Source organism: Mesotoga sp. Brook.08.YT.4.2.5.2. (assembly GCF_003351125.1).
Taxonomy (GTDB): domain Bacteria; phylum Thermotogota; class Thermotogae; order Petrotogales; family Kosmotogaceae; genus Mesotoga.
Genome location: NZ_JPGZ01000009.1, coordinates 230,685 through 341,510 on the forward strand (window position 1 = coordinate 230,685; position 110,826 = coordinate 341,510).

A 110,826-nucleotide genomic window follows, 5' to 3' on the forward strand; every position below is an offset into this window, starting at 1 on the left:
ACATAGAGTAGGAGGTGTTTCACTTGTACGGACTCATTAATGTTGGGTTCGGAAACGTAATCATAGGTGACAGAGTTATCGCGATAGTCAATCCCGAATCCGCGCCGCTGAAAAGGCTCAAGGAAGTTGCAAAAGACGAAGGAAAGCTTATCGATGCCACTTATGGAAGAAAGACCAGGGCAATCGTCATCACCGATAGTAACCACATAATTCTTTCAGCTATTCAACCCGAGACGATCGCTTCCAGATTCATGCAGACTTTCAGCGATATTGAGAAGCTTCTGGAAGACATAAGGGTTTCTGGACAGAGCTTTGAAGAATGAAAGGCATAGTTTTTGTGATTAGCGGCCCTTCAGGGGCGGGAAAGACCTCAATACTGAAGGTAGTGCTTGAGGCCAACAGCGATCTTGATTTTTCGGTTTCTTATGCTACAAGAAAGAGACGCCCGACAGAAGTCGATGGGAAAGACTACATATTCGTGACGCAAGATGAATTCAGAAGACTTATAGAAGAAGAGGAGTTTCTGGAGTGGGCCAAGGTTCATGGGAATCACTATGGAACATCCAGAACACAAGTTAGAAAGAGTGTTGATTCGGGTAGAGATATTTTGCTGGATGTAGATATTCAGGGAGCGATGTCAGTAATGAGGGAGCTTACAGACGCAGTCTATATATTTGTGGCTCCACCCTCTTATGGTGAGCTGGTCAAGCGTCTCGAAGCGAGGGGAACCGAGAACACCGAATCGCTCAAGGTTAGGCTGGAAGATGCGAAGTGGGAACTAGAACAGGTAAAACACTTTCAGTATCTTGTTGTTAACGATAACTTAAACCACTCGGTAAATCAACTTGAGGCTATCATCACCGCAGCAAGGCTCCGTGTTGATAGAATCGTGAAAGAAAAGGGAGAAAGATTCCTGTTTGAGGAGAAAACCACATGATAATCAATTATGATTTGCTTTTGAAGAGAATAAGGCACAAGTATGCAATTCCTGTGGCTGCTGCTAAGAGAGCGGAAGACCTTGAGGACTTTGGCCGCCCAAAGCTTGATGCAGCAACGGTAAGGGCTGCAGGCGATAAGATCACCGTAGCGTTGAAGGAGCTAGAAGAAGGATACATCAGGATAAGAAATGAGGAAATGCTGATGATCCTTGTACCGAAAGTTAAGTAACCGGATCACTTCATGTTCGGGCAAACGCAGAAAATACTTTATTTGCCTTGTTGACAGGGATAAGGTCATTAGATATAATAAGTATCGTGCGTCGGGCCAACGTAGCTCAATCGGAAGAGCGGCTGATTTGTAATCAGCAGGTTGGGGGTTCAAGTCCCTTCGTTGGCTCCATAGGTTAACTATCGGTGGTAAGGTGCCCGAGTGGTCAAAGGGGGCGGACTGTAAATCCGCTGGCGGAATGCCTTCGGTGGTTCAAACCCACCCCTTACCACCATTAATTTTGCTACTGTTGAGGTGCAAGCAATGGCAAAGAAAACTAAGGGAAATAAGGTTCTTGTAACGTTGAAATGTTCTGAGTGCGGTACTAGAAACTATTACAGGTTCAAGAACCGCCAGAAGAAGTATAAGCTGGACACGAGCAAGTACTGTCCAAAGTGCAGAAAGCATACCGAGCACAAAGAATCGAAGTAAGGTTGAGTCGTTTCAACTGAGTCAGGAGGAATCCCATGGCCAAGGCAAAGTTTTGGAAGTTCCTTTCCGAAGTAAAGAGCGAAGTTAAGAAGGTGACATGGCCTAACAGGGAGCAGATGATTTCGTCTACAGGTGCCGTGCTCGTCATTCTGGTAGTGGCGGGAGCTTTTCTTGCTCTTCTAGATATTCTCTTTACTAATGTAATCGGGTCGCTTCTCAATTTCTTGACAGGCGCCGTTTAATGCTGTTCTACGTTGGTGATTGACTGTGCGAAAGAGATGGTTCATAATTCAGACTTACTCTGGTCTCGAAAACTCTATCAGAGAGGCAATTCAGATTAAGATAGAGTCTTTCGGTGTTTCGCACATGTTTGGCAAGATCCTTGTGCCGGAAGAGACGAAACTTGATAGAACCAATGTCGCTGCCGAGAAGTATATTGTCCCCGCCAACGCCAGGCTTCTTGTTAAGGACAATCAGGATGTAGCAAAAGGTGACCCTGTCGCTGAAGAAGTAGAAATAAAGGTGAAAAACGACGGTACGGTGGCGGAAGTAAAGAACTACCGAGTTATCTTTATTGAAACTGCCGATAGGCGATATACGAAGACTTACTACATTCCCGAAAGCGCAAAAATTGAGACCGGAATAAAAATGGGTGCGAGGATAAGGCAGGGAATGCCTCTTGCAAAGCAAGGTGAGTACTTCTGTGAGCTGGATGGAAAGATAGTATATACACAGAAGATGAAGCGCATCGTTGTTGAAAAAGAGAACGGCGAAGAAGATGTCTATCTTGTTCACCCCGATTGTTATGACGCCAAGGTAGCTAAGAAGGGTAATCTTGTGAAGCGCGGACAGTTGTTTGGAGATACAAGGAAGATCTTTTCCAAGACTGAGGGAAGGATCGAGATTTCCGATCTCCCTGGACGGAAAGAGATAAAGATCTTCAAAATCATCCGGACAAGATTGTATCCTGGATATGTATTCATTGAGATGATAATGAACGAAGAGACGTGGAATCTCGTCAAGAATACTCCGAACGTCGTGAACTTCGTTTCTGTAGGTGGACAGCCTGTGCAGCTTAAGGAAAAGGAAATAAAGGCTCTGCTCAGATTAGTCGGTATTGAAGAGTATGAAGAGCACTCAGGTGGTCCTGTCAAGATTGAAGTTGAGTTTGATATCGGAGAGGTCGTCAGAATTAATACAGGTCCGTTTGAGGACTTTGTTGGAAAAGTGACGGGTCTCGATCCTGAAAGACAGGAACTGAAAGTCGTTGTGAGCATTTTCGGAAGAGAAACACCGGTTATCCTCAGCTTATCTGAGGTTGAAAGAATCGTCTAGTCTACTAGAAAGAGTGGGAGGGCATAGCCCGTTAACCACAAGGAGGTAAGTAAATATGTCTAAGAAGGTCATTGCCCAAATCAAGCTTCAGCTTGAAGCGGGGAAGGCAACGCCAGCGCCTCCAGTTGGACCGGCTCTCGGTCAACATGGAGTGAATATTATGGGGTTCTGCAAGCAGTTCAATGCAGAGACTTCTGACAGAGCCGGTATGGTGTTACCGGTTGTTATTTCGGTATATGCCGACAGATCCTTCAGCTTCATCCTCAAGACTCCACCTGCTAGTTTCTTGCTGCTTAGGGCAGCCGGAATACAAAAGGGTTCAGGAGTGCCCAATAGAGACAAAGTTGGGAAGGTTACCAGAGCACAGCTTGAGGAGATTGCGAAGATCAAGATGCCTGATCTCAACGCCAGAACAGTAGATGCCGCTGCGAAAATTATCGCTGGAACAGCTCGCAATATGGGCATCGAAATCGTAGGTTGAGGAGGGGTTTAAATGCCGGTTAGATCAAAGAGATATATTCAGGCGAGGAAATCCGTTGACAGAAATAAGGTTTACTCTGTGGAGGATTCAATCGAGCTTTTGAAGAGTTTTCCGCCGACAAAGTTTGACGAAACGGTTGAGATGCACATAAAGCTCGGGATAGATCCAGCCAAATCAGATCAACAGGTCAGAGGTACTATCTCTCTTCCTAACGGAACTGGAAAGGATGTTAGGGTTCTAGTGTTTGCGAAGGGGGAGCAGGCAGAAGTTGCCAAGCAGGCTGGCGCGGATTTCGTTGGATCCGACGATTTGGTTCAGCAGATTCAGGGTGGCTGGACCGATTTCGATGTCGCGATAGCTACTCCAGACATGATGAGAGACATAGGTAGATTGGGGAAAGTCCTGGGACCCCGGGGTCTGATGCCGTCCCCGAAAGCAGGAACTGTGACAACAGACGTTGAAGATGCCGTGAAGGGTTTTAAGGCAGGCAGGATCGAAGTCAAGAACGACAAGACCGGTAATCTACATCTGCCCGTTGGAAAGAAGTCGTTTGACAAGGAGAAGCTTCGCGAAAACTTCGTTTCAGCTCTCGATCAAATAATGAAGATGAAGCCATCCGGTTCAAAAGGAAGGTTTGTTCAAAAGGTATTCCTCACTACAACCATGGGTGCAGGAATAAAGGTCTACTTTGTTAAAGAAACCGAGAAATAGCTTAAGATACCCAAGCATATATGTACTCACTGCCAAAGACAGTAGGTTATTAAGAGCGTAAGCCACCTACCGAGGTAAGTAGAAGTGAATGCCTTCTGCGGCCTCGATTTGGGGCCGCTTTTTTGAAAGGAGGTGCAAGAAGTGCTAACCAGAGAAAGAAAGGAAGAGATCGTTGAGAGCCTAACAGAAGCCTACAAAAAGTCTTCATTGATTCTGTTCGCCGACTACAAGGGTATGAAGGTTGACGGTATCACTGCTTTCAGGGACAAGCTCTACGAAAAGTACGACGATAGAGCTCAGTTCACAATAAAGAAGAATACATTGGTCAGGCTTGCTCTGAACAAGGCCGGGTTCGACGAGAGTGAATGGAAAGAGTCAATCATCGGAACTACGGCGGTACTGACTGTCGAGGACGAAGACCCGGTCTCGGCGCTAAAGATAATCACTGAGTTTAACAAGAATAACAAGACCCTTCCGTTGATAAAATCAGGGTATCTTGAAGGCAGATACTTTGCCGGCAGCCAGGCTTCTGAGTTGGCGAAGCTTCCGTCTAGAGATCAGTTGATCGCAATGGTCGTTGGAGGATTCGCCGCCCCGATAACCGGTCTTGTATATACTCTGAACGGAATATTGACAAAGTTCCTGTATGCTCTAAATGCAATTAAGGATAAAAAAGCTGAATGATTCAGGTGGAGGTGTGGTAAGATGACTAAGGAAGAACTTATAAGCGCAATAAAAGAAATGACAGTTTCAGAACTTTCGGAACTGGTGAAAGCACTTGAAGATGAATTTGGAGTCAGTGCAGCAGCACCTATGGCAGTTGCAGCAGGGCCTGTAGCGGGCGGAGCAGCGGTCGAGGAAGAAGAGGAGCAGTCTGAATTCAAGGTTGTTTTGAAGTCTTTTGGGGCTAAGAAAATCGATGTCATTAAAGTCGTTAGAACAATTACCGGACTCGGACTCAAGGAAGCAAAGGATCTTGTTGAAAAGGCCGGCAGTCCAGAGGGTGTTGTGAAGGAGAACCTTCCGAAAGCGGAGGCAGAAGAACTGAAGAAGCAGCTCGAAGAGGCTGGCGCCGAAGTCGAACTGAAGTAATTGGGCAATTGTCTGGTTACATATTGTCTGTATAATAAATACACCCACATCAGGGATGATGCTCTGATGTGGGTTTGGTGTGCTCAAACATACGAGAGGTGATCTGATGAGAAAGGCCAATTTTGGCAAACGAGAGCGGTGGGTCTTTGGAAGAGTGTATGAACCTCTTGAAATTCCGAATCTCATTGAGATCCAGACTCGTTCCTTTCAATGGTTCATCGATGAAGGTCTTCTGAGTGTTCTGAAGAAGTATTCTCCAATTAAATCGCAAATTCAGCGTTCGGATCTTAAGAAGGGCGAGAAAGGTTTCTCTCTGGATTTTGTTTCAACTAGAATCGGCGAGGCAAAGCATTCCATCCAGGAGTGCAAAGACAAGGGGCTAACTTATTCCGTTTCGCTTTATGTGACCGTAAGAATCACCGACCTCTATACAGGAGAGATCAAGGAGGAAGAGGCTTTCTTCGGATACTTGCCTTTCATGACTGATAACGCCTCTTTCATAATTAACGGAGCGGAGAGAGTAATAGTCAATCAGCTTGTAAGGTCGCCGGGTGTCTACTTTGTTGACGAACCCACAAAGGCAGTGTCTGGTTCTCTGCCGATTTATGTTGCCCATTTTCTGCCTGTAAAGGGAGCTTGGTTTGAGATACTTCTTAACCCTAACAAGCAGATAATGCAGGCGAGGATCGACCGAAGAAGGAAACTGAACTTCTTCGTCTTCTTGAAGGCATTGGGTTACGAGAATGATCTTGATCTACTGAGACTTTTCGAACATGAATATGACGGGTCGGATGAAGACGAATTGCTCGCAAGTGTCGGAAGCATGATTCTTGAAGATGTCAAGACTCCCGGAGGAGATTTGATAGCTCAGAAAGGAACACTTCTTACAGAGGATATTATTGCAAGGGCAATTGAAGCCGATGTGAAGACCATCAAGATGCCGCTTCCTATAGCTATGAAGACCTTCAGCGCTTTGCAGAAGACATACGGTGAAGGTATGACTGAGGACGACGCTTACATAGAGCTTTTCAGGAAGCTTAGGCCGGGCGAAATTCCGAGGATAAATGCTGCAAAGAGTTATATTACTAACCTTTATTTCAGTCCGGACCGCTTTGACTTCTCAAACGTTGGAAGGTACAAGGTCAACAGCAGACTTAAGAAAGTCTATCAAGACTATCTAAAGGAGATCGAAGGAAAGAAGGTTTCGAAAGACACCGACTATGCCGAAGAGTCGAGTGTTCTCACTGTTCTAGATGTTGTACTTGCTGCCAGGCACTTGACAGAGATAGAAAGCCGGCCCGAACTTCTCGATACCAAAGACCATTTGGGAAACAAGCGAGTAAGAACAGTGGGCGAGCTTATGGAAACTGAGTTTGAGAAGGCTTTTATGAAGATCCATAAGCTTCTCGAAGAGAAGCTTACGATATACACTTCCTTCGACAAGATTTCGGTGCAGAGCCTGGTTAACGTAAGAACTCTCATGACCACGCTGCATCAATTCTTTGCAACAAGTCAGCTTTCGCAGTTCATGGACCAGGTAAATCCTCTGGCTGAATTGACGAACAAGAGAAGATTGTCTGCAATCGGGCCGGGAGGTTTGAAGAGGGAACACGCGAGGTTTGAGGTGCGTGACGTCCATCACTCTCATTATGGGAGGATGTGTCCTATAGAGACGCCTGAAGGCGCAAATATTGGTCTTATGACCTCAATGGCAACTTTTGCGAAGATAGACAAGTATGGTTTCATTCTCACACCTTACAGGAAGGTGCAGAAGGGGTTCGTTACTGAAGATATCGTTTATCTCGCAGCAGATGAAGAGGAAAATTACAATATCGCTCACTCCACAGTTAAAATGGACGACAACGGGCGTATTGCCGATGAAAACGTAGAGATTCGTTACGCCGGTGAAGTGAGATATGTTATAAGGGAGGAAGTGGACTTCATGTCAGTCTCCCCCAAGCAGATTGTCTCAATCTCGACTTCTTTGATCCCGTTCCTCGAAAATGATGACGCAAACAGAGCACTGATGGGATCTAACATGCAGAGACAGGCGGTTCCTGTTGTCAAGTCTGAAGCTCCTATAGTCGGCACCGGTGTCGAAGGAGTAGCTGCAAGAGACTCCGGATATGTAGTTCTTGCGAAGCATCGGGGTAAAGTTGTTAACGTCGACGGAAGAAGAATCATTGTGCAAAGAATAGACGAAAAGGGGAAGCCGGAACTTGACGATAAAGGAAGAGCAATTGAAGATGTCTATACGTTGTATAAGTTTGTTCGAACCAATCAGGATACCGCGGTAAACCAGCGTCCAATTGTCTCGGTTGGTGAAGTCGTGGAGAAGGGCACTCCTATCGCCGACGGTCCATCGACCGAGATGGGAGAGCTTGCACTGGGTAAGAACGTTCTTGTAGCTTTTATGCCCTGGGAGGGGTACAACTTCGAAGACGCCATTCTCGTCAACCAGGAGCTTCTCGAAGACGACATTTTCACAACTATTCATGTTGAGATGTATGAAACAATCGCCAGGGATACTCAACTTGGTCCCGAAGAGATAACTGCTGATATTCCAAATGTCTCGAAAGAGTCTCTTAAGAATCTTGATGAGAGCGGTATAGTGAGAGTAGGAGCTTATGTCACGTCTCAGGATATTCTTGTTGGAAAGGTGACTCCAAAGGGCGAATCCGAGACCACCCCCGAAGAGAAGATTATCAGGTCGGTTTTTGGAGATAGGGGACGAGATGTCAAGGATTCATCGTTGAAACTCCCTCATGGTGTTGAAGGTAGAGTCATCGACGTCAAGGTTTTCGAGAAGGAAGAGGTTTCTGAACTCGGTTCGGGCATAAACAAGCTTGTTAAAGTCTTCGTTGGTATTAGAAAGCCGCTGGATGTAGGAGACAAGCTTGCGGGTAGACACGGCAACAAGGGTGTCGTTTCGAATATCATCCCAAAAGAGGATATGCCCTTCCTTCCTGACGGAACTCCTATACAGCTTGTTCTTTCACCTCTTGGCGTTCCGTCGAGGATGAATGTCGGGCAGGTGCTCGAGACACATCTCGGCTGGCTTGGGAAACTTACGAATCGTTACTTTGCGACACCAATCTTTGATGGGGCTACAGAAGAAGAGATCATGAATGAGCTTTACGAGGCTAGAAAAGAGTTTGGACTTGAAGCCGGTGACAGCGAAGAGCTGAAGACAGGTAAAGTTACCCTAAGAGACGGTAGGACTGGCGTACCTTTTGACTACCCGATAGTGGTAGGAATAATGTACATGCTCAAGCTAGTTCATATAGCAAAGGACAAGATTCACGCAAGATCTACAGGTCCCTATTCACTCATACATCAGCAGCCTCTAGGTGGAAAGGCTCACTTTGGAGGTCAGAGATTTGGTGAGATGGAAGTCTGGGCGCTTGAGGCATATGGAGCGGCCCACACTCTGAACGAAATGCTCACAATTAAATCTGACGACATCAAAGGAAGAAATGATGTCTATAAGGCAATACTCAAGGGAGTTAACATCCCCGAGCCAGGAATACCTGAGAGTTTCAAGGTTCTTATAAAGGAACTTCAGGGGCTTTCTCTCGACGTCAAAGTTTTTGACCAGAACAATGTCGAGCTGGATGTGGATAAATTATGAGGATCAATAGAAGGGAGCTACCCCTCAAGGAGGGAAGCAGATGCCAGTAAGCGCGTATAAGAGAAAAGTCAATAAGCTGGAAATTGATATCGCGTCGCCGGACAGAATCAAGGGCTGGTCAAGCGGGGAAGTCAAGAAGCCCGAGACGATTAACTATCGCACATTCAAACCGGAGAGAGACGGACTCTTCTGTGAGAAGATCTTTGGTCCGACAAAAGACTACGAATGTACATGCGGAAAGTACAAGGGTAAAAAGTACGAGGGCACAGTATGTGAACGTTGTGGTGTGAGAGTCGAATCTAAAGAGGCTCGCAGGAGAAGAATGGGTCACATTGAGCTCGCCGCTCCTGTTACTCATGTTTGGTACTTGAAGAGTGCGCCTAGTGTTCTTTCTTCACTTTTGAACATTCCTGCGAAGGATCTCGAGAACATCATCTATTACGGATCTAAGAGGGTTATAGAGAGACTTTATGTCGTGACAGACCCTAAGGAGACGGACTTCTTCCCTGGAATGACGATGTACCAGACCGAATACGAAATATACACGAAGAAACTCAGCTTCGAAGTAGAGCAAGGTTACAAGGTAAAAAACCCTCACGGACCGGTTACAACGGACATTGACGGTAAAGTCACTATCGAGAGGATCGACAGCAGTACCGAGAGAGAACTGAACTGGATAATCGTCAAGGATGAGACGGGAATTGAGAAAAAATACCCGGTTTTCGAAGGTGCTCTCATTTATGTTCAGAATGAGGATGAAGTTCATAAGGGAGATACCCTTGCCGACAGATTCCTTTTTGAAGATGAAGTTCTTTCGGCGACTGAGTATAAGATCTTCGACGAGTATTATCCCGGCAAGTTCGAAGTTGAAACAGATACCGAGAGCGATAGACCTATAGTCATAATCACCGAGATCGACCCTGCAGTCTCGGAGGAGACAGGAAGAACGATCGGTGAAGTCTTGATAGAGAACGAATATGAGGCATACAAAGAGCTTTACCCGGGCAAAGTAACCTGTGATTACGGTGCGGCAGCAATTAAGAAACTATTGCAGGGCATGGATCTCGAAGAGCTACAGGTAGCGATAGAACATGAATTGAAGACTATTCCCAAAAGCAGTGCCAGGGCTCTCAAGCTTCTCAGAAGACTCAAGTATGTCAAGGACTTCATAGCGTCTAGCAATAGGCCGGAATGGATGGTAATGGATGTTGTTCCGGTAATTCCTCCGGACCTGCGACCCATGATTCAGATTGAAGGCGGAAGGTTTGCCACGACGGATCTCAACGACCTATACAGGAGAGTCATTAATAGAAACAACAGGCTTGCAAAATTACTGCAGATCGGGGCTCCCGACATAATAATCAGAAACGAGAAGAGGATGCTTCAGGAGGCAGTTGACTCCCTAATCTACAACGGTAGAGTGGGAAAAGCAGTATCCGACAAATCGGGAAGGCCTTTGAAGTCTCTCACCGACCTGGTGAAGGGCAAGAAGGGGAGATTCCGAAGGAATCTGCTTGGAAAGCGGGTAGATTACTCCGGTCGAGCGGTCATCGTCGTTGGGCCGGACCTGAAGATTCATGAATGTGGAATCCCCAAGAGGGTTGCAATGGAGTTGTTCAAACCGTTCGTTCTATCAAAGCTGCTTCACGGAAGTGAATCGAGCAAGACGGCGAGAAAACTTAAGAAAACAATCATAGAAAAGGAAATGCCCGAAGCGTGGGAAGTTCTCGAAGATGTGATCAAGGGACACCCCGTTCTCCTCAACAGGGCACCGACGCTTCACAGGATATCCATACAGGCTTTCATACCCAAATTGGTCGAAGGAAACGCGATTCAGCTTCATCCGCTTGTCTGCGCACCATTCAACGCAGACTTTGACGGAGACCAGATGGCCGTTCACGTGCCTTTATCCGCAGCTGCGCAGGCAGAGGCGAAGTTCCTTATGCTGAGCAGATACAACGTGATTTCCCCCGCAAGCGGGAAACCCATTTCGATGCCAGGCAAGGACATAATCGTCGGTGTTTACTATCTCACGACCGTTGACCGCGATCATGAGAAGAAAGAGAAAGAGGTAATGGATTACTACTCAGCCCTCCTCAAAGATGAAAAGATTTCCGATGTTGAAGCGAGGAGGATGGTTAGGCAGAAGGCCCTTGAATGGGTTGACTGGAAGTTCTCTTCTCCGGGAGAAGCGCTTCTTGCTTACGACATGGAATATATATCACTTCACGATCCTATTCTTGTTCAGCTAGATCCCTCATCCGGAGAGCTCACGCTAACGACGGTAGGAAGGATAATCTTCAACACCATAGTTCCTGAAAAGCTTAGGGACTACATGAAGAAGTTCAACAAGAAAGCGATAAAAAAGCTAATCTATGACTGTTTCCACGAATATGGAATAGACAGAACCGCAGACCTTCTGGATGACATGATGTCTCTTGGATTCCATTACGCGACTGCTTCCGGGCTCACAATATCCATAAACGACATTGTTGTGTATCCGCAAAAGGACAAGGTTATAGAGGCCGCGCAGGAGAGGGTAGATCAGATCGAGAATCTGTACAAGTCGGGATTCTTGACTGAAGACGGAAGAACTCAGGAGATAATCAGAATCTGGTCAGATACCACTCAGGAGATAATGGAGAAGACATACACAGAGTTTGAGAAGTATCCCTTCAATCCTATCTACATGATGGTTGACTCCGGAGCCAGAGGAAATATCGACCAGCTTAAGCAACTTGCAGGTATGCGAGGTCTGATGGCAGATCCATCGGGAAAGACGATCGAAGTACCGATAAAGTCAAACTTTAGAGATGGACTTACGGAGCTCGAATTCTTCACATCTACTCATGGAGCTAGAAAGGGTTCTGCCGATACGGCACTAAGAACGTCGTTTGCAGGTTATCTCACCAGAAGACTTGTAGACGTTTCCCAGACTATAACCGTAACGACTCCGAACTGTGGAACTCACGAGGGCATTGAAGCGATAGAGCTCATGGCAGACGGAGTAACGATAGAGAAGCTCGAAGAATTTCTCTTTGGAAGAGTTCTTACGTCAGATATTATCAACCCGCTGACTGGAAGAGCTCTTAAGAATGGGAAGACGGGAAAGGAATACTTGCGCGATACAATGATCAGAGATGAAGATGCGGCTTTCCTTTCGAACTACAGGACCGAAGTCGAAGTTGCGCGAGAAGAAGTGCTTAGTATTCCGAAAGTGACCCGGTTAATCAACTATACAGAGCTGGCAGAAACCATCACTATAAACGATAAGGAATACAAAGCGGGAACCCATATCGGCAGCGATATTTTGCATCAGCTAAAGAACTCGGATATCGAAGAAGTGAAAGTTGTTATCTTCCCCTGCGTCGGTCAGGTATTTGCAGGTGATCCGATAAAGAACAGTAACAAGGAAATGCTTGTCAAGTATCAGGAGAAGATAGACGAACTCACTGCCAAGAAGCTACAGAAGAACGAGATCGACAAGGTCTTAGTCCGACCGACGATAAAGGTCAGGTCTGTTCTTACTTGTGAATCCGACAGTGGTGTTTGTGCTATGTGCTATGGAATGGATCTTTCAAACCATGAAATAGTGAATGTTGGAGAATCCGTAGGTGTAGTTGCTGCCCAGTCAATTGGAGAGCCGGGTACACAGCTCACGATGAGAACATTCCACACTGGCGGTATAGCGACTGGACAGGATATCACCAGAGGTCTTCCCAGGGCAGAGGAATTGTTCGAAGCTCGAAAGAAGCTGAAGGATCCCGAAGCTCTGTTCATTGAGAAGGGTGACGGAGGCTTCGTGAAGGATCTCGTCCCTGACGACAAGGGTAGGAGAAAGGTCTACATCGAAACGAAGACCGGAGGCATCAGCGAATACGATCTCTCCTCGAGCATAAAGCCAAAAATCGAGATTGGCGACAAAGTCCTAGAAGGAGAGACCATAACAACTGGAACGGTGAGGCCAAGGAAACTTATGGAAAAGCTAGGCCTCGTTCAGACGGCGCTTTACCTCCTGACTGAGATCAAGAGGGTTTATGCCGAACAGGGAGTCGAAATTCACGACAAGCACTTTGAACTTATCATCAGACAGATGCTTTCAAAGGTCGAGATAACCGATCCGGGAGATACCGACTTTTTACCCGGGGATCTTCTCGACATAGTAGAAATTAGGAAGATTAACAAGTCTATAGAGGAAGCCAACAGTAGAGTTGGCGAAAACAGGGAATACGTAATCGACAAGCGGTTGGCGAGGAGAGTCCTAGGCGAAGATGAAGATGGAAAGATACATAAGATTGCAGCCGAGGCCGAGCCGATTACGGAAGAGCTCCTGAATCAGATATTGAAGGGCGGAATCAAGCAGATATTGATCTATGATGTGGATGAGGATCAGTATCAGAAGCTGGTCGATGACTTCAACCCCGATACGGTAATTCCCGAGAAGAAGATCCAGATAATGCCGAAAGATCCCATTAAGTTCAAGCGAAAGCTTCTAAGGATCACAAAGGCATCTCTTGAGAGTGAAGGGTGGCTGTCGGCCGCATCGTTCCAGCAAACGCCTCAAATTCTCACCGAGGCATCTGTTGCGGGTAAGTCAGACTTCCTTCAGGGGCTGAAGGAAAATGTAATTGTTGGTCAGCTTATACCTGCTGGAACGGGTCTTGACATGTATGCAAATCTGCAGGTGGAAGAAGCTTCAATCCCTTCTCGTTTACAGGAAGAGGAGTTGGCTTGAGTAGGTACTTCTAATAGAAGCGGAAAGCTTAAAATAGCTTTCCGCTTTTCTTTTGTGATGGTAACATTGTAGAGGGAAAATCACTACTTGGGGGCTGAGTTGTCTAAGCCGATTTTGGAAGTATCGGATCTTAAGAAAACTTATGAGATGAGCGGAACAAAAGCTTTAAATGGAGTGACGCTTTCCTTTTTCCCGGGCGAGTTAATCTCGCTTCTGGGAGAGAATGCTGCGGGAAAGTCAACACTCATGAAGGCAATTGTTGGAATAGAAAAACCAGACAGTGGCTCAATGCTTCTCAAAGGAGAGCCTTACTCTCCGTCGAACCCTTCACAGGCTTTAAAAATGGGCATCGGGATGGTTCCGCAAAATCTGAGAGTAATCGACAGGCTTACTGTTCTTGAAAATCTTCTGATCGCACGTAAAGCGAATAGGTTGAAAAGAACGGCGAAAAGCTACAGAGAATACATTGAGACGTTGATAGGACGATATCAGTTACAGCTGCCCCTGGATAGAGAGGTTGGAACTCTTTCCTTGGCAGAGAGACAGAGAGTGGAAATCCTGAGGCTGCTTCAGAACTCGCCAGATATCTTAATATTCGACGAACCGACCGCTCTGATTTCCGAAAAAGAGAAGGCAGAGTTGTTCGAAACCTTCAACAAACTTAAGGGTGAAGGTAAGAGCGTTGTGTTCATTACTCATAAGCTGCGGGAAGCTTATTCTGTGTCCGACAGGATTTACCTGATTCGATCCGGGGTTATAGTAGGCAGTTTCAGGAAAGATGAGATCTCGGTCGAAGGACTGTACGATTTGATGGCCGGAGAAGAATCTCCCGGGTCTTCTGTCCGGAGTTCGTTGTCGGAAGAGGTCGTTCTAAAAGTTGAGAAGATCTGTGTAGAGTCTTCTGTAGAAGGGTCAGATGCAGTCAGGGATGTGTCTTTCGAGGCTAGAAAGGGTGAGCTTATCGCTATAACGGGAGTGGCCGGCAATGGCCAGGAGGAGCTTCAAGAAGGACTATTCGGAGTTAGAAAGGTGATTTCTGGAAGAATCCTGCTCGGCGGAATTGACGTTACAAATCTACCGCCGCATAGACTCAGAAGACTCGGAGTGGCTTCGCTGCCTTCAGACAGAGATAAGTTGGCGAGTTGTAGAGGTTCATCGATAAGGGACAATCTAGTTATTCAGAGAGTCCTCAGTGGAGGCTGGGTTGTTTCGGGCAGAGAAATGGATAATTATGCAAGGGAACTGCTTTCTAAGTATGGTGTTGTGTTTGGCAGTATCGGCGATCCGGTTTTCACTTTGTCTGGTGGAAATCTGCAAAAGTTGCTGCTAGCTAGAGAGATCAGCTCGGAGCCAAAGCTTCTTCTCCTGGGAGAGCCTTTTAGAGGGCTCGATGTCAAACATCTGGAGAAGCTGCGCAGCACTCTAGAGAGTATTAAAGAGAAGATGGCCATTGTGATATTCACTTCTGATCTCGACGAAGCTCTAATTGTGGCGGATAGAGTTGCTGTGATGTCAGAGGGAAGGATAGTCTTTTCCGGAGCGAACGGACCAGCACTCAGCAAGAGGGCAATAGGAAAGCATTTTGCTGGAACGTTGAGGGAAGATCAAAGATGACAAGTTTTCAAGATTTGAGAAGATCACTCCTTGTTATAGGTATTGCACTGATTGCCGGGCTATTACTCGTAGTTTTCATGAGTGAAGAGCCCATCAATTCGGCCCGATCATTCTTCCTTTCCGTCTTTTCAGACAGGTTTTACTTTGGCAATCTTATTTCAAATGCAATTCCACTTATCCTAACCGGGCTTGCAGCCTCAATAGCCTTCAGTTCGTCTTCCTTCAATCTTGGCATTGAAGGGCAGGTATATCTCGGGGCATTTGTCGGGACTGCGACAGGTATACTTCTATCGGGTAATTTGTCTGGTACTATAGGGATTACGGCAATGATCCTGGTGAGTTTCTTGTTTGGGGCTGGGGCGGCAAGTTTGTCAGCCGTCCTCAAAATCCGTATGGGTGTCAGTGAGCTAATCACTTCTCTATTGCTCAGCAATGGGCTAATTCTTGTCGTAGACTATTTCGTTGAGGGACCTTTCAACGACAGACAGTCGGGACTTGCGGCATCCTTAAGTTTGCCCGCGAATCTCAGGTTTTCAAGACTCATGCAACCTTCAAGTCTGCATACTGGGATCTTTTTCTCGCTGATAGTCGCTTTTCTTCTTTGGTTTCTCATGTTCAGGACTAGAGAAGGCTTCAAATTAAGAATTTCGGGCAAGAACAGGATGTTTGCTCATTATTCAGGTGTGAATACCAGCAAAGTCATTTTTTGGTCTCTCTTTCTGAGTGGGGGACTTGCTTCCACCGCAGGGATAATCGATGTAATAGGCGCACACGGTAGAGTTATGAGGGGTTTCTCGGCCGGATACGGATGGAATGGAATAGCGGTTGCCCTTATCGCAAGAAATCACCCGTTGTTTGTTATTCCTGCAGCTCTGTTCTTTGCATACCTGGAAAGCGGAGCACAGATATCATCTATTGAAGCGAGTGTCACGCCTGAACTGGCTAAGATAGTCCAGGCAGTAGTCTTCTTTCTAGTCACTGCAGAGGCACTTGCTCCCGTAAGCTTCAGGAGAAGAAGATATGTTTGAAGCCATAGTACGTGACACAATAAGGAATTCGACGCCTATCGTTCTTGCAGCAAGCGGAGGATTGCTGACAGAGGTTTCGGGATGGCTCAATATTGGACTTGAGGGTACAATTCTCTCAGGAGCGTTTTTTGCAGTAGTAATATCATCGACCACGGGTAGCATCCTTCTCGGAACTCTTGCTTCTATTATTGTGTCGATCATTCTTTCATCGCTTATCTACTTTGCAGTGAGATTTCTGAAGGCGAATCTCTTTGTTGTCGGAATTGCGGTCAACCTTCTATCCGTCGGATTGACTGTAGTGTTGACGGACGTTTGGTTCAGTAGTAAAGGCACAATTGTCTTCGGAGGTTCCCCCAGGCCTGCCGCTCTTTCTATTGATGTCTTAGGCGGTACTGTATTTGGTTGGTTGAATGGACTCGGTTTTTTTGATCTAATCGCCTTTGCCACTCCATTTGCTCTCTTCTATCTTTTCAAGAAGACGGTGGTTGGGGTGAAATTGCGGGCCTGTGGGTATGACGATGAAAGCGCCTTTTACAGCGGTGTTAGAGTAGATCAAATGAGATTCATAGCGTACATTGGCAGTGGAGTGTTCACGGGTTTGGCCGGTTCAGCACTTTCCATACCGTTAGGAGCCTTTGTATCCAATATGTCTGGGGGGCGCGGATGGCTGGCTCTTGTTGCCGTAATAATGGGGAGAAAGAACCCGCTTCTTGTAGTTGTTTCGGCTGTCATGTTGGGCTTTGTTACAGAACTCTCCATCTTCCTGCAAGTTTCCACAGAAATATCTCCTAAGTTACTATTGTCTTTACCTTACTTCGCTTCTCTTGCTATCCTTGCTATCTCATACGGCGGAAGAAAGGCGAAGCAGCTTTCGTGATTCGTAATGGTTGAGGATACTTAAGAGGCTCTTAAACTAGCCGAGTTGGACCATGATATAATTCATCGAATTGGAGGTGCAGTTTTGGAATTAATAGATCAGCTTAAATCAGAATACTCCGAGATCTCCTATCTTCAGAATGCAGCGGCCCTGATGGTCTGGGATTTGAGGACTTACATTCCCCCTAAAGGGGCCGAGAATAGGGCGGAGGCTCTAGGTTATGTATCAACTCTTGCATTCAAGAAGGCGGTCTCAGATGAATTTGGAGCATTGTTAAGGCAATTGAACGAAAGAGCAACCCAAGAAGGATTAACAGATGATGAAAAAGCAATGGTCAGGGTTGCTACGAAAGCATACAAAAGGGCCAGGTCAATTCCACCTGAGCTTCATCATAGGTTTTCCGTCCTAACGTCTAAGAGTGAAAGGGTATGGGAGAGAGCGCGAAAAGAAAACAGCTTTAGCAGCTTGGAGCCATATCTGGAAGAGATTGTCGCTCTTTCGAGAGAAATGGCAGAACTGTATGGTTATGAAGAAAACCCCTATGATGCGCTACTCGAAGGCTACGAAGAAGGGATGACGGCAAGAAAGCTACGGAAGGTCATCGAACCACTGAAATCAGAACTAATACCCTTCGTAAAAAAGATATTGGATAAAGGCACACATCCTGACACGTCAATCCTTCAAGGGATGTTCAGCAAGAGGGCACAGGAGAAGCTCAGCAGAAGGGCTCTGAAATTCATTGGCTATGACTTCGATGCAGGTAGGCTGGATGAGACTGTCCATCCATTCACGATTGGCATTGGAGTGAATGACGTTAGAGTGACTACCAAGTACGAGATCAAAGAGTTCACACCTTCATTGTTTGGATCTATCCATGAGGGGGGTCACGCAATTTATGAGCAGGGGCTGCCGATTTCTCTGAAAGATACACCTATATATGGTGCATGTTCATTAGGAATCCACGAATCGCAGTCAAGAATGATGGAAAACATAGTGGGAAGAAGCAAGGAGTTTCTATCGTTTTTCTATCCTCAGATTCAGAAGGCTTTCCCGTCAAACTTCAGGAGTGTTTCGCTTGGTGACTTCTATAGAGCTGTAAACAATGTCAAACCTTCGTTGATTAGAATAGAAGCCGACGAAGTGACATACAACTTTCATATCATGGTAAGGTTTGAGCTTGAAGAAGCGTTGATGAAAGGCGATTTGAAAGTGTCTGAGCTTCCGGCTGCCTGGAATGCAAAGATGAGAGAATACCTGGGAATTGAACCTGAGAGCAACCGGGACGGTGTGCTGCAGGACATTCATTGGCCATCGGGAATGATTGGATACTTCCCCTCGTATATGCTTGGAAACCTTTACGCCGCTCAAATGTACGCGAAAGCAAGACAGGATATCCCAAATCTCGAAAAGAGGATTGAGAAGGGAGACGTTCTGGCTCTTGTAGACTGGTTGCGAAAGAATATTCATGCTGTAGGCAGAAAGCATGAACCGGAGAGGCTTCTCAAAGTAGCGACGGGAAAGGAGCTAGATTCTTCTTATTTCTTGAAGTATGTCATCGATAAGTATTCCGAAATCTACTTCATTTAGTTCTCAGAGGCCTTTAGACCTTTAAGTAAGGCCTCAATTTCGGAGAGTCTGTCGGATGAAAGCTTCAGACTCTCCTTTCTACTAGTAAGAAAGGAGATTATTTCCTGTGGCTCAACGATCGCCATATCTTTCCACATGAAAGAAATTACTTCAGTGTCTACAAGGTTATGTGAGGTGAGAAGGTATATTGGCGAGGGCATTTCATCACTTATCTCACATACCTTGCTGATCTCACCCTTCTGTAGGTACTCGAGAGATTTGTCCACTACGGCCTTTCCAATGCCTCTTATTTCCAAGAGCTTTGTTATGTCACCATCTGAGAGACGGCCTTCCGGCAAATTAGATCTGATTATTCTTGCGGCGAATTCGTAAGTCCTTATCTTGAACGGGTTGTCTCTTATGACCTTGAGAAGTCTCGAGAGCAAGTCAAATTGCATTGCAAGTTCCTCTTTTCTCACCGGTATCACCTCTCAGTGTATTTTACACCGCTGAACACCGGCAAAGAAATCAGATGCTCGGAATTCTCTTGCGCTCCATTTGAAATGAATCTATTTGCCTAGACACAATTTAGGCAGACAAAAAGCTTCAATTATTGACACAGGGATCGGGATATCAGGGGATAGGCCCGTCGGATCTATTTTTTCCTTCTGCTAATAACAGCTTCAATGTTCTCCTTTGCCGTGCCAACAAAAGCTTCATAGAAAGCTATACCTGCTGCTTCTATAGCTTGAATGGCGTTGCCTCCAAGATGGAAAGCTATTATTGTGTCTATCCCTTGCTTTGTGAGCATATTTACGGCCATAGGTCCGGCACCGTGCGCCACACTGTTGTCTGGTTCTACATATTCTTCGCTTCCCGTTTCCGGGTCATACAGCAGAAAGAACTTAGCTCTGGCAAATCTATCGTCTGGGATGCTGTTGATACTCTTTTCTTTCACTGGGATAGCTATTTTCATTATTCTTCTACACCTCCGGAAATTTTCCGTTTCAACCTCAAGGCAATTCGCTTTATTGCTTGCGCTGCCGTAGAGTCTTCAATTGCAACAACCGGTTTTCCCATAATCGTCGCTTTCTCTACCTGCTCGTCAAAGGGAATCTTGCCAAGCAGTTCTATTCCGTTGGCTCCACACCAGGACTCTATGAAAGCGCTCTTGGATGTATTCAAATCCCATTTGTTTATAACTATTCCAAAGTCTCTCTTGAAATGTTTTATTGTCTCCACTATCCTTGCAAGATCGTGGTTTCCAGAAACAGTCGGTTCGGCAACTGCAAGAACGTAAGTTGCCCCGGTAATCGATGAAGTTGCGGGGCACCCTATTCCCGGGGCACCATCGATCACAATTACTTCTCTTTTTTCTCTCTCTGCGACATTAATTGCCAGCTTTCTGACCTCGGCCACCAACCCTCCAGAAGTCTCTTCCCCTGGAGTCAATAAAGCGTGGACAAGAGGGATTTCATTCGATTGAGACAAGAAGTACTCGCCCGACTTATTGTCTTTGAGTGAAATCGCATCTGCCGGGCAGACAGCCACACACATGCCGCATCCCTCACATGCGTAGGGATCGATTGAGTAAGGACCTCCCCTGATAATCGCATCGAACCTGCAGAATTTCTCGCAGAGTCCGCATGATATGCATTGATCAGAAATTTCGGCCTTTTTGCCACCATAGTATTCAAATTTCTCGATCTGCTTATTCTCAAGAATGAGGTGAAGGTTTGGTGCGTCTACGTCACAATCGGCCATCACTATTGAGTCAAAAAGAGAGGAAAGCGATCCTGCAAGTGTTGTCTTACCAGTTCCGCCCTTTCCACTTACTATGGCAAGTTGGAACATCATGACACCCCCGATGAAGAGATGATCTTTTCCGCCAGTTTTTTGAACCGTATCTTCCATGGTGGCGAAGTCTCAGTAAATAGCTTGCCTTCTGAATAGGCTTCCGCTATGCTGCGGTCAAAGGGTATTCTTTCGAGGAGAACGAGGTTTTCTTCACCAGCATACTCATCTATCATTGTGTAAGAATTCGTATCTCTGTTGATTACGACACCGAAAGGAATTTCCATCTCTCTTACAATTTGAACTGCAAGTTTCAAATCATGAAGACCAAATGGAGTGGGTTCGGTTACCAGTATCGCGAAATCTACTTTTCTTAGTGTCTCTACCACGGAACAGGACGTTCCCGGGGGAGAATCAATGATGACGAGCTTATTTCGATCGATATTCTCTTTAAGCTTTCTGATAACCCTTACAGGGGATGGTTCCCCAATTTCCAGTATTCCCATTCCAAAATCGATTTTGTTGTTGATCTTACCCGTCATGACTTTTCCAATGGTTTTTGGCCTCTCGCTGATTGCCTTCTCGGGACAGACAAAAGTGCACAAACCGCAGCCATGACACAAAGATTCAAAGACCATGACACCCGTGTCAAAAACAGAAAGTGCTCCAAACTGGCAGGCTTCAGCGCATTTGCGGCAACGAGTGCACTTTTCCTTGTCTATTACGGGAAGCATCAGCTCAATTTCCTCTTCATGCTCAATCTTTGGGTTAAAAAACAGATGTACATCGGGTTCTTCTGCGTCTGCGTCCAGAAGTTGAACATCAAACTCTTCAGATATTGCGTATGCGAGGTTTGTGGCAAGGGTTGTCTTTCCTGTGCCTCCCTTGCCACTTAGTACGGCAATAACCAAGGCCTACCACCATCTCCTGAAGCGATAGCCCATGCCTCTTCCGGCTCCAAAACCTCCCCCAAAACCCATCCTTCTTCCGAGAAAAAGTCTTCTCCTCGGATATGGTCGGTAGTAGTTCCTTGCGGGTGTCGGCCTCGACACTTGATCAACGGGAGCACAGTTTCCCATGCCCCAGCCGGTCATCGGCCCATAACCTTCGGGTCCAGTTCCATCTCTCCACGGCATATTCTCACTCCTCCTCTTCAGTACTGTTTGTGTTTTCAAGCGTTTCCAATCTCTTCTCTATTTCCTTGAGCTCTTCGCCGATCATCTCAAGCTCTCTCTTAAGCATCGCTTGATACTCCTTCAGTTCCTGACTCTCCATCTCAGCTGAAATCTCCTGATCGTAGGCGTATGGTCCATAATAACCGAAACCTCTTCCGGGCCCAAATCCCCTACCGTATCCCATTCCTCTTCCGTATCCTGCTCCATATCCAGGGCCGTACCCGTAGTATCTGCAGGAACCGTCTCTAAACCTCATAGGACCAGATCCAAATGGCATATTGTCACCTCCTATATATGCACTAATCATATATATTATACTGGTTGCAGCTAGCAATGTCAACAACAGATCTAGCTTTGCCGAATTCTGTAGAATTTCTGATATTATCTAAGTGAGGAGGATAGATGGGAAACAAAGCGCATGTCTTGCTGTTTTCACTAATAGCTCCATTTTATAACGTTGCTTTCAAGTCGCAGCTTAAAAGTTATCGAAGCCTTTTGAAAGAACACCGTTCTCTACTTGGCGACGACATCAAGAGCGTTCTCGATATCGGTTGCGGAACAGGTGCTCTTGCCAAAGCATTCGATGAACTGGGATACCGAGTAACGGCTGTAGATGCTTCGACTCCCATGGTAGTAATAGCAAGGCATAATCTTAAGGAAAGCGGGGTCAAAGTCGTTCAAGGCGACTTTTTTGAGAAGCTTCCCTTTGAAGACAATAGTTTTGATCTTCTCGTTGCATCTTATGTTGTACACGGTCATAAGATTGACGGCAGGGAGAAGTTTTATAGAGAGAGTCGCAGAATATGCAGGAAAGAGGTTCTGATTCATGAGTTCTTTCCGAATAGAAATCTCTTGGTCTATGTTGTCGAGTTCTTCGAAAGAAGCGATTACAGAAACTTCGTTCCGAAAGCCTTCGAAGAGCTCAAAGAGAATTTTCCCATTGTAAAAGACGTTAGGCTTTCATCTACGACAGGGTGGTATTTATGTCGGTGCGACTAGACTCTCAGGTTAGTTGAGTCTTCAGGATTTTGAAATTTGTGGGCGTTCAAGGAAGGGCTGGTATTTCAGTATTTGAACAATAGCATTATGGAGGTCTACAGGTGAAGAAAGCTACTCCTTATATATTTATTGCACCTGCAGGTGCAATAATTGGTTTCTTTCTCTTATATCCTTTGATATACTCATTTGCCATTAGCTTTTTTGAGTGGGACCTGTCTCCGACAATGACTTTCGTTGGTTTGGGGAACTACTCACAGATTCTCTCATCGAGCGAATTCTGGGACTCAATGTTATACACCGCTTATTACATTCTCGGCGTTCTCCCTTTTTCGCTCCTTATCGGTTTTCTCTTTGCCAATCTTCTGAACGATTCGACGATGAAGGGGATAGGGTTCTTTCGAATGATTTACTTCCTTCCGGTAGTTACATCACCCATTGCTGCCGGTATGGGCTTCAGCTTTCTGTTCAGTACGGAACTCGGTTATGTGAATCATATCATCTCCTTGTTTGGCGGGGATTACATCAACTGGTTAACTAATCCTCAGGGCGTAATTCAAATTCTTTTCAACTGGACAGGCATTCAGCTTCCCAGAATTCTGCAGGGGCCGAGCGTAGCGCTTTTCGTGATAATTCTAATGGGAATATGGCAGAATATCGGATATGCCATGGTTGTCTATCTGGCCGGTCTTCAGAATATCCCGACCACATACTATGAAGCGGCGGCGTTGAGTGGAGCTAACAGGTTCCAGATGTTGAGAAAGATCACCGTTCCGCTTCTTTCACCGACAACGTTCTTCCTTCTCATAATGTTCAGCATAAGCTCCTTCCAGGTCTTTGGACCGATTATGGTTATGACTCCAGACGGCGGACCGCTTAACACAACCTCCGTTGTCGTGTTTCGGCTTTATCGAGAGGCCTTCTCCTATTACAGGTTTGGCTATGCGTCCGCAATGGCCTTTGTTCTCTTCCTTTTTGTGATATTTTTGACTGCATTCCAAGTAAAGACAATTGAAAGGACCGTTCATTATGAGTAAGAGGATTGGAAGGATTCTGAAGTACTTCGTGTTGATATCCGGTGCAGTTGTGATGATTTTCCCGTTTTTCTGGTCTTTCATGACCTCCTTTAAGGATTTGCGAGAGATTCTCATGGATCCCTTTTCTCTTATCCCGAAGGAGTTCACTCTGAAGAATTATGTTAGTGTTTTCACGAAAGTTCCATTCGCAAGATACCTTCTAAATAGCACTATCGTAGCGCTGGGAACCACTTTCTTGCAACTTGTGACGGCCTCTCTGGCGGCCTTTGCATTTGCGAGAATGAGATTTAGGGGCAGAGAAGTGATATTCTACATCTTTCTGGCAACTATGATGATCCCTCAGCAAGTCGTAATGATTCCGCAGTATCTCGTTGTAATGAGACTCAATCTGGACAACTCATACCTTGGCCTCATTATTCCTCACGCAGCTACTGCGATCTCGATCTTTTTTCTGAGGCAGTTCTTTCTCACGATTCCAAGGGATCTAGAGGATGCTGCGATAATCGATGGTTGCGGTCCTTTAAGAACTCTGCTAAATGTTTTTTTACCTCTCACAAAACCCGCGATAGCAACAATCGCAGTCTTTTCTTTCATGTGGTCATGGAACAACTACTTCTGGCCCCTCTTGATTATTAGCGAACCTGAGATGAGAACTGTTCAGTTGGGACTAGCAATGTTCAAGTCTGAAGGGGGAATACAGTGGGGAGAGTTTATGGCCGCAACTGTAGTGGCTACGCTTCCGATCATGATAGCCTATTTCATCGCTCAGAAGCAATTCGTGAAGGGAATAACCCTTACGGGACTAAAAGGATAGCGATAAGGAGGAAGAGATGAAAAGAGTGACCATGGTAGTTATCTTGATGATCTTTGCACTAACGGGAATGGGAGCTGTCACGCTCACATTCTGGCACTCGATGTCTGATTATCAGAAGCCGATTATCGACAAACTCGTATCTGATTTCAACAAGGCACACAAGGACATCACTGTAAGGGCAATCTTTCAAGGCTCGTACGATGAGACCGTTACGAAACTAAAGGCGGCTTTGCTGGCAGGAAAAGGGCCGGATGTAGCGCAGGTGAACATCGAGCACATCCAGATATTTTCAAAAGACCATTCTCTCCAGGATCTCACAGATCTTCTGGCCGGCGATCCTACGCTTGACCCCGATGACTTTGTCCAGAGCTTCTGGCAGACAATAGTTCGTGACGAAAAGCCATATGCGCTTCCTTTCAACATCAGTGCGCTTATGCTTTTTTACAACAAGGATCATTTCAGAGCAGCGGGACTTGATCCAGACAGACCTCCTCAGAACTGGGAGGAACTCGAGGAATACGCCAGAAGACTCACAATAAGAAAATCTCTGGATTCCAGACCCTCTCAGTATGGTCTCTTATGGGGTGTAGACACCATGTTCTATCAGTTTGAACCTCTTGTCTGGCAGAACGGAGGAGAGATTTTCAATGAAGATATGACCGAGTGTGTAATCAACTCTCCTGAGGGAGTCGAGGCTCTGGAAACGTGGAGGCGTTGGTTCGTCGAGGGTTTGTCTCCGGTGGACTTGACCATCGATGAAGGAATACAGTCCTTCACAATGGGGAGAATCTCGATGGGCCCCATGACGAGCGGAGGAATTCGGTACGCTCTCGAGAACATACCCTGGAGTCTGGGAGTAGCCCCTCTTCCTGAAGGTAAGCAGAAAACCACAACGCTTGGAGGAGGTTCTCTTGCCATAATGGCCGGACTCTCAGAAGAGAAGCTTCAGGCCGCCTGGACCTTCATCAAATGGATGGTTTCAGAGAAGAACACATTGTTCTGGTATGAGGGAACGGGATACATGCCGGTTCTGAAGTCTGCAATGAGTTCTCTTGAGATACAGCTTATCTGGCAGCGCTTCCCGCAGTTGAAGGCTCCAATAGACTCGATAGAGTTTGCCAGACCCAGACCGGTTCACACAAATATTATTGAGATCAGGAATATTCTTTACGACGCTGTTGAGCAGGTAAGAAAAGGTGTTTCAGAGCCAAAATCGGCTTTCGATAGTGCTGTTACGAAAGTCAACGCGTTGCTTGAGTGAGGTGATGATATGAAGCGAATACTTCTGTCGGTAATATTCATTTTCTTTTCTCTAACGGTTTTTGCCAACAAAATCGTTGAAATTGAAGTAACAGGTGTTGATAAGACACTTCCACAAGTGGTAATCAATATTTCCGGGCTCAAGATCGGTGAAGATTTGGATATCGAGAGAGTCTACAGGGCAAAGAGAAATCTGGAAGAATGCGGTCTCTTTACAGACGTATATTTTCAGCTTAGAGACTCAAATGGCGACTATAAGCTGGTGATTACGGTTCAGGAGAGTTCGACAATCTATCCCTATTTCGGCGAGTACATGTCGATGGGTTTGGGGGAGAGAAATCTCCTCGGTACCGGTGTTAATCTCTATGGTGGGGTTCGGTTTCTCAGATTGACCGACAAGAAAATCCTCGGTTTCCTTCCCCAACCCGAGTTCTTCTGGGGGGGATTGAGATTTGGCGCAAGCACCCTTAGCGTCTTTGGAACAGGAATCAATCCCTTCATTGAAGTGACTCTGTTTAAAGATGTTCCGTGGCAGGCAGATACTATTCTTTCTCTTAGTTCTGTAGATCTGGGTGCGACATATCCCATTGGAGACTACGTTGCTGGACTCTCTTACACCTTTGAAAGTGCAACATTTGAGGCTACGGATTCAAACGACTACTCTGTATCAATACTAACAGGAGCCTTTGCCTTTGGGGATGAAGACAATTATCAGGAGAAGAGAGGTAATCTCTACGGGCAGACAAATCTTTCCTTTGGATTTGGGGAAGGAATATGCTATCTCCAGCAGAAGGCGTCTGTAAATTACTGGTACAGGATCATTGGAAGAATTTATATCGAGAGTGAGACAAGAGCAGGTGTGACTTATTTCGGAGATGCGCCGGTCACCAGGAGCTTCTACCTGGGAGGAAGCACCGATCTCAAGGGCTGGAACCCCAATGCATTTAATCCTAGATTCTATGCGCTGGAGATACTTCAGGCAGGAGTCCCTCTCACTGAGAGCTTCGGCATTGCTCCTTCCGATGATATGAGCGTCTTCATTCCCAAGCTCTACTTGATGGCGGCCGCGGGTGACAACGCCACTCTCGGTCTGTCGATAGGAATAGGTTTCGAGTGGAGAACACCACTGGGAGTTGGAGTGGAGCCTCAAGTATTCTTCGGAGGAGACGGTTTCAAATTCTACTTCGAACTCAGGTAACTTCTTGGCTAGCTTCACAAGAAGGTCATTTGCTTTTCTTTGCAAGCACAAAACGAAAGAACCGGCCACGAAAAAAGGCCGGTTCTTCTGCCACCCCATGTCCTTCAGCTTACTTCCTAACGAAAACGTTTTTCACATATTCAGAGAGCGAGTCGGCGAATTCGCTTAACACTGAATCCGGATAAGGTGGCGATTCGCAAAACCCGGATACCGGTCTATACTGCTGAACTGAAACCAACGACGCCCCGCTGCACATTCTCGCGAGCTCTTCGAAATCCTTTTCAGGAACGTAAGGTGGAAACATTGTGATCCTTATCTCATGAGTGGAGAAAGTCTTTGCCAATTCAATACTCTTCTGGATTTGCTTCAGATTTACAGTAGAAAAAGGCTCATAGTTCAGAGACTTGAGATCAACTGCGACATAGTCGATGACATTCAGGAACTCCCTGAGAATGTCTGAATTCCAGCCATTGGTATCGAGCTTAACCAACACAGTCGGAAATTGGGCCTTCAGTCTTTCGACAAATGGAATCAGATCATCTGCCCTGAGTGTAGGCTCCCCCCCGGTAATAACAACCGCATCAATGAGAGCCGCTCTTCTGTCAAGGTACTTGAAGACCTCTGATTCACCAACTTTCTCCTCTACCGATTTCTTCAGTTCAGGATTGTGGCAATAAGCACAGTCGAAATTACAGCTTGAGGTAAACAGTGTCAGGGCTACTTTGCCCGGATAGTCCACTAGACTGACCCTCTCCATTCCTGCGAAATTCATCTATTCTCTCTCCCCTGATTATGTAGGTCTCTCTCGTCTTAAATTCTTCCTGTTTTCCAGTGTTCCAGTTCTGTACTGGTCTGTAGTAGCCTGTAATCCTTGAATACACTTCGGTTGGCTTTCCGCATTCGGGACATGTGAACTGTTCACCTCTTATATATCCGTGGTTCTGACAGACTGAATAGGTTGGTGAAATCGTGAAGTACGGAATTCTATAATTCTCTGCGATCTTCCTCACAAGTTGCCTGGTCGTTTCCCAGTCAGATATCCTCTCTCCAAGGAAGGCGTGAAACACTGTGCCGCCTGTATATTTCTTCTGTAGTTCCTCCTGAAGGTCTAGCGCGCTGAAAATATCCTTCGTGTAGTCCACAGGCAAATGGGATGAGTTTGTGTAATACGGGTTGTCCTTTCCCGCAGTAAGTATTTGAGGAAATTTCTCTTTGTCCATCTTGGCGAGCCTGTAAGCCGTTGATTCGGCCGGTGTCGCCTCAAGGTTGTAGAGATGGTCGGTTGTCTCCTGATAGCCGATCATCTTGTTTCTCATGAAGTCCAGCACTCTCAATGCAAACTGATAGCCCTCTTCTTCGGCTATAGTCTTTCTGATCCATCGGGCATTCATACTTGCTTCATTCATTCCTATCAAGCCAATCGTAGAAAAATGGTTATCGAAGTTCTTCAGATATCTCTTTGTGTATGGATAAAGGCCTTCACTGTTCAGTTTCTCAACTACCGATCTCTTTATTTCAAGGCTTCTGCTCGACAAATCCATCATTTTAGAAAGACGTGCAAAGAACTCTTCTTCGCTCTTACTGAGGTATGCAATTCTCGGCAAGTTTATCGTAACGACGCCGATAGACCCAGTGAACTCATCCGAGCCGAAGAGCCCTCCCCCTCTTCTCTTCAGTTCTCGTTTATCGAGCTGAAGCCTGCAGCACATACTTCTGACATCATCCGGGTCCAGATCAGAGTTTATGAAGTTCTGGAAGTATGGAGTACCGTATTTGCTGGTTATCTCAAATAGAAGCTGGGCGTCTTCGTTGTCCCAATCGAAATCCTTTGTAATATTATATGTGGGTATCGGATACTGGAAACCGCGTCCGTTGGCATCACCCTCGTCGAGAATTTCCAGAAAGGCTCGGTTGATCATCTTCATCTCTTCCTGACAATCACCATATGTGAAGTCCATAGCTTTGCCGCCGACAATAGCAGCTTCGCTCTTTAGCTTGGATGGAACCACCCAGTCAAGAGTAACATTCGTGAAGGGGGCCTGTGTTCCCCATCGAGAAGGTGTGTTTACTCCGAAAACGAAAGACTGAATGTTCTGTTTCACTTCCTTCAAAGAGAGGTTATCTACTTTTACAAATGGGGCCAAATAGGTGTCGAATGAAGAGAACGCCTGGGCGCCTGCCCATTCATTCTGAAGTATTCCGAGGAAATTGACCATCTGGTTAACGAGCGTTGATAGATGCTTTGCAGGTGAGGAGGATACCTTTCCACGCACACCACCAAGTCCTTCTTCTATGAGCTGTCTCAGGCTCCAACCCGCGCAGTAGCCCGAGAGCATCGATAGATCATGGATGTGAATGTCCCCCTCGCGGTGGGCATTCCCAATTTGGGGATCGTATACCTCCCTCAGCCAGTAATTGGCGGTCACAGTTCCACTGTTGTGCAGAATCAGACCGCCGATAGAGTAGGTTACTGTGGAGTTCTCGTGAACTCTCCAGTCGAGCATGTCAAGATAACTGTTGACTGTCTTAGAGAAATCGAGCATGGAAGAATCGAGTTCTCTTAGCTTTTCTCGATGCCTTCTGTATAGAATATAGGCTTTGGCAACGTCAGCGAATCCTAGACTCTCCAAAGTTCTTTCAACGGAATCCTGGATATCCTCTATGTCCACCAGATTATCGGTGGCCTTCGACTGAAAATCGGCTACTACCCTTAGCGCAACCCTCTCAAGAATATCCTCGTTAAAATGTGTTTCAGTTGCCTCAAATGCTTTCTTCATGGCGCTGATTATCTTCTCCAGGTCGAATTCGACTATGGCTCCATTCCTTTTTCTTACATTCAACATCTCAATACCTCCATGAATCGGCTAATGATGTAGGACTCTATAAATTGTGTCCAAGAATGATTTTACCACAATATATGGGTAATTCAAAAAAAGAAAAGAGCATAATTTGGGCTAAGAAACCGGTTCTTCCGGTAAGAAAAATCTGCGATTTGTCGTGAAAGACTTTCCAGCAGTGGTCCACAGAATTACCGGGAAAAGGCGATCAAATATTCAAAGATTGCAATCGTTACTTGTGAGAGTTCCGTATGAAACGAGTTACGTTGTTTTTACCAATTCTAGTTAACATCGCGATAAAAGCGTCTGCTGTCGCGAGAGCATCTCCAAGCGCCCTGTGTCGCGATTCGGGAATTATGCCCAGTCTAGCAAGCAAAATATCCAGATTGTTTCTGCCATATCTGAAAACGGTCTTGGACATTTCTACCGTGTCGATATACGAATTGTCCAGTTTGCCAAGCCCGGATTTGATGCCGAAGTGATTTATAAACGAGAGATCAAAGAGAGCGTTATGGATAACAAGGGTCGAATCGCCCACGAAGGAATAGAAATCCTTTAATACGTCTGCCACCGAAGGTTTCCCTTTAACTGTGAGATTGCTGATTCCCGTCAGGGCAGTTATTGTAATCGGGATTATGCACCCGGGGTCTATTAGTGATTCAAAAGTGTCGTTTCTGTAGACCTTCCAGTCTCTCACTCGCACCCCAGCCACTTCTATGAGCCTTGCACCTCGCTCTACGCTTAGCCCGGTAGTTTCAGTATCAAGGACAACAAACTCCAATAGACTTCCCTCCCCTTAGATTTTATAATGAAGTGAGTGTTTTCAGAATAAGGTCAAAAAGAAACTTGTGAAGAATTATACAGATCATGGGAGCTCTTTTCCAAACCAAGGGCAACGTATAGAGTATAATTTTTATGAGGTGATCCACTATGGATGACAAGGTAAATCATTCCGAAGAGGAAATCAGGGAACGGTATAGAAAGGCTCTTGAATCAGCAGTTCAAAAAGCTCCGATAAGATCTGGAGAGAGACTGTATCTCACAGATCTCTGGGCCATCACCTCAATTCCTGAAGAGGTCATTGTGGAGACTCTTGCTTCTTCCGAGCTGAAGCTGCCCGAAGGGGTGTCCAGCATAGTCGATGATAGAAGGAAAAAGAAGAGGATCATTTATGGAAAACGAGAATCTAATGAAAAGGGTGGCGGTCCTAAGCAGCCCAGAATACGCAAGGTGCAGGAAGAAGATTAGCGAAGGGCTGGACCTGATCGAGTTCAACGAAACTCTGCAGGGAAAGAAAGTTCTTCTGAAAGTGAATCTTCTATCGGCAAGATCTCCGGAAAACTGTGTAACCACGAATCCTGCTTTTGTGCGCGCGGTTGCAGAGATCTTCATGGAGAGGGGAGCCAATGTGAGCATCGGGGATTCTCCGGCAAGCGTGAGCACTGCAGTCGCTGCCCATGCATCCGGGATCGCCTCTGTCTGCGAAGACCTGGGCGTTCCACTTGTCGATTTCGATGATCCCGTTCCTGTAGTCCTGGAGCATGGTACGTACAGAAGCTTCGAAATTGCCAGGCCGGTTCTTGAAACCGATCTTCTGGTGAATCTTCCGAAGCTCAAGACACATTCACTCACTCAGGTCACATTCGGGGTAAAGAATCTTTTTGGCTGTGTTCCGGGTGTTAAGAAGCAGGGTTGGCATTTCAGAGTAAGAAACATGAAGGAGTTCTCGGTTATGCTTCTTGATCTGGCTGGCTATTTGAAGCCGTCCCTGACAATAATCGACGGCGTAGAAGGCATGGATGGCAACGGTCCGTCGAACGGGAGGATTATAAGGCCAGGAATAATTGGCATTTCAGAAGATGTTTTCGCACTAGATGATGCCATCGCAGAACTCTTTGGAGTGATAAATTCGAAGGTCCCAATTCTCCGTTTGGCAAGGGAGAAAGGGTTAGTAGGAAATTACAAGGTTGTCGGAGATGAAGTCGAGCCGAAAAAACTCTCTCTCCCCGAGACAAATTTAATAGGTGTTTACGGTGCATCCCTATTGAGGAGATTAGTAACAAAGTTTCCGAAAATAGATAGGAAGAAGTGTGTGAGCTGTCGTGTTTGCGAGAGGGCCTGTCCGGCTGGAGCAATCGACATAAGCAGGTTAAATATCGATTATGGTAAGTGTATAGCTTGTTACGTTTGCCATGAACTTTGCCCTGAAGATGCTATCGTCTTCAGAAGACGTATTCATAGATAGGAGGGGTTAGATGAAGTATATTCTTGCTATCGATCAGGGAACGAGCAGCAGCAAAGCCGTTCTTTTTGATGAAGAACTGTATCAAGTTGCCGTTGCTCAGGAGGAGTTTGCGCAGATCTATCCCAAACCCGGGTGGGTTGAGCACGATCCTAGAGACATCATCTTAAGCACAATGGGTTCAATTGAGAAAGTAGTCTCGGATGCCAGGATCTCATTCAGGGAAATTGCGGCAATCGGCATCACAAATCAAAGAGAAACGGTCGTTGCCTGGGATTCGGTGACTGATCAGCCGCTCTACAACGCAATAGTGTGGCAGGATAGAAGAACTGCCGACAGATGCAGAGAGATTGAAGAGTCTCATGGAGAATTGATAAGACGAAAGACCGGCCTCAAGCCGGATCCCTATTTCTCCGCGACGAAGATGGAATGGCTGCTGGAGAATGTACCGGTAGTTCGAGAGGCGGCAAGAAAAGGGCGATTAAGATTTGGTACGATTGACTCCTGGTTAATCTGGAATCTGACTAGAGAGAATCTCCATGTTTGTGATTTCTCGAACGCGTCGAGAACGATGTTGTTCAACATCGAGAAGCTTGAATGGGATCGCGACCTACTCAATCTCTTTGGAGTGGAGAAAGAGTTTCTGCCCGAAGTGGTGGAATCGAGTAAGCTTCTCGGTCCTTCGATCTACGGCCCAAATATCGGGGGAATAGCTGGAGATCAACAGGCATCGCTGTTCGGTCAGACGGCCTTTCAGACCGGTGACGCGAAATGTACTTATGGGACTGGTTCATTTATATTGATGAACATTGGAAACAAACCAAAGATTTCCGATCATGGCTTGCTTACGACAATAGGCTGGAAGTCAACGGAAGAGACAGTCTACGCTGTGGAAGGTTCGATATTTGCCACCGGAGCCCTTATAAGCTGGTTGAAAGATGGACTGGGGATTATTGACAGCCCTTCCGATACGGAGCCTCTTGCCAGAGAAGTCAATGACAATGGAGGAGTCTTTTTCTCCGGTGCCTTGACAGGGCTGGGAGCTCCTTACTGGAACTCCTCAGCAAGAGGAATGATGATCGGTCTAACAAGGGGAACGAGGAAGGCACATATAGTAAGAGCCGTTCTCGAATACATCGCTTTCAGGACAAGAGAAATTCTTGAGCTGATGGAAAAAGAAACGGGAATCACGCTCAACAAGCTGCTTGTTGACGGAGGAGTTACCCGAAATAACTTCTTGATGGAGATGCAGGCAAATATCCTGAATATCCCGGTTGACAGATCTCTGATAAAGGAAACGACCGCGCTTGGTGCTGCAATGCTTGCAGGAATATGCACAGATCTCTGGGATCGGGAGAGCTTGAAGAACAAGAGAATAAGCGAAGTTGTCTTCGAACCTTCGGGCGATAGAATGGAGGCAGAGTACAAAAGGTGGAAAGAGGCGTTGAAGAGATCTATGAACTGGGCGAACTAGAGCTGAAAAATCTCGAGACTTTTGCACAAGAACTTGGAGAGGCACTCGAAGGAGGAGAGACGGTCCTTCTATTCGGTGATCTGGGCAGTGGAAAAACGACGTTTGTAAAGGCGCTGGCCAGCGGGTTGGGAATCGATAAGGATAGCGTGAGAAGTCCGACTTTCAACATTGTCAACTTCTATCCCGGCCGATCCTCGACTGGCGGAAGCGCCGATGTCGAAACGGTAAGAGTGCATCCCGCTCTCATTCACGTCGATCTGTACAGGATTACCGGTGAAGAAGAGGTTCTGGATCTAGCTATCTACGATCTAATGAATTGCAATACGGTTCTAGCGGTAGAATGGCCTAAACTTTACTTTAAGTATGTCTGCGAGCCTTATCTCATAGTTGAACTGGAGCATTTCGACGAGATCAAGCGAACCGTGAAATTGAAGCCATTCGGCCGCAGAATGAAGAGCATTTTGGATCGTTTGGTTAAGAGAATAGATCAAGATAAGAATGAAGGAAGGTGAATAGATGGCTCAGAAGTTTGAGTTGCTTGAAAAGGCTGCTGTAGGAAGCGAGCGAAAGATTGAGATACCCGACAAACTGCCGGTTATACCGACGAGAACAAACATGTTGGTATATCCTTCTTCAGTTATGCCGTTGTATGTTGGACGCGAGAAGTCTCTGGCGGCGCTGGAGGAGTCAATTGGCAAATTCAATCAGATGGTATTTCTCGTTTCTCAGAGGGACATTACTAAAGAAGAACCCGAGATCGAGGATCTATTCGAGATTGGAACGATAGCGAGAATAGTACAGCTGATGAAGATGCCCGATGGGAACTACAAGATTCTTGTTGAAGGCTTGACAAGAGCCAGGCTCTCTTCAGTGGAGGAAGGAGAGAGCACGTTTATCGTCGTTGCAGAGAAGCTGAAGTCCAAGGGTAGAAAAAGTAAGATGCTTCAGGCGCTGGTTCGAAGGGTGAAGGAACTTGCGCTGAGATATGTATCGATGAGCAGACGTTTCCCCGACGAAGCGATAATGGCGCTGGAAGATACTTCCGATGCAGACAAGTTTGCAGATTTCGTTTCCTCAATGGTGCCCTTTTCTTTGGAAGAGAAACAACGTCTTCTCGAGGAAATTGAAGCGAAGGATCGTCTCAATACGCTAATGGAGTTACTAACGAGAGAGATAGAGATTCTCTCTCTAGAGGAAGAACTAGACAAAAGGGTTAAACAGAAGATTGAGCAGGGGCAGAAGGAGTACTACCTGAGAGAAAAGATGAGAGCGATCCAGGAGGAGCTCGAGGGCGAAGAAGACGAGGAAATCAAAGAGCTTAAAGAGATGGCCGAGTCCGGCGAGCTTCCTCAGGAGGTAAAGGAAAAGGCAGAGCAAGAGATCTCGAGACTGGAAAAGATGTCCCCATATTCTCCGGAAGCGACGGTTGTGAGAACCTATCTCGATTGGTTGTTGAACCTCCCTTGGCAGAAAGAGACAGATGATGAGATAGTGATCAAGGACGTCAGAAAGACTCTTGATAACAATCATTATGGACTGGACGATGTGAAGGAAAGGATTCTTGAATTCCTGGCGGCCAGGAGGTTTTCGAAGAACCTGCGCACTCCGATTCTTTGCCTCGTTGGGCCTCCGGGTGTTGGGAAGACTTCACTTGGTCGGTCTGTTTCCGAGGCTATGGGAAGGAAGTTTGGTAGAATCTCGTTGGGAGGCATGAGAGACGAGGCAGAAATAAGGGGCCACAGACGTACTTATGTAGGAGCGCTTCCGGGCAGGATTATGCAGATGATCAGAAAGCTGAAGACCAGAAATCCGGTAATCGTGCTTGATGAAGTCGACAAGATGGGAATCAGTTTTCAAGGAGACCCCGCTTCTGCTCTTCTCGAGGTCCTTGATCCCGAGCAGAACAACAGTTTTACCGATCATTTTCTGGAAGTGCCTTTTGACCTTTCCAGAGTCCTGTTCATTACCACGGCAAACGTTCTCTATTCGATCCCTGCCGCTCTGAAAGACAGGATGGAGATTATCGAGATTCCAGGCTATACGGAGTCTGAGAAGTATCACATAGCCAGGGAGCATATATTGCCGAAGCTTCTCGATGAATACAACATGAAGGCCGGTAGACTCAAAATAACACCGGCCGCAACAAGAGACGTAATTAGAGACTACACAAGAGAAGCCGGAGTTAGGGAACTCGATAGAAATCTGGCGAAAATCATCAGAAAGGCCACCCTGAAAATAGCTGAGGGCGCTGATTCAATCTCGGTCGGTGTCAATGAACTGGGAGAGTATCTTGGAGCACCTCTATTCAAAGAGAGTGATTTCAGGAAGCATCCAGAGGTCGGCGTGGTGACTGGACTGGCCTGGACATCGGTTGGGGGAGAAATCATGTACATTGAAGTCCTGCCCGTTTCCGGGAAAGGAAAGACTATCATAACAGGTCAGCTGGGCGATGTTATGAAGGAATCGGCACAGATCGCGGCGTCGCTTGCCAGAAAGCTTTGTGGAGATGAGAAGTTCAACGAGATCTTCGAGAAGAAGGACTTCCATATCCACGTTCCCGAAGGGGCCGTTCCCAAGGATGGACCCAGTGCCGGGATTACTCTCACGACGGCGATTGTCTCGGCCGTCACCGGAAGAAAAGTGAGAAACGACATTGCAATGACTGGGGAGATAACTCTTAGAGGGAAGGTACTGCCCATTGGTGGTTTGAAAGAAAAGCTGATGGCAGCTTACCGTGCCAGAATGAAGAAGGTTCTGATTCCTCTTGCAAACAAGAGAGATCTCGATAAAGTCCCCGAAGAAATAAAGTCGAAACTGGAATTCGTCTTTGTTGAGAATATAAGCGAAGTACTAGAGGAGGCTTTGATTCAAGGTGATGGTGAAGAGTGCTGAACTTGTCCGAACTGTATACACGAAAGGCGAATATCCCCCTCCATTAAGGAGGGAGATAGCCTTCGCAGGAAGGTCAAATGTCGGCAAGTCTTCTTTGTTGAACGCTTTGTTTGGAAGGAAACTTGCGAAGACAAGTTCGACTCCTGGAAAGACAAGATCGATAAATTTCTATGGAGTAAACGGAGAGATCTATTTCGTTGATCTGCCCGGTTATGGATATGCAAAGGCCTCTATGTCGGAAAGAGAGAAGTGGCAGAGGCTGATTACCGACTATTTCGAATCGAGAGAAGACCTCTCTCTCGTTGTTATGCTCGTTGACATAAGGCACCCGTTGCAGCCGGCAGACGAGCAGATGCTTGAGTGGCTTACGCACTATTCCATCCCTTTTGTCTTGGTTCTGACAAAGGCCGACAAACTATCGAAGAATCGCCAGCTCCAGATGAAAAGATCGATAACCGAGGAAGTTACCTTTTGGGGAAAACCTCCGGTATTTGCAGTTTCTTCAGAGAAACGGCAGGGAACCGAAGAGCTTCTAGGAGTTCTGATTCAGTAGTTGCCGTGAGCTATTATCGAAAATCAGATGTGTCTTCTTGATAGATTCTCTTTCATCGACCTGAGTCTGCCGAGTGCCGATCTGTGGTGTGGATAGGCTGATGCTCGTTCTTTAAGGGCATCGCAAGGGAACTCTGCACATTCATAACAGTGACTCAGGCTTCGTTTTGCTACACAACAATCAAAAATGTTGCAGCTTTCTGTCCAGCGGTAAGATCCTTCACCCGCTTGGCAGCCGCTGCATCTAACTAGTGCCGAATCTACATTTCTGCTTCTCCAATAGCTCAGCTTTTCTTCGGTCCGAAGAAGATAGCATATCTAGAGCATTCGATACCACATGGAGCAATTATCGGCGATTTCGCTATGGCAACACTCCTTTTAGCTTTCTGCGTTGGTACTATTTCAGACTGTCCCTGATGAAATCTCTGAATTTTGCAACGCTCTCTCTAGGCCTTAATTCGAGACTCTCTTGAACCGTTTCGTAGAGTCCGAACTTCATTGAGTAGCCTTCTTTCCATTCGAAATTGTCCATAAGTGACCAGTACAGATAACCGAATACACGGGCTCCCTTATCCATAGCGTTTCTTAGTCCTGACAAAGCTTTCTCGATATACTCCCATCGTCGTGCGTCCGATTTGTCGGCAATTCCATTCTCAGTGATCATTATCGGCAGTCGATACCTCTTATATGCCTTCAGAACAACCTCTTCAATCCCCTGCGGGAAGAACTCATACCCCATTTCCGTTTTCTCAAATTCATTACCCGCTGCGATTTCAGGGAGGGGCTTCGAGTACTTGGCGAAGATTCGCGTGTAGTAATTGATGCCCAGGAAATCGAGCTTTGATTCTATCTCAGGCACCGCTTCTCCTTCGCCGAGAGGCTTAACTATACTGCCCTTCATCAGACTATCAAGATAACTGTAGTTGTAGACTCTGTCCAGATAATTTGCTACCAGCCTGTCTCCTGGATGGAACTTTCTGAGAGGGAAGAAAGGCATCATATTAACAGCTACCCCTACCATCGCCGTTGGATTCGACTCCCTTATTACGTCATATGCCTCGCTGTGGACATAGAGAAGATTAGCGAGGACTTTCATAGCCCTTCCCATATCCTTGACTTCCGGCGGCCATTCTCCCGTCAAATAGCCCATGACTGCGTAGACGTTCGGTTCGTTCACAGTGACCCAGTAGTGAATGAATTCGCCCATAGACTCGACGATTCTCGAGACGAAACGACGAAAGTAACGCAGGTTCTCCTTATTCTCCCAGCCTCCCATCTCCGAGAACCATTGAGGAAGAACGAAATGGTTGAGAGTAAGAATGGGCTGGATTCCGTTCTCAGTAAGCGCCTTGGAGAAATCTCTGTATCTCTCTAGTACACTGTCATCAAATCTGTTGATTTTTGGTTCAATTCTCGCCCACTCAACCGAGAATCTGTAGGCCTTTACACCCAAAGCCTTAACAGCCTCCAGATCCCTGTCGAGATTCTCCCAGCTACCACAAGCTATGTCGGAAGTGTCGCCATTCTTGACCTTTCCCTGATGTTCCCATTTGTACCAATCAGAAAAGACATTGCTTCCTTCTATTTGATGACCGGCCGTTGCGACACCCCATATGAACCCGTCTGGAAATGAAAGCATAGGCGAACCCTCCCACGTCATTTTTTTGTACGCTCATAAACAATTATAATCGTGAAAGGAAGCAAAAGCCAAAATTACCTAAAGAGTTGAGGTTAGAATATGAGATTATCTGTGGTTGGCAATGTGAATATAGATCTCAGCGCCTTCATCAACGAAAGTAAAAATGTTGAAGAGAACAGGATTAAGGAAATGATGTTCACTATCGGAGGAAGTGCGGCAAACACGGCAATCATGTTGAGTAGGTTGAGAAAGAACGTGTTTTTGCAGGGTGCAGTGGGGACTGATCGGTTCGGCGACATGGCAATAGAGGCTTTGACAAGAGAAGGGGTGGATATTCGGTATCTAGCTCGAATAGAAGGAAAGACGGGATTCTGTTTCTCCGCAGTTTCTACAGACGGCCAAAGACACCTGTTCACATACAGGGGTGTTAATGAAGTCAATTATCCTGTTGATGTATCCTCTGACTTCTACCATTTTGGGGGGATAGCCCCCGATCAAGTTATCAATCTCTTGAAGGAGATCCGTGAGCCGAGGTTTTCTTATAACCCGGGAGGGATAGTGACCTTTGAAAGAGGTGCAGAAGTTGCTGATCTTGCTGCGCAATGCGAAGTGCTTCTTGTTAACAAGAGCGAATGGCTACATCTTAGAGGCTTTTTGAAGACTGAGCCAAAAGTTGTTGTGGTTACTCTTGGAGCGGAGGGAGCAAAGATCAGTGACGGGAAACGCGTAGACGCCTTTCCCACAGAGGTAGTAGATACAACGGGAGCGGGAGACTCTTTCAACGCAGGATTCTTGCATGCATATCTTTCCGGTAGGACGGAAACAGAATGCTTGAAGACAGGAAATTTGCTTGCATCTATGGTTGTTGCCAGACCTGGAGCTAGTCCATTCTTTTCGTATTCGGATATACAACGATTAGCTAGTAAATATAACATTGTAGTCGATATGCTAGTATAATACCGTATACGCGTTGTTAATAGTGCCTTGCAACGTTTGATTTATGTAATAAAGTATAGCAATATACAGCTCTCTATAAGTAGTATATATTTGCATACAAATTTAGAACATGTATATATAAACAATGTAACTCGTGATTGTTTTTGTGTTAGTATAATGTAAGAGGTGATACTATGCCAGCACAGATTGCATCTGTCGATGTTGTGAGGATACTTGGCAAGCTCAGTGATGAAGGTGGAGAGCATTCAAGTAGGAGCAGGTTCATTAGAGAGTTCCTTTCGAAATACAAGACACCGGAGATGGTAATTAGTGATATTGACGGGCTGCTGGAAGCCTACCCCACATTCAAAGGCGATTCTGAGAGTCTTGGGAGAGCGTTTGCAGATCTGGTCAACAGACTGGCCGAGATCTCCGGCTTTTCTGTGGATTACGTCAAATACTCAGGCAGAGAGAAGATCACGGGTATCTGGAAGGTCGGGGAGGATATACAGATAAGAGTAGCCGCCATCATCTGCGCCAGCTTCGAAGAAGCAAAGGGTGTAGCCAGAAATGCGCTGCTCATACTGCCTGAGGCTATCGACCTGGGTAGGCCCTTCGTGACTGTGGGACGCCTGGGAATGTTGTTCGCGATGATAGAGCAGATTGAGCTTCCTGTAAGTTCGGTAGCCTCGATTCTTGTAACTGACGATGACTACGACAAAAGGATATCTTCGTTTATGGAGCTGATGCTTCTTGCCTTCAAAAAGGAACTCGCTCGAAAGCCGCAAGTCTCTCTTCAGAAGGAGTGGACAAAAGAGGAACTGGAAGACTTCATTATGAACAGATTGAAACTTCCTACAGTTGGCATGTTGTTCTCCTTGCTCGATTCTCCGATGGTCGGAGACGATCTGGTGGGGAAAATAAACGAGTTTCTGGAGATGAACGAGAGCGAACTGGTCAAAGGACCAATGGCGTTGGGCGCTATAATGGGAGCTCTTTCAAAACACTACTCGGGAATCAAGGAAGAGCTTGTGGTGCGAGAGGGAAAGAGGTATAGACTTGCAGATAAATACAGAGCTATAATATCGGAAATCAGAGCGCGCTTTGAGAGAGCATTACAGACAAATGCTCGTTAAACGGCTCATAGCGCTCGTTTCTTGCTGTTTGGATAGTACAAGATGCATCCTGTCAAAAAAATGCGTTACAGGGCAATATACGAGATGTAATTCTATAATGCGCATTTGATAAGACTTACAGAACACGGTATAGAGAATGGGCTGTGTTATAATACAATATATGAGTCATAATGACTATTATGACTCATAATGTATGACAATTTGGGGGTATGTATGGAGTTTGTCGAAGCCGTCGAGAGATTCAAGGACAATATGGAATATGTTAGGAATATGTCATTCAATACTATCGCAGCATATCTTTCGGATCTTCACCACTTTCAGTTGTTTCTAGAGAGTCATAATACCGATTTTAAAGAGGTGAAGAGAAGAGACATCGAACTTTTCGTGAAGGAGTATTCTCAGGGGAAGTACTCCAGGAAGAGGCCTTCAGCAACTACCGTCTCGAGGAACCTCTCAACTATTAGGTCATTCTATACATTTCTTTATATAAGCGGTACGGTTGGCAAGGTCCCTACGGAGCTCATAAAGAACCCTAAGACGAGACGCAGGATCCCCGACTACATAAGTCATGATGAGGTAATGAAGATCATATCGTCTTTCAAGGAAACCAATCTTGGCAAGAGAAACAAGGCTATTGTGGCGGTGATGTACTTCTGTGGACTGAGAGTCAGCGAAGTATGCAAACTAAGACTCGGTGATCTTAGGATGGGTAATTCGCCAGCTGTAAGAATACTGAGCGGAAAGGGAAATAGAGACAGGGAGGTTCCTCTGAACGATCAGGTCCTTGCCATAATTAAGGATTACCTCCAGATAAGGAAGGATTTCCCCCTCAGCGAGTATGAGGATCATGTCTTTATCGGGACCCGTGGGGAGCCGATGGCGAGGAACGTTATTCCAAAAGTACTGAATACACAAATAAAACTTGTATATCCAGAGAAACGAGTAACTCCGCATATATTCAGACATAGTTTTGCTACACAACTTCTACAAAAAGGAGCAAGCATAAAAACAGTACAGGAATTACTTGGCCATGCTAATCTTTCTACAACTAGTATATATTTGCATATAACCGACAGAGAAAAGAGAGCGGCTGTACAATTGCTTTCTGATTAATATGCTAGTATAGATTGCGGAGCCTTATGATGATAGATATTCACAATCATACAATTTTTTCAGACGGAAGGAATACGGTCGAGGAAGTTATTCAGTCGGCTTCACTCAAAGGGCTTCATGTCGTCGGCATATCAGATCACTTCGACCCTTACGTCTCTCAGGAAGTCTGCTTGCAGCCCGAAGAAACGGGGGGCTATCTGAAGGAGATCAAGAGCTTTGAGGGGAAGTTTCCCATCAAGATACTTGCCGGGCTTGAACTGGGTCTTCAGTCCCAGGGTATTCTCTTGCCTTTTGAGGAGATGGATTTCTTCATCTACTCAGTCCACACGGTTCCGGGAAGGCCAGATCTGAAGACTCTTGAAGACCCTTGGGATATCTACCTTCGCGAGGCGACTCTAGCAGTTGATTTGATCGAGAAACCGGGTTTTCTTGGCCATCTCGATTTCCTCAGAAGGCATATTCCTTACGCAAAGCCTCCTAGATCCGGACCGCAGATGGATCAGCTGCTTATGAAGCTGGTATCCTGTCATGTGGGGCTTGAAGTCAATACTTCGGGCTGGATGTACGGAATCGGAGACCCTACCCCTCAATCATGGGTGATAGAGAGATACCTCGAACTCGGAGGACGTCTACTGACTATAGGTTCTGACTCTCATAGAGCATATCAGGTGGGGAGCTACAATTCACAGGCCGTTTCTCTTCTATGTAAGCTTGGAGTTAAAGAGGTATTCTACTGTGAGAAAGGTAGTTACGTTTCCCACTCGATTGCGGAGGCGAGATGAGCGAAAGACAGTTCATGGGATTTTCAGGTGAGACTATTTCATTTCTCATGGATCTCGGGATGAACAACAACCGTTCCTGGATGGATAAAAACCGTGATCGGTATCGCGTGTGCTTGCTTGAACCCTTCAAGGCACTTGTAAGTGAACTTGCGCCCTTCATGGAAAGGCTTGATCCCTTTATGGAAGTGAGACCTCAGGTTGGAAAGACCATAAGCAGAATAAGTCGGGATGCAAGGCGCAACAAGGGAAAGCCTCCCTACAGAACCAATATGTGGTTCACTTTCAGGGTGCCAGGGCCCGACTGGAAGGACTCTCCCGGATACTTTTTTGAGCTCTTTCCCGACAGATACCGTTACGGTATGGGATTCTACTTCCCATCTCGAGAGACTATGAGTAAGATCCATGAAGAAATAGCGAAGAATCCATCGAGGTTTACAGAAAAGACTCGTATTCTGAGAGAGAGCGATTTCTCGGTTTTCGGAGAGAAGTACAAGAGAAGACGGAAGAGAGAAGGAGTGTCCGAAGAGCTGCTCGAATGGTTTCAATATAGAGACTTCTACATCGCTGCCAACCGGGAGATAGACGACATTCTAATGACTTCAGCCTTAGTTGATCATCTGAAGATAAAATTCTCTTCACTTTCGGAGCTGTACGAATACTTCTGGGAGCTTAAGATGAAAGCAAGCGAGGATTAGCAGTCGGTAAATGGATCTACAGGTTTTTACAGAGGTGATCAGAGATCCTTTTTGACGCAATACCATAGAGCTGCTAGAATGGTTTCAATATAGAGACTTCTACATCGCTGCCAACCGGGAGATAGACGACACTCTAATGACTTCAGCGTTAGTTGATCATCTGAAGATAAAATTCTCTTCACTTTCGGAGCTGTACGAATACTTCTGGGAGCTCAAGATGAAAGCAAGCGAGGATTAGCAGTCGGTAAATGGATCTACAGGTTTTTACAGAGGTGATCAGAGATCCTTTTTGACGCGGTACCATCTCCGAACGGATTTCTTGCCTTCGCCATACGCTCATATTCCCGTGAATCGCTGAGAAGTCTCATTGTCTCCATGAAGACGGCTTCTCTACTTGTTCCTACAAGCTTGGCAGTACCTGCTTCGATCGCTTCTGGTCTCTCCGTCGTGCGCCTCAGTACCAATGTCGGCTTTCCAAGAGCAGGGGCCTCTTCCTGGATTCCGCCAGAGTCCGTGAGTATGAGCTTTGATTTCTCCATCAAAGAAATGAAGGGAAGGTAATCGAGCGGATCAGTCAAGACTACCCTGTCGTGTTCTTCAAGCTCCGGATAGACGACTTCTCTGACGGCAGGATTGAGATGAACCGGAAAGACAACTTTCATCCGGGGGAACTCGTTGAGGACATCCTTTATTGCTTTCATAACTTCCTGCATCGGTCTTCCCCAGTTTTCCCTTCTGTGCATGGTTACTAGAATGTAGTCATCACCCTCCACACCAAGCGCTTCTCTGAAGCTCGAAGTAAGCCTGGACTTGTTGCTTGTTACCCACAGCAGGGCATCGATGACAGTATTGCCTGTAACAAGCATGTTTTCTTCAGGCACTCCTTCTTTAAGCAGGTTAAGCTTTGATTTCTCAGTTGGAGGATAGTGGTACGTTGAAATGACTCCGTTGAGCCTTCTGTTGACTTCTTCAGGAAAGGGATCGTAAACGTTGGCGGTCCTCAGCCCCGCTTCAACATGACCAACTGGGATCTTATGATAGAAAGATACCAGAGCGCCCGTGAAAGTAGATGTGGTATCACCCTGAACGAGCGTTGCATCAAACTTGTTCTGCAAATATATCTCGTCGAGTTTTTCGATCAGTCTGGAAGTAAGGCCCGAAAGAGACTGCCTTTGTTGCATGATATTCAGATCAAAGTCGGGTTCTATGCCGAAGAGTGAGAGAACCTGATCGAGCATCTCTCTGTGCTGGGCCGTAGCAATTACAACAGGCCTAAGAGAGGAATTCTTCAGCGCCAGATAGACAGGAGCCATCTTCACTGCCTCCGGTCTGGTTCCGAATATCAGAGCTACCTTTTTCATATTTAGCAGCCTTGGGGCTTTCCCTCCTTAGGATCATTCGTAATAGCCATGCTCAGTATATCATAGTTATCAACTTCGCTCGTGACTGGACATCTGAGACTTCTCTCCTATCCAATCCTTCGACCATGTATTATAATCTTCTCTGGAGGTTTCTATGACGGCTAGCACGGTCAGAAGCACGGCTCTTTTTGCAATAGCAACGTTGTTATCAAGAATTACGGGTCTCGTCAGAGACTCCCTTTTTGCCAGCTATTTCGGCACGTCGGCTCAGTACGACGCATATTTAGTTGCGATCATGATTCCCTTCTTTCTCAGAAAGATCTTTGCAGATGGAGCGATGACGATGGCTTTCGTTCCAGTATTCAACGAGAAGCTGAAGAGCTCGAGAGAGAGAGCTTTTATGTTCGCTTCTACCGTTCTCATATTCGTAGTTATTGTCTCGGGCTCGATTTCAGCAGCGGGAAGCTTATTCTCTGACGGGGTTGCCTCAGCCTTTGCCGGAGGCTTCGATCAATCAGCACTTGAACTGACCTCTCAACTTATAAGGATCTCCTTTCCGTTTATTGTACTAGTATCTCTTTGGGCAGTCTACTGCGGTGTTCTCAACAGTCTCGATGCCTTTTTCATTGCGGCAGTCTCACCAATGTTCATAAATCTCTCGACGATCGCTGGAATTTTGCTTTCAGGAAGGTTCTCAACTCCAATTGTCGGTCCTACAATCGGATTTCTTGTCGGAGGAGTCATCCAGCTCGGCGTGGTCGCTCTCTCCGCAAGATCAAGGGGCTTTGTCTTCAGGCCGGGCTACAACAAAAGCGATGTCAGGGAGTTCCTGCTCCTGTTCCTTTTTTCTGCGATTTCCCCGGCGATCAACGAAATCAACTCCTTTGTCGATATTAGAGTGTCAACTGAGCTTGGGAGGGGAGCCGTATCGAGTCTTGGATACGCCCAGCGGCTCTATCAGCTTCCTCTAGGCGTCTTCGCAATCGCGGTGGCCACGGTAGCGCTTCCGAAACTTTCAAAACTTACCGGAGAAGGTTCTAAGGAGAAATTCAGGAGTTCTCTATGGGACGCGTTAACCGTTCTCGCCTTTTTGATTATCCCCTCAACACTGGGACTTCTTGTTCTCGGCGAAGGGATTGTCCGTATTCTGTTTGAGAGAGGTTCGTTCACTCCTGCAGATACGGCCTTAACCACAACCCTCCTTTACGGGTACACTCTGGGACTACCTTTCTATGGATCTTACGGTGTTCTATCAAGGGCATATTATGCAAGGAAGAGCCCCAGGACGCCCACAATAATCTCTGCGATCATGGTTGGTGTGAATGTGGTTCTCGATATATTGCTCGGTTTTACAATAGGACCTTTGGGTGTGGCATTAGCGACAAGTATTGCGGGAATTGTCGGTACAGTCATCGTATCGGCAGCACTCCTCAGATGGACCGGATATGAAAAGGCGAAGGTTACGGCCATGCTGAAAATCATCGTTGCTTCTCTTGTCATGTCCGGACTAATGTTTTTTGGGAAGGCAGTCTTTGGAACGGGATCTATTTCAACGTTGATAACTCTGACTGCAGGGACCGCAGTGTACTTTCTATTTATAAGAATTCTCGGGCTTGGTAACTTAATGAAATTCAAGAATCTGCTGAGAGGAAGAGAAAGTTAGTCTCTAGATCTCCTGGAGCTGGATGGGAACATACTCCATCCTTTCACAGTAGAAGATCTCTTCTACGCCAATCTCCTTTAGCAAAGAGACGGCGTCGTGTATGTAGCTGCCAACGTCTTCCTTGCGGTGAGAATCCGACCCGGCAGTTATGACCCTTCCCCCAAGAGAAACATACCTCTCCACGATCCAGCGCTGCGGGCTCGGTTCTTTGTACGGGTACCGCCAGCCGGATGTGTTAATCTCTATTCCGATTCCAACTCGAATAAGCCTTTTCAGTAATTCGTCCAGAAGAATTCGATTATCAAGAGGTCTATGACCTGGAATATACCTTCTCAGAAAATCTATGTGACCGAAGAAGCCTGGCCTCTCTATTTCCGAAATCGCCTCGATAGCCTCTTCCAGGTAGAGCGTCCAAAGGTTCTCTACCGAAAGATCAATTACTCCCGGTACTCCATGTACCGAATAGATGAAGTAATCGAAGTCTCCATCAGGCGGTATCTTAGCGCATGACTGGAGACCTACTTCAAGTCCGGATAGAACCTTTATGTTCGACTTCTCTTTTAGGCTGGAGAGACTCTCCAGATAGCCCTCCGGATCCTTGAGCCTGAAGCTGAATGGGAAAGAAGAGTCGAGATCGTCATGATCGGAGATGCCTATCACTTTCAAGCCTTTTCGAGTGGCTTCTTTCACGATCTCTTCTATAGGCGTGGCGCTGTCTGGAGAAAACAAGCTATGATTGTGAAGATCTATCGGCAATTCTCAGTCACCGTCACTTAGAAGCTTCTCAAGTTCTGCCTTCAATGTCTTTTCGATCTTCCCTCTGAATACGGCTAGAGAAACGGGAAGAGTTCCACTAACAGATACTTCTCTTTCAGTGACATTCAAATAGCCATCGGTCTTAATCCCTGCCGCTTTCAGATGAAACTCGAGAAAATCATCTTTCCAGGACGAGTCCAGAGTGAACTTCCCTTCATAATCACTCTTAAGCTCTTCGATTCTTCTCATTAACTTCTTCTTGGCGTTCTCACTGCCCAGATCATGATTTACAGTTACTGATAGCTCTTTCAATTGGATCACCTCACTCAATTGTATAGTAAACAAGTGGTCAGGAGTGTAAGCAGTTCTCATGGTAGAATTTTCACGGAGGGTTTGAAATGAAGAAGATCTACTTAGTCATTGACACAGAGACCACCGGGTCCAGTCCGCTCTCTGGTGATAGAATTCTTGAAATAGCGGCAATCCCGGTGTATGGGAACAAAATCCTGCACAATCTCTCATTCCAGTCTCTTGTGAATCCACTTGTTAAGATACCGGCGCAAATAACAGGGATTCATGGACTGAAGAACGAAGATGTGTCGGAAGAGCCCACTATGGCAGAGGTCTTTCCAAGATTTCGCGACTATGTTGGTGGGGCGACACTCGTGGGGCACAACATCGTGAACGACATGACTTTCTTCGATATCGCATCGAAGGAAACGGGAGTGCTGCCACTCGTAAACAACTATATAGACACGATTGACATCGCTCATGAGGTTTTTTTCGAAGGTCCATACAGCCTCACCAATATTGCCAAGAGATTGAAGATAAGAGATGTTCCTACTCACAGAGCTATGGACGATGCGAGGGTAACGGCGAAGGTCTTCCTTGCCTTGGCTAGGAGACTGGGCGGAGTATTCGAAATGATCAAGTATGAAAAGAAGTGGAGGGGTTAGGTTTGATCAAGGATTTCATTCTCGACACCAACGTTCTGGTTCACGATCCGTATTGCTTTATTAATTTCGAGGACAATAACATTATTATTCCCTTTCCCGTTCTGGAAGAGATAGATAAATTGAAGAAGAACTCAGGTTCTGTCGGTCAGAATGCAAGGAAGGTTAACAGGTTTCTCGATTCCTTAAGATCAAAAGGGAGACTCACAGAGGGGATAAGGCTTGAATCAGGAGGTACACTGCGTATTGCAGTGTTCAACGAATTCAAGAGCAAGCTGCCGCCTTTTGCTGCAAACGACTACAAAGACAACGCCATTCTGCTTTACATGATGGAGCTTAATCTCGTAGAGAAACTACCTGTCATTTTAGTCAGCAAAGACATAAACATGCGAGTAAAGGCAGATATTATGGGACTTAAAGCAGAAGACTATTTGCATGACAAGGTAGAGATCGACGACAAGCTTTCAGGCATAACGACAGTAGATGATGCTTCTCTCAGGGATGAATTCATAAATAAGGACGAGCTCTCAACTGGAAGACTGCCAGAACCTGTCGGGGCGAATGAGTTTGTCGATTTTGGACGAGAGATTTTCGGAAGAGTTGTACCGGACGGGAAGAAGATAGTTCCTCTTGAAGTATCGATGGAGTCTGGCAGTTGGGGCATAAAACCGAGAAACCGCGAGCAGATGATGGCAATGGAGCTTCTGTTGGACGATAGCGTAAGGGTCGTGTTCATACCTGGAATGGCTGGCACCGGAAAGACTCTAATCTCTCTTGCCTGCGGGTTGAGAAAAGTAGTGGATGAGAAGAAGTACGAGAGGCTCCTGGTGGCAAGGCCGATCATTCCAATGGGCCAGGACATCGGCTATCTTCCCGGTTCGATGGAAGAGAAGATCAACCCGTGGATGACTCCCATATACGACAATCTCTATATGTTGTTCAACAACCGCCACATGGACCTGAATGCCTTCATGAAGAAGGGAGAGCAACTTCAGGTAGAGGTTTTAAGTTACATTAGGGGGAGGTCCATTCCCAATCAATACTTCATCATCGATGAGGCCCAGAATCTTTCGCCTCACGAAATCAAGACGATTATTACGAGGGTGGGCGAAAACACGAAGATAGTCGTGATCGGCGACCCCTATCAGATTGATAATTCATACCTTGATGCATACAGTAATGGGTTGACCTACTCCGCCTCAAGGCTTACAAACAAATCGCTTGCGGGCCACGTGACCCTAACAAAGGGTGAGCGCTCTGAACTGGCGAGTCTGGCTGCCGAGCTGCTGTGAGGTTGTCGGATGAATGAAGCACTGGAGTATGATCTCTTTATTAGGATCAGGCCGGAAGACATCCACGTATTGTGTTATATTGCAGAAGCAGAAGACAATCTGATGAATATAAGGCATGTTACAGATGAAGGTCTACTCAAAATCATCGTTCCTGCTGGTCTGCTGGAGGAACTCAAGAGTTTCCTTCAGAGTATCAAGAAGCGGATAGATTTGGAAGTGGTGGAGATTCGTGCGAATCCTGGACATACTTGATAGTGCCGTACCAAACGACAAAGCCGAGAATGTGAGGAAGATAGACTACGACAAGCTCCGGAGGCTAGGTTACAACACCATTCTCTTTGACTACGACAACACGATAGCAGTCTGGAGAGAGCCATTCGATATGAGGAATAAGTCGGTAATCGACGATCTCATAGCTGCCGGGATGAAGGTCGCTGTTGTCACAAACGGTCCGCAATCCAGAGTGAGGAACCTAAGAGACCTCTTTGGAGAAAAACTCAGGATTTATCACTCGATGAGAAAGCCCGGTACCAAGGAACTCCGGAAGGTTCTGAGCGATATGAAGTCGCGGCCTGAGAAGACGGTAATAATAGGAGACCTTTTCTTCACAGATATTATTGCGGGGAACAGAATGGGGATGTATTCGATCTTGGTGGCACCACTGGTCGATATTAGCCAGAAGTGGTATAAGAGGCTTCTGGGGAAGATGACGATTGCAGCTTATTTTGTCTTCTTCTTCAGTATTGGCTGGATCTTCAGAACGGGAAGGCTGGCCACGCCTCATTTGTTTGCCGAAGGCGTTATGGACATTGATTTTGATGCGTTGAAGGAGTCCGGTTATAAACTTGTGATCTTCGATTTCGACAATACCCTTGAGCCCTGGGGAGCAAGCTCGGTCTCGAAGGAGAAACGGTTGCTTCTCAGCAGAGTGGAAAGACTGGGTATGGAGGTCGTTCTAATTTCAAATGGCAAGCCGGGCAGGCTCGGCAGAATCAATGATGAGCTGGATTCAATAAGGGTAATCAGCCGAGCTAGAAAGCCTCTGACATTCAAAGCCAAACGAGTGCTTAAGGACTCTGATATTCCATCATTCAAGACAGTGGTAGTGGGAGACCAGCTCTTCACAGATATGATTATGGGTAATCTTCTAGGGGCGTACACAATAAAGGTCGAACCTATTTCGGAGAGAGAATTCTTCTGGACGAAGCTTGTAAGAATGGTTGAAGGTCTTCTTCTAAGCAAAATGAAAAAGCATCCAGAGGTGGAGGCGCTTGATAGATGAGATGTAGCGGATGTGGTGTGGAACTACAGCATGAAGACCCGGAAGAACTGGGATACCTACCTGAATCGGTTTTGGAATCAAGGCTCCAGGCTGGCAAGGAGATAATGTGCCGAAGGTGTTTCTTGATAAAGCACTATAGTTCTTTGCCTGAGAACGATTCCGTGTCACATACACTCGATAACCTTAAAGAGTACCTGAAGCTTGCGCGAGAAGTGATTTACGTAATCGATATCTCCGATTTTGACGGCACCTACAGGAAGGATATTTCTCAACTACTCAAGAACCATTCCGTTCACTATGTTTTAAACAAGATAGATCTCCTTCCCAAAGAGGTGAAGGTTGAAGAGATAAGGGAGTGGGCGTCGGACATTATCAAAGAGCCTGTGATCAGAGTGAGACCCGTCTCTGTACTGGGCAAGTACGGACTGAATTCGCTTTACGCCTATCTGAAGTCCGCAGCGGAGGAGTTTGTCTCGATAGGAGTGACTAATGTTGGAAAGTCCTCTCTTCTGAATGGGCTCATGCGTTCAGAAGAGATAATAGTGAGTCGTTTCCCCGGAACAACTGTAGAGGTAGCTTCGAAGACTCTGAAAAACTCAGCTGTGATTGTTTACGATACTCCCGGGATTTTCACGAACGACAGGCTGACGGATTTGATGAGTACCGAGGATCAGAGCAGGCTTCTTGCCAGAAAAAGACTCAAAAAATCTACTTTTCAATTTCATGATGTTCGAACGGTTTTCCTTGGCGGATTCGTGAAGATAGACGCGAAAAATCAGAGCGATCCAGTCGGGATATTTCATACTTTTGTCCCGGAGAGCGTCTCGGTGCATGAAACTAACCCGAACACCGCTGCCAAAGAATGGGATAGTTGGTTCGGCGATATACTGAGACCTCCCTTTGATAGATCGAAAAGAGGTAAGTATAGATGGGAGGCTAAGGAATTCAGGCTTCGTACCGGTCAGGAGCTTCACATATGCGGCCTGGGGTGGATAAACGTAGCTAAAGGTCCACTTACAATAGTTCTAACCAGGCCTAAGAACGTAGCTCTGAAAGTGAGAAAAGGACTCGTGGGTCCTAAGAAGTTCAAGAAAAATAGATAACTGGAGGTGTTTTTGTGAAGCTTAAGCAACCTGCGATTAAAGCTGGAGTTTCGAATCGGCATTTGCATCTGAGTGAGGAAGACATCGGTAGACTCTTTGGAAGTGGTCATCAGCTCACTCCAATAAAGGATCTGGGTCAACCCGGACAGTTTGCATGTGACGAAAAAGTGATCCTTGTCGGTCCAAAGGGAGCAATAACAGGAGTGAGGGTACTGGGGCCTGCAAGAAAGGCAACACAAATAGAAGTATCCAGAACCGATGCCTTCTCTCTGGGGATCAAACCCCCGATAAAGGATTCTGGCGACCATGCCGGGACTGCCGGTCTCACGATTGTAGGACCAAAGGGAACGGTTGTACTGAACTCAGGAGTGATGCTGGCAAAAAGACACATACACATGACTCCTGAGGATGCAGAAGTCTATGGTGTGAAAGACAAGGATATCGTTATGGTTTACGCGGAAGGTGCAGGGACTAGAAGGGTAATCTTCGACGATGTTCTAGTCAGAGTACATTCCAGCTATGCGCTTGAATTCCATGTCGATGTTGACGAGGCCAACGCTGCAATAATTAACAACAACGATCCTGTATACATAATAGAGGAGCTATAGTGATCTACTTGGGAACGAGCGGATACTCATTTCCCGACTGGGTAGGAACTGCTTACCCCGAAGGAATAAGCTCTTCCCAGATGCTCAGGTATTATCACTCTGTCTGGAAGTTCAATTCTGTTGAACTGAATTTCACATACTACAGGATGCCATCGCTGAAGACGATAACAGGCATTTTACGGAAGATTCCAGGGGAGATGACTTTTTCTGTGAAGGCGCCTGGCCGGGTGACTCATGAATTATGGAAGGGTGATTCAAGGGGCCTAAGGGAAGTCTCAAGTGAGTTCTTTAGTGCTTTACTTCCAATGAGAGAAGAGGGCAAATTGGGTCCGACTCTCTTTCAGTTCCCGTGGTCTTTCAAATTCAATGAAGGAAACGTGATGTATCTTGAAGAGGTTGCCGACTCTTTCGATCCAGAGAGTAATCTTCTCGCTTTCGAGTTCAGACACGATAGTTGGGCGAACAAGGCCACTTTTGAAGCTCTGGAGAGGATTGGCGGAATACCCGTCACGGTCGATGAACCATCTATCGGCGAGTTGTTTCCTTATATCCCCAGCGCCGGTGCCAAAGGTGCTTATTTCAGGTTCCACGGCAGAAACTCGAACTGGTTCAGAAGTAGCGGAAGCGAAAGATACAACTACGATTATTCGGAAGTTGATCTGAGAAGTTTTGCCCTCGATGTGCTAGAATTTCATAAACGTGATATGCCCGTCTATGTGTTCTTTAACAACTGCTACATGGGTAGGGCAATTCATAACGCTCTTCAATTGAGAGAAATGCTAGGAGGTGCCTGAATAGACGATGACGTTTCCTGATTATATAAATGTTGTTTTGAGGATGATAGCTGAGGGAAATGAAAGCCACGAGATTTACGAACAGCTCCAAAAGCTGGGACTAAGAGAAGCAGAGATTGCCGAAGTCTACAATGCGGTTGTCGGCATTATTTCTTCGGGTTCAGAGTCGACAGAGACCATTCTGGACGGTGAATACGACCCCAGGAAGAGAGTCTTCCTTGATGAAGAACTTAGAGCCATCATGACCGTTCCCGGTCTGTACAAGTCGCTGCTATGGGGAGCGATTTCTTCTGGAGAGTTCGAGAGAACTTTGACAGATTTCTCTATGAATAATTAAAAACCCGCCTTAAAGGCGGCGGGTTTTTTCATACAATCCATTTCGCAGCAGGTATGAAGTATCTGTCAGGCAGCTTGTCAGGGTTTGGAATTACCCTTACGGTATAGGCCAGATCGCCCTCTTCGGATACTGTGAACTTTCCTCCGTAAACGTATTCTCCATGAACGTCTTCCTTAACGAGCTTCATAGGGTACAGACTGAAACTGTCCAGCTCTCCTTCTTCGTTCATCTTTGCTACGAAGATCTCGACGAGAACTTCAGAGGGATCGAGTGTGCCCAGATAGATATTTGCCGATAGAGATATCTCCTGACCTACCTTCACTGACTTGGCTGAGGATTCTCCCTGCACGTTAGGTTTGATCCTTATGGCGTTCCAGCTGGAACTGAACTTGTCTTTCCACACGGCTGCGCTCTTGGCGAGTTTGAAGCCATCTCTTTCAGCCTCTTCAGAAAGATCTGCAGCGGGGAAATACAGATCGTTCGCATAGTCAATGACCATCCTGTGAGTATTGAATCTACTCCCAATCTCCTTTATGGAGTTCTTCATTCTTTTCGCCCATTGTCTTGCAACACCGTCTTTGTCTCTTGAGTAATAGAGAGGTATTATCTCCTTCTCCAGAGTGCTATATATCGAGACCGAGTCTATTCTGTCCTGGAGCTCATGGTCCTTGTAGTCTCTGTTGTCTCCTATGGCCCAGCCGTTTTCCCCGTTGAAGCCTTCAACCCACCAGCCATCGAGTACGCTGAAATTTAAAACGCCGTTCATGCCGGCCTTCTCACCGCTCGTTCCGCTGGCTTCGTGCGGTCTCCTCGGCGTATTGAGCCAAATGTCAACCCCGCTGACAAGATGCCTTGCGATATTCATGTCGTAGTTCTCGACGATGATTACTCTGCTCTTGAACTCGGGGGTTCTGGAAATCTCATAAAGCTTTCTTATAAGCTCCTTGCCGGGATCGTCTGCAGGATGGGCCTTTCCGGCAAAGACAAACTGGACAGGTCTTTCAGAGTTAGTGATTATTGATTTCAATCTGTTGATGTCCTTAAAGATAAGAGTTGCGCGCTTGTATGTAGCAAATCTCCTGGCAAAACCAACTGTGAGCACATTTTCGGGAAGGGCTTCCTCTACTTCCAGAAGATCTTCTATCGTCTCTCCTAGTCTCATTCTCTGTTTCTTAAGCCTGCCCTGAAGAAATCCTCTTGCCCTTGACTTGAGGGACATGTGAAGCTCCCAAATCTCTTTTTCGGGAATGCTATCGACCCCTTCCCACACCTCTGGGTCGTATACCTTTTCATGCCAGCCTTCAGGCAGGTACTTGTCGAGCAACTCGACGAGGTTAGGATTGAGCCACGTCCAGATATGGACACCGTTCGTCACGTGGGTTATTGGAACCTCAACTGCGGGCAAATCCGGATATATGTGGTTCCACAGGTTTCTGCTCACTCTTCCGTGTAGCTTGCTTACGCCATTGGCGAGCGCAGACAATCTCAACGCTAGAACGGTCATGCTGAAATGTTGGCCCCCGCCAGGAAGCTTTTCAATCCCTAGATCTATGAATTCGTCTCTTTCGGTCTTCATTTTGCTCCAGAAGTCCCGGAAGTACTTGTCAATCATGTCAAGACTGAACGTATCATTGCCTGCAGGGACCGGTGTGTGAGTTGTGAAGACACTGCTCGTCTTGACAATCATAGAAGCCGTCGAGAAATCCATTGAGTCTTTCTGGACGAGCTCTCTTATTCTTTCGACCGACAAAAAGGCGGCGTGACCCTCATTCATATGCCAGACTTTTGGAGAGTATCCGAGCATTCTCAGGGCTCTAACTCCACCGATGCCTAACAGTATTTCCTGCTTTATTCTCATCTCGCGATCTCCACCATACAGAGTAGCCGTGATCTTTCTATCATCGGGCTCGTTCTGAGGGATATCGGTGTCGAGAAGATAAAGCGACGTTCTGCCTATGGCTGCCTTCCATATCTTAGCCCATACTTTTCTTTCGGGAAAATCAACATTCACGAATACTTCATCACCGGAAGCGTCCAGCGCAGGAATTACCGGGAAGTCTTCAAACTCATAGGAATGATACATATTCTGCTGCCATCCAGATTCATCTATCATCTGCTCGAAGTATCCATTCCTGTACAGAAGGCCGACTGCGACGAAGTTAAGTCCTAGATCGCTTGCTGTCTTAAGATGATCACCGGCTAGGATTCCAAGGCCGCCCGAATAGATTGGAAAGGATTCATGAAAGCCATACTCCGCACAGAAGTACGCTATACACTGATTCTTTCGCTCACCATGGGCCCTTTCAAGCCAGGTGTCCTTTCCAGCAATATACTCATCGAATTGCCTTACTACGCTTTCGTACATTTCCGCGAAGTCTTTGTCTTCAGAGAGTTCATAAAGCCTGTTCTGGCTGACCCTACGAAGCAAACGCACCGGACTTCTCTTCTCCTGATACCACATCTCAGGATCCATGTATCTGAACATTTGCTGAGCAGGGTAATTCCAGCTCCACCAAAGGTTTCTCGCAATCTCTTCGAGTCTATTCAGTTTTTCCGGCAGTCTCGGTACCGCCATAACCTTTTCAAGGAAGTACATCAATATACCCTCCTAAATTCTGGTGTTATGTCCAATTATACCTTGTTAGGAACGATCTTGCTCTTTTATTGTGCTCTTGCTCATTGTTACTGGTCGGTATGCCAAACAAAAAAGGGAGCACTGCTCCCTTTTTATATCTGTTGGACTATTCTGCATTATGGCCTTTTACGGATACCTCTTTTCTTGTCGAGTCTTCTCTTAAAGGCAGATATCTTCTCGCCGCTATCTCTCATGAACTTGGCCAATTTCTTTTCGAAGTCCTGACTTGTCGTTCCTTCTTCTGAACCCTTGGCCTTGAGATCTTTGATTGACAGTTCCCACTTTCCGTCCTTCGTCGTCCCAAGAACCTTTGCTTCCACTTTCTGACCGACTTTGAGATAGTCTTCAATGTTCTTCACGTACTCTCTTGCCACTTTGGAAATATGAATGAACCCTTCCTCACCGCTTTCAAGATTTACGTACGCTCCGAATTTCTTGACAGAAGTTACACTTCCCTCAACAACGGTACCCACTTTCACACTCACATGACTAACCTCCAATTGACTATATACTTGAGAGAGCGCAGAGCGCAGACTCAGTAATTGTCTCCGTATTTGTTTCTGAACTTCTGTACTCTTCCTTCAGTGTCGAGAATCATTGAAGATGCATCTCCACGGAAGAAGGGGTGGCAGCTGGAACAAAGGTCAATCTTTATGTTGTCCTTTGTCGAGAAGAATTTGTGTTCTGCGCCACAGGTACACTTTACGGTAATCAGCTTCATCTCAGGGTGCATTTCTTTTTTCATCGGGGCTTCACCTCTTCATGTTGTAATTTGCACAAAACTCATTATATCATAGAGAGGAAAGCGTGTCAAAGACTTACTTATGGCTGAAAGCTGTCGTAGAATGGAGAATAGTGATGATTACAGATGTTTTGAGTAGACTCAAACAGTCGGCCTCTTCTCAGGGCTTCTATACTTATTATAGCAAAAGAAAGGAACACATCGAAAGACTGTCTAGTCACCTTAAGAAGAACCCTGTGAGTAGTGCAGCAATTGCAAAGGTAAGAAAACGGATTCCCGATCTGAGCTCTCTCTCTTATGAAGAGATGGAGTTTTCAATAGACATCCTTAGAGAACGAGACAAATCACCTGAAGAAAGGGTCGATTATGTTTCGTCTCTGTCGAAAGCTTCTCTGGCCAGTATCGGTCATTTGCTTTTCTTGATCGATCCCAGAAATAACCCGCCCGTTACCGGCCCTATCATAAAGGAAATCAAATCGGTAGACGACTATAAAGAATGGCTTTCCTTCTGTAAGTCAATCGGCAGACATGGAATCCAGAACTTCGTCATGCTTGAGGCAGCGCTACTGTACGAGAGAGACGATTTGGCCCAGAAACCCGATCTTGCTTACAGAGTTGGCCAAGCGGTGTATACTAACATCACTGAACTCGAGCTGTTGAGAGGGGCGATTTCCAATCTGTCCAGACAGGAGAGGAGAGGACTGGCGAATCTAAAGTTCACGCATCCGTATGTGAAAACGGTCCTCTTATCTAGTCATGCAAGATCGGTAGTTGTAGATGGAAGCAATATAGTATTCTCGAAGAGCGAACATGCCGATCTTAACAGAATCGATAACCTCTTCCTTAGAATGTCGTTTTGTAGAATCGCCTTGTTCCCTTACAGGATCGTCTTTGATGCCAACATCAGGTATACTCTCGGCGGTTTCCAGCAGGAAAGCCTTAACAGACTGCTCTCGTTGCCACAAGTTGAGACCTATTCACCTGCTGATGATAGGATAATCTTCCTCGCGAGAGAGAACAACTCAGTGGTTGTCACCTACGATAGATTCCTGGATCATTTGGTTGATGATATAAAGATAGTGCGGCCGGAGGACATAGATGAAAGTCTCAGACTTTGATTACGATCTTCCACAAGAATTGATTGCTCAGGAACCCGCTGATCCGAGAGACAGCTCTCGACTGCTGGTGATCAACAGGGAGACAGGCCTATTTGAACACAGAGTCTTCTCAGAAATCACTGAACTCCTTCGTCCGGGTGATGTTCTGGTGTTGAACAACAGTCGGGTCGTCCCGGCGAGACTAATAGGTAGAAAGGAAACAGGTGCCAGTGTGGAAGCCCTCTTGATAGAAAAACTGGGCTCAGGCCTCTGGAAAGCGATAGTGAGACCTGGTTCCAAGATCAAGCTGGGAAATGAGCTTATCTTCAGAAGCATCTCTTGTAAGGTCGTAGAACACTGTGAAGACTCTAGCAGGGTCCTTGACTTCCATGGAGCTGCCGATGAAGAGATAAAAGAAGCCGGTCTTCTTGCGATTCCTCCGTATATTCACAAGTATCCGGATAATCCCGAGTCTTATCAGACTGTGTATTCGCAGAGAGAGGGCTCAGTCGCTGCCCCTACCGCAGGGCTTCACTTCACGGATGAGCTTCTCGGATCCATTGAGAGCAAAGGAGTTGCTATCGAGTACATCACGCTTCACGTTGGAATAGGAACATTCAGGCCGGTGAAATCAGAGGTCTTGAATGAGCACAAAATGCATAGCGAGTACTTCACGGTATCATCGGAAACGGCAAAGACGATAAATGACGCGAGAGCAGAACGCAGGAGAATTGTCGCTGTGGGTACCACAACAGTTAGAACTCTTGAAAGCATTGCGACACGACACGGGGAACTCGTGGGAGACAGCGGCCAGACGGATATATTCATCTTTCCACCTTACAGATTCCGGATAATCGACTCGCTTGTCACAAACTTCCATCTCCCGAAATCGACTCTCCTTATGCTCGTTGCTGCTTTTGCAGGGAGAGAATTGATTTTCTCTGCTTATAAACAGGCTATCTCTATGAAATACAGATTCTTCTCCTTTGGAGATGCATGTTTTATTATGTGAGCTTCGGGTAGATCATGACAGTCGGCGTTCGTAGCTATCTCTTACTCGCCGAGTTGACCCTGTTCCTCTTCTTCGAGCATCGGTGAGAAGAAATGGATCCACATCATCTTCAATATAATGCCAAACGGAACGGCAACAATCGCGCCAAAAAGCCCGAGCAACTGTCCTGCCACCACAATCATCAAAATGACTATTACTGGATTGATTCTGTTGTAGCCCTTCATGAATACCAGGAAAAGGATGAAGGCCGCCGCGTGAACTATTACTAAAACGACAAGGAGTATCAGGACAAGAACGAGATTCTGTGTGGATACGGCTAGAAGAACGAGGGGCACAATTTCAAGTGGTACTCCCACTATGGGTATGAGATTAGTAAAAGCAGCCCAGAGCCCCATTAGGAGGCTGTATTTCAATCCCATCGACTGAACCACAATGCCGACTACGACCCCCACAATCAATGATATCAGAACTACCGAGATCACGTACCTCTCAAGGTTCTTGTACGTGTCTGAAAGGAAGTTGAGAGCAATATCGCGAATCCTCTTCGGATAGAGTTTTGGAGCGAACTCCTTAACTGTCAGAAAGTAGTAGCTTAGGTAGATCGCGCCCACTATCGTGAAGAAAAGAACGAACCCCGTGGTGGTTACGAAACTGGGTACCTTTTCCAGTATTCCCGGAAGGAATTTCATAAGGCTGTTCTGCACCTGAATGAGAAAATTTCTTACGCTTTCGTAAGTTGCCCTGCGTTTTGCCGGATCGATGTTCTTCGGCATGAAGTATTCCACTACATCTTTCCACAGTTCCTGTGACTGAACTATCATTGCATTCTCCATTACGATGGCAGAAAGCGACTCGGCCACTTCGGGATTCAGATAGTTTGCCACGATGCCATGAATCTCGTCAAATGAAGCTTGCTTATGCTTGCTACTGCTGACAATCACAAGATAGTCACTGCGCTCTTTGAGAGTCTCTTCGAGCAGAGCGAGATCCTGTTCCAACCCCTCCGGGTTTGCAGGTATGGTCCTCATTACGTCAACGAAATAGTTCTTCAGATCTTTAGACAGTAGATCGAGCGAGTCGATCTCTTCATGAGAAAGCTGTGCGAGGAGGTCTTCGTCCGAAAGAAATCTGTCGATGTTCGCATTCACTTCGAAAGAGGTAATTTCAGCCTCCTGAACGGAAGGGAAGAAATCTCTGACAATATTGTAGAATTTCGAGGCCTCCTTTGCGACAGGAGTCGTCAGGAAGACAATCAAAAGAGTTATTCCTGCGAACATAATAGTCAGTCCAATTCCCAAAGAGATTGAACGCTTGATTCTAAAATACTTCTGTGCGAACCTTGCCCAGGGTTCAAGTAAAAGAACAACTGTGAAAGTCGCAAAGAGAATAACGGCAGTTCTTAGTGAAACCGAGAATACCACAAAGCAAATTGCAAGATAGAATAATGTGAATACCGCTGCTTGAAAACGAGGTTTCTTCAGTACTTCACGTCCCACGTCATGCCCCCTTCAAAGGGAGTTTAAAGAGTCTCTCGATTTCCGCCATTTCGCTTGTGATCCCCATTATAACTATCAGTTTGATTCTTGCTTTTATTGAGGACAACTCCTGAGCAAAGATCGCGCCTAAATCGGCCAGACTCTTTCCTCCACCAACATATCCATAAACTCCAAGAACCCTTCCCTTGAAACACCTTGAAGTAATGATAACAGGAAACTCTTTCGCTCTTATTAGGTATTCTACTACGTGATAGACTTCAACGGGTACGTTGCCTCTCCCAAATGTCTCAAGAACCAATCCTCTGAAGCCCAGCTCGGGCAGAATTCTGAGGATCGAGCCGTCATCGCCAGTGAAGGTCTTGACAAGGGCGACTTTCGGTTCAATCTTATCAACGTTAAAAACCGCTCTAAGCAAAGGCTTTCTGAAAAAGATAACTGAATCTTCGTCAACTATTCCAAGCGGGCCATGACCAGGAGAGTCAAAGGTCGCAACGTTACTGGTGTAGGTCTTTGTTACCTCTCTGGCTGCGTGGATTTCGTCGTTCAGGCAGACCATGGTTCCCATTCCAACTGCGAGCGGATTGACAGCAACTCTGACAGATGAGAGCACATTTCTTGGGCCATCGGTTCCCATTTCGTCGATGTTCCTCATTGCTGCTGTGCAAATCACGGGTTTCTCGCTCCTTATTGTTAGATCGAGGAAGTAGGCCGTCTCCTCGAGAGTGTCCGTTCCGTGAGTAATGACTACTCCGCAAACTTCCTCCCTGTCTAAGAGTCCCTGCACCCTCTTTGAGAGGTTCCACATGGTCTCCGGGTTGATATAAGGGCTTGGGATGTTTGAAAACTCATGGTGCTCAACAAGAGCTACTTCTTTAAGCCCCTCGACATTGGCCACGTGTTTGTTTAACCCCTGAGCCGGAATCGAAGCCCTTGTAACAGGGTCGGTTACCATAGCGATAGTGCCGCCTGTAGTAACTAAAACGACTCTCTGCTTCATATTTGCTTTCCTCCTAGTTTTGTCCTAACCAACGATAGTGTCTTGTGCGTTTCGGGTCCCACAATCTCTACCAGTTCTTCTACCGTCTTGGGCCTCTTCATAACTAGCGATCTTGCCCTATCTTTTCCTATTCCGGGCAGATATTCGAGCTCTCTCTCACCAAGCTCATTCAGTTCAGTTCCAACGGGAAGGCCGGTTACAGATCTCATGCCGTGGTCAATAACCACAAAGTCGGTCTTCTCTTTAAAGCTTAGAGGAGTACCGACCAGAATTGGATAAGTACCCAGAGGTCTGCCAAAGTGAACCATTCCATCGCTGTATTCCGGAAGGACGCCTCGTATAACTGCTCCAACAGGGAAGACTGCCCTTAGCATCGAAGTGTCTACTGATTCTCTTATACGTCGCTTGTGATTTTCGAACAATCTATGATCGATTTTCGGCCTCTTCATCTTGGCAATCGCTGTCCCCTGAAAGACCATTACCTGCCTTATATTTATTCTTCGTACAAGTAGCCCCTTGTCTCTTATGCAGACCAGGTTTTCGTAGTCCACTTCGTAACTGTTTCTGCTATGTCCTGGAAGACCATAAAGCAAGTTGATACCCGGAAGCAGTTTCGGGACACCATCAACTCTTGTACCACCTACTTCATTGACCAGATCAATGGCGAACATTATGTCTTCCACGCTTCCTCCGAGGTTATTCCTCTCCCGAACTTCGTTGTCGAAGCTCTCCACGCCGAAAGAAATCGTGTCTCCTGCGGAATTATACCTGACTATCGATTCAAGCACGGATCTCGATTCGACGGGATGGTTGGCAATGAAAATCGGATTTCCGTTGTCAATGTGAAGCACTTCGGGTTCCAGTATGTGTCTGGCTGATTTGAAAAGTTCTTCAATTAAACGTGTATCGAGTTTGTCGCTATTCTTGTGGTAACCGTACGCGATCACGTTTGCACTCCTTCCGAACCTAACTGCCTTTACGCCGAGCCTCCTCAGCGCTTCAAATTCCGAGATAATCCCCTTTAGGTTTCTCCACTCAAAACCTCCGTAGAGAATAGATTCAGTGCAGAAAGAGCAATAGCCGTCACTTCTCTCGCAGCCTGAGGATATGTCGATTTCAGCTATTACATCTGGATAAGAGGGATGAAGTACGATAATATTCGCTCCGGCCTCGTACAGCTTGTTCAGCAGCGAATAACGCGAACCGTCGTAATCTATGCCAAGCAGCTCAGCGAGCTCGAATTCGTCCCTGAAGAGATGATCTGCTCCTAGAAAGCGAGGAGCAAAGGCGGTTGTACCTCCTCTCAGAGTATAGCCAACAGACACTAAGGGACCGCTGACGATTTTCACCGGGTCCTTATTCGCTTCAAGAAGTCTCGATATTTCGGAGCTGGATACCGGGGTTCCTCCTAAGTACCTGCCTGAGGTCGTAACCCCCCCATATACTAGAAGAAAATCGTAGTCGTTTGGTCGGTTCCAATGGTTGCCACTTCTTACCTGATCTATAGTAAGGTAGTCTGTCTCAAATCTCTTAAGCAGAAAGGCGCCGGCCAAAGCTCTGATTCTTGGCGATATGTACGGCGGTACTCCGAAGGCCGCCGGTTCATCGGTGTATCCGTCTATAATGAGAGCCTTCATCAATTACCTCCATGTGCGTGCTATGTGCGTGCTATCCTATTACAGTGTATAATAAAAGCACCGATTAATGGGAGGGAAAGTTTTGCCGTTTGAGAGATATTGTTCGTTCTGTGGAAGACCAGAACCGCAGGTAAAAAAGTTAATATCTGGAACGGAAGGGTACATATGCAATGAATGTGTCGAACTATTTCATGACATAATTCAGCAGGATCAGAAAGCAAGAAAGGCGCCCGGTAAGAAGCTCCCAACTCCTGCAGATATCAAGAAGGAGTTGGATTGCTATGTGATAGGCCAGGAGAACGCGAAGAAGACAATCTCAGTCTCCGTTTACAACCATTACAAGAGAGTCTTCAATGATGTAGATGATGTCGAGATTGAGAAGTCGAACATTATGCTAGTTGGCCCGACTGGCTCGGGGAAAACCCTCATAGCAAGGATCCTTGCACGTATTCTCGATGTGCCGTTTGCGATTGCAGATGCGACACCTCTTACCGAAGCTGGATACGTTGGAGAAGATGTTGAAAACATAGTCCTAAGGCTGCTCCAGTCTTCGAACTATGATGTGGAGAAGGCACAACTCGGGATAATATACATAGACGAGATCGACAAGATAGCAAGAAAATCTCCCAATCCATCGATAACTAGAGATGTTTCTGGAGAGGGAGTACAGCAGGCTCTATTGAAAATCGTCGAAGGGACCGTTGCGAATGTCCCGCCGCAAGGCGGAAGAAAGCATCCTTACCAGGAATTCATAAAAGTAGATACGAGCAACATTCTGTTTATTGTAGGTGGTGCTTTCGACGGTCTAGACAGCATAATTAAGCAAAGGGTTCTAGACTCCTCCATGGGGTTCGGGGCAAAAGTCAAGGGGAAGAATCAACTTAGGCTTGGTGAGGTTCTCCAGCAGGTCGTTCCCGATGACTTGATTCAATACGGCTTGATTCCTGAGTTTGTGGGTAGGTTCCCCGTATTGGCCGCTTTGAATGATCTCGATGTTGAGGATCTGAAGAGGATAATGAGCGAGCCGAGAAACGCTATCATTAAGCAATACCAGAAACTGCTTGGGCTTGATGGTGTCGAGCTGGAATTCTCCGAAGGTGCATTGACTGCGATCGCTGAAAGAGCTATGAAGAGAGGAACTGGCGCCAGAGCTCTTAAGAGCGTGATGGAGCAGGTAATGCTTGATATAATGTATGATATTCCAACAATGAACAACGTGGAGAAGGTTGTCATCAATGAAGACGTAATAGTCCATAACTCTTCTCCGGAGATAACTTCAAGAGAATCTGCCTGATGAAGGTTCTTGCTCTTGAAAGTTCGTGTGATGAAACAGCGGTGGCCATCATTGAAGATGGCCATCTTCTCTCTTCTGTAGTCTCTTCTCAGATAGATGTTCACAGGAAATTCGGCGGGGTTGTGCCGGAAATCGCCGCGAGAAAGCATCTAGAAATAGTTGACAAGATTGTGTCCGCTTCACTCGATGAGGCGAATTTGAGTTTGGAAGAAATAGATGTCTTCGCCTCGACTATGGGTCCCGGGCTTGTGGGATCTCTGCTGGTCGGGTTGTCTTTTGCAAAAGGGATGGCCCTTGCAATGAACAAAAAGTTCATCGGTGTGAATCACTTGTTTGGTCATGTCTATGCGAATTTCCTGGAGTACCCTCAACTGAGACCGCCCTTCATGGTGCTTTTGGTATCGGGAGGTCACACCGAAATTCTCGTGCTTGAAGACTGGAATAGAATTGAGCTTGTAGGAAGGACAAGAGACGATGCCGCAGGTGAGGCCCTTGATAAGATTGCGCGGCTGCTTGGGCTTGGTTATCCGGGCGGTCCTGCAATACAGGAGGCAGCACAGAAAGGAGAAGTCAAATATCACTTTCCAAGGCCGCTTCAAGAGAAGGGTAATTTCGACTTTTCATTCAGTGGCATCAAAACTTCTGTCCTGTACTTCTTGAAGAAGAACCCGTCGGCCTCGGCTTATGATGTCGCGGCATCTGCTCAGGAAGCTATAGTCGATTCGTTGGTTACGAAGACATTCGGCGCGGCCGAAAGTAAGGGTCTGAAAGAAGTCGCCTTTGCCGGTGGGGTTGCATCGAATTCTCTCTTGAGAGAGAGAGCGAATGATCTGTCGGAAGAGTCGAAGATAAGAGCTTTCTTCCCACCGGTTAATCTATGCACGGATAACGCGGCAATGATCGCGATGGTTGCGTATGAAAAAGCTAAGAGGGGATTGTTCTCCCCTCTTTCAACAAACGCAGTGCCTTACCTAAGCTTAGATGTCTTTTAATTATTCTGATTTGCTAGTAGAAGTTGAAGGCTTCTTGCTGCTATCAGCAGTCGGAGACTTCTTTGAATCTGTGCTGTAGTAACCTCCACCCTTAAAAACAACTCCCACGCTGTTCACCAGTTTCTTCAGATTGCCCCCGCATGCTGGGCAAACCGTAAGGGGTTCATCGGACATTTTCTGGAAGGCTTCGGTTTCTTCTCCACAGTCTTCACACTCATATCTGTAAAACGGCATGTCAGTCCCTCCTTCGCATCAAATTCTATTTATCAACTGTATCTATTCTATTCCTCATCTGCCGAAGATGGAATCACACAGATGAATTCGAGATCTCCCTTTCCTGTGTTCTTGAACTGATGCTTCACTCCTGAAGGAACGAAGACGTAGCTCCCGGCAGATGCCTGGACCTCGCCCTGATTCGTAACAACTGTCGCTTCACCCGATACAATGAAGACTTCATGTTCCCACAAATGACTGTGATGAGGACTATGACCTCCTTCTCCAACGGTGAACAACCTCATGACGAAGTTCTCGGCGCCTTTAGCCTTTCCAATCAATACTCTCTTGGAGACCTTCCTTACACTTTCATTGTCGAACAGCTGTGGTTCAACTTCATGCGCTTTGCCTATCAGAATTCGGTCTGACACTTTCGTAGCGCCTCCTCTTTGGATCAGATTTTCTATCGTAAGAGTGTTTTCTCTCGCTGTATTCGACAACAACTTTCCTGTATGGCTCGAATCCTACGGAATAACTCTTGAGCTCTTCATACTGCGAGATAACTTCGTGAACGAGTCTGCGCTCAAAGGCTAACATTGGCTCCATTATGATCTTGTTTCTCTTGGAAAGAGCCGACTTTGCTGTCCTGTGAGCGATTTCTTCAACCAGTCTCTTCCTTTCAAGTCTGTAGTCCCCTATGTCGACAGTTACATTAACTTTGGTAGGAGCCATCCTGTTTGCATAGATATTCATAATATGCTGCAATGCGGCTACTGTCTTTCCGTGTTTTCCAATGAGCCTTGCCACTTCTTCGCCTTCTATTCGAACTCTGTAAGTTCTTCCGACGAGCTTCACTTCGGAAAAAGTCTCTTCGTCAAAGCTTTTGAGTATTCCCTTAAGGAAGTCGTGAAGTTTCCTTTCCCAGTGTTTGTCAAGAAGAGAGACTTCTATTACCGATTCCTTTGATCCGAAAATTCCTAGAAAACCCTTTGAGCCTTTCTCCTTGATAGTAACTTCCATTTCGTCTTCGTAGGCACCGAGATCAGCCTGAGACAGTCTTATCGCCTCTTCAACGGTCTCGGCTCTGTATTCAATTGGTTTCATCTCGAACTAACACCTCCTGAGCTCATCTCTGTCTACTTCGCAGGTTTTTCTGGCAGACTGAGCATCTGCCTCAAAGTCAGCCCCTTTATTCCGTGACGTCTGTAAACAACCCAGCTAATCATTAGCTGTAGCACACTCTGGGTTGTCCAGTAGAGCAACAACCCTGATGGGAACGTTGCAAATAGAATCGGGAAAATGATCTGCATAATTACTCCGGATCTTGCAGATCGCGCATCTTGAGCGGTCAGCAACGAACTATATATTCCCACAACGACCGTGATGATTATGAAGGGAATGTTCATGACAAAGTTGCCAACGGATAGATCCTTCCAGATCAAGAAACCCGGAGAATATGCCATCGCTTCACTGAAGTACCGAATCGCGTTGTAGAGAAGAATCAGCACGGGTAACTGAAGAAGTATCGGGAGACAGCCGGAAGCGGGATTGTATCCCTTTTCCTTGTAGAGTGCCATCATTGCTTCCTGCTGCTTTCTCGGGTCCTTGTACTTCTTTTTTATTCTATCAACATCCGGTTGCAGCATCCTCATCATCAGCATTGACTTCGTCTGAATATGATAAAGGGGATAGAGGATGAATCGCGTTACTATAGTGAAGATAATCAGCGCCCATCCGAAGTTCCCAGACCACTGGTAAAGCCAGAAGAGGAAGTAGACTATCCCATGGTAGATCCATGAGAAAATGGTCACCCCGCCAAAGTCTTGGAGATCTTTGACTATCGCTTCGTAGTGTTCTGGAAGGGCCTGCTTAATATGTATTAATCTCATTGGGCCTGCAAAGGATTCCAGAACCCCTCTTCCACTTTCAAGCTCGTATCTCTGGAACTTAAATGTCCCCTGGTTCGACGCTACTGCAAATAGCGTCTTCTGGCCGCTGAACTTGTCATATGTCATATAGTAAGAGGAATCGGGTCCCAACGTTTGATTTTGGTAAGATATGAACGGCAAAGCGACCTCTACTCTCTGGTTGAAATCGAACTGAACTTTGAAATCATAGTAAGGACTGTTGAGAATAATGAAAGACTTACTGCCCTGCTCGTAATTAAATGTCACAACTATGTTTCCGTCGATATCCTCCCTGTATGAAAATGAAGTTGGAAGAAGCTCGTTTCCTTCAGCATCGAATACGTTAAAGCCGTCTTTGCCAAGACTTTCGTTGTAGACATAGAACTCGACTGTTTTGTTATCGGCATAACTCGTAACTCCAAGAGTCACCCCTCTCACTGTGTCGAGGGTAACCTTGAGCGTTTTGCCTGAGACTATGAGTGTACTGGTTCCTTCCTGAGTAACGAGTTCTTTGCTTGATACAGAGAGCGTGCAAAGTGTCATGAAGATCAAAGTAAGAAGTATCGCTCTTCTCATTTTCCGTGCCTCCTCAGTAGCGTGAAGTGATCTGGTACTTCATCGAAGCCCCCTGGATTGAAGGGATTGCATCGGAGTATTCTCCATGTTCCGAGAACGAGCCCCTTGAAAGCTCCAAATCTCTCTATAGCTTCATATGTGTATGTTGAACACGTGGGGTAAAACCTGCATCTTGGGCGGGTTCTAGGTGAGATCTTTCTTCTGTAGAAATCTATTAGAAACATTAGTATCTTTTTCATCGGACGTTTCTCCAATTTTCTCAGCGATTCGTTTGATAACGAGCATAATGCCAAAGTACCCAACTTCTCTCTCTTTAAACAGGTCAGATAAATCCTTTCTAGCAATGAAAAGTATATCATACCCCGCGGGGAAGACTGATTTATTAGTCCTGTAAACCTCTTTCACCAATCTTCTGAGTCGGTTTCTCACGTGCGCCTTGCCGAATTTGCGTTTTATCGATACTCCAATACGAGAAAAAGGCAGACTATTCTTAACATACAATACAACAAAAAAAGAGTCAACAATTGACTTTCCCTTTTTGAAGACTCTGTCGAAGTCTGCCTTTCTTCTTAGTCTTTCTGTTTTACTAAGGGACTGATCTTTCAGATTCACACAGACAGTCTCTTTCTTCCCTTTCTTCGTCTACTTGCCAGCACTTTTCGGCCGCCAACCGTTCGGGACCTAACAAGAAAACCATGTGTTCTGTTCCTCTTAACTCTTGATGGTTGATATGTTCTTTTCATTATAAACAACCTCCAGTGAATTCGTCACAGTGAACATTATACGGAGTGTGGCAGGGACTGTCAAGGCGCCGATATGCCGGTGTCTTGCCGGACCGAAAGCAGAGTCACTGAAGGTACTGTTGATCGATAGTATAATAGATTGATGTATGAGTTCCACTTGGACTATACACTAAGTTGGAGGAAAATATGCTGCTGTCGCTGGCAGGAAGGGATTTTCTTACATTCAGGGAGTTCTACGTTGAATTCTCTGAAGGAATGAACGCAATAACCGGTGAATCCGGAGCAGGGAAGACTATCTTTCTTAAGGCGCTCTTGACAGTGTTAGGATTCCCTCCCCAATGGGATAACGTTAATGCCGGAAGTATTGAAGGAAACTTTGTGGTCGACGATTCTTTGAGCTCGAAACTGAGAGAAACGGGAATCGAGATTGAAGAAGATCACCTCCTTGTAACGGTAAGTTTCACTGGGCAACGGACGATTTACAGGATAAACGGGAGGATGGTGCCAAGGCAGATTGTTCAAACTGCCTTCAGCGACAGGGTAGAGGTTCACTCTCAGCACAGCAGTGTTAGTCTTCTAGACGAGTCTAAGCACCACGAAATTTTGGATCATGCGCTGAAAGGCGAAGAGAGCCTTACAAATTACAGAGAGCTATATGGAGAGTTTTTGAAGGTCAAGCGCGAGTTCGAATCGTTCAGTGTAGACCCTGCTCACATAGAGAGAGAGAAGGACTTCTTGAGTTTCCAGATTAGCGAGATAGAAGAGGCGGGACTGCAGCCGGGCGAGGATGAAATCGTAGAGATGAAGTATACAAGATATAGAAACGCTCAAGCCCTCTTAGATACGTTTCATGAGCTGCGAGAGCTTCTTAAGGACGGCGATTTGTCTGTTTATAACTCGCTTAACGATGCAGTTACTATAGTCGAGAGAATTGAAAGCTTTGGATATGGTGAGTGGCGAGAAAATCTCCAAGTTGCACTAGAAGAGCTCGACTCCCTGTACTCGAAGGTCGAAGAGGAGAGAGGTTCCCTTGACATCGACGATGAAGAGTTTACATCGATTGAGAACAGAATGACCTTAATCCAGGGGCTGAAGAGAAAATACGGTGATTCTGCAGATGCAATACTCTCTAAGCTCGAGACGTTCAAAGAAGAGTTGAGGTCTCTGCAAGAGCTTGAGGAGAGAAAAGAGAGGCTGAAGAGGCGTGAAGAGGATCTGCTTGACAAATTGAAGAAGACCGGAGAGATTCTCGACCAAAAGAGATTGGCCAGGGCCAGGGAGATAGAAGAGCAAATAAGAGTTCATCTTGAAAGCCTTAGGATGAAAGGTTCAGAACTGAAGTTTCATTTGCGCAAGGAAGAGATACCGAGAAACTACGGTACTTCCAGAGTGACGATGATTGTGAAGACAAATCCCGGAATGGAATTTATGGAGATAGGTAAGGTGGCCTCCGGAGGGGAACTCTCAAGGTTCTTACTGGCGCTTGAGTCTGCTTTGAGAGAGCAGCTGGATCTTAGAACGATTGTGTTTGACGAGGTTGACTCTGGTGTTGGGCAGAGGCTGGGAGCGGTAGTGGCGGACAAACTGCGAGAGATCTCTCAGGAGATACAGACTATAGTTATAACCCATCTTCCCCAAATTGCTCAGAATGCAGACAAGCACTTTGTCGTCAGAAAAGAGCAGTTCGGTTCCAACACCATTTCGAGTATAGAAGAGCTTCATGGCTGCTCTAAAGAAAGAGAGATCGAGGAAATGAGCGGCCAGATTCCTGATTGAGAAATGAGGTGCGTCTAGTGAATAGAGAAGAGCTAATAAACAGGATAGTTGAAGAAAAGGGAACGGAGGCGATTCCTGCTCTTCTTGACCTTCTGGTCAATGAAGACAGCGAAACTGCGCACATTTGCTTTGATGCGCTCTTGCAGATGGGAGAGGCAGTTGTTCCGCTTCTCATAGAGAAGATGCGAATAACGAATATCGACCCCGTCTCCAGGCTGTACCTTGCGGACCTCGCAGGTGAAATAGGTGACAGGAGAACCGTTACAAACCTTTATGAGATGCTGAAAGATTTCAGTGACGAGAGGTCTCAAGTCGTTATCTACGAGGCTCTTGCGCGCCTGGGTGAAGGAGAGAAGGTAGTGGGTCTTCTCTCTTTGATGCTTAGTGAGAACAATGACTCGGAACTCCGAGACCAAGTCATAATGGCTCTAAGCAGCACTAATTCCTCAATGGCTGTCAAGGCGCTTGCTGAGTTGTATGGGAGAGAGACGACCGACAAGTCTACGAAGGCCTTCATTCTTGAAGCAGTTCACTCAATTCTCTCAAGGAGGTATGAATTGAAGAACTATCTCCAAAGCCTTCACAATGGTAGGGAGATCACTGAAAGGCTTTATCAATGGCAAAAAGAGAACTGACAGACTGTTTTGATATCCTCTATTCTTTGGGGGCGGATGTAAGGCTTAATGAGCCTCTGAAGTGGCATACGACGATCAGGGTAGGAGGTCCTGCAAGAGTCTTTGTTCAGCCGTATTCCGTTGAGTCGCTTGCGGAAATCGTGAGCTTTCTGAAATCTGAGGCGATTGAATTCAGAATCATCGGAGGAGGTTCAAATATCATCTGTCCCGCCCGCTTTGAAGGAGTTGTAGTCTCGACCAAGAATCTGAACTTGATGAAGTCCGAAGGAGAGAGGGTCTTCGTTCAGGCCGGGACCAGTGTCAATACTCTAATCTGGCACTGTTTATCTGAGGGGTTGACTGGCCTTGAATTTCTCACCGGACTGCCCGGCTCTGTCGGGGGGGCGATTCTCATGAACGCGGGTGCCTTCGGTGGCGAACTCGGGAATCGCGTTGCCAGAGTAATTTATCTGGATGAAAGCAACAGGGCAAGAGAAATCGACGGGAAGGCCGCTGGTTTTTCTTACAGAAGCAGTATTTTCAGATCCAGCAACAAAATCATCCTCGGAGCCGAGTTCGCTCTTAGAAGAGGAGAGAAGCTTGAAATCAGTAGAAGGATGTCTGAGATCCTGGCGAAAAGGCTTGAGAAGCAGCCGCTTCAGTATCCCAGTGCAGGGAGCGTTTTTATGAGACCGAGGCCTGACTTCTATGTAGGTTCCTTCATCGAAAAGTTAGGTTTGAAGGGTTTTAGGGTCGGGGACGCTGAAGTATCCGAAAAGCACGCAGGGTTTATAGTCAATAAAGGAGACGCCAGCCAGGAAGACGTTTTGAGTTTAATTGAAGTGATCAAGCGAAAAGTAAGAGAGGCTGCAGGCGTCGATCTTGGAACAGAGATAGAAATCTGGAAGGAGGTTGGATAATGGTTGACGTAAGAATCGAGGAACCTGAAGATAATTTCACAGGCGGTGGAGGCCCTAAGAAGAGCTTTTTATGGTCCGGGCTTTTTGTGCTGCTGGTTATTGTCGCAATCGTTGCCGTGTATTTCTTGAGCGGGTTTTTCCTGGTTGGGCCCGATCAGGTCGGACTGATCAAGAAATTCGGAAAGTACACAAATACCGTCGGTCCAGGACTTGGATACCATCTGCCATTTCCGTTTGAGAGCGTAGTCGTTGTAGATACTTCGAATTTGAGAAAGCAGGAAATCGGTTTTAGAACCGTTAGAACAGGTACTTACCAGACCCTGGCAAATGAGTCTCTCATGCTCACCGGAGATGGAAACATCGTCTCGGTGGAAATGGTTATCCAGTATTATGTTGGGGATCCGGCAAAACTCGCCTTCAATATCGTGGATGATGGCGACATCGTGAAGTTCACAACAGAGTCGGTGCTTAGGGAGGAAGTTGCTTCCAGCACTATAGACTCAATTCTCACAACCGAGAGAGACACAATCTCAATTCGGACCGCAGAGAGAGTCCAGGCCGAACTTGAGAGGCTCGGTACAGGCATATTGGTGAAAAACGTGTTCCTGCAAGAGGTGGCGCCTCCAAAACAGGTTATCGCCGCATTCGACGATGTGAACAGTGCCAAGCAGGACAAAGAGAAACTCATATATGAGGCCGAGAAATACAAGAACGACCTCATTCCCAAGGCAGAAGGAGAGGCGGCTCAATTGACTAGAGTCGCGGAAGGCTACGCACAGGAGAGGATTCTCAATGCAGAAGGAGAGGCGGATAGATTCCTTGCGATTCTCCAGGAGTACGAAAAGGCTGCGGAGGTTACTCGAACCAGGATGTATCTGGAAACGCTTGCTAAAGTACTTGGAGAGGCCAGTAAGACCGTTGTTCTTGACCAGAGCAGCGTTCTTAAACTCCTTGATCTTGAAGGGAGCGAGAGATAATGAAGTATAAATTCATCATTCCGATTGCTATTGTGGTAATAGTTGCGGCAGTTATGCTGCCTAGCTTCTTCTTCATACTTGACGAGACTGAACAGGCCGTGGTCCTTCGATTTGGCGAAATACGCGAGTCAATTACCGAGGCCGGTCTTTACACCAAGACTCCGTTCATCGACTCTGTAAGGAAGTTCGACAAGCGAATTCAGATCTACGATGTTGATGCTGAGAGGATCTACTCTAGGGATAAAAAGACGATTCTTACAGACACCTTCGCGCTATGGAGGATAGTAGATCCCAGGAGTTTCGTAGAGACAATGAAGTCAGAACAGATCGCACTCACACGGATAGACGACATTGTGTACTCTCACGTAAGAAATACTTTTGGGAAACTTGATTACGATGACATTATCTCCGGCCAAAGAACCGATGTTCTCGACGAGATAACCAAACTTGCCGCATTTGATATGAAGGACTTTGGGATCGAGATAATATCTGTACGTGTTAAGAGGGCCGACTTGCCCGACGAAAACAGAAATGCTGTCTTCGAAAGAATGAAGTCCGAGAGAATGCAGGAAGCTTCATTGATTAGAGCCGAAGGGAATAGAGAGGCTCAGAAGCTTAGGGCGGAGGCCGACAAAGAAGCGCAGATAATGATGGCGACTGCACAGAAGGAAGCAGATATCATAACTGGAATGGGAGACGCTCAAGCTCTCACCATTTATGCAGATGCATACAACAGAGATCCGGAATTCTACGAGTTCATGAAGAGGCTGGAAGTCTACGAAAAGACACTTGCCGATGCCAATTACATTCTCGGACCTGCTATGGATTTCATAGATAAGTTTTCAAGAGGAGAGTAATGGATTGTACGAAATCACTTCTCGAAACCGGAAGCAGTGAGATAAACATCAAGAAGTCAAAGTTCATCGGCTTCAGTAAGAGGTGTGAGAACGAGGATGAAGCAAAGTCACTAATAAAGGCTGTCTCGCAGGATCACGCAGGTGCCGACCACTGTTGCTGGGCGTATCGTATTTCGCTTCCAGGAAGGGAAGTGGCTAATTACTCCGACGGTGGAGAGCCTCACGGTTCTGCAGGGCAGCCAATACTTGGATCGATCTGTCGACTCGAGTTGACCGATGTTGCAGTGGCAGTCATAAGGTACTTCGGAGGAGTTAAGCTGGGAATACGAGGATTGATAGACGCCTATGGTGAAACGGCCTTGAAGGCCTTGAGGTCAGGAAAGCCAGCTCTGTTTTGCCCGGGAGTTGAGCTAGCTGCCGAGATGAGCTACAGTCAGTGGAACGACTTCAGCAGATTGTTCGTGGAAGGAAGAGACTTCTCCGTTCGAAATGTAGACTACTCTGATAGGGTTATTTCAACGCTTGCGGTCAGAAAAGAGAATATCGATAGGGTCGGCTACTTCTTCGAAGAGAGAAGGATTCTCTTCGAGATGGGAGAAGAGTTGAGTTTTGTGAGCCCGGTGGAATGATTCTACCGGGCGTATTCTGTCACATAATAATCCATAATCTTTCTTGAGATTTGTGAAGCCAGGCCCGATCCGTAGCCGCCTTCGTGAACGAACACCGTAACAACTATCTCCGGTTCATGAAGAGGCATGAAACCTGTAAACCACGAGTGAGCCGGTTTCGAACCTCCTTGTTCCGCAGTACCGGTCTTTCCGGCGGCCGTCTCTTCAAAACCTCTGAATGCAGAGTATGCGGTTCCCGCATCGGCGGCACTTCCACCCTTGCTTATGACCTCTCCCATTGCATTGATGAGAAGATCCCAATCGCTGTCTTTCAGATTGATTGCTTCTCTGCTACTCTCTTTCTTTGAACCGATAAAAGGAATGATCTCGATCCCTCTAGTCGCGATTTCGCCTGTTAACTTTGCCAGCTGCAGCGGAGTGATGCTGAGATAACCCTGGCCTATTGATATCTGAATCGTGTCGCCAGGGAACCAGCTTTCCTCAAGCCTCTCACGTTTCCAGGTGGGGGAGGGCATCATGCCGACTGACTCCTCGGGAAGATCGATTCCGGTAGGTCTAAAGACCTCCCACAGTTCTGCGTATCTGTTGATCGTGTTGATTCCCAGTTCTAGACCGAGCTGATAGAAATAAACGTTGCAAGATACTGTTATAGCTTTGGCGAGATCGGTCTTTCCGTGGCCGTAAAGGTTCCAATCTCTGTATACTCCCTGAACCACGCCTCGACTGTCTTTGTACTGAAAAACCCCTCCGCAGTCGATCTCCTTTGTGCTGTCTTTCCCTTCTGCCAGAGCCACCATGGCAATGAACGGTTTGATCGCAGAGCCTGGTGAGAAGGGGCTCAAAGCTCTATTTACCAGAGGTCTCGAAGGATCGAGATTAAGACGGTCCCAATCCCTGTTTGAAATCCCCGTTGTGAAAAACATGCTTTCAAAGCTTGGCACTGAAACAAGAGCGAGAACCTCTCCATCGGTCTTCATTACAGCAGCTGCGCCGGTCTTTCCGGTTTCGTTTATGAGGTTATAGATATATTCACTCATTTTAGAATCTATTGTGATCTTCAGATCATCTCCCGGCAAAGGGGGTATTTCGCCTTCGAGGCTAATCTGCCTTCCTAAAGCATCGACACGGATGAGCTGTTCACCGGGAGTTCCTCTGAGGAGTTCGTTGTATTGCTTCTCTATTCCCATAACCGGTTCCCCATCAGACTTTATGTAACCCACTACGTGAGAGATTCCAGGATTATCCTGGTAATGCCTTATGATCCTTTCCGAGACTTCCAACTCGGGAAAGTCATTCAGTCTCTCTGCGACCGAAGCTGGTAGGACTGTCTCAACGCTGCCAAAAACCTCGAGACGCCGAATCAGCTTTTCCATTTTCTCTCTGTTTTCTGAAGCGTCAACCATCATCCTCTTCAGATCTTCAGGAAGAAAAACGACTTTCTTCGTAATCCTGTAATAAGGTGCGTCCCAAGCAAGAGGGATTCCGTTGCGATCAATAATCATGCCTCTGGGAGGAAGGATTGAAATGGATCTACGGCTTATACTCTCTACCTGTTTCGCATACTTCTCTTGGTTGACTATCTGGTAATCGTAGAGCTTATATACAAACAGTCCCATCACTAGAAGGAAAAGCACGAAGAAGAGGTCAAACCTCCTGGCGCTCTTAGTCTTCAATGCTCAACCTCCTCAGGATGCAGAATGTTGCCAGAAAAGGAACCAGGACACCAAAGCTCGTACCCGAAAAAAACACTCCAGCAAGACCAATAGCTGCCGATGTAAGCGCTCCGAAACTGAGCGTCCGATATCTCCCGTGAATCGCCAACGCCGATAATGTAACGATCAATGAGAGCACTATAACCATGCTGATTCCAGACAGAGCCATCCCCACTATCCATGAAATGACCAGCGCAACAGAGAGAACAAAAGCGATGTTTCTGGTTGGAAGGAAGACGAGCAATGTCAAATATGCAGGATATAGAGGTATGAGATCTCCAAATCCGAGATCAAAGTACAGAGCAGGGACTATCAGTAATAACCAGGTCATTCCTGCCACTCCAGATAGACGAAGTAATCACCAAAAACATTTGGAGTATTTACTAGATAGTCGCTTCCGTGGAGTCCGGCGATTTCGCCGATTAGATCAATCTTCATGGTCTTGTAGTACCCATAACCCTGAACCGTCGAAGCGATTCTTACTTGATCACCGCTCTCCAGATAATAGGGGTCGAAAGTAGAGAAGTACAGCTTACCTCCACTCGAGTAGACAGCTCCTTCAACTGTTCTATTATCCCTCTGTGCTACGGCGGAAATCCTCACACCAGGAGCCGTTAATGGTGAGACCATAACATATCCGTCATGCGAGCTCTTCACAACACCATAGATGGTCGAAGAAAAGACCGAAACAACAGGAACTCCCTGAGCCGCGCTTCTATCAGTAGTCATGATGGCGGTGTTGTTTCGCTCGAAGCTGAAGAATGCGACTCTCATTGGCAGAGGATAAGGAAACCTGTTGCTGAAAGATTCAGCATACCTGTTCAGGTCTCTGATGACTCGATCGATACTCCTGAGTTGAAATACCGATCTGAAGAAGTTCTCTATGTCTACTCTGATATTTATCAGCGGCAGGGCAAGGGTTTCAAGCAAATCACTCATCTTTCTGTTCACTCCAGATACTTCTGAAAGTGTCAGAAGGATGAGAAAGATCATAAGAATCACTACTGCCGCCTCGGCGAACTTCACCTGCGAAGCTCCTCCTATCTAAGGTTGCCTTTTTCGAGTCGTTCAAGAATGGGGACTCTCTCAAGAACCTGACCGGCGCCTCTGGCTACACAGGTTAGGGGGTCTTCGGCAACAACAACCGTGATTCCAGTCTCACCCTGTATTAGTTCCTTCATGCCACTGAGGAGCGACCCTCCGCCCGCAATGACTATACCGCTCTGAACAATATCCGAGATGAGTTCTGGAGGCGTGTTTTCAACAGTGAGTTTAACCGCCTCGACGATTCTCGCCACCGGTTCTACAATGGCTTCACGTACTTCTGCGCCTGAAACGGAGATCTTTCTCGGCAATCCGGAATTGAGATCGAGACCTACGATTTCTGAATAAGAGCTATCGGCCTCTTCTGCCTCAACAACATTACCAACCTCCATCTTTATTCTCTCGGCAGTCTTTTCGCCAATCAAGAGCCGGTATTTCTCCTTGATATACTGGACAATATAGTCATCCATCTCATCTCCGGCGACCCTTATAGACTGGCTCAAAACGATACTCCCAAGAGATATTACGGCGATTTCGGTTGTGCCGCCGCCGATATCGACAATCATATTTCCTGTCGGCTCTTCAACATTCAACCCGGCGCCTATTGAACTTGCCATCGGCTCTTCAATGAGAAAGACCTTCTTGGCTCCCGCTTCAATACCGGCATCGACGATCGCCTTTCTTTCGACTTCGGTCGCACCCGAAGGAACTCCGACAACTATTCTGGGTTTGACGAAGCGCCGTCTGCCCGTTGCTCTGCCCATGAAATACTTCAACATTGCGAGAGCGATATCATAATCGGCAATAACTCCGTCTTTCAACGGGCGAGTCGCCACAATGCTTGCAGGTGTCTTTCCCACCATTCTCTTTGCCTCCAGGCCTACCTGAAGGATCTTGCCTGAATTCACGTCAATAGCAACAACCGAAGGTTCATTTGTTACCACACCCTGTCCCTTCACATAAACCAGGGTGTTGGCAGTTCCCAAATCAATACCCATGTCTTGCCTTAAGAACATTCGAAGGCCTCCTGTCGGGGAAAGTCTTTACTCTTAATTCTACCATCAGGATGCGGCCCAATGACGAAGAGTACAGAAATCAGGGAATTTCGTTCATTGAGCCCTTAGATAAGGCATTCCGCAAGTTTGACTATGCCTTAATCAAAGTGATAGAATCCATTTGGCCTAAGTAGAAAAGTAATTGTGACAAAAGCTTTGAAGTCTTTATAAGCTTTGAATAGTGTGAATTAATCATTGTAGTGTTCCAGACCGGTGAGATAATTGTGATGATAACGCGGAGGTGAAGGAATGGAAGATAGAGAGTTGAGGACTTTGAATCATCTAATGTTCATGGAATACTATACGGGAGGGAATGCAGGTCTTTTTATGAAAATGAAGCGACTTGTATATTCTTACCAGAGTCCCTTTCAGAGAATAGATGTCTTCGAACACCCTGAGTTTGGCATGGTCCTGGTTTTGGACGGGATAACAATGTTCACTGAAGCCGATGAATTCATGTACCATGAGATGCTGGTTCACGTACCTCTCTTCACGCATCCCGATCCGAGAAGAGTTTTGATCATTGGAGGCGGCGATGGGGGAAGTCTGAGGGAGGTTCTGAAGCATCCTTCCGTTGAGGAGGCGATTCTCTGCGAGGTCGATCCCTATGTAATAGACGCGGCAAAACTCTATCTCAAGGAGATGTCGGTCGAACTTGACAATCCCAAGGCATCAATAATAAACGAAAACGGAGCCGACTTCGTGAGAAGGAACGAGGACTACTTCGACGTAATAATAGTTGATTCAACCGATCCCACGGCAGGCGAGGGTGGCCATCTTTTCACAAAGGAATTCTACGCTAATTGTTACAAAGCCCTTAGAAAGGATGGAGTCTTCTGTGCAGAGACCGAGGATCCTTTCTACGACAAGGGATGGGTGGCGATAGCCTACAACAGAATCTCTTCAGTCTTCCCGATTTCGAAGATGTACACGAGTTTCATGACCACTTATCCTTCAGGAATGTGGACATATACTATTGGATCTAAGGAAGCGGATCCGAGAGAAGATTTCGATGAAGAGAGAGTGCTTGATTTCGGAGCACCTTTGAGATACTACAATGCGGAGATTCACAGGGCTTCGTTTGCTCTTCCGACGTTTCTTAAAGAGCTGACCGGTCAATTTTAAGTGTTAACTCGTTAAGGCCTTGGTGATAGACTAAACCAGATTATTTATAGACGAGATGGCTCGTCCAGCTTCTTTGCTGGATATGTTTTCATTCTTTTCTGTTCAATTCAACTTGCTTAACCTACGCCGTGATAGAATCATCCTTGACCGGCAGGAGGGAGTTCTAATGTATAACAGAGATCGTATAAGAAACATATCGATTATTGCTCATATCGACCACGGCAAAACGACACTTGTCGATAGACTTCTCGACATAACCGATATAGTGGACAGAAGACATAAGCAGGATCAATTCATGGATTCGATGGACATAGAAAGGGAGAGAGGCATAACAATTAAGTCGAAGCCGGTTAAGCTCAACTATAAGGCTGATGACGGAATTACTTATGAGATAAATATCATCGACACGCCGGGTCATGTCGACTTCAACTACGAAGTCTCGAGAAGCCTTGCGGCTTGCGAGGGAGCAATTCTTCTGGTAGATGCTTCTCAGGGAGTTGAGGCCCAGACCGTGGGGAATACGTACCTGGCTATCGAGAATGATCTGGAACTTATACCGGTTTTGAACAAAATCGATATCCCTAACGCAAATATAGAAGAGACGCTGGCAGAGATAATCGACCTCATCGGCTATTCTTCGGACGATTGCCTTCAGGCAAGCGCGAAGACAGGTCAGGGAGTGAGGGAGATACTGGAAGCGGTAGTCAGCAGAGTCAAGCCTCCTTCCGGAAAGCTTGAAGCCCCATTGAAAGCTCTAATCTTTGATGCCATTTACGATAAGTATAGAGGAGTAGTAGTTCATGTCAGAGTTTTCGATGGAAGCGTCAAGGCCGGAGACAAGATAATGATGATGTCTTCGGGAGAGACCTTCGAAGTTGTAGAAGTCGGATATTTTCTGCCTCAAATGGAAAAGACAGACTCTCTAGATGCCGGCGAAGTAGGCTACATCATTGCCGTCATAAAGGACGTTTCGAGTGCGAAAATCGGTGATACGATAACCTCGGCCAGCAACCCCACCGCGGAAGCGATGCCGGGGTACAAAGAGGCGAAGCCGATGGTCTACGCCGGAATGTTCCCCGGGATGCCGGAGTACTACGATGAACTGAGAAAGGCGCTGGACAAGTTCAAATTAAACGATGCAGCACTCGTCTTCGAGCCAGAAAACTCTCCGGCACTTGGTTTTGGATTTAGGGTTGGCTTTCTTGGACTGCTTCACATGGATGTAGTGAGGGAGAGGCTTGAAAGAGAGTTCGACATCACCTGCATTCTGACCGCTCCAAACGTTGTCTATAGAGTTACGATGCAGAACGGGGATGTTGAGGAGATAACGAATCCCGCAAGTTTCCCCGAGCCGGGAGAGTTTCTGAAGGTTGAAGAACCGTTCGTAGATCTTTCTATTATCACCCCCTCCGAGTATATGGGGAACCTCATCGGTTTCATAACTTCAGAGAAAAGAGGGGAGTTCAATGCGGTGGAGAACGCCGGAAAGAACCGTGTCGTTCTGAGATTCGAAGCCCCGCTCTCTGAAATCATGTTTGATTTCTTTGACAGGATGAAGGCAATTTCTAGGGGATATGCATCGATGGATTACGAGATCCTCGGCTATAGAGAATCTGATCTGGTGAAAGTGACAATCCTGGTCAACAGAGAAACCGTTGACTCACTATCGTTCATCGTCCATGTCGATAAGGAGTATCCAATTGCAAAGAAGGTTGTCGACAAGCTGAGCGAATTAATACCTCAGCACCAGTTTCAGATTCCCATACAGGCGAAATCAAGAGGTAGGATAATCGCGAGGAGTGACATAAAGGCCTTACGAAAAGACGTGTTGGCGAAGTGTTATGGAGGGGACCTGACGAGGAAGATGAAGCTCCTTGAGAAGCAGAAAGAGGGGAAAAAGCGGATGAGAGAGATTGGGCAGGTATCGATTCCGCAAAACGCTTTCCTCGCTATTCTAAGGATTGGCGAAGAAGAGCGATGAGGTGAACCGAATGATAAAGCTTGGAGCACACATGTCCACATCGAAGGGCTTTGACAGAGTCCCAAAAGAAACTGTTTCGATAGGCGGCAACGCCTTCCAGATATTTCCTCACAGTCCCAGAATGTGGAGAGCATCGCTTCCAAAAGAGGAGATGTCGAATGGCTTTAAAGATGAAATGAAAAGGGAATCGCTGGATCCCTTTGATTCTATGGTACATTCGGGTTATCTGATCAACATCGCCTCTCCTAACGAGGAAGTTTGGGGGAAATCAGTTACTTTGCTTTCCCTTGAAATGAAAATAACCGCTTCCCTCGGTCTGAAGTATTTGAACTTCCATCCCGGGAGCCACCTTGGAGATGGTCTCGAGGAGGGAATTGCAAGGATTTTGAAAGGTATAGAGATTGTACTAGGCGAGAACCGGGAAAATGATGTCATGCTGCTGCTCGAGAATGTTGCTGCGAAAGGCAATCATATAGGCAGCAGCTTTGAGGAACTCAAGTCAATTATTGACGGAGCCGTACAGCCAGAGAGAATCGGAATAACGTATGATACTTGTCACGGGTTTGATTCCGGTTTCGAGATAAGAAACAAGGAAGATATCTCGAGACTAATCGACAAGATTGATTCTACGGTGGGCTACGAAAAACTGAAGATGATACATCTTAACGATAGCAAGTTTCCTCTAGGTGCCGGCAAAGACAGACACGAGATGATCGGTAAAGGCCATATCGGAAAAGACGATGGTTTCAGAGAATTTCTTTCCAATGAGAGAATTCAGGAAAAACCTTGGCTTCTGGAGACGCCTGGGGACGATGAGGATCACGCTTCTGAAATTGAGTATATTAAGAGACTACTCGGATAGTGGAGGACTGTAATCGATGAAGAAGAAGTTCGTTGTGGTTACCGGAGGTGTAATAAGCGGAATTGGCAAGGGGATACTCTCTGCCTCCATCGCGCGTGTAATGAAGGAATGTGGGGTAGAGGTTAACACCCTCAAGATCGATCCCTATCTAAATCTTGACGCCGGAACGATGAATCCTAATCAGCATGGTGAAGTCTTCGTCACAGAAGACGGATACGAGGCAGATCTCGATCTTGGACACTACGAGAGATTTCTCGGAAAGAACATGAGAAGAGAAAATAATATGACCGCGGGCCAGGTATTCAAGACAATAATCGATAAAGAGAGAGAGGGAGAATTTCTCGGGGCGACCGTACAGATGGTTCCTCACGTTACAGACGAAATAAAGTCACGAATCAAGAGTGTTCCCGGTGAACTCATAATGATAGAAATCGGTGGTACAGTCGGTGACATTGAAGGTGAGATCTTCCTTGAAGCCGTTCGTGAACTATGGGTCGAAGAAGGTCCTGAGAACTTCCTCTTTATTCATGTAACATATGTTCCTTACCTCAGAGTGACCAACGAATTCAAGACCAAGCCTACTCAACAGTCTGTCCAGCTTCTCAGAAGAATTGGCATTCAACCTCAGATGATCGCTGTCAGGTCCGAAAAGCCTATTGAGGAGAATGAGCTTGGCAAGATCGCTCTCTTCGGTGGAGTTGATCGACAGATGGTCTACAATCTGCCCGACTCCGAAAACGTCTATGATGTTCCTCTTATAGTCTACTCGTACGGGATTCATAGAAAGATTGCCGCCTGGCTCAGTATAAAAATCGAGGAAAGGTTTGATTGGAATTACCCCAGATCATTCCTTCCAGCAAGAATCGCGCTGATCGGAAAATATCTGGGCACCGATGATGCTTACAAGAGCATTTCGGAAAGCATCGCGCTTTGTGGGGTAAGCAAACCCGAAGTTATCGACTCGCAGTGTTTTGAGGACATGACGGAAGAGCAAATAAAATCTGAGCTCAAGAAGTACGACGGGATAATCATCCCCGGCGGTTTCGGAAAGAGGGGAATAGAAGGGAAGATCTCAGTAATAAAGGCCGCCAGAGAAGAAGATACTCCAATTCTTGGAATATGTCTTGGGATGCAGCTTATGGTTATCGAGTTTGCAAGGAACGTCGCCGGATATGAGGGAGCCAATTCTACGGAGTTCGATCCGTCGACCCCTTATCCCGTAATTGACATTATGGAAGAGCAAAAGGAAATCATGAAACTCGGCGGAACCATGAGACTTGGTGCCCAAGAGACTCCTATTGAGCAAAACACGGTCCTTTTTGAAGCATATAACGAACCGTTAGTCTATGAAAGGCACAGGCATAGATACGAAGTCAACCTTGATCGCTTCCCCGAGCTCTTCAGAATGCCCGGAGAAATCGATGTAAAGAAACTCTCAATATCCTCAAAAGCGACTTTCGTGGAGGCCGTCGAGCTTCCCGAAAAGAGTTTTTTTGTCGGGATTCAGTATCATCCCGAGTTCAGATCGAAAGTGGGCAAGCCTAATCCGGTGTTCGAACTCTTCGTCAAGCGAGTCATAGAGAAGCGAAGGAATCAATAGTGATCTTCTGCGGTGGAAGAAAGCTCGATCTCTCCAGCCCCGTTATTATGGGGGTACTCAATGTGACTCCAGATTCTTTCTTCCCGGGCAGCAGGTACCTAGGCGGAGTTACTGCCGTAGAAGCCGCGATAAGGATGCTAGATTGGGGAGCTTCGATAATCGATATAGGTGGAGAGTCTTCAAGGCCGGGCGCGGAGAAGGTAAGTATCGGTGAAGAGATTTCCAGAGTAGTCCCGGTCATAAGGAGGCTGCGCAACAGGAGGCCGGATGCCGTTATTTCTGTTGACACTTACAACAGCGAAACTGCCCGACTCGCACTTTCTGAAGGAGCGGACATAGTAAATGATATTACGGGGCTTAGTTCAGAGGAGATGATCCACGTCATCTCGGAGAACAATGCGGCAGTAATAATTATGCATATGAGAGGAGACCCTGCTACTATGAGCGCGATGACCGATTACCGCGATGTGGTCGGAGAGGTTTCGGCGTGGCTGGTTGAAAGAGCAGACCGCGCAATTAGAGCGGGGATAAGTAGAGAGAGGATAATCCTCGATCCGGGGATAGGTTTTGCCAAGAATGCGGAGCAGAGCATCGAGATACTGAGAAACATCTCTAAGTTCAAGCAACTGGGGTTCCCTCTTCTTGTAGGACATTCAAGAAAAAGTTTCATCTCCAAGATTACGGGGACACAGGTAGAAGAAAGATTGGAAGAGACGCTTTCAATCTCAACTTACCTGTATCTGAAAGGGGTCGAGATAATTCGCATCCATGATGTTCAGGAGCACGGTCGAATCTTTGGTATACTTAAGATACTAAACCCATGCATAGCAAATGGGAGGGAATGATTTGCCTTACGCTAAGCGTTCAAAGAAGTATTGGAAGGAGACTTGGCAAGCGTATCTTTTTCTATTGCCTTCGATAGTGATCTTGAGTGTGTTTGTCTTTTGGCCGATCGGCTTCTCTCTTGTTCTGAGTTTCTTCAAATGGGATTATACTTCAACTACCCGGTACTTCATAGGTCTTGACAACTATAAGGAGCTTTTCAGACTTACATATCCCGTTCAGTTGAGTTTTGTCAACTCGCTGATAAACACGGCAGTATACATCGTTAGTGTTCTTGTGGTGATTCAGATTCTCTATCATCTGTTCGGGCTAATGAGCAAATACGACAAGACAAAGAAAGGCCACTCGCTTTTGTACGGATTGTTCGCTGTTGCGCTAATCGGCTATATCCTGCTGCGCAACTTATCGAGTGATCTTTCCGCTGCAGGACTGTTCGCTGGACTTGGATTGATGGGTTTGGGGCTCTTTGTGCTTCTCCGAAGGAGAGGAAGCATTCAGAGCATTAAGATGAGGACCAGCCAGTGGTCTACGATGATTCTCTTCGTTGCCCTATATTACGTATTGGCCTATGTAGTATTGAAGCAAAGCGCAGACTTTGTTCAGTACTTCACTCTTGCAAAAGAGAGCTCGGACTTTCTGAAATCTATCTACAACACCGTCTATTACGTCTTGCTTGCCGTGCCTACTCAGATAGGTCTTGCTCTGATCATCGCGATGCTCCTCAACAAAAACATTAAGTTTCGTTCTCTGTTCAGAACTGCCTACTTCATACCCTTTGTCACGTCAGTAGTAGCCGTGTCTCTGGTATGGCAGTGGATGTTCAATGACCAGTTCGGGTTACTGAACTATGTTCTCTCGATCTTCAATCTGCCGAGGATCGCCTGGCTTAAGGAAGAAGTGTGGACCATTCCGACTATCGCCATAGTCTCGGTTTGGCAGCACGTTGGCTACACCACTGTAATCTTCCTTGCCGGTCTTCAGAATATAGATAGATCGTATTATGAGGCTGCAGATGTCGATGGAGCAAGCGGCATGCAGAAGTTCAAATTCATCACGTGGCCGCTTCTTTCGGGTACGACGTTCTTCATTATGATAATAACGATGATAGGTGCATTCAAGGTCTTCTCGCAGATTTTCATACTATACCAGGGACTGCCCGGACCTGTTAACAAGAGTGGGTTGACACTTGTCTACTATGTATTTGATGCCTTCTACAATCAGCAGAGAATGGGAGTCGCAAGCGCAGCTGCCTACATACTATTCGTGATAATCCTGATTCTTACTATGGTACAGATGTACGTAGGCAAGAAGCGCGTTCACTATGAGGGTTGAGGTGCGCAGATGACCACATCATCGACTAAGATAATCTCGAAAATCCTTCTCTATGTAGTTATTATTGGGGGAGCATTCCTGATGCTCGTTCCATTTGCATGGATGGTTGCCACGTCGTTCAAAGCTCCCAGCGAGGTTTCTAGCTGGCCGCCAGTTTGGACCACGAAAAATGCAGCAAACTCCTTCACCTTTAAGACTCAGATTAAGCAGAAGAGCACCAGCGCCTCTGTCGATCTTGCGACGCTGAGTCTTAGCGAATTCAGGAACTTCGCGGCGCTGATGGAAGAGTCAGTAAGTTTTGATACCCTTTCCGTTAATTTGAACGATGACCCCATAAGGAGAGGCGAAATAGAGATCCAGCTGCTTGGCAGAGATGGCGCTCCTGCAAACTACGCATCGCAAGTTGATGAACAGCTCTTTGCCGAATTGGTCGACAGATATAACGCGATCAAGGATAACGTACCGGATGCTCATGCAAAGTCATTAAGAGATCTACCGGTAGAAGATGCAGGGAGATTTCTTGACGGATTCTTCAACGCAGCTGTCTATAGTGATGGTGGGTTTGTGAAGAGAGTAGTCCTGGTTAGCTCTCTAAGAGCGCAGTACTCAAGAGCGATCGAAAGGCTATCTCAAAGCGTTGAGACTGCGATGAAGGAACTGCCAATAGATACCGATGCAACCAAAGAGATGAAGGCAAGAATCCGCGAAGAGTCGGCCGTACTCCTTGAAGGGCCTGTTGCTGCTCTTGCAAAGTCAATGGAGTCACTTGAGTCTTACAGAACCGGTACAACAGGAGTTACCGAACTGAGCGAACTAGAAAGGATCGTTGCCGATCTTAGAAGCAGCACAGATGAAATTCGAAAGGCTGTCTCCGAGATTATCACTTTGTCTGAAGAAATCTCTGCTGGAGACGCTCGGATGTCCCTGTCTGTACGCCAGCTGGAGCGTTCATTGGAAAGCATCCCTGATGGGCTGGTGCAATGGTCGGATTTGCTTGACCTTTACTCCGACATAAAAGTCTTTTACAACGAATCTCAGAACGCCAATCTTTCAGGTTCTTCGATTGTGGGTAGAATCAGAACCGATGCTGAGGTCCATGCGTTGCTTTCGCAATTCATAGAGAGTTGGAATGTTGAGCGGGAGCTGAAGGATTATCTGCTTTCCGCAATTAATCCATCCAATGTTCGAAGTGCAGTTACGATCTTTTTGGACTACCTCGACAGGGATTTCAAGAACAGCCTTTCGCAGTACTTCACGAATACTCAAACACCGCTAGAGGTCGTCAACGACGCAATGAACTTCTTGAGGACATCACTACTTGTTGCCGCTAATCCGGAGCTTGACAGGAAGGTCAGAAGCGCAATGGATCAGAACACAACTTATGCTGATCTTGTGGCCCTTTTGAGAGAAGTGGCCTCATCTGCCGGTCAAACGATAGGGGTCGGAGGAATAGTAGCCAACCTTGATAGACAGGCGAACATAAGTGGTCAAGAACCGTTTGCTGATTTCATCAGACGTAGATGGAAAGAGACTTCTATGGTCGGTACTTTCTCGAAGGTACATTCCGACATTTTCAGCGAGCTTGACCTTTCAATCAAGCCGGTCGAGGTTGAGAGGGTCTATTACAGGGGAATAATCTCTCCTTCCGGAGCGAAGTCCTTTGACATAAAGCTTGCGGGAATACACGCAGTCTGGCTTAAAGACGATGTTCCAGCCGGCAAGGCGAATTTCACATTTGCTGAAACGTTCAAGAACTTCTTCCAGAATTACGTTTCGGCTTGGAATGCGGCTCCGTTTGGCAGGTACTACTTCAACACTGTGTTTGTGGCGATGGTTACGACTTTTGTAGAGATAATCTTTGCGGCGATGGCCGCATTCGCCTTTGCGAAGATGGATTTCTTCGGCAAGAATCTGTTGTTCACGCTCTTTTTGGCAACGATGATGGTTCCTGGCGAGGTCCTGTTGGTCCCGAACTATATCACGCTTACGGCGCTCGGTTGGGTGGACTCGTACTATGCTCTAATCGTTCCGTGGGTTGTCTCCGTCTTTGCGATATTCCTTCTGAGGCAGCATTTCATGACGATTCCTAATGAACTCTACGATGCGGCTATGATAGACGGACTCTCAAAGTGGCGTTTTCTCTGGACGATTCTCGTTCCGCTCTCAAAGCCGGCGGTGATTACTGGTGCGCTGCTGAAATTCGTTGGAAGCTGGAATTCTTTCCTCTGGGTTCTTATTGTTACAAAGAGTCCGGAGATTAGAACTTTACCTGTCGGGCTCCAGAATTTCAGTTCGGCTACCGGAAGCGACTATCACCTTTTGATGGCCGCTGCCACTTTCTCGATAATTCCTGTTGTGATTCTCTTCTTGATTACGCAGAAGTACTTTATTGCCGGAATTGCCAGGAGTGGTCTCAAATAAAGAGCAAGAAGGATAAGTCAAGATTCCCGCTCGGGTTGTTCTTGTTCATGGCTCTTCTCTTATCGCTCCTGGCGATAACGAATGTCAACGCTTACCTTAGCTACAAACAGGCTCAAAGAAGACTGGAGAATCTCCAGAAAGAGTATGATGCGCTCGAGAAAGAGATAAGAATTAAGGAATCTGAACTTGATCTGCTTAGAGAGTTGATTCCTGGCATCAACAATGGAGAAAACAGATGAGATTCGTGGTTACGACTTCGTACAAACCGACGAAAGAAGAGGTGTCTTCTGCGAGAGAGCTGGCCGAAGAACTGGGTGTTAAATATGTCTCAAGAAGCCGGCTTAAGCAATTTGAGAGCGAGCATTCGCTCGACTTCTACTATGTTTTCGATAAGAATGGCCAGTTAACCATTAGAAATAGGGAGACGGTTTTCTTCTTTCACCCCGGAATGTCAAAGGTAAGATTCAAGAACATGAGGCTTCAGGACTCCGACTATTTGATCAAGAGCATGGATCTCTCCGGAAGTGAAACTGTGTTGGATACAACGTTCGGTCTCGGAAATGAAGCGCTTCTTATCGCGCACTATCTGCCTGAGGGCAAAGTGATAGGCCTGGAGGCGTCCGAACACATATACAGGATCGTTTCTCACGGTCTTCGCAACTACCCCTATGCAGATGAATGGTTAATAGAGGCTTCGAGAAGGATAGAGCTTCATAATAGAGATTTACGAGACTTTGTGAAAGGCTGTGAAGACAATGCCTACGATATAGTCTATTGTGATCCTATGTTTGACAGCCCGCAGATGAGGTCTCATTCGATTAACCCTCTAAGGCCATTTGCGATGTATGAAAGGATAAATAGATCGGACGTCGATGAAATGATCAGGATTTCATCAAAGAGGTTTATTATAAAAAGCAGAACACGAGACAGCCTCTTCGAAGAGCTCGATCTCGAGTTCGACAGGCTCTGGGGCAGCAAAAAGAGCGGAGTCCTGTACGGGGTTATTGATAAAGAATGATACCAATTCTCCTCGGACCGACCGCTGTGGGAAAGACATCGCTTCTTCTGGATTTGGCTCAGAGACTTCCGATAGAAATTGTATCCGTTGATTCGCGTCAGATCTACCGTTTCATGAATATCGGCACGGCCAAGCCGACCGAGAGTGAACAGGCCGTCCTTAAGCACTGGCTGATCGACATACGTGATCCCGATGAAGACTTTGATGTGATGGAGTTCAGAAACCTTGCTCTGGAAAGTGTTGCGGACATAACTGCTAGAGGGAAGATCCCGATTCTCGCCGGTGGAACTGGCCTTTACGCCGAGGTCCTTATGAAGGGTTTGGTGGACGTCCCTCCTAGAGATGAAACGGTGCGAGAGGCCCTTCTTCAGATAGAATCCGAAAACAAAGGATCGCTGAGGAAGATCCTGGAAAGAGTCGACAAGAATGCCTTTGAAAGATTCCACGAGAACGATCTCAAGAGAACTATAAGGTATCTTGAGGTTTTCTTCAAAACGGGAAGACCGCTAACTGAGTTGCAGAACGAGAGAGATCATAATGGTGACTTTTGTCTTGTTATTCTTGAAAGGGATAGGAGCGAGCTCCATGCCAGAATAGAGAGTCGTCTACATGAGATGATTCGCGCAGGCCTTGCCGATGAGACCGAGAGCCTTCTGTCGAAAGGCTATGGGCCCGAGCTCAACGCATTTAAGACAATAGGTTACGCCGAAATGGTACAATATGTTAGGTGTGGTGTATCCCTTTCGGATACCATCGAGCGGATTCTTGTGAACACAAGAAGATACGCTCGTCGTCAGATTATGTGGTTTAGAAGATATTCAGAAGCTCTGAGAATTGACCTGTCCAGTCTGGAAGGTGAGGCTGCTCGGGTTTTAGAAAATGCGATTCTCTCAGTTTGGGGGGGTAAGAATGGCTGAAAAGTTCAATTTGCAGGATCGTTTCCTGAATCTTCTTAGGGTTAACAGGATCGAAGTGAAGATGTACCTCGAAGGGGGATTCCAGACGAAGGGTTTGGTCAAGTCGTTCGACAATTTCACGGTGCTGCTTGAGGACGGTCAGGAGCAGACTCTGGTCTACAAACATGCAATCAAGATGATGGTTCCCCAGAAGTACGTGAAATTGACGAATACTACTGGCAAGAAGGAGGACTGAAGCGAGCATAGACACTTTACTTGTCGCTGTTTTTTCGTCTGAAGAGCAGAATATCAAGTCAGAAATACTGGGCGAGCTTAACGAGCTCGCCCGGACTGCTGGGTACGAAATCGTTGAGACGGTGGTCCAGAACCTCGATTACCCTGATCCCCGTCACTATCTGGGCAAAGGCAAGGTGGATTTTGCGAGGAGAACACTGGAAGCTTTTGGTGCAGTCCTCATTATCACCCGTCATGAGCTGTCTCCATCTCAGGCAATGAACCTGGAGAAGCTTCTTGGAGTCCCCGTAATGGATAGGACGCAACTTATCCTGAAGATCTTTGGGGACCACGCATCGACCAAGGAAGGGAAACTCGAAGTTGAGATGGCCAGTCTTAAGTATCAGTTGCCGAGGCTGAAAGGCTTCGGAAGGATGCTTTCGCAGACTGGAGCGGGAATAGGAACAAGAGGGCCCGGAGAGAAGAAACTTGAAACGGACAGGCGGCAGGCGCAGGACAGAATCTCTCGGCTTCGCAAAGACATAGAAGAGATGGGCAGGCAGAGAGAGATCTCGAGGAAGAAAAGACTCGTTTCGTCGATCCCACTGGTTTCCTTTGTAGGATATACGAATGTTGGGAAGTCATCGCTGGTATCTGAAATCAGCAGTGAAGACCTTCTTGTAGAGAACAAATTGTTCGCGACTCTTGATACTCGAGTCAGGAGAGCTAGACTACCTGCAGGAATGCAGGTTCTCATTTCAGATACCGTTGGATTCATTAGAGAACTGCCACACGAATTGATGGAGAGTTTCAGATCGACGTTAGATGAAGTCAAATACTCGGATCTCTTGGCTGTAGTTTCCGATGCCTCTGACATGGCAGTCAAAGAGAAATATGAAATCGTCGATCGTACCCTGCGCGATATCGGCGCCGGTGAAATCAAGAGGATCCATGTCTTGAATAAGATCGATCTATGCACGAATGAGAGACTTGCGGAGCTCGGGACGATCTTTCCAGAAGCCGTGATGGTTAGTGCTCTGAAGAGTTACAATATCGAAGGTATATTGAGCGAGATATCAACGCGGCTATACGGTAAGAGAACTCGGAGAAAACTTAGACTTAAACCTACCGAGTTTTCGAGCTTCATGAGGTTCAGGGGTTCGGTCGAAATTCTGTCTGAGAACTACGAAAAGGATCTTATTGAGGTTGAGTATGTGTCCTCCGATGAGATAAATAAAAGGCTCATTTCTTCTATTTGTGAGGAGGGAAGGAAATGAAGAGATTATTGTCGGTCACAGCGGTACTCTTATTTGTAGGTGTGCTGTTTTCTGCGACTTTGCTGTTTCCGCTGAAGAGGGCTCCAGAAGTAACAGGTTACTTTGGCGAGTATCGTGGCAACTCAAGAAATATCAATTATCCCGAGCACTTCCATATGGGAATGGATTACTCCACGGGAAGCATTGTTGGATTAGATCTCCTTTCTCCGGACAACTCGTATGTTCACCAGATATACATAAATCATCCCATATACGGGATCGGTATAGCTCTGATGCTTCCAGAGGTTACGAACATTCTCACAAACGAGAAAGGAATCAATGTCATATTCGCTCACGTTAACGAGATTGGAGACACTTCCTCTCTCACCGGAAGAAAACTCAACGATCTTTATCATCAATTGATCTCCGAGTTTGGAGATCAATATATCGAAGTAACCTTCGACCCGAGAGAGCTTCCGTTTAGAAAAAGCGATGTTGTTGCGAAATCCGGAAACAGTGGGAATGTGCCGCCTCATTTTCATCTTGAAGTAAGAGATTCAACTATGAAGACGATAATCAATCCCGGATTCTATTTTGACACAGGTAATCCGGCATCTGCGGTTGAGATTCTTGACATAAGGGCAGGCGGAAAGACCTATTCTTTCGCACAGGGAAAGCCAACGATCGAAATGACCCCCAGCACCCCTCTGGATCTCCATGCCAAGGTGCAACTGAGGCATCCGGTCAGCCCGAAGACGATCGAGCTTTATGTTGAAAACAATCTCGTGTATCAGATTGACTTCGTTTCTTTCGATTTGGACGAAGCAGACAGGGTCCACGAAATATACTCTTCGCCATCGACAGAGTCTGACTACTGGTTTAACCTTAACTCCAGGATATCTCTCAGTTTGCTTCCGATAAACATCTGGGACGACATAGACTGGACGAATCCAAGAGATGCCAGGGTAGTAGTTCGTGATCACTGGGGCAACGAGGCTTCGAAGGACTTCAGAATAGTCATGAGGAGGTAGTTTCGGATGTTTTTCAAGAAGAAGCCGCGTGACATAAGCAAGAATCCGTTTTACGACAGCGGAAACACAATTGTCGTGCATTTTGAATGCAACAAGTGTGGGGAGAAGTTTAGAAGTCACTTGAGAAAGTACTACGATGTGAGCGTCAATTACGGAAAGGGAAAGGGAGCCTATAGACTGGATAAAGAATTTGTTGGCAGCAAGTGTCAGAACAAGATCCAGATCATTGCCGATTTCAGCAGAGCATTCAGGCCCTTGTCCTTCGAGATAATTGGTGGTAGATTCTTGTCCGAGGAAGAATATGGAGAATAGATTCAGTTTATAGGAGGCAGTCATGAAGACTTGGTTGTTCACCAGTGAAAGCGTTACCGAAGGCCATCCCGACAAAATGGCAGATCAGATTTCAGATTCGATACTCGATGCGATGTTGACTCAGGATGAAGATTCTAGAGTCGCGGTTGAGACTCTTCTGGCAACGGGCGTTGCAGTAGTTGCCGGAGAAGTAAGCACAAAGGCTTACGTAGATATTCCCAGGGTAGTAAGGGATACAATTCTCGATATCGGTTATAACAGGGCAAAGTTCGGCTTTGACGGAGAGACCTGTGCGGTTCTTACAAGTATCGATGAGCAGTCGCCGGATATTGCACTTGGAGTGAATAAGTCCTTTGAGGCGAAAAAGAATGATACAGATAGATATGCGCTTATCGGCGCGGGGGACCAGGGTATGATGTTCGGCTATGCAACGAATGAAACTGCCGAGATGATGCCGTTGCCGATAGTCCTTGCCCACAGGCTGGCCCGTAGGCTCAGCAAAGTGAGAAAGGATCAATCGGTTCGTGGTTTTAGACCTGACGGAAAGACCCAGGTCACAGTTAAGTATCAGGATGGCAAGCCCGTTGGCGTAACTGCGATAGTGGTATCGACCCAGCATGATCCTGACTTGACTGCAGAGGAGATCGAAAGACTCGTAGTTGACAACGTAATTGCTCCTGAAATAGACCACGAGCTACTTCTTGAAGGGGTGGAAATCTTTGTGAACCCGACGGGCAGATTCGTCAGGGGAGGTCCTTCTGCAGATACGGGATTGACTGGCAGGAAGATCATCGTCGATACTTACGGAGGCTGGACACCTCACGGTGGAGGGGCCTTCAGTGGAAAGGATCCTACGAAGGTAGATAGATCGGCTCATTACATGGCGAGATATGCTGCCAAGAATATCGTGGCAGCCGGCCTTGCAGATCGAGTCACTCTTCAGCTTGCCTATGCGATAGGTGTTGCTAAGCCCGTATCCTTCATGATCGATGCCCACGATACAGAGAAGGTCGACCTCGAGAAGCTCAGAAAGGCGGTCCTTAAGGTCTTTGATTTCAGACCTGCGGCAATAATCGATCGTCTCAACCTGAAGCGCCCTATCTACAGACAGACAGCTTCATACGGTCATTTTGGAAGGATCGACGTCGAGCTTCCGTGGGAAGAAACAAACGCCGTCGACCAATTGAAGAAAGCATTAGATTGATGATAGAATTAACGGGTAAATCTCGAAAGGAGGAGAAGTGATAAGTGCCTAATAATGCATCAGCAAAGAAGAGAGTAAAGCAGACGGCTAAGAGAACCGTAATGAACAGGGCCGTCAGGACAAAATTCAGAAATGCTTCCAAGAAGCTGTACAAGGCTATGGAACAGGGCGAAGATCCACAGTCCGTTTCTTCCATGCTTAGCGAAGTATATTCTACTCTCGACAAGGCGGCGAAGTCAGGAACTATTCATAAGAATACGGCTTCACGTAAAAAGGCAAGATTGACCGCCAGAGTCAAGACTTATGTCGAAGCGAGAGGTTAATTGAACCAAAAAATAAGAAAAGGTGGCCTAGGCCACCTTTTTTTTCATGATAACTAAATGTTGACAGGGGTAGCGTCCTGGTGAGTACCGGCGAGGACGTTCTCCTCGGTTTCAGGATCAAACAGGTGCATCATAGACATATCGAAGACCAGATCCATTTTGTCGCCTGCAGACGCTCTGCTCTTCGGATCAACCTTTGCGACGATTTCGTCCCCGTGAATATTGGCGTGGATTAGAGTTTCGCTTCCAAGGGGTTCGACAACATCTACATTGCCCTTCACCGTGAATTCGTCTTTTGGCGCAACCGCGTACATCTTGTCGTAGATGTCTTCCGGTCTTATACCGAAAGTCGTTTCTTTGCCGACAAGGTGCCCGAGCCTCTCGACCTTGTCTTCGGGAACGAGAAGCTTCATGTCTTCCTTTACTACCCAGACTTTTCCTCCTTCAGATACAAGCTTCGCGCTGATGAAGTTCATTGCGGGAGTGCCGATGAATCCAGCAACGAACTTGTTTCTCGGCTCGAAGTAGACTGAATAAGGATCGCCGATCTGCTGAATTATTCCGTCTTTCATAATTACGATCTTGTCGGCCATTGTCATTGCTTCAACCTGGTCATGAGTAACGTAGATAATCGTTGCTTGGAGATTCTGGTGAAGCCTCTTCAGTTCGGCTCTCATCTGTACCCTCAGCTTCGCGTCAAGGTTGGAGAGAGGTTCGTCGAAGAGGAAGACTTTTGGGTTTCTAACAATCGCTCTCCCGACTGCGACCCTCTGTCTCTGACCACCGGAAAGCTGCTTTGGCTTTCTATCCAGCAACTGCTCTATCCCAAGAATACGTGCCGCTTCTGTTACCCTCTTCTCGATCTCCGGCTTTGGAGTCTTTCTCAACTTGAGTCCGAAAGCCATGTTTTCGTAAACAGACATGTGTGGATAAAGCGCGTAGTTCTGAAAGACCATGGCGATGTCTCTATCCTTAGGTTCGACATCGTTAACAACTCTTCCACCGATCTTGATTGTTCCTTCCGTAATCTCCTCAAGGCCCGCGATCATTCTGAGTGTCGTCGTCTTTCCACAGCCTGAGGGACCGAGTAGAACCAGAAACTCCTTGTCCTGTACTTCGAGATTTGCATCGAGAACGGCCTTGACTCCGTTCGGATAAGTCTTTGCTACCTTCTCGAGGATAACTTCTGCCATCTTGCACCTCCGTCAATCATCATCAACCTGAACGATAAGATCCTTTATCTGGACATCCATAGCTTCATCGCCAGCGTCCATTAAGTACAGATCGTAAACCCGTTCGAGAAATCTGCTGAGGAGTACGTACTTGTCGTAGTCCATCATAACTGCCTTTGGAAGCCCGTTTTTTGTTATAATTATATCGGCCTTCTCACAATCGTCAACAACCTTTGAAAAGTGAGCTTTTGCTTCGGCCAGAGAATAAAATGAGAGCTCGTGTAATTTTGACAAGAGAACCACCTCAGGACCATTATACAGTATGACCACAATTATAGTCAAGCTTTTGTTTTCGGAGGTGCCAGAGATGGCGAAAAAGTTCTTCCAGAAACAGCCGATGATGAGAAAGGTTATCTATGCTCTACTTCCAATCTTGGTATTCTCCGTTGGAAATTTCGGCTGGGTAGTCTTCTCCACGGTTCTGCTTTCAGTTCTGGTTTCAGTCCTATGCGAATGGCTCTTTGAAAGGAAAAAGGGAAAATCGGTGAGCGAGGCTTCTATAGTCACCGGTATTTTGATGGGTCTGGTACTTCCTCCTGCAGTACCGTTCTGGATCGTCATAGTTGCCAGTTCTTTTGCAATTGTTTTTGCGAAAATGGCATTCGGGGGCTTTGCCAAAAACCTGTACAATCCGGCTCTTGTTGGCAGAGCCTTTGTCTACGTAAGTTTTCCGACTGCAGTTCAGCAGAGCTGGACGCCGGCCGTCCAGTCATGGGGACAGGGCTTCAGTAGATGGATCAGCTCCGACGTTATTACTATGGCCACCCCTATGAATGTCATCAGGAGCGGAGAAGAAGTTAGCGCATGGAGAATGATCTTCGGGAACATCCCCGGCACTGCGGGAGAGACTGCAAAGTGGCTGATTGCTGCGGCGGCCGTTTACCTGATACTAACCAAGACCGCATCGTGGAAGATCATAGTCTCCACTCTCGTTTCGGCCTTCGCAATGTCGGGAATACTCTTCTTATTCGGACTTTCAAGCATAAACCCGGTCCACTCAATAATCGGGGGTAGCATTCTGTTCGGAGCTGTGTTCATGGCAACTGATCCTATCAGTGCTCCTAAGAAGGATACAGCAAAGTGGATATACGGAGTTATTATCGGGTCTCTAGCCATAGTAATCGGCACATTCTCACTTTTTGGTGCCGGTCTGATGTTTGCGGTGCTTATCGCAAACACATTCGCATCTCTTCTTGACTATCTGGTGACCCCAAAGAAGGTGAAAGCATGAGTGAAAAGCTTTACTCTGTAGTATTCACTTTCATTCTTACAACCGTATTCGTTATCTGTCTTGCAGGAATCAACGCAATTGCTTCAGGCACTATTGAAAGGAACGAACAGCTTGAATTTCGTCGTTCTTTGATCTATGTTTTCAATATTGTAGAGGATGCGCGTTCTCTGCCGAGTGAAGAAGTGCAAAAACTCTATCTGGATAGAATACAGGAGATCGACGGTGAGCAGACCGTCTACGTTGCTGATAATGAAGGAAAGAGAGAAATCGCATTTACAGTTCAAAGCGCAGGTCTATGGGGAACTATAACGGCCCTTGTCGCAGTTGATGAGAGTGGTTCTAGAATAGTTGGGATTGATTTTGTGAACCACTCAGAGACCCCAGGACTGGGCGGGAGAATCGACGAAACAGCTTTCAAGGAACAGTTCAGGGGAGAACGGATATCATCGAGTTCTTCTGCCCGAATCGCCGTAGTGTCTGGACAGGATACTGGTTCGAAAGACGACTCAAAGGTAGATGCGATTACTGGAGCAACAAGGACTTCGGAGTCGATTCAAACTCTGCTTAATAAGGCAATCAACGATGTATTTCCTGCAGTTCTTGAGGCGGTGAATTAGAAATGGCTGAATCAAAGAAGTCGGTTTTTCTTACAAATATCTGGAAAGACAACCCCGTCATTGTTCAGATATTGGGAATCTGCTCGGCTCTGGCTGTAACAAACAACCTCACAAACACTCTAATAATGGGAATCGGCCTTATCTTCACCACCGCTTTCTCCTCGTTTACAATCTCGGCTTTGAGAAGGCATATCCCAAAGAACGTCCGTATGATGGTGCAGGTTCTGATAATAGCCACCTACGTCATAATTCTCGATATTGTCTTGAAGGCCTATCTGCCTTCTATAAGCAAAGCACTTGGTCCTTATGTGGGCCTTATAATAACCAACTGCATTATCATGGGTCGTGCAGAGGCTTTTGCACAGTCGCATGGGCCTGTGCTCTCTTTCATAGATGGAATCTCTGCGGGAATAGGTTATTCGTTGATCCTGCTTGCCGTGGCTTTTGTGAGAGAACTGCTAGGCTTCGGTACTCTGTTCGGATTGAGAGTCATGCCTGAAGGCTTCACTCCATGGGTAATAATGATAATGGCACCCAGTGCCTTCTTCATTTTAGGTGCGATAATCTGGATCGCAAGAACTCCGATCGTGAAGAAGAAGTGAGGGGGGGAGATGTAGATGGGAGTTCCGCTTAATCCTTTTGTGATAATGATCGCTGCAGCTCTTACTAGCAACATGGTTCTGAGCAACTTTCTGGGGATGTGCTCGTTCATTTCGGTATCGAAGGACATAAAGACGGCCAATGGTCTTGGCATGGCGGTAACCTTTGTTCTTACCTTGACATCTGTGCTCAATTACATAGTGTATTACTACATTCTTGTCCCGCTGAATTTAGTCTATCTAAGGTACATAGTGTTCATTATTGTCATTGCCGCATTCGTTCAGTTTCTGGAGATGGTCATAGACAGATTCTCTCCAACACTCTACATGAATCTCGGGATCTTTCTGCCTTTAATTACAGTGAATTGTGCGATCCTTGGGGGCGTACTGTTCATGATTATCAGAGAGTACAGCCTGATTCAGTCGTTATTCTTCGGTTTCGGCTCTGGAGCCGGCTGGTGGCTTGCGATAGTTGCTCTGTCTGCAATGCGAATGAGACTTAGAGAGAAGGACCTGCCTCCTCAGTTGGTGGGCCCGGGAATAACAATGATTATCATCGGCATTATGGCCCTGGCCTTTATGGGTTTCTCGGGCATGCTGCCCGTCCAGTAAGGTGGTGTTTGGTTTGCAGATAATCGTCACGGCTCTGGTCGTTGGAGGGATCTCCGCAGTACTCGCTGCCGTTCTTACAATTGCAGACGCTCTTGTGAACAATTATGGAGAAGTAAGTATCACTATCAACGACTCGAAGAGTCACAAGGTGAAGGGCGGATCTACTCTTCTTTCGACTCTTGCTGGAGAGAAGATCTTCATTCCATCTGCCTGTGGGGGAAAGGGCAGCTGCGGTCTCTGTAAGGTTAAAGTGAAGACGGACGTTGGGCCTATACTTCCCACTGAACTTCCTTATCTTTCGCCTAAGGAGAAGAAGGACAATGTGAGGCTTTCGTGCCAGATCAAAGTTAAGGGTGATATGTCAATCGAGATTCCCGAAGAGTTGTTCAACATTCGCGAATATGTGGCGACAGTCTCTTCTATAGAAGACGTTACTCACGACATCAAGGAAGTATTTTTCAGTATTCAAGATGAGATAAGTTTCAGAGCTGGTCAGTACGTCCAGCTGGTTGTCCCTGCCTATGGGGATATAAGAGAAGAGACCATGAGAGCCTACTCGATGTCCTCCCAGCCGTCCGTGAAGAATGGAGTGGAACTCCTTATAAGACTGGTTCCAAATGGAATTGTTACCACTTACGTCCACAAAATGCTCAAAGTGGGTGACAGGATTAGAATCCTCGGACCATTCGGAGATTTCTTTCTAAGAGATACCGATTCAGATATAATATTCATTGCCGGCGGTTCTGGAATGGCTCCGATCAAGTCAATCTTGTTGGATATGATGGAAAAGGGAGTTGAGAGAAAGGCGTATTATTTCTTTGGAGCAAGAAGTAAGAGCGATCTTTTCTACCTTGAGGAGATGAAGGAAATCGAAAGCAAGATGCCGAATTTTCACTTCATTCCTGCGCTGTCCGATCCGCAGCAGGAAGACAACTGGCAAGGCGAGATAGGTCTCATTACTGATGTTGTCGACAGATATCTTTCCGAACAGGGTGATGATGTTGCAAGAGAAGGGTATCTCTGCGGCAGTCCCGGAATGATAAACGCCTGCATAGATGTTTTGACGAAGCACAAAATCACTGAAGAAAAGATCTACTACGACAAATTTGGATAGTTTTGGAGGTGAGATTGTGAAACAGACTCCGGACTTCGATAAGATCCAGGAAAATATGAGAGCCGGCAGTATTACCGGCCCGGGTTTTCTTGGTCACGACGAAAGAAACCTGGTAGATATTATAAGTGAGGATCAGGCGAAGGTAAAGGAACTGGGTTTGACAAACGAGATAATCGCGAACAAACTGGAAATGTTTATGAAGCAAGGCGAGAGAGGATTCGGTTCGCCTGTAAAGGTCGATGACCGATTCGTTGTAATCGTTGAGGAGAGCCGCGGCTACATACCCTGTCCCTTTCGTCACGGTCATCTTTCAAAGAAAGCCAACATCAATGTCAGGAACATAGCTCGAAAGGAAGAAGTCGACTACTCACCTATTTCAATCCATCTGATTAGAGAACATGGCTTTTATCAAGGGAAGGGGTCTCCATACAGGCTTGATCCAGCAAAGGTAGCAAGGATTCTAGAACTTATCTGAATGATGGGAGCAGTGAAAGTGAAAGGCGCTAAGGTGAAGCGTTATGGAAACAGGGCGTTGTTCACAGTCGCCTTTGTGTTGGGACTGATTGCATTTGCTTCTTACTACGCATTTGGTCACAGAAAAGATGTTGTTGTGCCCAAAGATGAGATTATGCTTGACGATCTTGTTTTCAATCGAAGTATCTTCACTTTTCTCGGTGAAGCGCCATTTCCGCCAGATCAGGGACTTGCGAATGGGGTTTCCGTTAAGCAGGAAAGCGGAGAAAGCATCAGAGTGTTCTACCCTCCGTATGACAACTCGGTGCGCTGCCTGCAACTGGATCTAAGTTCAAGAGTGATAAACGTCTATGTCTGGAAAATGGAATCTGTTGAAGCTGCAAAAGACACATGGGAGACTCTCTTCCTTGTAGAAGGATCGGTTCTGACTAGAGATTTAGGAAGGATTAAGAAGTCAGATTACTACTACGCCAAAATAGTCAGGTTCGGAGGTAAAGATCAGTCCTTGCTATGGCAAAAAGGTAGATGGGTTATCCTTGCGAAGAGTCCGGGTTTTACGCTCGACGAGAAGGAAGAGATGCAGATTCTTACGGAGTTGTTTGATCCTAGTATAAGAAGCTAGTTTCTTCCTCGGAATAGACTTCGATGCCGTTCTTCATTAGCAGTTCTGCCGTTATTCCCATTCCGTCAATCATCACTCCGCTGAAGGTTCCGTCGTAGATACCTCTACAACCACAAGAAGGACTTCTCGACTTCAGAACTGCAATACTTGAACCTGAGAGTTTTGCAATCTTCAGAACCTCTTCGGCCCCCTTCTCATAGTTGCTCGTGACATCGTTGCCAAACTGATCTAGGACTATCTTGCTTGCCAGCCAGTCCTTTGAGGTAGTAACCTCCGCACGAGGCCTAGGCGTGGGGAGTCCGCCAAGCTGCTCGGGGCACACAGGCAAAAAAACAAACCTGTCGACCAGCTCTAGAAGCTTGAAAGACAGGTTGTTATCTCCGCGATAGGTGCAATTGACTCCGATCAGGCACGCACTAACCAGTATCTTTGTCATTTACCACCGGCAGCGGTGCCGTCATCCTCTCTTCTTATAACATACATAAGATCACGAGTTGGAAGCATAGACAACGGGTTCATCGTATTTGACTTGGGGTCCCTCACTTCAAAGTGGACATGTGGGCCCGTCGAGACACCCGTACTTCCTACTCGGCCTATCAACGAGCCGGCGTCAACTCTCTGGCCGACATAGACGCTTATCTTGCTCATATGACCATATCGGGTAAGATATCCATTGTCATGCTGAATTTCGACCATATTCCCATATCCGCCGTTCGGTCCAGCGAAAACAACAGTTCCTCTAGAACCTGAAAATATCGGTGTTCCTTCCGGAGCCGCAATGTCAAGCCCCGAATGGAATGAGGGCTGCCCGCTTACAGGATGTGTTCTCCAACCGTAATCAGAAGATATTACTCCATAAATGGGCCATCTGAAAGGGGTGCTCTGAGGAATGTACTGATACAGGTTGACCAAAGACATGGGAATAAAAACTCTTTGACCGGGATTGATTACAGAATCCGGCCTGAGATTATTTGCTGCTATCAATTCATCGACAGGAGAGAAAAACAACTTTGCGATGTAATCGAAGGTGTCACCAGACTGAACCTCGTAGATCAAACCGTCCGGTTGGGGTATCTTAAGCGTGTCCCCTGCTTTAATGCTGTTTGCACTTTTGATATTGTTGAAGTCAATAATAGTTGAGATGCTTACACTCAGATCTCTCGAAATAGTATGAATCGAGTCTCCCGGCCTAACCACGTATGTAACGAGGAAATACGCGAAACTGCGAGTCATTAATAGCAAAGACGATAATAGGAATAACAGAATGACCCGACGGTTCATTCCCTGCCACCTCCAAATAGCCCCAAAGAAAAGAAGACAACCAGAATTATTATACCAAAAAGCAGTCCAACGGCAAAATGCAGACCGAAAATTGATTGTAAAATAATTGATAACCCAATCAAAACAGATACCGCGCTCCCGAGTAGAACGACAGCAGCCGCTGTATCCTTGAGTATACGCACTCTTTCATCATAGTAGGGCCTCAATATGTCTGCTATCTTCTCCACCAGGGTATTGATTCCTTCGAGAAGCAGAACCATAAACGTACAGAAGAGAAGCCAGTAATAATCACCCTTGTCCAGTCCGATCAGTGCGCCGACAGTCAAGATCACTGCTCCGATTACAAGCTGGATTCTGAAATTTCTCTCTCTCAGAAGGTGCTTGATTCCATTTGTTGCGTTGCCAAGACTCCTGATAAACTTCTTCATTCAAATCCCCGGCCGACAGAATCGATTCTTTCTCTTCTAATACTATACGATTTCTCTATTAGTGAGTAACCGAAATCAATCGCCTGGGAATTCATCTCTACGTACTTTGGTTTTATGTGTTTTGCCATGGCATCTTTCAACGACTGAGTTGTGACGAAGTTTCCTGCTCTGGCAATCAACCCTAGACCGACCATATTGGCCGGCAGAGTACTTCCAAACTTGTTCTCAGTGAGCTCTGTCACTGGCTTCGATATGATCTTTCTCGTCATTCTGATTCCTTCTTTTGGAATAGACTTGACGAGAGTGGAGTCGACAATAAGGACGCCGTTCATGTGAATGAGAGGGGCATGAGCATTTACAGCGGTTTGGTGCATAGAGTAAATCAGTTCAAAGGAATGAGCCTTGGGGTAATCTATGGGCTCAGTGTTGAAGAGAACATCGCAGTAAGAGAGTCCTCCTCTCACCTGGGCTCCGAAAGACTGGGTCTGCACTACCCAACTTCCCTGTATCAAAAGGGCCTCTGCGAGAATTATCCCCATCAAAACATTTCCCTGGCCTCCAACACCGGAAATCCTTACCGAATGAGGCTGAGAGAATGCGTGCTTCATGCTTTCTCACCTCTCTCCGCTGCGATTATCTGCTCGCTCTTTGCCTTGTATCTGTCGCTGTATGTTTCCGCTTCTATATTCACAAACTCACCTGCAACGATCTTATCTTTCAGCTCTTCGGGAGTCATTGTTTTTGATTTGGCTATTTGAACTGTGTTTTTCTTGAAGTATGCAAGCATGTCTTCGGGTTTCGACATTGCGTTGTACCTGCCATAGTACGTATGGCAGTTGGTCATGATCTCTACTATCCCCATGCCTCTATGGTTGAGGGCCTTCTGAATGAACTGAACCATTTGAGCATAGTGAAATACTGTCGTTCTGGCAACATACGTTGCGCCTGAAGAGACTGCCAGGTTAACTATGTCAAACGAGTTTTCAACGTTCCCATATGGTGAAGTCGATGCTATCTTCTCGTAAGGAGTAGTAGGAGAGTATTGCCCACCGGTCATACCGTAGATATTGTTGTTGAATATTATTGCAGTGAGATCCATGTTTCTCCTGCAGGCATGAATGAAGTGATTCCCTCCTATGGCGACCATATCACCGTCTCCACCCATAACTACCACATTGAATTCCGGTCGGGCAAGCTTCACTCCAGTAGCGAATGCTACTGCTCTTCCATGAAGAGTGTGCATCGTATTGAAGTTCAGGTAGCCCGTAACCCTTGAAGAACATCCGATTCCCGAGATGACGGCGACTCTGTCGGGATCAAGTTCTTCCTTATCGACAGCTTCTATGAAAGCCTTCATAATAACGCCGTTTCCGCAACCCGGGCACCAAACATGAGGCATCCTGTCCTGCCTTAAGTACTTCATTAACCTTGCGATAGCCATGATTTCCTCCCATTCACTTTGTGAAATGCGTCATTGTGACACCTGTTTTTTCGAACATAAACTCAGTAAGTGGATCCGGGTAACCTTCGGAGAACACAACCTTTATTATCCCCGCATTGATTATTAGTCTGGCGCAGATGGAGCAAGGGCGATGAGTAACGTATATAGTGGATCCATTAGTCGAGATTCCGAATTTCGCCGCTTGAGACAGTGCGTTTTGTTCAGCATGAGCGGCGTAACATATCTCCTGATTCTGGCCGGAAGGTATTCCCAGAGCATCCCTTATGCACTCTATCTCATCGCAATGAGGGAAACCCGAAGGCGGTTGATTATAGCCGGTCGAAAGAATCCTATTCTCCCTCACTATTAGAGCGCCCACTTTTCTATGATGGCAGCTGGATCGCTCTCTAACCTGGTACGCGAGTCTCATGAAGTAAGAGTCCCAGCTTTCGGTCTCATTACGGCGTTCGTGAATAGAGAACCTCTTCAGATAGTCGGAAAGCTCTTCCACGGCCATTATCTCAGTCCTTCCAGAAGTTCAACATGGTTCTTCTCTTCGCTGATTACCTTTTCAAGAGCTTCGACAGTATCGGCCTTTGAGTTCTTCAAAAGACTCTCGTAGAACGCTATGCTTTTCTTTTCCACTTCTATTGCATGTTCAATAGCCTTTTTATAGTCTGAGCGGCTCATCGCGTCCTTCAATTCGTCAGAAAACACACTTGCCTCGGTCAAGGCCGCCATGTACTGACGTGCATCGTCCCAGTTTATAAGTTCTATGGCCTCCTCTTCAAATCTCCTGAGAAGAGTTCGAAAGGTATCGGCGTGACTTCTTTCCTGAGAAGAGAGGAACCTAAAGACCGAGCCCTGCCGGTCGTTATGCGCGCTCTCCGCCAGTTCTCTGTAAAAGTTCTCTCCTTCAGTTTCGATTCTTAATGCAACCTCGAGTACTTCATGTGGAGAAAGCAATCTAGATCTCCTCCTTTATATCCAGGAGCTGCTGCAACACTCTTCTGGAGACATCCATCCCGGAGTCGTTCAACTTAATTGTACCTTCGTCAGATGAGATATAATCTCCAAGACGGGTTTTTATCTTTGAAATCAGGAGAAAAAGAAGCTCCCGGGAATACACCAGATCAGACAGATCCACTCCTTCTGCCAACCTCAGTCCCATAAAGAGAGTTTCAAACAACTCCTGAACAGCATCGTTTTCTGCGAACTCGGCGATCGGTTTTATCTTCTGGTTGACCAAACTGCTGTAAAGTTGAAGGTCCTCGGTATTGACATATCTCTTGCGATCCAGATGACCGCCGGCAGAAACCCCGAAACCAAGATACTGCTCGTTTCGCCAGTACTTCAGATTATGAAGACATTCACTACCATCTTTTGCCCAGGATGATATCTCATATCTCTTGTATCCCATACTGGCCAAAGATTCAAGAACCATGTCGTGAAGTTCTGCAATTGCTTCGGAATCGGGCAACTCAATGATAGCATCATGTACCCGCCTCATCAATTCAGTTTCGTGATCTGAATCAAAGATATAGTATGAGATGTGATCGGGCGAAACCTCTTTGATCAGCTCTAAATTGGCAATCACGTTTTCTCTGTTTTCACCGGGTAACCCGAGAATGAAATCGAGATTCAGATTATCGAAAGTATCTCTGCTCAAGAACAACCTGCCCATAAGATCGGCGGGAACGGGTCTATCGCAACGCTCCAATATACTCCGCTCGGATGACTGGACTCCCACTGAAAGCCTGGTGAAGCCAGTAGATCTCCACGCCAGGAGATGCTCTTTATCGAGCTCCCACGGGTTGGCCTCTATGGTAGCCTCAGACACATCTGTACCCAATGAAAGATTGATATGCGATACGATTTCCTCCATTAGGTCAATAGGATACAGCGAAGGTGATCCGCCTCCGAAGTACAAGGTATCGACGATTCCCGGGACCTCATACATCTCGATCTCCTTCTTCAACGAATCATGATAGGCCTCGACCGATTCCCTGTCGAATTGGATTGTGCAGAAATCGCAATAAGAGCATTTTCTAGCACAGAAAGGAATATGCACATACGCTCCCACACCCATCAGAATACAAGCCTCATGAAAATCCCGTTAAGGTTGAAGTTTGTGACCGAGATACCTGCAAAGACCGAATCGTCGCTCCCAAGCTTCGAGATAAGCATCTGTGCATCGATCCCTCGCATGCTTACCATGACTGTCGGCGAAAGCATTAGTCTCAGGTCGCCGGCCGGGACTATGAAATTCCCGGCGAAAGCCACGCCGAGATCGAAGGAAAGATAGTTCATCCCTATCCCTATACCGTAACCGACCTCTCCGAGCGAGTCGTTAGTCTTGAGATCCACAGTGGCGACAACGTTACTCTCTGCATTCTTTATCCTTAGGCTTCGCTCATATTCCTTTGCATAAAGATACAAACCTATATCGTTGAACGAAAAGGAGTCCTCCCCATGGAGGAATACGCTGAGGCCTCCATTGAGCTGACCCAGCGGCAGACGCACCCAGTTCCTCGCCAGATACTTCATCTTGCCCACCGTTGAAAGCTCGAGTTCAAGAGTAGTGTGAGAAAAGATGGGGATCTGATTTGTGTTGGTGACGTACCTTACACCCATGAAAAGCCCCTCGTTGCTGGCAAGCAGCGATCCTCTGAAAAGGCCGTCTTTGATCTTCAGCTTAAGAAATCCGGTGGAGTATTCCTCCCAGGTGTCCACATAAGTTACCCCAACGTAGGGGATTCCCGAGGCCAAAGCTAGTGTCAGATAAATATCTTCATATGCCCGTATGTCCGCGGAAACGCTCCACCCAGCATTGTTCAGCTTGATCTGAATTTCGGAGAAGATCAGAACTCCCAGAAAAACAACTATGAACAGACAAAGTCTCTTCTTCAATCTCTAAGCAGCCTCCTTGCGATTTCATTTGCCTTGGACGGGTTTGCCTTTCCTTTGGTCGCTTTCATGACCGCTCCCACGAAGTATCCAAGGACTCCCTCCTTACCGTCTCTAAACTGCTGAACGGCTGCAGGGTTGTCATTCATGGCCTTTCGAACTGCATCTTCGATCACGGTGTCATCGTCTATCTGTTGAAGTCCCTTTTCTCTAACCAATTGAGTCGGTGACTTTCCGTTCTCCACGATCACTGGAAAAATGTCTTTTGCTATCTTGTTTGAGATCTTGCCCTGCTCAATTAGATCGAAAAGCTCCTTGAAGTTCTCCGGACTTACCTTCACCTCTTCCAGGGAAAGTTGCCTATCGTTCATAAGCCTCATAACCTCTCCCATAATCCAGTTTGAACTCTCTTTGGGCTTTCCGGTGGCCTGCGCAACCTCTTCAAAATAAGAAGAGATTTCACTATCTGAAGCAAGAACGGAGGCGTCATAGCCGGGAAGCGAGTATTGCTCCATGAATCTCTCTACTTTCTCCCAGGGAAGCTCCGGAAGACTTCTCTCAATTCTCTCTATAAGATCATCGCTGATTATAAGCTCTGGGAGATCAGGTTCGGGGAAATAACGGTAATCGTTCTCTTCCTCCTTTGATCTCATAGAATATGTTTCCTTTGAAGAGAAATTCCAGGACCTGGTTTCTTTTGCGACATCGACTCCTGAAGCCAATGCCTTGGAAATCCTCTCCTGTTCAAATTCCAGTGCCTTCTCAACGAACTTGAAAGAGTTGATGTTCTTGATTTCTACCCTGTTGGAGCTCCTCCCACTCTCGTCAACCATCGAGATGTTTGCATCGCAGCGCAATGCGCCCTTCTCCATGTCTCCAGAACAGACACCCAGGGCCCTTAGCGTATCTCTGAGGAGTTCCATGAAGATGCGGGCCTCGACCGGACTCTTTAGATCTGGTTCTGTAACAATTTCAATTAGCGGAACCCCGCACCTATTTAGATCCAGATGACTTCCCGACGATCCGGTTATTGATTCCGTTCCCTGATGAACCATCTTGCCCGCGTCTTCTTCTATGTGAATCCTGCGGATCCTAATACTTCGCTTCTCTTCGCCGTTTACGAGATACAGGTAACCGTTCTCGGCTATCGGGAAAAAGTATTGAGTAATCTGATAACCCTTCGGCAGATCCGGGTAAAAGTAATTCTTTCTGTCAAAGACCGACCGCCTGTTGATGGTGCAGTTCATAGCAATTCCGGCCATTACGGCGAACTCGACTACCCGTTCGTTTAACACCGGTAAAGTGCCGGGTTGACCGGTGCAGACAGGGCAAATAACAGTATTCGGTTCAAGATCGAAAACATCGGCCCGACAACTACAGAATGCTTTGGTCTCGGTTTTGAGCTGAGCATGGATTTCCAGCCCGATCACAGTCTTATACATTATTTCGCCCACCTTTCAGGGATCTTCGCCAGTCCGTTTTCATAAGAGGGAGAGAGATCCTCAATCCCCCCGGCAGCATTCAGTAGCGAGACATCACTGAACCTCTTCCCGGTGAGAAGCAGACCGACAGGCAAACCGTCAACCAGGCCTGTAGGAACTGAGATCGACGGAAGCCCTGCTACATTTGCAGGTATAGTATATATATCCATAAGATAGTAGGCGAGGGGATCGGTTATCTCGCCAAGTCTCGGAGCAATGACTGGCGAAGAGGGATTTACAATGTAATCATATTCATTGAGTACTCGGTTGAGTTCACCGGCCATGATCCTTCTTGTTTTCAACGCTTTTCTGTAGTACGCGTCATAATAGGTAGCGCTGAGAGTGAAAGTTCCAAGAAGAATCCTCCTTTTCACTTCTTCTCCGAAACCGCTGTCTCTGTTCTTGTTTATGAGAGTTTCATAGTCTTCTGCGGGACTTCTCGACCCAAATCTGATTCCGTCATAACGGGCAAGATTCGAGCTTGCCTCGGCCGGAGCGATCAAGTAATATGTGGCGACAGCATACTCGACACTAGGAATCGAAATCTCCTCTACTTTTGCACCGGCGCTCCTCATAGCTTCCATCATTGACAGGAATCTCTCTTTGACTCCCGAATCCAAACCCGGGTAGTTAAGCATCTCTGAAGGTGCAGCAAACTTCAGCCCCTTAACATCGCTTTCAATAGAGACATTGAAGTCTAGATTCCTCCTTAGAGTATTTGAATCCTTCGGATCGTGGCCTGCAATCATCGCCATCACTTCTGCGGCGTCTTGTGCACAGCGCGTCAATGGCCCGATCTGATCCAGCGATGAGGCAAATGCAACCAATCCGTATCTCGACACAAGGCCATAAGTCGGTTTAAAACCAACGATTCCGCACATGGAAGCCGGCTGTCTTACCGACCCTCCGGTATCGCTTCCCAATGCAAATGGGGCAAGACCGGCAGCAACTGCTGCTGCGCTTCCACCACTGCTGCCTCCAGGAATTCGGTCGAGATCCCAGGGATTTCTGGAAGGTCCAAACGCGGAGTTCTCAGTTGAGGAACCCATTGCGAATTCATCCATATTGGTCTTGCCAAGTATTATTCCGCCTTTATTGTTCAGCTTGCTGGTAACAGTGGCGTCATAAGGAGACTCATAGTTTTCAAGTATTCTACTCGCACAGGTTGTTCGAGTCCCTACCGCCAGAATATTATCCTTTAGAGCATAAGGAAACCCTTCCTTTTGCGAATCGGAAGGGTTGCTCACCTGAAGAAATGCATTCAGTTTGTCGTTGTATCTATCAATTCTCTCTCTATAAAACTCAAAAGAACCTCTTAAGGACATGATCTCTGAAAGCCTTAGATTCAGGGGATTCTTCGTCACGAAAGCCACCTCCAGATATTCAGGACAATTCTAACATTTTCAGAGCACTTCTAACAGCAGAAAACGACCGAAATTGAGTAAAAGGCCCATTTATGAATCTAATGCCCTCTACCATGGTGAGACTTTAGCAGCCGCAAAATGTTCGCAAGGTTGTGGTTGGACTGTATGAGACAAATAAAAGAGAATCCCTTCGTTCCAGAGCGAGGAACTTTTATTCGTTCTATGATGCGCCGTACGCTGAAAGATCAGTTGCAAGTTCTCAGTTCCAGTGTGCCAAGAAGGCGAAGAAGGGAACTTCAAGCCATGCTTAATTGAAGATGAGGGAGGGCCCCTCGAAGCCGCCATGCAGGTGGAGGCTTCAAACCACCGTAAGCTGCTGTGGTAAAGAGCCATGGTAGTGAACGTTACGGGAAAAGGCGGGACAGCGATCCCGTCAGGTGAGTACCAGAGGAGACGAATACAAGTGAACCACCGTGAACGTGTCGTAAGAACTACTAGTGTCATCTAAACCGGGAGGACGAACTATCCCGGGATAAGTCTGGAGGAAACCTGCTTACTGTCCAGATGGTGACCGGCATACAGGTGGCGTGACCCTGGTACAGGCTTCGATTAGGAACTTGGGAACCTGGAT

The 110,826-nt window shown here is 46.5% G+C and carries 119 protein-coding genes, 2 tRNA genes and 1 other annotated feature (1 of these 122 cut by a window edge); of the genes, 77 read left to right on the forward strand and 44 right to left on the reverse strand.

The window, feature by feature from the left end:
- The 19 genes from Q502_RS03335 to Q502_RS03425 form a co-directional block, all read left to right on the forward strand.
- On the forward strand, positions 1–11 hold the 3' end of the coding sequence (locus Q502_RS03335; RefSeq protein WP_099828952.1) for a YicC/YloC family endoribonuclease. The gene continues 862 nt to the left of window position 1, outside the view; the window shows 11 of its 873 coding nt (coding positions 863–873); the start codon falls outside the window, past its left edge; it ends in the stop codon at positions 9–11.
- 12 nt (positions 12–23) lie between these two features.
- Positions 24–323, forward strand: a complete 300-nt coding sequence (locus Q502_RS03340) for a DUF370 domain-containing protein (protein WP_099828953.1) — start codon at positions 24–26, stop codon at positions 321–323.
- Complete coding sequence (gmk, locus tag Q502_RS03345; protein WP_099828954.1) at positions 320–937, forward strand: guanylate kinase; 618 nt, start codon at positions 320–322, stop codon at positions 935–937. Before Q502_RS03340 ends, gmk begins: the two co-directional genes overlap by 4 nt.
- Entirely contained in the window at positions 934–1,167 is a 234-nt protein-coding gene (locus Q502_RS03350) for a DNA-directed RNA polymerase subunit omega (protein WP_099828955.1), read from the forward strand. The genes gmk and Q502_RS03350 overlap by 4 nt, the downstream gene beginning before the upstream one ends.
- Positions 1,168–1,262: 95 nt before the next feature.
- A tRNA-Thr gene (locus tag Q502_RS03355) sits at positions 1,263–1,338 on the forward strand.
- A gap of 16 nt (positions 1,339–1,354) precedes the next feature.
- Positions 1,355–1,441 (forward strand) — tRNA-Tyr (locus Q502_RS03360).
- A 29-nt stretch (positions 1,442–1,470) separates the two neighbouring features.
- Positions 1,471–1,638, forward strand: a complete 168-nt coding sequence (gene rpmG, locus Q502_RS03365) for a 50S ribosomal protein L33 (RefSeq protein WP_099828956.1) — start codon at positions 1,471–1,473, stop codon at positions 1,636–1,638.
- Between the two features lie 35 nt (positions 1,639–1,673).
- On the forward strand, positions 1,674–1,880 hold the full coding sequence (secE, locus tag Q502_RS03370) for a preprotein translocase subunit SecE (RefSeq protein WP_099828957.1): 207 nt from the start codon (positions 1,674–1,676) through the stop codon (positions 1,878–1,880).
- A 25-nt stretch (positions 1,881–1,905) separates the two neighbouring features.
- Positions 1,906–2,973, forward strand: a complete 1,068-nt coding sequence (gene nusG, locus Q502_RS03375; RefSeq protein WP_099828958.1) for a transcription termination/antitermination protein NusG — start codon at positions 1,906–1,908, stop codon at positions 2,971–2,973.
- Between the two features lie 55 nt (positions 2,974–3,028).
- Positions 3,029–3,454, forward strand: coding sequence for a 50S ribosomal protein L11 (gene rplK, locus Q502_RS03380; protein WP_099828959.1), 426 nt, complete (start codon positions 3,029–3,031; stop codon positions 3,452–3,454).
- Positions 3,455–3,466: 12 nt separating this feature from the next.
- The gene (rplA, locus tag Q502_RS03385) at positions 3,467–4,165 is read left to right on the forward strand and encodes a 50S ribosomal protein L1 (RefSeq protein WP_099828960.1); all 699 of its coding nucleotides are present in this window, start codon (positions 3,467–3,469) and stop codon (positions 4,163–4,165) included.
- Between the two features lie 14 nt (positions 4,166–4,179).
- Positions 4,180–4,298, forward strand: a sequence feature (ribosomal protein L10 leader region).
- Positions 4,299–4,306: 8 nt separating this feature from the next.
- Positions 4,307–4,849, forward strand: coding sequence for a 50S ribosomal protein L10 (gene rplJ, locus Q502_RS03390; protein ID WP_099828961.1), 543 nt, complete (start codon positions 4,307–4,309; stop codon positions 4,847–4,849).
- Positions 4,850–4,870: 21 nt separating this feature from the next.
- The gene (gene rplL / locus Q502_RS03395; RefSeq protein ID WP_099828962.1) at positions 4,871–5,257 is read left to right on the forward strand and encodes a 50S ribosomal protein L7/L12; all 387 of its coding nucleotides are present in this window, start codon (positions 4,871–4,873) and stop codon (positions 5,255–5,257) included.
- A 106-nt stretch (positions 5,258–5,363) separates the two neighbouring features.
- On the forward strand, positions 5,364–8,888 hold the full coding sequence (locus Q502_RS03400; protein ID WP_099828963.1) for a DNA-directed RNA polymerase subunit beta: 3,525 nt from the start codon (positions 5,364–5,366) through the stop codon (positions 8,886–8,888).
- A 40-nt stretch (positions 8,889–8,928) separates the two neighbouring features.
- The gene (locus Q502_RS03405; protein ID WP_099828964.1) at positions 8,929–13,623 is read left to right on the forward strand and encodes a DNA-directed RNA polymerase subunit beta'; all 4,695 of its coding nucleotides are present in this window, start codon (positions 8,929–8,931) and stop codon (positions 13,621–13,623) included.
- A gap of 99 nt (positions 13,624–13,722) precedes the next feature.
- Positions 13,723–15,237, forward strand: coding sequence for an ABC transporter ATP-binding protein (locus Q502_RS03410; protein ID WP_112109444.1), 1,515 nt, complete (start codon positions 13,723–13,725; stop codon positions 15,235–15,237).
- A complete protein-coding gene (locus Q502_RS03415) occupies positions 15,234–16,265 on the forward strand; it encodes an ABC transporter permease (RefSeq protein WP_099828966.1) in 1,032 nt (343 codons plus the stop codon). The genes Q502_RS03410 and Q502_RS03415 overlap by 4 nt, the downstream gene beginning before the upstream one ends.
- Positions 16,258–17,142 (forward strand): ABC transporter permease, encoded by an 885-nt coding sequence (locus Q502_RS03420; protein WP_099828967.1) that lies wholly within the window; start codon positions 16,258–16,260, stop codon positions 17,140–17,142. Before Q502_RS03415 ends, Q502_RS03420 begins: the two co-directional genes overlap by 8 nt.
- Positions 17,143–17,226: 84 nt before the next feature.
- Complete coding sequence (locus Q502_RS03425; protein WP_099828968.1) at positions 17,227–18,729, forward strand: carboxypeptidase M32; 1,503 nt, start codon at positions 17,227–17,229, stop codon at positions 18,727–18,729.
- On the opposite strand, the gene Q502_RS03430 is transcribed toward Q502_RS03425, so the two are convergent.
- The 6 genes from Q502_RS03430 to Q502_RS03455 form a co-directional block, all read right to left on the reverse strand.
- Positions 18,726–19,187: a helix-hairpin-helix domain-containing protein gene (locus tag Q502_RS03430; RefSeq protein ID WP_099828969.1), complete on the reverse strand. Its 462-nt coding sequence runs from the start codon at positions 19,185–19,187 to the stop codon at positions 18,726–18,728. The two genes, Q502_RS03425 and Q502_RS03430, sit on opposite strands and share 4 nt — an antisense overlap.
- 176 nt (positions 19,188–19,363) lie before the next feature.
- On the reverse strand, positions 19,364–19,684 hold the full coding sequence (locus Q502_RS03435; RefSeq protein WP_099828970.1) for a NifB/NifX family molybdenum-iron cluster-binding protein: 321 nt from the start codon (positions 19,682–19,684) through the stop codon (positions 19,364–19,366).
- Positions 19,684–20,562, reverse strand: coding sequence for an ATP-binding protein (locus Q502_RS03440; protein WP_099828971.1), 879 nt, complete (start codon positions 20,560–20,562; stop codon positions 19,684–19,686). The genes Q502_RS03435 and Q502_RS03440 overlap by 1 nt, the downstream gene beginning before the upstream one ends.
- A complete protein-coding gene (locus tag Q502_RS03445; protein WP_099828972.1) occupies positions 20,562–21,413 on the reverse strand; it encodes an ATP-binding protein in 852 nt (283 codons plus the stop codon). The genes Q502_RS03440 and Q502_RS03445 overlap by 1 nt, the downstream gene beginning before the upstream one ends.
- Before the next feature lie 3 nt (positions 21,414–21,416).
- Positions 21,417–21,638, reverse strand: a complete 222-nt coding sequence (locus Q502_RS03450; protein WP_099828973.1) for a DUF5320 domain-containing protein — start codon at positions 21,636–21,638, stop codon at positions 21,417–21,419.
- Positions 21,639–21,642: 4 nt separating this feature from the next.
- Positions 21,643–21,954, reverse strand: a complete 312-nt coding sequence (locus tag Q502_RS03455; protein ID WP_099828974.1) for a DUF5320 family protein — start codon at positions 21,952–21,954, stop codon at positions 21,643–21,645.
- A gap of 125 nt (positions 21,955–22,079) precedes the next feature.
- On the opposite strand from Q502_RS03455, the gene Q502_RS03460 reads away from it, so the two are divergent.
- From Q502_RS03460 to Q502_RS03480, 5 genes are all read left to right on the forward strand, one after another.
- Complete coding sequence (locus Q502_RS03460) at positions 22,080–22,676, forward strand: class I SAM-dependent methyltransferase (RefSeq protein ID WP_099828975.1); 597 nt, start codon at positions 22,080–22,082, stop codon at positions 22,674–22,676.
- Positions 22,677–22,777: 101 nt separating this feature from the next.
- Complete coding sequence (locus Q502_RS03465; protein WP_099828976.1) at positions 22,778–23,710, forward strand: carbohydrate ABC transporter permease; 933 nt, start codon at positions 22,778–22,780, stop codon at positions 23,708–23,710.
- Positions 23,703–24,524 (forward strand): carbohydrate ABC transporter permease, encoded by an 822-nt coding sequence (locus tag Q502_RS03470; RefSeq protein ID WP_099828977.1) that lies wholly within the window; start codon positions 23,703–23,705, stop codon positions 24,522–24,524. Before Q502_RS03465 ends, Q502_RS03470 begins: the two co-directional genes overlap by 8 nt.
- A gap of 16 nt (positions 24,525–24,540) precedes the next feature.
- On the forward strand, positions 24,541–25,785 hold the full coding sequence (locus tag Q502_RS03475) for an ABC transporter substrate-binding protein (RefSeq protein ID WP_099828978.1): 1,245 nt from the start codon (positions 24,541–24,543) through the stop codon (positions 25,783–25,785).
- Between the two features lie 9 nt (positions 25,786–25,794).
- The gene (locus Q502_RS03480; protein ID WP_099828979.1) at positions 25,795–26,982 is read left to right on the forward strand and encodes a BamA/TamA family outer membrane protein; all 1,188 of its coding nucleotides are present in this window, start codon (positions 25,795–25,797) and stop codon (positions 26,980–26,982) included.
- Between the two features lie 109 nt (positions 26,983–27,091).
- On the opposite strand, the gene Q502_RS03485 is transcribed toward Q502_RS03480, so the two are convergent.
- The 3 genes from Q502_RS03485 to Q502_RS03495 all read right to left on the reverse strand — a co-directional run bounded on the left by Q502_RS03485 (position 27,092) and on the right by Q502_RS03495 (position 30,600).
- Positions 27,092–27,754 (reverse strand): anaerobic ribonucleoside-triphosphate reductase activating protein, encoded by a 663-nt coding sequence (locus Q502_RS03485; protein ID WP_099828980.1) that lies wholly within the window; start codon positions 27,752–27,754, stop codon positions 27,092–27,094.
- Entirely contained in the window at positions 27,672–29,825 is a 2,154-nt protein-coding gene (locus Q502_RS03490; protein ID WP_099828981.1) for a ribonucleoside triphosphate reductase, read from the reverse strand. Before Q502_RS03490 ends, Q502_RS03485 begins: the two co-directional genes overlap by 83 nt.
- Positions 29,826–30,051: 226 nt before the next feature.
- On the reverse strand, positions 30,052–30,600 hold the full coding sequence (locus Q502_RS03495) for a PolC-type DNA polymerase III (protein ID WP_099828982.1): 549 nt from the start codon (positions 30,598–30,600) through the stop codon (positions 30,052–30,054).
- A gap of 149 nt (positions 30,601–30,749) precedes the next feature.
- On the opposite strand from Q502_RS03495, the gene Q502_RS03500 reads away from it, so the two are divergent.
- The 6 genes from Q502_RS03500 to yihA are packed head-to-tail and all read left to right on the forward strand — an operon-like array spanning position 30,750 to position 36,980.
- Complete coding sequence (locus Q502_RS03500; protein WP_099828983.1) at positions 30,750–31,067, forward strand: hypothetical protein; 318 nt, start codon at positions 30,750–30,752, stop codon at positions 31,065–31,067.
- Positions 30,991–32,064, forward strand: coding sequence for a DUF362 domain-containing protein (locus Q502_RS03505; RefSeq protein WP_099828984.1), 1,074 nt, complete (start codon positions 30,991–30,993; stop codon positions 32,062–32,064). Before Q502_RS03500 ends, Q502_RS03505 begins: the two co-directional genes overlap by 77 nt.
- A 10-nt stretch (positions 32,065–32,074) precedes the next feature.
- A complete protein-coding gene (gene glpK, locus Q502_RS03510; protein WP_099828985.1) occupies positions 32,075–33,535 on the forward strand; it encodes a glycerol kinase GlpK in 1,461 nt (486 codons plus the stop codon).
- Positions 33,493–34,047 (forward strand): tRNA (adenosine(37)-N6)-threonylcarbamoyltransferase complex ATPase subunit type 1 TsaE, encoded by a 555-nt coding sequence (gene tsaE / locus Q502_RS03515; RefSeq protein ID WP_099828986.1) that lies wholly within the window; start codon positions 33,493–33,495, stop codon positions 34,045–34,047. Before glpK ends, tsaE begins: the two co-directional genes overlap by 43 nt.
- Before the next feature lie 4 nt (positions 34,048–34,051).
- Positions 34,052–36,427: an endopeptidase La gene (gene lon, locus Q502_RS03520; RefSeq protein WP_099828987.1), complete on the forward strand. Its 2,376-nt coding sequence runs from the start codon at positions 34,052–34,054 to the stop codon at positions 36,425–36,427.
- The gene (yihA, locus tag Q502_RS03525; protein ID WP_099828988.1) at positions 36,408–36,980 is read left to right on the forward strand and encodes a ribosome biogenesis GTP-binding protein YihA/YsxC; all 573 of its coding nucleotides are present in this window, start codon (positions 36,408–36,410) and stop codon (positions 36,978–36,980) included. The genes lon and yihA overlap by 20 nt, the downstream gene beginning before the upstream one ends.
- 23 nt (positions 36,981–37,003) lie before the next feature.
- Here yihA and Q502_RS14995 read toward each other — a convergent pair whose 3' ends face one another.
- Together Q502_RS14995 and Q502_RS03535 are read right to left on the reverse strand one after the other, a co-directional pair.
- Positions 37,004–37,297: a DUF3795 domain-containing protein gene (locus Q502_RS14995; RefSeq protein ID WP_099829019.1), complete on the reverse strand. Its 294-nt coding sequence runs from the start codon at positions 37,295–37,297 to the stop codon at positions 37,004–37,006.
- A gap of 79 nt (positions 37,298–37,376) precedes the next feature.
- Positions 37,377–38,618, reverse strand: coding sequence for a glycoside hydrolase family 1 protein (locus Q502_RS03535; RefSeq protein WP_099828989.1), 1,242 nt, complete (start codon positions 38,616–38,618; stop codon positions 37,377–37,379).
- Positions 38,619–38,717: 99 nt separating this feature from the next.
- Here Q502_RS03535 and Q502_RS03540 point away from each other — a divergent pair, with 99 nt between their 5' ends.
- The 5 genes from Q502_RS03540 (at position 38,718) to Q502_RS03560 (ending at position 43,280) form a co-directional block, all read left to right on the forward strand.
- A complete protein-coding gene (locus Q502_RS03540; protein WP_099828990.1) occupies positions 38,718–39,575 on the forward strand; it encodes a carbohydrate kinase family protein in 858 nt (285 codons plus the stop codon).
- Between the two features lie 173 nt (positions 39,576–39,748).
- Positions 39,749–40,690 carry a hypothetical protein gene (locus Q502_RS03545; protein WP_099828991.1) on the forward strand — a complete coding sequence of 314 codons (942 nt, stop codon included), beginning with the start codon at positions 39,749–39,751 and terminating at the stop codon, positions 40,688–40,690.
- A gap of 213 nt (positions 40,691–40,903) precedes the next feature.
- Positions 40,904–41,803 carry a tyrosine-type recombinase/integrase gene (locus Q502_RS03550; RefSeq protein ID WP_099828992.1) on the forward strand — a complete coding sequence of 300 codons (900 nt, stop codon included), beginning with the start codon at positions 40,904–40,906 and terminating at the stop codon, positions 41,801–41,803.
- A 29-nt stretch (positions 41,804–41,832) separates the two neighbouring features.
- A complete protein-coding gene (locus Q502_RS03555) occupies positions 41,833–42,585 on the forward strand; it encodes a PHP domain-containing protein (protein WP_099828993.1) in 753 nt (250 codons plus the stop codon).
- Positions 42,582–43,280, forward strand: coding sequence for a DUF2461 domain-containing protein (locus Q502_RS03560; protein WP_099828994.1), 699 nt, complete (start codon positions 42,582–42,584; stop codon positions 43,278–43,280). Before Q502_RS03555 ends, Q502_RS03560 begins: the two co-directional genes overlap by 4 nt.
- Positions 43,281–43,534: 254 nt before the next feature.
- Here Q502_RS03560 and wecB read toward each other — a convergent pair whose 3' ends face one another.
- The gene (gene wecB / locus Q502_RS03565; protein WP_099828995.1) at positions 43,535–44,641 is read right to left on the reverse strand and encodes a non-hydrolyzing UDP-N-acetylglucosamine 2-epimerase; all 1,107 of its coding nucleotides are present in this window, start codon (positions 44,639–44,641) and stop codon (positions 43,535–43,537) included.
- A 154-nt stretch (positions 44,642–44,795) separates the two neighbouring features.
- Between wecB and murJ the strand changes: the two genes are divergently transcribed.
- Positions 44,796–46,304 (forward strand): murein biosynthesis integral membrane protein MurJ, encoded by a 1,509-nt coding sequence (gene murJ, locus Q502_RS03570; protein ID WP_099828996.1) that lies wholly within the window; start codon positions 44,796–44,798, stop codon positions 46,302–46,304.
- A 3-nt stretch (positions 46,305–46,307) separates the two neighbouring features.
- Here the strand turns inward: murJ and Q502_RS03575 are convergent, their stop codons facing one another.
- The gene (locus Q502_RS03575; RefSeq protein WP_099828997.1) at positions 46,308–47,060 is read right to left on the reverse strand and encodes a histidinol-phosphatase HisJ family protein; all 753 of its coding nucleotides are present in this window, start codon (positions 47,058–47,060) and stop codon (positions 46,308–46,310) included.
- A 3-nt stretch (positions 47,061–47,063) separates the two neighbouring features.
- A complete protein-coding gene (locus Q502_RS03580) occupies positions 47,064–47,372 on the reverse strand; it encodes a polyhydroxyalkanoic acid system family protein (protein ID WP_099828998.1) in 309 nt (102 codons plus the stop codon).
- An 86-nt stretch (positions 47,373–47,458) separates the two neighbouring features.
- Here Q502_RS03580 and Q502_RS03585 point away from each other — a divergent pair, with 86 nt between their 5' ends.
- From Q502_RS03585 to Q502_RS03620, 8 genes are read left to right on the forward strand one after another with little or no spacing between them, the layout of a single operon-like run.
- Positions 47,459–48,016 (forward strand): PolC-type DNA polymerase III, encoded by a 558-nt coding sequence (locus Q502_RS03585; protein WP_099828999.1) that lies wholly within the window; start codon positions 47,459–47,461, stop codon positions 48,014–48,016.
- A gap of 2 nt (positions 48,017–48,018) precedes the next feature.
- Entirely contained in the window at positions 48,019–49,305 is a 1,287-nt protein-coding gene (locus Q502_RS03590) for a PhoH family protein (RefSeq protein WP_099829000.1), read from the forward strand.
- 9 nt (positions 49,306–49,314) lie between these two features.
- Positions 49,315–49,557: a DUF4911 domain-containing protein gene (locus tag Q502_RS03595; RefSeq protein WP_099829001.1), complete on the forward strand. Its 243-nt coding sequence runs from the start codon at positions 49,315–49,317 to the stop codon at positions 49,555–49,557.
- Entirely contained in the window at positions 49,535–50,587 is a 1,053-nt protein-coding gene (locus Q502_RS03600; protein WP_099829002.1) for a YqeG family HAD IIIA-type phosphatase, read from the forward strand. Before Q502_RS03595 ends, Q502_RS03600 begins: the two co-directional genes overlap by 23 nt.
- Positions 50,584–51,690: a GTPase gene (locus Q502_RS03605; RefSeq protein WP_099829003.1), complete on the forward strand. Its 1,107-nt coding sequence runs from the start codon at positions 50,584–50,586 to the stop codon at positions 51,688–51,690. The genes Q502_RS03600 and Q502_RS03605 overlap by 4 nt, the downstream gene beginning before the upstream one ends.
- 14 nt (positions 51,691–51,704) lie before the next feature.
- Positions 51,705–52,298 (forward strand): phosphate propanoyltransferase, encoded by a 594-nt coding sequence (pduL, locus tag Q502_RS03610; protein ID WP_099829004.1) that lies wholly within the window; start codon positions 51,705–51,707, stop codon positions 52,296–52,298.
- Entirely contained in the window at positions 52,298–53,092 is a 795-nt protein-coding gene (locus tag Q502_RS03615) for a DUF72 domain-containing protein (RefSeq protein WP_099829005.1), read from the forward strand. Before pduL ends, Q502_RS03615 begins: the two co-directional genes overlap by 1 nt.
- A gap of 7 nt (positions 53,093–53,099) precedes the next feature.
- Positions 53,100–53,429, forward strand: a complete 330-nt coding sequence (locus Q502_RS03620; protein WP_099829006.1) for a hypothetical protein — start codon at positions 53,100–53,102, stop codon at positions 53,427–53,429.
- 28 nt (positions 53,430–53,457) lie between these two features.
- Here the strand turns inward: Q502_RS03620 and glgP are convergent, their stop codons facing one another.
- The 3 genes from glgP to rpmE form a co-directional block, all read right to left on the reverse strand.
- A complete protein-coding gene (glgP, locus tag Q502_RS03625) occupies positions 53,458–56,025 on the reverse strand; it encodes an alpha-glucan family phosphorylase (RefSeq protein ID WP_099829007.1) in 2,568 nt (855 codons plus the stop codon).
- Positions 56,026–56,180: 155 nt separating this feature from the next.
- The gene (locus tag Q502_RS03630) at positions 56,181–56,549 is read right to left on the reverse strand and encodes a S1 RNA-binding domain-containing protein (RefSeq protein WP_099829008.1); all 369 of its coding nucleotides are present in this window, start codon (positions 56,547–56,549) and stop codon (positions 56,181–56,183) included.
- A gap of 50 nt (positions 56,550–56,599) precedes the next feature.
- Positions 56,600–56,809, reverse strand: coding sequence for a 50S ribosomal protein L31 (gene rpmE, locus Q502_RS03635; protein WP_099829009.1), 210 nt, complete (start codon positions 56,807–56,809; stop codon positions 56,600–56,602).
- Between the two features lie 62 nt (positions 56,810–56,871).
- Here rpmE and Q502_RS03640 point away from each other — a divergent pair, with 62 nt between their 5' ends.
- Complete coding sequence (locus Q502_RS03640; RefSeq protein WP_243392225.1) at positions 56,872–57,924, forward strand: ribonuclease; 1,053 nt, start codon at positions 56,872–56,874, stop codon at positions 57,922–57,924.
- Positions 57,905–58,915, forward strand: a complete 1,011-nt coding sequence (gene queA / locus Q502_RS03645) for a tRNA preQ1(34) S-adenosylmethionine ribosyltransferase-isomerase QueA (protein WP_114794114.1) — start codon at positions 57,905–57,907, stop codon at positions 58,913–58,915. Before Q502_RS03640 ends, queA begins: the two co-directional genes overlap by 20 nt.
- A gap of 41 nt (positions 58,916–58,956) precedes the next feature.
- On the opposite strand, the gene Q502_RS03650 is transcribed toward queA, so the two are convergent.
- Genes Q502_RS03650 through Q502_RS03660 form a run of 3 tightly spaced genes read right to left on the reverse strand, consistent with a single transcriptional unit; the run spans position 58,957 to position 63,045 of the window.
- Positions 58,957–60,411, reverse strand: coding sequence for an AI-2E family transporter (locus Q502_RS03650; protein ID WP_099828518.1), 1,455 nt, complete (start codon positions 60,409–60,411; stop codon positions 58,957–58,959).
- A 1-nt stretch (position 60,412) separates the two neighbouring features.
- On the reverse strand, positions 60,413–61,408 hold the full coding sequence (locus Q502_RS03655) for an asparaginase (protein ID WP_099828519.1): 996 nt from the start codon (positions 61,406–61,408) through the stop codon (positions 60,413–60,415).
- Positions 61,405–63,045, reverse strand: coding sequence for a radical SAM protein (locus Q502_RS03660; protein WP_099828520.1), 1,641 nt, complete (start codon positions 63,043–63,045; stop codon positions 61,405–61,407). The genes Q502_RS03655 and Q502_RS03660 overlap by 4 nt, the downstream gene beginning before the upstream one ends.
- A gap of 67 nt (positions 63,046–63,112) precedes the next feature.
- On the opposite strand from Q502_RS03660, the gene clpX reads away from it, so the two are divergent.
- The gene (gene clpX / locus Q502_RS03665) at positions 63,113–64,339 is read left to right on the forward strand and encodes an ATP-dependent Clp protease ATP-binding subunit ClpX (RefSeq protein WP_165775312.1); all 1,227 of its coding nucleotides are present in this window, start codon (positions 63,113–63,115) and stop codon (positions 64,337–64,339) included.
- Positions 64,339–65,331 carry a tRNA (adenosine(37)-N6)-threonylcarbamoyltransferase complex transferase subunit TsaD gene (gene tsaD / locus Q502_RS03670; protein WP_099828522.1) on the forward strand — a complete coding sequence of 331 codons (993 nt, stop codon included), beginning with the start codon at positions 64,339–64,341 and terminating at the stop codon, positions 65,329–65,331. The genes clpX and tsaD overlap by 1 nt, the downstream gene beginning before the upstream one ends.
- On the opposite strand, the gene Q502_RS03675 is transcribed toward tsaD, so the two are convergent.
- From Q502_RS03675 to rpmH, 7 genes are read right to left on the reverse strand one after another with little or no spacing between them, the layout of a single operon-like run.
- On the reverse strand, positions 65,332–65,565 hold the full coding sequence (locus Q502_RS03675; protein WP_099828523.1) for an FmdB family zinc ribbon protein: 234 nt from the start codon (positions 65,563–65,565) through the stop codon (positions 65,332–65,334).
- A gap of 47 nt (positions 65,566–65,612) precedes the next feature.
- Entirely contained in the window at positions 65,613–65,975 is a 363-nt protein-coding gene (locus Q502_RS03680) for a cupin domain-containing protein (RefSeq protein ID WP_099828524.1), read from the reverse strand.
- The gene (jag, locus tag Q502_RS03685) at positions 65,941–66,648 is read right to left on the reverse strand and encodes an RNA-binding cell elongation regulator Jag/EloR (protein WP_099828525.1); all 708 of its coding nucleotides are present in this window, start codon (positions 66,646–66,648) and stop codon (positions 65,941–65,943) included. The genes Q502_RS03680 and jag overlap by 35 nt, the downstream gene beginning before the upstream one ends.
- A 32-nt stretch (positions 66,649–66,680) precedes the next feature.
- Positions 66,681–68,027 (reverse strand): YidC/Oxa1 family membrane protein insertase, encoded by a 1,347-nt coding sequence (yidC, locus tag Q502_RS03690; RefSeq protein WP_102819354.1) that lies wholly within the window; start codon positions 68,025–68,027, stop codon positions 66,681–66,683.
- Positions 68,024–68,266, reverse strand: coding sequence for a membrane protein insertion efficiency factor YidD (yidD, locus tag Q502_RS03695; RefSeq protein ID WP_214059988.1), 243 nt, complete (start codon positions 68,264–68,266; stop codon positions 68,024–68,026). Before yidD ends, yidC begins: the two co-directional genes overlap by 4 nt.
- Positions 68,211–68,639 (reverse strand): ribonuclease P protein component, encoded by a 429-nt coding sequence (rnpA, locus tag Q502_RS03700; protein ID WP_214079013.1) that lies wholly within the window; start codon positions 68,637–68,639, stop codon positions 68,211–68,213. Before rnpA ends, yidD begins: the two co-directional genes overlap by 56 nt.
- Complete coding sequence (gene rpmH, locus Q502_RS03705; protein ID WP_102819356.1) at positions 68,636–68,770, reverse strand: 50S ribosomal protein L34; 135 nt, start codon at positions 68,768–68,770, stop codon at positions 68,636–68,638. Before rpmH ends, rnpA begins: the two co-directional genes overlap by 4 nt.
- 186 nt (positions 68,771–68,956) lie before the next feature.
- Between rpmH and Q502_RS03710 the strand changes: the two genes are divergently transcribed.
- Genes Q502_RS03710 through Q502_RS03735 form a run of 6 tightly spaced genes read left to right on the forward strand, consistent with a single transcriptional unit; the run spans position 68,957 to position 74,543 of the window.
- Positions 68,957–70,546, forward strand: a complete 1,590-nt coding sequence (locus tag Q502_RS03710) for a DNA repair protein RecN (RefSeq protein WP_102819357.1) — start codon at positions 68,957–68,959, stop codon at positions 70,544–70,546.
- Positions 70,547–70,563: 17 nt separating this feature from the next.
- Positions 70,564–71,181 (forward strand): HEAT repeat domain-containing protein, encoded by a 618-nt coding sequence (locus tag Q502_RS03715; RefSeq protein WP_102819358.1) that lies wholly within the window; start codon positions 70,564–70,566, stop codon positions 71,179–71,181.
- Entirely contained in the window at positions 71,163–72,080 is a 918-nt protein-coding gene (gene murB / locus Q502_RS03720; protein WP_102819359.1) for a UDP-N-acetylmuramate dehydrogenase, read from the forward strand. The genes Q502_RS03715 and murB overlap by 19 nt, the downstream gene beginning before the upstream one ends.
- Positions 72,080–73,057 (forward strand): FtsH protease activity modulator HflK, encoded by a 978-nt coding sequence (gene hflK / locus Q502_RS03725; RefSeq protein ID WP_102819360.1) that lies wholly within the window; start codon positions 72,080–72,082, stop codon positions 73,055–73,057. Before murB ends, hflK begins: the two co-directional genes overlap by 1 nt.
- A complete protein-coding gene (gene hflC / locus Q502_RS03730) occupies positions 73,057–73,914 on the forward strand; it encodes a protease modulator HflC (protein WP_102819361.1) in 858 nt (285 codons plus the stop codon). Before hflK ends, hflC begins: the two co-directional genes overlap by 1 nt.
- Positions 73,914–74,543: a YigZ family protein gene (locus tag Q502_RS03735; protein WP_102819362.1), complete on the forward strand. Its 630-nt coding sequence runs from the start codon at positions 73,914–73,916 to the stop codon at positions 74,541–74,543. The genes hflC and Q502_RS03735 overlap by 1 nt, the downstream gene beginning before the upstream one ends.
- Positions 74,544–74,545: 2 nt before the next feature.
- On the opposite strand, the gene Q502_RS03740 is transcribed toward Q502_RS03735, so the two are convergent.
- From Q502_RS03740 to Q502_RS03755, 4 genes are read right to left on the reverse strand one after another with little or no spacing between them, the layout of a single operon-like run.
- Positions 74,546–76,216 (reverse strand): penicillin-binding transpeptidase domain-containing protein, encoded by a 1,671-nt coding sequence (locus Q502_RS03740; RefSeq protein WP_258002051.1) that lies wholly within the window; start codon positions 76,214–76,216, stop codon positions 74,546–74,548.
- Complete coding sequence (locus tag Q502_RS03745) at positions 76,206–76,586, reverse strand: hypothetical protein (RefSeq protein ID WP_102819363.1); 381 nt, start codon at positions 76,584–76,586, stop codon at positions 76,206–76,208. The genes Q502_RS03740 and Q502_RS03745 overlap by 11 nt, the downstream gene beginning before the upstream one ends.
- A complete protein-coding gene (locus tag Q502_RS03750) occupies positions 76,583–77,281 on the reverse strand; it encodes a hypothetical protein (RefSeq protein WP_102819364.1) in 699 nt (232 codons plus the stop codon). The genes Q502_RS03745 and Q502_RS03750 overlap by 4 nt, the downstream gene beginning before the upstream one ends.
- A gap of 14 nt (positions 77,282–77,295) precedes the next feature.
- Positions 77,296–78,315, reverse strand: coding sequence for a rod shape-determining protein (locus tag Q502_RS03755; RefSeq protein WP_102819365.1), 1,020 nt, complete (start codon positions 78,313–78,315; stop codon positions 77,296–77,298).
- Positions 78,316–78,603: 288 nt separating this feature from the next.
- On the opposite strand from Q502_RS03755, the gene speE reads away from it, so the two are divergent.
- From speE to rpsT, 16 genes are all read left to right on the forward strand, one after another.
- On the forward strand, positions 78,604–79,479 hold the full coding sequence (gene speE, locus Q502_RS03760; protein WP_102819366.1) for a polyamine aminopropyltransferase: 876 nt from the start codon (positions 78,604–78,606) through the stop codon (positions 79,477–79,479).
- Between the two features lie 166 nt (positions 79,480–79,645).
- Positions 79,646–81,460, forward strand: a complete 1,815-nt coding sequence (gene lepA / locus Q502_RS03765; protein WP_102819367.1) for a translation elongation factor 4 — start codon at positions 79,646–79,648, stop codon at positions 81,458–81,460.
- A gap of 10 nt (positions 81,461–81,470) precedes the next feature.
- Complete coding sequence (locus tag Q502_RS03770) at positions 81,471–82,322, forward strand: deoxyribonuclease IV (protein ID WP_102819368.1); 852 nt, start codon at positions 81,471–81,473, stop codon at positions 82,320–82,322.
- A gap of 16 nt (positions 82,323–82,338) precedes the next feature.
- On the forward strand, positions 82,339–83,922 hold the full coding sequence (locus Q502_RS03775) for a CTP synthase (RefSeq protein WP_102819369.1): 1,584 nt from the start codon (positions 82,339–82,341) through the stop codon (positions 83,920–83,922).
- Positions 83,922–84,767: a dihydropteroate synthase gene (gene folP, locus Q502_RS03780; protein ID WP_102819370.1), complete on the forward strand. Its 846-nt coding sequence runs from the start codon at positions 83,922–83,924 to the stop codon at positions 84,765–84,767. The genes Q502_RS03775 and folP overlap by 1 nt, the downstream gene beginning before the upstream one ends.
- Position 84,768: 1 nt before the next feature.
- On the forward strand, positions 84,769–86,097 hold the full coding sequence (locus tag Q502_RS03785) for a carbohydrate ABC transporter permease (RefSeq protein WP_102819371.1): 1,329 nt from the start codon (positions 84,769–84,771) through the stop codon (positions 86,095–86,097).
- A 9-nt stretch (positions 86,098–86,106) separates the two neighbouring features.
- Positions 86,107–88,518 carry a carbohydrate ABC transporter permease gene (locus Q502_RS03790; protein WP_102819372.1) on the forward strand — a complete coding sequence of 804 codons (2,412 nt, stop codon included), beginning with the start codon at positions 86,107–86,109 and terminating at the stop codon, positions 88,516–88,518.
- A 47-nt stretch (positions 88,519–88,565) separates the two neighbouring features.
- The gene (locus tag Q502_RS03795; RefSeq protein WP_258394188.1) at positions 88,566–88,757 is read left to right on the forward strand and encodes a hypothetical protein; all 192 of its coding nucleotides are present in this window, start codon (positions 88,566–88,568) and stop codon (positions 88,755–88,757) included.
- Positions 88,754–89,536 (forward strand): class I SAM-dependent methyltransferase, encoded by a 783-nt coding sequence (locus Q502_RS03800; protein ID WP_102819374.1) that lies wholly within the window; start codon positions 88,754–88,756, stop codon positions 89,534–89,536. Before Q502_RS03795 ends, Q502_RS03800 begins: the two co-directional genes overlap by 4 nt.
- Positions 89,533–90,453, forward strand: coding sequence for a tRNA (adenosine(37)-N6)-dimethylallyltransferase MiaA (gene miaA / locus Q502_RS03805; RefSeq protein ID WP_102819375.1), 921 nt, complete (start codon positions 89,533–89,535; stop codon positions 90,451–90,453). The genes Q502_RS03800 and miaA overlap by 4 nt, the downstream gene beginning before the upstream one ends.
- Entirely contained in the window at positions 90,446–90,688 is a 243-nt protein-coding gene (hfq, locus tag Q502_RS03810; protein WP_099828549.1) for an RNA chaperone Hfq, read from the forward strand. The genes miaA and hfq overlap by 8 nt, the downstream gene beginning before the upstream one ends.
- Before the next feature lie 67 nt (positions 90,689–90,755).
- Positions 90,756–91,943: a GTPase HflX gene (gene hflX, locus Q502_RS03815; protein WP_258553702.1), complete on the forward strand. Its 1,188-nt coding sequence runs from the start codon at positions 90,756–90,758 to the stop codon at positions 91,941–91,943.
- A complete protein-coding gene (locus Q502_RS03820) occupies positions 91,940–92,953 on the forward strand; it encodes a hypothetical protein (protein WP_102819377.1) in 1,014 nt (337 codons plus the stop codon). The genes hflX and Q502_RS03820 overlap by 4 nt, the downstream gene beginning before the upstream one ends.
- A 6-nt stretch (positions 92,954–92,959) precedes the next feature.
- Positions 92,960–93,265, forward strand: coding sequence for a hypothetical protein (locus Q502_RS03825; RefSeq protein ID WP_102819378.1), 306 nt, complete (start codon positions 92,960–92,962; stop codon positions 93,263–93,265).
- Between the two features lie 22 nt (positions 93,266–93,287).
- Complete coding sequence (gene metK / locus Q502_RS03830; protein ID WP_099828553.1) at positions 93,288–94,469, forward strand: methionine adenosyltransferase; 1,182 nt, start codon at positions 93,288–93,290, stop codon at positions 94,467–94,469.
- 44 nt (positions 94,470–94,513) lie between these two features.
- Positions 94,514–94,792, forward strand: coding sequence for a 30S ribosomal protein S20 (rpsT, locus tag Q502_RS03835; RefSeq protein WP_099828554.1), 279 nt, complete (start codon positions 94,514–94,516; stop codon positions 94,790–94,792).
- A 53-nt stretch (positions 94,793–94,845) separates the two neighbouring features.
- Here the strand turns inward: rpsT and Q502_RS03840 are convergent, their stop codons facing one another.
- Positions 94,846–95,985 carry an ABC transporter ATP-binding protein gene (locus Q502_RS03840; protein ID WP_102819379.1) on the reverse strand — a complete coding sequence of 380 codons (1,140 nt, stop codon included), beginning with the start codon at positions 95,983–95,985 and terminating at the stop codon, positions 94,846–94,848.
- 12 nt (positions 95,986–95,997) lie between these two features.
- On the reverse strand, positions 95,998–96,258 hold the full coding sequence (locus tag Q502_RS03845) for a type II toxin-antitoxin system Phd/YefM family antitoxin (RefSeq protein ID WP_102819380.1): 261 nt from the start codon (positions 96,256–96,258) through the stop codon (positions 95,998–96,000).
- A 73-nt stretch (positions 96,259–96,331) separates the two neighbouring features.
- On the opposite strand from Q502_RS03845, the gene Q502_RS03850 reads away from it, so the two are divergent.
- From Q502_RS03850 to Q502_RS03880, 7 genes are read left to right on the forward strand one after another with little or no spacing between them, the layout of a single operon-like run.
- Positions 96,332–97,255, forward strand: a complete 924-nt coding sequence (locus tag Q502_RS03850) for an RnfABCDGE type electron transport complex subunit D (protein WP_102819381.1) — start codon at positions 96,332–96,334, stop codon at positions 97,253–97,255.
- Positions 97,252–97,872 carry an FMN-binding protein gene (locus Q502_RS03855; RefSeq protein WP_102819382.1) on the forward strand — a complete coding sequence of 207 codons (621 nt, stop codon included), beginning with the start codon at positions 97,252–97,254 and terminating at the stop codon, positions 97,870–97,872. The genes Q502_RS03850 and Q502_RS03855 overlap by 4 nt, the downstream gene beginning before the upstream one ends.
- 2 nt (positions 97,873–97,874) lie before the next feature.
- Complete coding sequence (locus tag Q502_RS03860; protein ID WP_099828559.1) at positions 97,875–98,474, forward strand: NADH:ubiquinone reductase (Na(+)-transporting) subunit D; 600 nt, start codon at positions 97,875–97,877, stop codon at positions 98,472–98,474.
- 15 nt (positions 98,475–98,489) lie between these two features.
- Positions 98,490–99,083 (forward strand): NADH:ubiquinone reductase (Na(+)-transporting) subunit E, encoded by a 594-nt coding sequence (locus Q502_RS03865; RefSeq protein ID WP_099828560.1) that lies wholly within the window; start codon positions 98,490–98,492, stop codon positions 99,081–99,083.
- Positions 99,084–99,096: 13 nt separating this feature from the next.
- The gene (locus Q502_RS03870; RefSeq protein WP_102819383.1) at positions 99,097–100,197 is read left to right on the forward strand and encodes an NADH:ubiquinone reductase (Na(+)-transporting) subunit F; all 1,101 of its coding nucleotides are present in this window, start codon (positions 99,097–99,099) and stop codon (positions 100,195–100,197) included.
- 16 nt (positions 100,198–100,213) lie between these two features.
- A complete protein-coding gene (locus tag Q502_RS03875) occupies positions 100,214–100,672 on the forward strand; it encodes a hypothetical protein (RefSeq protein ID WP_102819384.1) in 459 nt (152 codons plus the stop codon).
- A gap of 18 nt (positions 100,673–100,690) precedes the next feature.
- On the forward strand, positions 100,691–101,293 hold the full coding sequence (locus tag Q502_RS03880) for a hypothetical protein (RefSeq protein WP_258002053.1): 603 nt from the start codon (positions 100,691–100,693) through the stop codon (positions 101,291–101,293).
- Here Q502_RS03880 and Q502_RS03885 read toward each other — a convergent pair.
- From Q502_RS03885 to gatA, 11 genes are read right to left on the reverse strand one after another with little or no spacing between them, the layout of a single operon-like run.
- Positions 101,277–101,729, reverse strand: a complete 453-nt coding sequence (locus Q502_RS03885) for a DUF523 domain-containing protein (protein WP_099828563.1) — start codon at positions 101,727–101,729, stop codon at positions 101,277–101,279. The genes Q502_RS03880 and Q502_RS03885 overlap by 17 nt on opposite strands.
- Positions 101,726–102,574, reverse strand: coding sequence for a M23 family metallopeptidase (locus Q502_RS03890; protein ID WP_102819385.1), 849 nt, complete (start codon positions 102,572–102,574; stop codon positions 101,726–101,728). The genes Q502_RS03885 and Q502_RS03890 overlap by 4 nt, the downstream gene beginning before the upstream one ends.
- A complete protein-coding gene (locus tag Q502_RS03895) occupies positions 102,571–103,002 on the reverse strand; it encodes a diacylglycerol kinase family protein (RefSeq protein WP_102819386.1) in 432 nt (143 codons plus the stop codon). Before Q502_RS03895 ends, Q502_RS03890 begins: the two co-directional genes overlap by 4 nt.
- On the reverse strand, positions 102,999–103,610 hold the full coding sequence (locus tag Q502_RS03900; RefSeq protein WP_102819387.1) for a 2-oxoacid:acceptor oxidoreductase family protein: 612 nt from the start codon (positions 103,608–103,610) through the stop codon (positions 102,999–103,001). Before Q502_RS03900 ends, Q502_RS03895 begins: the two co-directional genes overlap by 4 nt.
- Positions 103,607–104,443, reverse strand: a complete 837-nt coding sequence (locus Q502_RS03905; protein ID WP_102819388.1) for a 2-oxoacid:ferredoxin oxidoreductase subunit beta — start codon at positions 104,441–104,443, stop codon at positions 103,607–103,609. Before Q502_RS03905 ends, Q502_RS03900 begins: the two co-directional genes overlap by 4 nt.
- Positions 104,444–104,456: 13 nt before the next feature.
- Entirely contained in the window at positions 104,457–104,960 is a 504-nt protein-coding gene (locus Q502_RS03910; protein ID WP_102819389.1) for a dCMP deaminase family protein, read from the reverse strand.
- Entirely contained in the window at positions 104,960–105,409 is a 450-nt protein-coding gene (locus Q502_RS03915; protein ID WP_099828569.1) for a ferritin family protein, read from the reverse strand. The genes Q502_RS03910 and Q502_RS03915 overlap by 1 nt, the downstream gene beginning before the upstream one ends.
- A gap of 1 nt (position 105,410) precedes the next feature.
- Positions 105,411–106,532 (reverse strand): radical SAM family heme chaperone HemW, encoded by a 1,122-nt coding sequence (gene hemW, locus Q502_RS03920; RefSeq protein ID WP_102819390.1) that lies wholly within the window; start codon positions 106,530–106,532, stop codon positions 105,411–105,413.
- Positions 106,532–107,353 carry a hypothetical protein gene (locus tag Q502_RS03925; protein ID WP_102819391.1) on the reverse strand — a complete coding sequence of 274 codons (822 nt, stop codon included), beginning with the start codon at positions 107,351–107,353 and terminating at the stop codon, positions 106,532–106,534. The genes hemW and Q502_RS03925 overlap by 1 nt, the downstream gene beginning before the upstream one ends.
- Positions 107,350–108,795, reverse strand: a complete 1,446-nt coding sequence (gene gatB / locus Q502_RS03930) for an Asp-tRNA(Asn)/Glu-tRNA(Gln) amidotransferase subunit GatB (RefSeq protein WP_180977988.1) — start codon at positions 108,793–108,795, stop codon at positions 107,350–107,352. Before gatB ends, Q502_RS03925 begins: the two co-directional genes overlap by 4 nt.
- Positions 108,792–110,195, reverse strand: coding sequence for an Asp-tRNA(Asn)/Glu-tRNA(Gln) amidotransferase subunit GatA (gene gatA / locus Q502_RS03935; protein WP_102819393.1), 1,404 nt, complete (start codon positions 110,193–110,195; stop codon positions 108,792–108,794). The genes gatB and gatA overlap by 4 nt, the downstream gene beginning before the upstream one ends.
- Between the last annotated feature and the right edge of the window lie 631 nt (positions 110,196–110,826).

Coding starts and splice junctions, on each gene's coding strand:
- Q502_RS03505 (WP_099828984.1), top strand. CDS start 30,991: ATGGAAAACGAGAATCTAATGAAAAGGGTGGCGGTCCTAAGCAGCCCA.
- Q502_RS03890 (WP_102819385.1), bottom strand. CDS start 102,574: ATGAACCGTCGGGTCATTCTGTTATTCCTATTATCGTCTTTGCTATTA.
- jag (WP_099828525.1), bottom strand. CDS start 66,648: ATGAAACCAATTGAATACAGAGCCGAGACCGTTGAAGAGGCGATAAGA.
- Q502_RS03865 (WP_099828560.1), top strand. CDS start 98,490: ATGGGAGTTCCGCTTAATCCTTTTGTGATAATGATCGCTGCAGCTCTT.
- hemW (WP_102819390.1), bottom strand. CDS start 106,532: ATGGGTGTGGGAGCGTATGTGCATATTCCTTTCTGTGCTAGAAAATGC.
- Q502_RS03605 (WP_099829003.1), top strand. CDS start 50,584: ATGAGATGTAGCGGATGTGGTGTGGAACTACAGCATGAAGACCCGGAA.
- yidC (WP_102819354.1), bottom strand. CDS start 68,027: ATGAGAAGAGCGATACTTCTTACTTTGATCTTCATGACACTTTGCACG.
- rplL (WP_099828962.1), top strand. CDS start 4,871: ATGACTAAGGAAGAACTTATAAGCGCAATAAAAGAAATGACAGTTTCA.
- rpmH (WP_102819356.1), bottom strand. CDS start 68,770: ATGAAAAGAACATATCAACCATCAAGAGTTAAGAGGAACAGAACACAT.
- Q502_RS03775 (WP_102819369.1), top strand. CDS start 82,339: ATGAAGAAGAAGTTCGTTGTGGTTACCGGAGGTGTAATAAGCGGAATT.
- Q502_RS03655 (WP_099828519.1), bottom strand. CDS start 61,408: ATGAAGCAGAGAGTCGTTTTAGTTACTACAGGCGGCACTATCGCTATG.
- Q502_RS03450 (WP_099828973.1), bottom strand. CDS start 21,638: ATGCCGTGGAGAGATGGAACTGGACCCGAAGGTTATGGGCCGATGACC.
- Q502_RS03895 (WP_102819386.1), bottom strand. CDS start 103,002: ATGAAGAAGTTTATCAGGAGTCTTGGCAACGCAACAAATGGAATCAAG.
- Q502_RS03745 (WP_102819363.1), bottom strand. CDS start 76,586: ATGACCTGGTTATTACTGATAGTCCCTGCTCTGTACTTTGATCTCGGA.
- Q502_RS03470 (WP_099828977.1), top strand. CDS start 23,703: ATGAGTAAGAGGATTGGAAGGATTCTGAAGTACTTCGTGTTGATATCC.
- Q502_RS03475 (WP_099828978.1), top strand. CDS start 24,541: ATGAAAAGAGTGACCATGGTAGTTATCTTGATGATCTTTGCACTAACG.
- Q502_RS03415 (WP_099828966.1), top strand. CDS start 15,234: ATGACAAGTTTTCAAGATTTGAGAAGATCACTCCTTGTTATAGGTATT.
- speE (WP_102819366.1), top strand. CDS start 78,604: ATGGAAGATAGAGAGTTGAGGACTTTGAATCATCTAATGTTCATGGAA.
- Q502_RS03910 (WP_102819389.1), bottom strand. CDS start 104,960: ATGGCCGTGGAAGAGCTTTCCGACTATCTGAAGAGGTTCTCTATTCAC.
- Q502_RS03585 (WP_099828999.1), top strand. CDS start 47,459: ATGAAGAAGATCTACTTAGTCATTGACACAGAGACCACCGGGTCCAGT.
- miaA (WP_102819375.1), top strand. CDS start 89,533: ATGATACCAATTCTCCTCGGACCGACCGCTGTGGGAAAGACATCGCTT.
- Q502_RS03620 (WP_099829006.1), top strand. CDS start 53,100: ATGACGTTTCCTGATTATATAAATGTTGTTTTGAGGATGATAGCTGAG.
- secE (WP_099828957.1), top strand. CDS start 1,674: ATGGCCAAGGCAAAGTTTTGGAAGTTCCTTTCCGAAGTAAAGAGCGAA.
- Q502_RS03770 (WP_102819368.1), top strand. CDS start 81,471: ATGATAAAGCTTGGAGCACACATGTCCACATCGAAGGGCTTTGACAGA.
- Q502_RS03440 (WP_099828971.1), bottom strand. CDS start 20,562: ATGTTCCAACTTGCCATAGTAAGTGGAAAGGGCGGAACTGGTAAGACA.
- Q502_RS03435 (WP_099828970.1), bottom strand. CDS start 19,684: ATGAAAATAGCTATCCCAGTGAAAGAAAAGAGTATCAACAGCATCCCA.
- Q502_RS03710 (WP_102819357.1), top strand. CDS start 68,957: ATGCTGCTGTCGCTGGCAGGAAGGGATTTTCTTACATTCAGGGAGTTC.
- hflC (WP_102819361.1), top strand. CDS start 73,057: ATGAAGTATAAATTCATCATTCCGATTGCTATTGTGGTAATAGTTGCG.
- hfq (WP_099828549.1), top strand. CDS start 90,446: ATGGCTGAAAAGTTCAATTTGCAGGATCGTTTCCTGAATCTTCTTAGG.
- rplK (WP_099828959.1), top strand. CDS start 3,029: ATGTCTAAGAAGGTCATTGCCCAAATCAAGCTTCAGCTTGAAGCGGGG.
- Q502_RS03560 (WP_099828994.1), top strand. CDS start 42,582: ATGAGCGAAAGACAGTTCATGGGATTTTCAGGTGAGACTATTTCATTT.
- hflK (WP_102819360.1), top strand. CDS start 72,080: ATGGTTGACGTAAGAATCGAGGAACCTGAAGATAATTTCACAGGCGGT.
- Q502_RS03500 (WP_099828983.1), top strand. CDS start 30,750: ATGGATGACAAGGTAAATCATTCCGAAGAGGAAATCAGGGAACGGTAT.
- murB (WP_102819359.1), top strand. CDS start 71,163: ATGGCAAAAAGAGAACTGACAGACTGTTTTGATATCCTCTATTCTTTG.
- yidD (WP_214059988.1), bottom strand. CDS start 68,266: ATGAAAAAGATACTAATGTTTCTAATAGATTTCTACAGAAGAAAGATC.
- Q502_RS03460 (WP_099828975.1), top strand. CDS start 22,080: ATGGGAAACAAAGCGCATGTCTTGCTGTTTTCACTAATAGCTCCATTT.
- Q502_RS03555 (WP_099828993.1), top strand. CDS start 41,833: ATGATAGATATTCACAATCATACAATTTTTTCAGACGGAAGGAATACG.
- Q502_RS03825 (WP_102819378.1), top strand. CDS start 92,960: ATGTTTTTCAAGAAGAAGCCGCGTGACATAAGCAAGAATCCGTTTTAC.
- Q502_RS03480 (WP_099828979.1), top strand. CDS start 25,795: ATGAAGCGAATACTTCTGTCGGTAATATTCATTTTCTTTTCTCTAACG.
- murJ (WP_099828996.1), top strand. CDS start 44,796: ATGACGGCTAGCACGGTCAGAAGCACGGCTCTTTTTGCAATAGCAACG.
- Q502_RS03540 (WP_099828990.1), top strand. CDS start 38,718: ATGAGATTATCTGTGGTTGGCAATGTGAATATAGATCTCAGCGCCTTC.
- Q502_RS03595 (WP_099829001.1), top strand. CDS start 49,315: ATGAATGAAGCACTGGAGTATGATCTCTTTATTAGGATCAGGCCGGAA.
- Q502_RS03485 (WP_099828980.1), bottom strand. CDS start 27,754: ATGAATTTCGCAGGAATGGAGAGGGTCAGTCTAGTGGACTATCCGGGC.
- Q502_RS03850 (WP_102819381.1), top strand. CDS start 96,332: ATGGCGAAAAAGTTCTTCCAGAAACAGCCGATGATGAGAAAGGTTATC.
- Q502_RS03405 (WP_099828964.1), top strand. CDS start 8,929: ATGCCAGTAAGCGCGTATAAGAGAAAAGTCAATAAGCTGGAAATTGAT.
- Q502_RS03490 (WP_099828981.1), bottom strand. CDS start 29,825: ATGTTGAATGTAAGAAAAAGGAATGGAGCCATAGTCGAATTCGACCTG.
- tsaD (WP_099828522.1), top strand. CDS start 64,339: ATGAAGGTTCTTGCTCTTGAAAGTTCGTGTGATGAAACAGCGGTGGCC.
- rpmE (WP_099829009.1), bottom strand. CDS start 56,809: ATGAAAAAAGAAATGCACCCTGAGATGAAGCTGATTACCGTAAAGTGT.
- Q502_RS03550 (WP_099828992.1), top strand. CDS start 40,904: ATGGAGTTTGTCGAAGCCGTCGAGAGATTCAAGGACAATATGGAATAT.
- Q502_RS03840 (WP_102819379.1), bottom strand. CDS start 95,985: ATGGCAGAAGTTATCCTCGAGAAGGTAGCAAAGACTTATCCGAACGGA.
- glgP (WP_099829007.1), bottom strand. CDS start 56,025: ATGTACTTCCTTGAAAAGGTTATGGCGGTACCGAGACTGCCGGAAAAA.
- lon (WP_099828987.1), top strand. CDS start 34,052: ATGGCTCAGAAGTTTGAGTTGCTTGAAAAGGCTGCTGTAGGAAGCGAG.
- Q502_RS03795 (WP_258394188.1), top strand. CDS start 88,566: ATGGCTCTTCTCTTATCGCTCCTGGCGATAACGAATGTCAACGCTTAC.
- Q502_RS03350 (WP_099828955.1), top strand. CDS start 934: ATGATAATCAATTATGATTTGCTTTTGAAGAGAATAAGGCACAAGTAT.
- gmk (WP_099828954.1), top strand. CDS start 320: ATGAAAGGCATAGTTTTTGTGATTAGCGGCCCTTCAGGGGCGGGAAAG.
- Q502_RS03545 (WP_099828991.1), top strand. CDS start 39,749: ATGCCAGCACAGATTGCATCTGTCGATGTTGTGAGGATACTTGGCAAG.
- Q502_RS03905 (WP_102819388.1), bottom strand. CDS start 104,443: ATGGCTATCGCAAGGTTAATGAAGTACTTAAGGCAGGACAGGATGCCT.
- Q502_RS03855 (WP_102819382.1), top strand. CDS start 97,252: ATGAGTGAAAAGCTTTACTCTGTAGTATTCACTTTCATTCTTACAACC.
- clpX (WP_165775312.1), top strand. CDS start 63,113: ATGGGAGGGAAAGTTTTGCCGTTTGAGAGATATTGTTCGTTCTGTGGA.
- metK (WP_099828553.1), top strand. CDS start 93,288: ATGAAGACTTGGTTGTTCACCAGTGAAAGCGTTACCGAAGGCCATCCC.
- queA (WP_114794114.1), top strand. CDS start 57,905: ATGAAAGTCTCAGACTTTGATTACGATCTTCCACAAGAATTGATTGCT.
- Q502_RS03800 (WP_102819374.1), top strand. CDS start 88,754: ATGAGATTCGTGGTTACGACTTCGTACAAACCGACGAAAGAAGAGGTG.
- Q502_RS03675 (WP_099828523.1), bottom strand. CDS start 65,565: ATGCCGTTTTACAGATATGAGTGTGAAGACTGTGGAGAAGAAACCGAA.
- wecB (WP_099828995.1), bottom strand. CDS start 44,641: ATGAAAAAGGTAGCTCTGATATTCGGAACCAGACCGGAGGCAGTGAAG.
- Q502_RS03455 (WP_099828974.1), bottom strand. CDS start 21,954: ATGCCATTTGGATCTGGTCCTATGAGGTTTAGAGACGGTTCCTGCAGA.
- Q502_RS03660 (WP_099828520.1), bottom strand. CDS start 63,045: ATGAAGGCTCTCATTATAGACGGATACACCGATGAACCGGCGGCCTTC.
- Q502_RS03790 (WP_102819372.1), top strand. CDS start 86,107: ATGACCACATCATCGACTAAGATAATCTCGAAAATCCTTCTCTATGTA.
- Q502_RS03420 (WP_099828967.1), top strand. CDS start 16,258: ATGTTTGAAGCCATAGTACGTGACACAATAAGGAATTCGACGCCTATC.
- rpmG (WP_099828956.1), top strand. CDS start 1,471: ATGGCAAAGAAAACTAAGGGAAATAAGGTTCTTGTAACGTTGAAATGT.
- Q502_RS03735 (WP_102819362.1), top strand. CDS start 73,914: ATGGATTGTACGAAATCACTTCTCGAAACCGGAAGCAGTGAGATAAAC.
- Q502_RS03900 (WP_102819387.1), bottom strand. CDS start 103,610: ATGAAGCACGCATTCTCTCAGCCTCATTCGGTAAGGATTTCCGGTGTT.
- Q502_RS03885 (WP_099828563.1), bottom strand. CDS start 101,729: ATGACAAAGATACTGGTTAGTGCGTGCCTGATCGGAGTCAATTGCACC.
- lepA (WP_102819367.1), top strand. CDS start 79,646: ATGTATAACAGAGATCGTATAAGAAACATATCGATTATTGCTCATATC.
- Q502_RS03820 (WP_102819377.1), top strand. CDS start 91,940: ATGAAGAGATTATTGTCGGTCACAGCGGTACTCTTATTTGTAGGTGTG.
- rplA (WP_099828960.1), top strand. CDS start 3,467: ATGCCGGTTAGATCAAAGAGATATATTCAGGCGAGGAAATCCGTTGAC.
- Q502_RS03535 (WP_099828989.1), bottom strand. CDS start 38,618: ATGCTTTCATTTCCAGACGGGTTCATATGGGGTGTCGCAACGGCCGGT.
- Q502_RS03755 (WP_102819365.1), bottom strand. CDS start 78,315: ATGTTCTTAAGGCAAGACATGGGTATTGATTTGGGAACTGCCAACACC.
- Q502_RS03860 (WP_099828559.1), top strand. CDS start 97,875: ATGGCTGAATCAAAGAAGTCGGTTTTTCTTACAAATATCTGGAAAGAC.
- Q502_RS03400 (WP_099828963.1), top strand. CDS start 5,364: ATGAGAAAGGCCAATTTTGGCAAACGAGAGCGGTGGGTCTTTGGAAGA.
- glpK (WP_099828985.1), top strand. CDS start 32,075: ATGAAGTATATTCTTGCTATCGATCAGGGAACGAGCAGCAGCAAAGCC.